Origin of the sequence: Streptomyces corynorhini (assembly GCF_003346515.1) — a bacterium.
GTDB lineage: Bacteria > Actinomycetota > Actinomycetes > Streptomycetales > Streptomycetaceae > Streptomyces > Streptomyces corynorhini.
This window is the reverse complement of sequence record NZ_QQNA01000005.1, coordinates 1-82,532: the sequence shown is the minus strand read 5'-3', so window position 1 is coordinate 82,532 and position 82,532 is coordinate 1. Positions and strand designations below refer to the sequence as shown.

Below are 82,532 nucleotides of genomic sequence, written 5' to 3'. Positions count from 1 at the left end.
CCGCCTCCACCGACCCGGCCGCCCTCGCCGCCCCGGCCGGGAGCCGGGTGCGTACCGAGGTGGCGCGTGCCGAGGAAGCCGGGCGCACGGCCGTCGTGGTCCTCGTCGACGGCGCTCCGGTCGCCGTGCTCGCCCTGGCCGACCGGCTGCGTGCCGGGGCCGTCGGCGCCGTCACCGCGCTCGGCCGGCTCACCGGCACCGCCCCCACACTGCTGACCGGCGACAACGAGCGGGCCGCCGGTCGGATCGCCGAGGAGACCGGGATCGTCGACGTCCGCGCGGGACTGCTGCCCGAGGACAAGGCCGCCGCCGTACGCGCGTGGGAGGCGGCGGGCTACCGGACGCTGGTGGTGGGCGACGGCGTCAACGACGCCCCCGCACTCGCCGCCGCGCACAGCGGCATCGCCCTCGGCCGGGTCGGCAGCGACCTGGCACTGGAGACGGCCGACGCGGTCGTCGTGCGCGACGAACTGGCCACGGTCCCGGCCGTCGTCGCCCTCTCCCGCCGCGCCCGCCGCCTCGTGGTGCAGAACCTCGTCATCGCCTCGCTCTGCATCGGCGCGCTGGTCGTCTGGGACCTGGCAGGTCAGCTGCCCCTCCCGCTCGGTGTCGCCGGTCACGAGGGCTCCACCGTCCTGGTCGGGCTCAACGGCCTGCGTCTGCTGCGCGACGCGGCCTGGCACCGCGCGGTGGCCGCCGGGCAGGGGCCGGTGCGTGGCGGCGGACAACCGTCCCGTGGTGAGACGTGGTGAGACGAGGGCGTGACGGGCCGTACGATCGACACGCTGTCCACCGCACCGTCTCAGGAGGCACGCGTCCATGACGCCGCCCGCAACCGCCACCGTCCTCATGAATCTGGACGAGCAACTCGCCCGCTCCGCCCCGGGGCAGCAAGGCGCCCTGTGGCGACTGGCGGAAGCGGGACGCGGGCTCGATGCCAACGTTGTCAGGCTCTCACCCGGCGGGGGAGTGGCCGAGCACAGCGACGACGTACTCGACGTGCTGTTGGTCGTCCTCGACGGCGACGGGTACCTCGGCACGTCGCGGGGCCGACAGCGGCTCACGCCGCACACGGTCGTCTGGCTGCCGAGGACCTCGTACCGTTCCCTGAGCGCGGGCGACAGCGGCCTCGTCTATCTGACCGCCCACCCGCGCCGCCCGGGGCTCTCGGTCTCCGGCGTGCGGCCCGCCGAGGGCGGCGAACCGCCCTGCGCGCGCGACCGGGTGTGCGAGGAGTGCGGGCGGCTCGCCCAGGAGAGCGACGCCAGGTTCTGCAGCCGGTGCGGCCACCGGCTGCCGCACCGGGACTGAGCCGCGCGGGACGAGTGGGACGCGCGGGACGGGCAGGACCCGCGCGCCGTGCGCGACGCGCTCTACGAGGCGTCCGCCGCCGCGTCCGGCACCCCGTCCAGTACGTCGATCGCGCCGCCGAGCCGGACCCGCGCCTGCCCGGTGGCGAGCGCGAACCGCCCCTGGGAGAAGTCCCGGGTGAGCGGGTTGACGCGGTACCTCTCCGCCGCCTTCGCCGCCCGGCGCACCGCCTTCGCCGCCCCTGTCAGCCGCTCGGCCGCCTCGCCGGGCTCCTCGCCTTCGGCCGTCAGCTCCGCCGCGTACCGCTCGATCGCCTCCGCGTGTGCCCCGAGGTCACCGGCCCGCTCGACGCCCTCGGGGCCGTCGACGACGCCGAGGGCGTCCTGGATCTCCCGCAGCCTGTCCCGCAACTCGGTGCTCATCCGGTCAGCTTACGGCCCGGTGCCGGGGCGGCGCCGGGCGCCGGGACGGCGACCGTACGACCGGCCGTCCGCACGGCGACCGTACGACCGGCCGTCCGCACGGCCCACCCGGGCGCGCGGCCCCGCCCGCGCCCTACGCCGAGTCGCGCACCACCAGCTCGGTGGGGAGCGTCACCGTGGAGGTCTCCTCCCCGCCGATCTGCGCCAGCAGCACCCGGACCATCTCCGCGCTGATCCGGTCCCACGGCTGACGGATCGTGGTCAGCGCCGGGCGGGTGTCCAGCGCCGCCGGGGAGTCGTCGAAGCCGCCCACCGCGACATCCTCCGGCACCCGGCGCCCCGCGTCCTTGAGCGCCGTGAGCACGCCCTGCGCCATCAGGTCGGACGCGACGAACACCGCGTCGAGATCCGGGGCGCGGCGCAGCAGCAGCTCGGCGCAGGAGGTGCCGCTCGCCCTGCTGTAGTCCCCGGAGACGACGAGCCGCTCGTCGGCCGCGAGCCCCGACTCGGCGAGGATCTCCCGGTAGCCCGCCAGCCGCTCGGTCCCCCCGGGGGTGTCCAGCGGACCGGTCACCGTCGCGATTCGGCGGCGGCCGGTCCGCACCAGGTGACGCACCATCTCCCGCGCGCCGTCCCGGTCGTCCGCCGAGACGTAACTGACCCTCGAACTCTGGCCGAGCGGCTTTCCGCAGGCCACCAACGGAACGCGCGCCGAACGCAGTTGCTCGGCGACCGGATCGCCGGAGTGGCTGGAGACCAGCAGTACGCCGTCCACGTGGCCCGAGGTGATGTACCGGGCGATCCGGCGCCGCTCGTCCTTCGTCCCCGCGATCATCAGCAGCAGCGGGATGTCGTGGGCGGCCAGCGCCTGGGTGCAACCGCGCAGCAGCACATTGAAGTTGGGGTCCTCGAAGAACCGCTCCTGCGGCTCGGTGAGCAGGAACGCCACCGAGTCCGACTTGCCGGTGATCAGGCTGCGCGCGTGCCGGTTGACCACGTAACCCGTTCTGCGGATCGCCGCGTTGACGGCCTCCTGCGCCGCCGGGCTCACATAGTGGCCGCCGTTGAGTACCCGTGAGACGGTGCCGCGGGAGACCCCGGCCTCCCGTGCCACATCGTGGATCGTGGGCGGCTTGCGCCGGCCGTTGCTGCCCGTGCGGCTCATACCTGTCGTTCTCTTCGCTCTCTCATGGTCGTGGCGGTCGCGTCACGCGTCAGGACTTTACGGCCCCGGACAGCAGATCCAGACTCCAGAAGCGCTGGATGACCAGGAACAGCGCGATCAGCGGCACCACCGCGAGCAGTGCGCCGGTGATCACCAGGGTATAGAGCGCGGGGGTGTTGGAGCCCTGCTGGAGCAGCGTGTACAGCCCGAGGGTGACCGGGAACTTCTGGTCGTCACCGAGCATGATGTAGGGCAGGAGGAAGTTGTTCCACACCGCGACGAACTGGAACAGGAACACCGTCACCAGCCCCGGCAGCATCATCGGCAGCGCCACCGACCGGAAGATCCGCCACTCGCCGCCGCCGTCCATCCGGCCCGCCTCGACCACATCGGCGGGCACGGAGGCCGCCGCGTAGATCCGGGCCAGATAGACCCCGTAGGGGGAGAGGATCAGCGGCAGCAGCACGGACAGATAGCTGTCGGCCATGTCGGCCTTCGCCATCAGCAGATACTGCGGTACGGCGAGGATCACCGGCGGCATCAGCACCCCGGCGAGCAGCACGTTGAAGATCGTCTCGCGGCCCCGGAAACGGTAGACCGCCAGCGCGTAGCCGCTCAGCGCCGAGACGGCCGTGGACAGCAGCGCGCCGAACCCCGCGTAGAACAGGGAGTTGAGCATCCACCGCCAGTACACCCCGTCGCGGTACGCGGACAGGTCGGCGATGTTGGCGGTGAAGCCCGTACCGGGCAGGAAGGTGAAGGTCGAGAACAGCTCACGGCCCGACTTGGTGGCGGCCACCACGATCCAGGCCACCGGCAGCAGACAGTACGCGGCGCCGATCAGCAGCGCCATGGTGGGCACCCAGGCGATCCGGCGCCCGTCCCGGGGCGCGCGGCGCGGCGGCCCCTGCGCGGTCCCGGGGGTGGTGCCGGCCGCGGGCGCGGTACGGCGGGTGGTGACAGCGGTCACGGGGTCTCTCCCTGGTTCGAACGGGAGCCGACGGTCTTGAGGAAGCCGAAGGACAGCGCGAGGGTCACGACGGCGATGACCACGGAGGTGGCCGCCGCCGAGTAGATGTCGTTCTTGATGAAGGCGTCCTGATACACCTTCATCAGCGGTGACCAGGTCGTGGACAGCGAGTTGGTCAGCGGCTTGAGGGTGGTGGGCTCACTGAACACCTGGAGCGTCGCGATGATCGAGAAGAAGAAGGTCAGCACGAGCGAGGGCGCCACGATCGGGATCTTGATCCGCAGCGCTGTCTGGAGCTGCGAGGCGCCGTCGAGCCGGGCCGCCTCGTAGATCTCGGCCGGGATCGAGCGCAACGACGTGTAGATCACGATCATGTTGAAGCCGGTGCCGCCCCACAGCGCGATATTGGCCAGCGCCACGAACAGCGGTCCGCCGTCGAGCAGATCCGGCTGCGGCAGCCCGCCCTTGTCGAGCAGGTAGTAGAACGGGCTGACGTCGGGCAGGTACAGGAAGCCCCACATCAGCGCCGCGATCACCCCGGGCACCGCGTACGGCAGGAAGATCGCGAGCCGTGAGAAGCCGCTCAGCCGGGTGCGCTCCGCGTCCAGCATCAGCGCCAGCACGAGCGCGAGTCCGAGCATGCAGGGCACCACGATCGCCCCGTACCCCAGGACCCGTACGGCGCTGGCGAGCAGCTCGGAGTCGGAGAGCGCGTCCCGGTAGTTGGCGAACCCGGCCCACACCTCGCTGCGCGCGCCCTTGCCCAGCCCCAGCCCCTTGACCTCGACCTTGCGCAGGCTCAGGAAGAGCGCGTAGCCGATGGGCAGGGCGAAGAACAGCGCGAACAGGGTGACGGCGGGCAGCAGGAAGGCGTACGGGGCGCCCCGCACCCGGCGCCCCGCGCGGCCGGGCGCGGGGCGCCCGCGCCCGGGACCTGCCGGGGCGGCACCAGGGGTTTCGGGGGCGTCCGGCGCGCGGCGGGCGCCGCGCGCCGGACTCGTCTCGGCGGCCATCACCCGGTGACCTCGAAGCCCTGCTTCTTCAGGTCGGAGACCGTGGCCTCCTGCATGGCGCCGAGCGCGGCGGTGAAGTCCGACTTGTTCTTGGCGGCCTGGGCGAAGGAGTCACGGAACTGGGTGTACGCGACGTTCACGTTCGGCCCCCACGCCGAGGGAGCCGCCGTCTTCGCGACCTCGGCGGCCGTGGTGAAGAAATCGGGCTGGTTCGAGAAGTACGCGGGCGCCTCGCTCAGCGCGCCGCCCGTCTGCGCGGAGGTCGCGGCCGGGTAGATCCCGCCCTCCTTCACCAGCGCGGCCAGCGCCGCGCTGTCCGTGTTCAGCCAGGTGGCGAACCGGGCGGCGGCCTTCTTGTGGGCCGAGTCGTTGGTGACAGCGGTGGAGGAGCCGCCCCAACTGCCCGTCTTCCGCTCGCCCTTGCTCCACTGCGGCAGCGGCGCCATGGCCCACTTGCCCTTGGTCTGCGGCGCGGCCGTGGTCAGCGTGCCGGGGGCCCAGACGGCGCTGACCCACGCGATCTGCTTGCCGGTGTTGAGCGCCTTGTTCCACGACGGCGTGTACATGGGCTGGTTGTCGATGGAGCCGTCCTTGACGAGACCGCCCCAGAACTCCGCGACCTTCTTCGTGGCCGCGTCGTCGATCCCGACCTTCCAGGACTCGCCCTCGGTGGTCCACCACTGGGCGCCCGCCTGCTGCGCCAGTCCGGCGAAGAGCCCGGAGTCGTTGCTGGAGAACGTGGTCAGGGCCTTGGAGGGGTCCTTCTTCTTCAGGGCGCGCGCGGTCTGCGCGAACTCGTCCCAGGTGGTGGGGACGGTGAGCCCGTACTGCTCGAAGAGGTCCTCGCGGTAGTAGAACATCATCGGCCCGGAGTCCTGCGGGACCGCGTACACCGCGTCCGTGCCGAGCGTGGTCTGCTGCCAGACACCCGGGGCGAACTCGCCCTCCGCGCCCTTGACCTCGCCGGATATGTCCGCGAGGACATCGTTGCTGACCAGCGTGGGAAGCGCCTGGTACTCGGCCTGCACCAGGTCCGGGGCCTTCTTCGCCTTGGCGGCGGTGATGATCTTGGTGACGAGGTCGTCACCGGATGCCTGCTTCTTCACCGTGACCTTGATCTGCTGCTTCTTGCCCTCGGTGGCGTTCCAGATGTCGGCCACCTTGTCCATACCCGGCGCCCAGGCCCAGTAGGTGAGCGAGACGGGCCCGCCGGCCTCCTGGTCGTCGTCGCCCGAACCGCAGGCCGCGAGGCCCGTCGCGCCCAGGGCGATGGTGAGGGACGTGGCCACGAGGCGTCGTCGCGTCGTGAATTGCATGGTGTAACTCCCCTGACGAAGGTCTCCGACATGAACGCGGGCAGACCGGCACGATGGTCTCCGACGGGAGTGCGGGCGGACCAGCCGTGCTCTGTGAGCGTTCACAGTAGAGAAACTTTCCGGACACTTGTCAATGGTTGTTCCTGTGCGCTTATGTTGGATCTGCAACGCCGTCCCTGTGTGTGCACGTTCCCACACCGGGTGTCGGTCACCGTCCGATCGCCGCTCAACCGCCGCACGCAGCACAGGAGGCACTTCCATGCCGGACATCACCCCCCACGGTCTCGACGGACTCGCGTTCGGCGGGGACTACAACCCCGAGCAGTGGCCCGAGTCCGTGTGGCAGGAGGACGTCCGCCTGATGCGCGAGGCCGGTGTCAACCTGGTCAGCGTCGGCATCTTCTCCTGGGCCATGCTGGAGCCCGAGCCCGGCCGCTACGAGTTCGACTGGCTCGACCGCGTCCTCGACCTGCTGCACGAGCACGACATCCGCGTCGACCTGGGAACCCCCACCGTCGCGCCGCCCGCCTGGTTCTACCGCGCCCACCCCGAGGCCCTCCCGGTCAGCCGGGAGGGCGTGCGGTACGCCTTCGGCTCGCGCGGCGCGATCTGCCACAGCTCACCCGCGTACCGGGAAGCCGCCGCCACCATCACCGAACTGCTCGCCCGCCGCTACGCCGGCCATCCGGCGCTGGCCATGTGGCACGTCCACAACGAGTACGGCGTCCCCGTCAGCGCCTGCTACTGCGAGAACTGCGCCGCGCACTTCCGCCGCTGGCTGGCCACCGCCCACGGAAGCGTCGAAGCCGTCAACGCGGCCTGGGGAACGGCCTTCTGGGGACAGCGCTACGCCTCTTTCGAGGAGATCGAACCGCCCCGCGCCACCCCCACCGTCTGCAACCCGGCGCAGCTCCTCGACTACGCGCGCTTCGCCGACGCCACCATGCGCGAGAACTTCGTCCGCGAGCGCGACCTGCTGCACCGGTTCGCGCCCGGGACACCCGTCACCACCAACTTCATGACCGCGCTCAGCCAGTGCGACTCGGTCGACTACTGGGCCTGGGGCCGCGAGGTCGACCTCGTCACCAACGACCACTACCTGATCACCGACGGCCGGCGCACCCACGTCAATCTCGCGATGGCCGCCGACCTCACCCGCTCCGTGGCCGGTGGCGCCCCCTGGCTGCTGCTCGAACACTCCACCAGCGGCGTCAACTGGCAGCCCCGCAACCCCGCCAAGGCGCCGGGCCAGATGGCCAGGAACAGCCTCGCCCACGTGGCGCGCGGATCGGAGGGCGCGCTCTTCTTCCAGTGGCGGCAGTCCCGGCGCGGCGCGGAGAAGTTCCACTCCGCGATGCTGCCGCACGCCGGTACCGAGAGCCGCGTGTGGCGCGAGGTCGTCGGACTCGGCGCCGCCCTGGACAGCCTGGCGACGGTGCGCGGTACGAGGACGGCCGCCGACGCCGCCATGGTGTGGGACTGGCAGTCCTGGTGGGCGCAGCGCCTCGAATGGCGGCCGAGCCAGGACCACGACGCCCGCGAGCGGGCCGACACGTTCTACGAGACGCTCTACGACCGGCACCTGACCGTCGACTTCGCCCACCCCGAGGCCGATCTGTCGGCCTACCCCCTCGTCGTGGTGCCCGCCCTCTACCTCGCGACCGAGGCGACCGGCGAGAACCTCCGCCGGTACGTCGAGAACGGCGGCACCCTCGTCGTCTCGTACTTCTCCGGCATCGTCGACGAGCACGACGCCGTGCACCCCGGCGCCCACCCCGGCCCGCTGCGGGATGTCCTCGGGCTGACCATCGAGGAGTTCTCCCCGCTCGGCGAGGGCGAGCGGGTCCGGCTCACCGGGCCGGAAGGCGCCGAGCTGACCGGGGACCTGTGGAGCGAGTTCGTCGTCCCGAAGGGCGCCGAGACGGTCTGGACGTACACCGACGGGCTCGCGGCCGAGCGCCCCGCCGTCACCCGGCACCGGCTCGGCGAGGGCACCGCCTGGTACATCTCCACCCGGCTGGACGCCGGAGCCCTCGACACCGTCATCGCCGCCGCCTCCGAGGACGCCCGCCTCGCACCGCGCGCCGAGCTGCCGCGCGACGTCGAGGTGGTGCGCCGCGGCGGAGAGCACGGCGCGTACCTCTTCGCCATCAACCACACCGCCACCGACGCGAAGGTGCCGCTGCCCGCCCACGGCACCGAACTCCTCACCGGGGAACGGGCCGCGGGCCGACTGGGCGTACCGGCGGGCGCGGTACGCGTCGTACGGCTCGACAGCTGAGAGCCCGACCGGCGCCGGCAGCGGCAGCGGCGTCGGCACCCGGCACCCGGTCCCGGGGCCACCACCCCCGGGACCACCCACCCCAGACGCACCACAGCGCACAGCGGCACCACAGCACTCCGGCACGCCGCACCACCATCCCCACCCCCACCCGCCCGCATCCGGTCGAAGGGACATCGACGATGCACCGCGCACCACGCTCCTGGCACACCCCACTCAGAGCCGCCGCGATATCCGCACTGGGCGCACTCCTCCTCACCGCGCTGCCCGCGCAGCAGGCACAGGCCGCCACCACCCTCACCAACCCCGGCTTCGAGGCCGACTCCACCGGAACGGCCACCCCCATCGGCTGGAGCACCTACTCGGCGACCGGACAGAACGCCGCCTCCTACACCGAGAGCGGCGGCTACAGCGGCAACCGCCGTCTCAGCCACTGGTCCGCCTCGGCGTACAAGGTCGAGACGTACCAGGCCCTCACCGGCCTCTCCGACGGCACGTACACACTCAGCGCCCGCGTCCGCTCCAGCGGCGGCCAGAACTCCGCCTACCTCGCCCTGCGCAACTGCGGAAGCGCCGAGCAGCGCACGGACCTGCCGGTCACCCCCAACGGCCAGTGGATCCGGCTCGTCACCTCGATCCGGGTGAGCGGCGGCAACTGCACCGTCAGCCTCAACTCCGACGCGCACGCGGGGGAGTGGGCCAACTTCGACGACCTCACCTTCGCCGCGGGCTCCACCGGCCTGTCCGTCAAGGGCGGGGACCTGTCGACCCTCCCCAAGAACGAGGCGTTCGGGGCGACGTACCAGAGCGCCACCGGCACGAGCGGCAACGCGCTGGGCATCCTGCGCGGCGCCGGTATGAACTACGTCCGGCTCAAGGTGTGGGTCAACCCCGCCGACGGCTACAACAACAAGACGCGCGTCCTGGCACTGGCCAAGCGCGCCAAGGCCGAGGGCATGAAGGTCCTGGTCGACTTCCACTACTCGGACCGCTGGGCCGACCCCGGCCACCAGACCAAACCGGCCGCGTGGGCCTCGCACGCGTACAGCCAGCTGCGCACCGACGTGTACGACCACACCTACGACGTCCTGAACGCCCTCAAGGCGCAGGGCACCACCGCCGACATGGTGCAGATCGGCAACGAGATCAACGGCGGCATGCTCTGGCCCGAAGGGTCCACGAACAACTGGACCCAGCTCGCGGGACTGCTCACCTCGGGCGCCCAGGCGGCCAAGGCCGTCTCCTCGTCCACCCAGGTCGCGCTGCACCTCGCCGAGGGCGGCGACAACGCCGGCACCCGCTGGTGGTTCGACCAGGCGGTCGCGCGCCAGGTGCCGTTCGACGTGATCGCCCTCTCCTACTACAGCTACTGGCACGGCCCGCTCTCCGGTCTTCAGGCCAATCTGGACGACGCCGCCGCGCGGTACGGAAAGCCGGTCCTGGTGGCCGAGACCGCGTACGCGCACACCCTGGCCAACGGTGACTTCCTGGAGAACAACATCGCCACCGCCTCCCAGCTGGCGGCGGGTTACCCGGCCACACCGGCCGGACAGGCCGCCAACCTGCGCGACGTGATGAACGTGGTCGAGGCCGTCCCCGGCGGGCGCGGACTGGGCGTCGTCTACTGGGAGCCCGCGTGGACGGCCGTGAAGGGCAGCGGCTGGGACCCGCAGGACCCGGCCTCGGGCAACGCCTGGGAGAACCAGGCGCTGTTCGGCTACGACACCAGGCTGCTGCCGGCGGCGGGGTGGTTCGCGCACAGGTGACCGCCCCCGGGGACCGGCCGGCAGCCGGTCCCCACCCCAGGGGCGCCCACCGGCCGGGCCCCACCGTCCCGCTCCCGCACGGGGAGCGGGACTGTCCGGTGTCCGCCCCTCGTGGTCCGTACCAGCGGCCGGTGACAACGGCCCGCGCCGAACACACTGTTACGCTCGCGCTCCTCGCGGCGGTCCGGGACGACCGGCGCGGGTGAGAACAGACAAAGGAGCGGCTCCGTGGACACAGTCGTCGACGACGCCACCGTCGCCGAATTCCACGCGTTCTTCGAACGGCACTACGCGGAACTGTCGCGTCTGGCCTGCCTGTTGACAGGCGACGCCAGTACGGCCGACGATCTGGCCTCGGACGCCCTGCTCGCGATGTGGCGGCGCTGGGACCGGGTCAGGGCCGCCGACCACCCCGTCGCCTACGCGCGCGGGGTGGTGGCCAATCTGGCCCGCTCCCAGATCCGCAGCGCCGTACGCGAGCGCCGCCGCGTCTCCCTCTTCTGGTCACAACGCGGCGAACGGTTCGACGGGCCGGACGTGCCCGCCGTGCTGGACGTCCAAGCGGCGTTACGGCGGCTGCCGTTCCGCAAGCGGGCCTGCGTGGTGCTGCGGCACGCGCTCGACCTCTCGGAGCGCGACACCGCGCTCGCCCTGGGCATCTCGGTGGGCACGGTCAAGAGCCAGACGTCCCGGGGGATGACCGAGCTGGAACGGCTGCTGGGGCCGGGCGCGACGGCCGCCGCGGGACGCGTGTACGCCACCGCGGCCCCGGGCCGAACCGTCGCCTCCGGCCGGGCGGTCGCCTCCGGCCGTAGGCTGCCGTCGGGCTCCGCGGCGCCGTCCGGACGTACGGTGGCCTCCGACCGTACGGAGGGAACGGGCTGATGGACGAGTTGCGCAAGAGGCTGCGCGAGACGGCGCACACGCACACCCCGGACCGCGAGCGGATGCTCGCCCGGATCGAGCGGGGGATGTCGGTCCCGGAGACCGCGTTCCCCCGGCCCTCCGCGCACCGTCCCGCGCCGTGGCTGCGGGTGGCGGCCGTGACGGCGGTCGCGGTCGGCGCCCTGGGAGCCGGGACGTTCGCCGTGGTCTCCGTCACGAAGGACGAGCGGCCGCTCACCGTCGCGACCACCCCGGAACCGGCGCACCCGCCGTCCGCCCCCGGCCCGTCGTCGTCCTCCTCCGGCCGGGCGGACCCCTCGTCCGGCGCGGGCCGCTCCGACGTCCCGCCCCCGGCGGCCACGGACCGGACCGGCTCCCCGGGGCCGCGCGACGGCTATCTGCGGTCCGACGGAACGGTCGACCCGCACAGCAACACCTACTGGGCACAGAGCAACATCACCGTCAGGACGGAACGCCCGCTGACCTCGCTCACCGTGGAACTGAGCGTCGCGCAGACCGGCGGTGTGCGGGAGACCGGCTCCTGGCGGTCGCTGCCCCAGGAGGACTTCACCGTAACGGTGGGCACCGGACCCGCCGGGGCGCTCGTCTTCCGCTGGACGCTCAAGGACGGTGTCACCGTACCGGCCGGAGAGCACGTCTTCGCCGGGCAGTACGACCACGCCGAGGGCGGCCGGGACGCCGCCGCCGACCGCTACCGGGCCGAGGCGACCGGCTCGGACCTGGCCGCCGAGGTCGGCGGCGGTTTCGCCCCGGCGTCCTGACGGACCCGGAAGCCGCCGCGACGAGTGGCGCGGAACGGACCCCGGCTGGTACCTTCGCCGCCATGTCGAGCCCCGAGGCCAGCAGACTCTAGCCACCGGACGACCGGTGGCCGATCCTCCGCCGAACTGACGCCGCACGCCTCACGAGGCCGCGGCTGACCTTCCGCACGGCCGCCACCGGATCGCCCCAGGGGTGGGCCGCTTTCGCACCCGGACGCCGGTCATCGCGTCCGGTTCGGGGCCGATCCAGGTCCGATCCAGGTCCGATCCAGGTCCGTGATCTCACCGAACCTGCCGCCGTGTTGCCGCCAGGAGCCGGGTCCCCCGGTCTCCGCCGAGCGGGCCCGGCACGCCCTCCCCACCCCGTCCGCTGTCGCTCAGTCGGTCCATTTCAGCCGTCGTTGGGGTTCTCTCATGCCATTCGCTGTCTACGTGCTCGGTCTGGCGGTCTTCGCCCAGGGCACCTCGGAGTTCATGCTCTCCGGCCTGCTGTCGGGCATCGCCGCCGATCTGGGGGTGTCCATTCCGGCCGCCGGCCTGCTCACCTCCGCGTTCGCGATCGGGATGGTGCTCGGCGCGCCCCTGATGGCGTCGCTCAGCCGCCGCTGGCCGCGCCGTCGCGCGCTGCTCGCCTTCCTCGTCGTCTTCATCGCCGTCCACGTCGTCGGCGCCCTCACCCCCGACTACCCGGTGCTGCTGGCCACCCGGGTCGTGGCCGCGCTCGCGAACGCGGGGTTCTGGGCGGTCGCGCTCGCGGCCGCCGTCGCCATGGTCCCTCCGGAGCTGCGGGCCCGTGCCACCTCCGTCGTGGTCGGCGGGGTCACCGTCGCCTGTGTGGCCGGGGTGCCGGCCGGTGCGTTCCTGGGGGAGCGGTGGGGGTGGCGGGCGGCCTTCTGGGCGGTGGCGCTCGTCTCCGTACCGGCCGTACTCGCCATCGTCAGGGCGGTTCCCGCCGAGCGGCCCGAGCCCTCGCGGGCGGGGGTGCGCGGGGAGCTGCGGGAGCTGGCCCGGCCCCGGCCGCTGCTCACCCTGCTGGTGAGCGCGCTCGTCCAGGGCGCCACCTTCTGCGCGTTCTCCTACCTGGAGCCGCTGGTCACCCGGGTCACCGGACTCGGTTCCGGGTGGGTGCCCGCCGTACTCGCGCTGTTCGGCGCGGGCTCCTTCGTCGGTGTCACGATCGCGGGCCGGATCACCGAGGGCCGCGCCGACACCTTCGTCACCGTCGGCCTGGTGTCGCTCGCCGTCGGCTGGGCCGCGCTCGCGCTGGGCGCCGCCGTGCCGGTGGCGGCGATCGTGCTCGTGTTCGTCCAGGGGATGCTCGCGTTCGGCACCGGGACCGCCCTGATCTCCCGGGTGTTCCACCGGGCCCCCGGCGCCCCGGCGCTGGCCGGGGCCTTCGCCACGGCCGCCTTCAACGTGGGCGGTGCCCTCGGGCCCTGGCTCGGCGGGCTCGCGATCACGCGGGGCCTCGGCTTCCGGGCGCCCCTGTGGGTCAGCGCCCTGCTGATGGCGCTCGCGCTCCTCGCGGCGGGCGCGCTCGCGTGGGCCGACCGCGCGGCGGGCCGCCGTACGGCCGGGGGCCCGGCGACGGCGCGCGAGGAGGCCGGGCGCGACGGGGAGCCCGGCGGGATCTCCGTGAACGGCTGACCGCGCGGACCGGCCCGGCCGAGCCCGGCCGTCCGGATCGCCGGGCCGGTCCGATGTCACGCGGCGGACAGCCGCAGCACCCGTACGCCGTACGGATCGAGGACCACCTCGTCCGCGGGGGAGCCGTCCAGCCCGGTCAGCCGCAGCCCGGCGGCGACGACCGGCGCGACCCGCAGCTCCTCGCGGCCCTGGCTCACCAGCCAGACGTACCGGTGCCCGTCCGCGTGCTCCAGCAGATCGACCGCCACGCGGGGGTCCGCCACCGTCACCGGACGGCGCACCCCCGCGTGCGCGGCCAGCGCGTCGTACAGCGGGACCGCGTCGTCCGGGTTGACGCGCGGGGTGACGGACGCCATGTGCTCCAGCGGATAGACACAGAGCACCACACTGCCCGCGCCCACCTGGCGCAGCAGCAGCGCGGGCCGTCCCCGGCCGTCGGTGGCCAGCACCTCGGCGCCGTCCGGCGCCACCGGCAGGAAGACCCGGCTGCTGTCGGTTCCCGCCGTGCGGAAGCGCAGGGTGTCGCCCGTGTCGAGCGTGCCGAACGGGCGGCCGAAGGTGAGCGTCACCTCGTCGTCCTCGATGGGGTTGACCAGCCCGTACTCCAACTGGTGCCGCACTCCGAAGAACTGGTCGAGATGGGCGTACCAGGGCCCGCGCTGCTCGTCGTGCGCGCCGGGGGAGTACGACACGTAGACCGTCGCGCCGCCCCTGGCCAGCTCCTCCAGCCGGTACCAGGTCGCCGACAGCAACTGCTTGGTGGACGGCAGCAGATAGAGCCGGTGGCCGTCCGCGATGCCGTCGCTCTCCCGCACCACACTCGCGGGAGCGTCCGCCAGCCGGGCCGTGATCCACGCCTGACGGCCGGTGCGCTCCACATACGTACGGTCCTCGGCCCGGGTGAACGGATAGAGCGTGTCGAGGTAGGAGGAGACGACCAGCGCGGTGCCGGTGTCCGGCCGCCGACAGCGGTCGAAGCCGATCCGCTCCAGCGTCTCGGCGAACGAACGCACCTCGCGCAGCTGCGGTTTGGGCGCTCCGGCGGCGTCGGTCAGCCCGAAGCGCATCTCGAAGGCGTGGTGCGAGTAGGGCGGCTGCTCGCGCAGCGCGTCGTAGTCGGTGTTGTTCCAGGCGATCCAGCCGGTGGCACCGGCCAGCAGACTGTTGTGCAACGCCTGACGGTAGTAGCGGGCGGCGTGCGGACCGGAGGCGAAGGCCGAGGTCAGCCCGAACTCCTCCAGCACCACCGGCCTGTTGAAGCTGCCCGTCAGCTCGCACACCCACGCCGCCGCGTAGTGCTGGCGCACCGGATCGTCCTCCATGCGGTAGACATGCGGCCCCAGCCAGTCGGTGAGCGCCGCGCAGTCCCGCAGCCGGAAGCCGTTGTCGTGACCGGAGTTCTCCAGCCCCCAGGCGCCGTCGCCCAGCGAGACCGGCTGCGGCGCGCCCGCGGCCCGTACCGCGTCCACCAGGATCTGCGCCCAGGAGGAGACCTCCTCGCGGGGCGCGTCCCGTCTGCCGTAGATCGGCATCTCGTTGGAGACCAGCCAGCCCGCGACCGCCGGATGGTCCTTGTAACGACCCGCCATCTCCCGGGCGAACCACGCCTGCCGGGCCACCAGCCACACGTCGGAGTACAGATCGCGGCCGCCCCGCCACGCCGGATCCCAGTTCTCCCCCGACATGTGACCGACCAGGAAGGTCGGCACCGTGGTCATGCCGAGCGCGTCATGCCGGTCCAGGAAGTCGGTGAAGCGGCGGCACAGCTCCTCGTCGATCCGGTCGGGACCGGGCATGAAGTCCGGCCAGTAGAAGAACGACCTGGTCATGTTGAGCCCGTGGTCGCGCAGCACCCGCAGCTCCCCCTCGACCACCTCTCCGTCGTACGACCGCCACATGAGGGGACCGCCGGTACGCGACCAGAAATTGGCGCCGATCCAGGAGACGGGACGGCCCCCGACGGAAATCCGGGCAGCGGGACGCGACATCTGTGAAATCTCCCTCGGTACGGTGACACGGAGCGGGGTGACAAGGTGAAAGACGCGGGAGTGCGCGGCCCGGCGCGGACGGGCGTACCGTGCGCCGAACAGTCAAACGCTGTACCGGTTTAGCGTCAAGACCGGAAGCGGTGACTAAACCGGTTCAGGGATCGCGCGCGCGGGTGAGCCGGGGGAGCGCGCGCTCCGGACGCGACGGCGGTTACGCGGGCGGCGCGGGCCGTACCGCCCGCACGGGAGACGCGGGGGACGCGGGGGACGCGGGAGACACGAGCGGCGCGGGGGACGCGGGTGGCGCCGCGACGCTGTCACGTACCGTCAGACGCGGCGCCGGGTCCTGCCGATCCCCCACCGCCCGGCCGCCCGCCGCCTCCCTGAGCCGTCGCGCCGCGTGCGCGCCGTACGCCGCGATGTCCCTGCTGAGCGCGGTCAGCGGCGGCTCGACCAGCTCGCACAGCGCCGAGTCGTCCCAGGCGACGACGGAGACATCGGCGGGCACCCGCAGCCCCAGGGCGTGGGCGGCGGTCAGCCCGGAGACCGCCATCACGTCGTTGTCGTACAGGATCGCCGTGGGCCGCGCCGGTTGTGCCAGCAGCGCGCGGGTGACGGCCGCGCCCCGCTCCCCGCTGTAGTCCGCCTCCACGGTCCGCCCGGTCAGGCCCAGTTCTGCCACCGCCGCGTCGAAGGCCGCCGTGCGGATCGCCGTATGGCGCAGCCGCGCGGGACCGCCGACCCTGGCCAGCCGCCGATGCCCCAGACCCGCCAGATACCGCACCACCGCGCTCACCGCCGCGGCGTCGTCGCTCCACACGGCGGGCAGCCGCCCCGTGCCCACCGGCGCCCCGATCACCACCGCGGGCATCCCCAGCTCCTCCAGCACCGCCACCCGCGCGTCCTCGGCCTGGAGGTCCACCAGGAAGACGCCGTCCACCCGGCGCCTGGCCCACCAGGACCGGTACAGGGCGATCTCCGCCGCCTGGTCCTCGGCCATGGTGAAGACCAGCGGGGTGGCATCGGTGATCAGCTCCGACTGGATACCGGAGATCAGCTGCATGAAGAAGGGCTCCAGCCCCAGCGTGCGCGCGGGACGGTCGATGACCAGACCGAACGCCCCCGCCGTACCGCCGGACAGCGCGCGGGCCGCGCTGTTGGGCTGCCAGCCCAGCTCCTCGGCTATGGCCAGGATCCGGCGCCGGGTCGGCGCCGAGACCCCCGGACGGTTGTTCAGCGCGAAGGAGACGGCGCCTTTGGTGACGCCGGCCCGGCGGGCGATGTCGTTCATGGTGGGTCGCTTCACGGTGGCGCGCCTCGCAATTCTCTCCGGGTACGTATGTGCCCGCCCTGCCGGGATGTCCTGCGTATTCGACCCGTATTCGACACGCGTTCCGCGACGGCGGCCCGCCGCGCCGGACACGGGACCGTCCGTCCGCGCGCGTACATCATTCAACGCGGCATTCGAGAAAGGCAATGCAGCGGCATTGACACTCCCTTTCCCGCGCCCTTAATTTCACGGCGTCGGAAGGTGCGCGGACCACCACCGGCCGTTCCCTGTCGCCGTTCCACCGAGCAAAGGGCCGTCATGACGTTGCACAGATTACAAAAGACGCGTGCGGTGGTGCTCCCGGTCGCCGCCGCGCTGCTGGTCGCGGGCTGCACCGGCAGCGGGGCCAGCTCCGAGGGCGCGGACGCGAAGGCCGCCGCCGACCCCGCGAAGGTCTCCGGGACGATCACCGTCCTGACCCACCGCACCGACTGGGTGCAGGACGGCACGATGAAGAAGTACGCCGACGAGTTCCGCAGGACCTACCCCGGGGTGACCGTCAAGTTCGACGGCATCACCGACTACGAGGGCGAGGTCAAGATCCGGATGAACACCCGGAACTACGGCGACGTCCTCATGATCCCCGGCGCGATCAAGAAGAGCGACTACCCGAGGTTCTTCGCCTCCCTGGGCACCCGCGCCGAACGCGCCGCGAAGTTCCGGTTCACCGACTTCACCACGGTGGACGGCAAGGTGTACGGACAGAGCCCGATCGGCGTGGCCCCCGGCTTCGTCTACAACAAGAAGGTGTGGAAGGCCGCCGGGATCACCGACTGGCCCACCACTCCCGCCGAGTTCCTCACCGGCCTCAAGGCGATCAAGGCCAGGACCGACGCGGTCCCCTACTACACCAACTTCAAGGACATGTGGCCGCTCACGCAGTGGACCCAGGCCATGGGGTCGGTCGGCTGCTCGGTCCTGGCCAACGACGACCTCGCCGACCACGACCCCTGGGCCGAGGGCTCCGACCTGCGCACCATCGACACCCTGCTGTACGACACGGTCCACGACAAACTCGTCGAGAAGGACCCGTCGACCACCAACTGGGAGGGCTCCAAACCGCGGTTGGCCAAGGGCGAGATCGCCACCATGTGGCTCGGCTCCTGGGCGATCTCACAGTTCAGGGACGCCGCCGAGAAGGCCGGGACCGACCCCGGCGACATCGGCTTCATGCCCTTCCCCGCACAGGTGGACGGCCGGTTCTGCGCCGTCGCCGCCCCCGACTACGGGCAGGCGGTGAACGTCAACTCGGCCCACAAGGAGGCCGCCCGCGCCTGGATCGACTGGCTCACCGAGAAGTCCGGCTACGCGGCGGACAACCTGGCGCTCTCGCCGCTCAAGGGCGCGCCGCTGCCGGACGTCCTCAAGCCGTACACCGACCGGAAGGTGAAATTCATCGAGCTGGACCAGGCCAAGGGCGCACTGGTCGACGAGATCGACAACGCCGCGGAGATCGGGCTGGAGAAGCCCGACTACCGCCAGGACCTCGTCGACATCGCGCGCGGCGCGAAGAAGGGCACCCTGGACGGCTACCTCGCGGGCCTCTCCGCACGCTGGACCGAGGCGGCCAGGACCGCGGGCTCCTGATGGACCGGACCACGGACACGACCGTACGGGGCGAAACGCCCCGGCGACCCGCCGCGGGCCCCTCGTACGGGCGGCGGACCGGCGACGCGCCGTCCCCCGCGCCGCCCCGCCGCCGCGACCGGGCGTGGCGCGAGGCCACACCCTGGCTGTTCATGCTGGTCCCGCTGGCCCTGCTGGTCGTCTTCACCTACGCGCCGGTCATCAACATGATCGCGTACAGCTTCACCGACTGGGACGGCGTCAGCCCGGAGCTGAGGGCCACCGGCGTCCACAACTACGTCGACATCTTCACCCGGCCCGAGCTGTTCCAGGTGTTCTTCGTCAGCGGCTACTACCTCGCCGCGTCGGTGGTGCAGATCGCCGCCGCCCTCTACTTCGCGACCGTGCTGAGCTTCCGCACCCGCTTCCGCGACTTCTTCAAGGGCGTGCTGTTCTTCCCGTACCTGATCAACGGGGTCGCGATCGGCTTCGTCTTCCTCTACTTCTTCCAGGACGGCGGCACCCTCGACTCGGTGCTGCGGCTGTTCGGCGCCGAGACCGAACGGGCCTGGCTCTCCACGCCGACCTCCGCGAACATCTCGCTGGCCGGAGTGTCGGTGTGGCGCTACACGGGGCTCAACTTCGTCCTGTTCCTCGGCGCGATCCAGTCCATCCCCGGCGAGCTGTACGAGGCGTCCGAACTGGACGGCGCCAACCGCTGGCAGCAGTTCCGGCACATCATCGCCCCCGGCATCCGGCCCATCCTCAGCCTCAGTGTGATCCTGTCGGTCTCCGGCTCGCTCTCGGTCTTCGAGATCCCGTACATCATGACCGGCGGGGCCACCGGCACCGAGACCTTCGTGATCCAGACCGTCAAGCTCGCCTTCCAGTTCAACAAGACGGGACTGGCCTCGGCCGCCGCCGTCGTGCTGCTGCTGATCATCCTCCTGGTGACCTGGGTGCAGCGGCGGCTCGTCCCGGACGACAAGGTGGATCTCGTATGAGGACCCGCGCACACCTCGCCGGCACACTGAAGTACCTCTCCCTGGTGGTGGCAGCCGTCGTGGTGCTGCTGCCGCTCGGCGTCATCTTCCTGACCTCGCTGAAGACCGACCGGGAGCTGGCCGACGGCAGCGGCGCGCTCACCCCGCCCCGCGACCCGCTGAACTTCGCCAACTACGTGACGGCCTTCACCGACGGCCGGATGCTCAGCGCCTTCGGGAACACCGCCCTCATCCTGGCCTTCGCCATCACCGGCACGGTCCTCATCGGCTCGATGACGGCGTACGCGCTCGACCGGTTCCGCTTCCGGCTGCGCGGGCCGGTGATCGCGCTGTTCCTGGTCGCGACCCTGGTGCCCGGGGTGACCACCCAGGTCGCGACCTTCCAGATCGTCAACAGCTTCGGGCTCTTCGACTCCCTCTGGGCGCCGATCGTCCTCTACATGGGGACCGACATCGTCTCGATCTACATCTTCCTGCAGTTCATCCGGGGCATCCCCATCTCCCTGGACGAATCCGCGCGACTGGACGGCGCCAACGCGTTCACCGTCTACCGGAAGATCATCCTCCCGCTGCTCAAACCGGCGATCGCCACCGTCGTCATCATCAAGGGCATCACCGTCTACAACGACTTCTACATCCCGTTCCTCTACATGCCCTCCGAGGAACTGGGCACCATCTCCACCTCGCTGTTCCGCTTCAAGGGGCCCTTCGGCGCGCACTGGGAGAACATCTCGGCGGGCGCGGTCCTCGTCATCCTGCCCACCCTGATCGCCTTCCTCTTCCTCCAGCGCTACATCTACAACGGCTTCACCCGGGGAGCCACCCGCTGAGCCGGGCCGCCACGCGCGCGGGACCGGGTGTGCCGGTGCCACGCCCGGCCCGGAGCGGTGAAAGGCTGGCCCCGGCAGGAACGAGATCCGGGCGACGGAGGTCCACGGTATGAGGCTCACCATTCTCGGCGGCGGCGGCTTCCGGGTCCCGCTGGTGTACGGGGCGCTGCTCGGCGACCACGCCGAGGGCCGGATCACCCACGTCACCCTGCACGACCTGGACCCGGCCCGGCTCACGGCCGTCGCCCGGGTCCTGGCCGATCAGGCAGGGGACGCCCCCGACGCGCCCTCCGTCACCGTCACCACCGACCTCGACGAGGCCCTGTGCGGCGCCGACTTCGTCTTCTCCGCCATCCGCGTCGGCGGCCTCGCGGGCCGCGCCGCCGACGAGCGCGTCGCCCTGGACCTGGGCGTCCTGGGTCAGGAGACGGTCGGCGCGGGAGGCATCGCGTACGGACTGCGCACGGTCCCCGTCGCCGTCGACATCGCACGGCGGATCGCCCGCCTCGCACCCGACGCCTGGGTCATCAACTTCACCAACCCGGCCGGTCTGGTCACCGAGGCCATGTCCCGCCACCTCGGCGACCGGGTCATCGGCATCTGCGACTCCCCGGTGGGACTCGGCCGGCGCGTGGCACGCGTCCTGGGCGCCGAACCCGACGAGGCGGGCATCGACTACGTGGGCCTCAACCACCTCGGCTGGCTGCGCGGGCTGCGCGTCGCGGGCCGCGACGAACTCCCGCGCCTGCTCGCCGACCCCGACGCGCTCGGCTCCTTCGAGGAGGGACGCCTCTTCGGGCCCGCGTGGCTCCGTTCCCTCGGCGCCATCCCCAACGAATACCTGCACTACTACTACTTCAACCGCGAGACCGTCCACGCCTACCAGGAGGCGAAGCAGACCCGCGGCGCCTTCCTCCGCGACCAACAGGACCGCTTCTACGCGGAGATGACCCGCCCCGGCGCCCCCGCGCTGCGCACCTGGGACCGCACCCGCGCCGAACGCGAAGCGACCTACATGACGGAGAACCGCGCATCCGCCGGTCTCGGCGAGCGCGACGAGACCGATCTGGAGTCCGGCGGCTACGAACAGGTCGCCCTCGCGCTGATGCGCGCCATCGCGCGCGACGAGCGCACCACGCTCATCCTCAACGTCCGCAACCGCACCACCCTGCGGGTCCTGGACGAGGAGGCCGTCATCGAGGTGCCCTGCCTGGTGGACGCGAACGGCGCCCACCCGCTGTCCGTGGCGCCGCTGCCCGGCCACGCCACCGGGCTGGTCTGCTCGGTCAAGGCCGTCGAACGCGAGATCCTCGCCGCCGCCGGGAGCGGCTCGCGCGCCACCGCCGTGAAGGCGTTCGCCCTGCACCCGCTCGTGGACTCGGTGAACATCGCCCGCCGGCTCGTCGACGGCTACACGGACGCACACCCCGCCCTGGCCTACCTGAACCGGACCTGAAACCCCCGGCGCCACGTGTGACGCGCACCGCCGCCCCCCGCCGGTCCCGGCAGGGGGCGGCGCGCTCCGTGGAGCGGACCTCAGATCTTGCCGGTCCCGGCGCCCGCCGTCACCGAGGCGACGACGCTCGACGCGGACTCGGCCGTGTAGCTGTACGGCGGGCTGGTGAACGTACCCGTCCGGGAGATCTCGGTGGCCGCGCCGCCCAGGTCGTTGCCGCGCAGCACGGCGTAGCCGTCGGTGCTGCTGTCACGGCTGGTGGTCACCGCGACCTTGGTGTCGCGGAAGACGTTGTTCTCCACCAGCATCTGCGCGTTCATCCGGGAGTGCACGGCGGTGTCCGCGCCGGTCACGTAGTTGTCGTAGAAGTGGCCGGTGCCGAAACGCAGGCTGGGGATACGCGAGTTGACGTTGCTGAACAGGTTGTGGTGGTAGGTCACCCGCAGATGCCCGGTGTCCTCGCTGGTGTTGCTGTCGCTGTGCCCCACGAGCGAGCCCTTGTAGTGGTCCTTGAAGGTGTTCCAGGACACGGTGACGTAGTCCGACGCGTGCGTGATGTCGAGCAGACCGTCGTAGTAGTCCTTGCCGTGGTCGCGGTCCGAGGAGAAGGCGTTGTGGTCGACCCACACCCGGGTCGACTTCTGGACGGTGATGCTGTCCGCGGGGGCGACCGCCTTGCTGAGGTTGAGATTGCGGACGATGACGTTGGTGGAGTCCTTGACGCGCAGCCCGCCGCCGGTCAGGCCGGAGGACGAACCGACGCCCAGGACGGTGGTGTTGGAGCCGATGTCGACCTGGCCGCTGAGGCTGATCACGCCGGAGACCCGGACGACCTTCGCGCCCGTGCCCGCGACGGCCGAGGTGAAGGCGGAGAGCGTGCTGACGGTGACGGGGCTCGCGCTGCCGCCGCCGGTGGTTCCGGCGGCGTAGCCGATGGGGGTGGTCTCGGCGGCCGCCGCCGACTGCGGCGGTATCGCGCCGAGCGCGACGACGGCGGCGGCGGAGGCGAACAGGGCGGCGGCGCGGCGGCGGCCGGAGATGGTGGGCATTCGCGGGTGTCCCTTCGGGGCGGTGGGGCGCTTGTTCGGGGCCTACGCCTCCTTGTCGCCGACGCCGCGGGAAAGGTTGCCGGGTCCCGGCGACGGGTCCGTACCGCTCCGCGTTCCTGGGTGCCCCGCCGAACGGAGATCCGAGCCCCGCGCCGCCGGACGCGCCGACCGCGACCGGCAACCGGCGCGTACCCGGCCCCGCCCGCCCCGTACGTGCCGTACCCGTCCCGCGCCGTCATATACGGCGCACCGGCCGCTGGCAGGATGACCGCCATGGCGAACACCAGGCGCGCGAGGCCCCGCTCCCGGACGGCACCGGGGAACACCGTCCACCGGATCAAGGCCACGCTGCGCGACTCACGGCCCCCGGTCTGGCGCCGCGTGGAGATGGACTCGACCGTCACGCTCCAGCGTCTGCACCACATCGTGCAGACGGCCTTCGGCTGGGAGGACGCACACATGTGGGCCTTCAGAACCCCGAAGAGCCGCCTCCACTACCGCGCCTCGCACCGTGATCCGGCGATCCTCAGCCCCACCGCGAAACGCCTGGACCAGATCGCGCCGCGCCCCGACGACCGGCTCGACTACGTCTACGACTTCGGCGACGGCTGGGAGCACAGCCTGCTCGTCGAGGCGGTCACCCGCGCGGAACCCGGCACCGTCTACCCCCGCTGCCTCACCGGCCGCCGCGCCTGTCCACCGGAGGACTCCGGCGGCACCTGGGGATACGCGTATCTGCTCGACGTACTCGCCGACCCCAGCCACGAGGAACACGAGGACCGGCTGCGGTGGCTCGGCCTCGAAACCGCCGACCAGTTCGACCCGGCCGCCTTCGACCTGGCGCGGATCAACGCCGCGCTCGCGCGGTACGCCGCGGCCCCGGTCGGGGACTGACGCCGTACCGCCCACCGTCGTACCGCGCACCGCCGAACGCGCACGGCCGTACCGCCCACCGCCGCACGCGCATGGCGTCGACAGGCTAACCGGATGGCATCGTCCACTTACGTTAGACTCCGCGCATGCACACCGAGCGGCTCCGCACCGTGCGACCGGACGACCCGGCCCCGGCTGCGGCCCCCGAGGCGTCACCCGCACTGCGCGCCGACGCGCTGCACAACCGCACCCGCATCGTCGAGGCAGCCCGCGAGTCCTTCGCGGCCCGGGGACTCGACGTCCCGATGGCCGCCATCGCCCGGCGTGCCGGTGTCGGGGTCGCCACGCTCTACCGCCGCTTTCCCACCAAGGAGACGTTGATCGCCGAAGCGTTCACGGAGGAGGTCGGCGTGTGCGTCGCGGGGATCCAGGAGGCGCTCGCCGACCCCGATCCGTGGCGCGGTTTCTGTACGGTCATCGAGCAGGTGTGCGCCACGCACGCCACCGACAAGGGCTTCACCACGGCGTTCCTCTCCGCCGTGCCCGGCACTCCCGCCTTCGACCGGGAGCGTGAGTGCGCCGAGCGGGGTTTCGCCCTGCTGACCCGGCGCGCCAAGGACGCCGGTCGGCTGCGGGCCGACTTCGCGCACGAGGACCTCGCGCTGATCCTCATGGCGAACAGCGGCATCACCGCCGACTCCACCGAGGAGGCGCTGGCCGCGTCCCGCCGTCTGGTGGCGTACCTGCTGCACTCCTTCCGCGCCGGGCCCGCCACCGAGGACGCCCCGCTGCCCCCGCCCACGCCGCTGCGGCTCACCAACATTCTGGGCCCGCGGCACTCGTAGGCGGCGCTGCCTCGAAGACGCGCCCCACGGGCACGGGCCGGTCATGCCACCGCCCGCGCCACCTCCGCCACGACGCGCGCCGTCGCCCGGCCGACGCTCCGTACCGCGGGGTCGGCCGACGGCAGGCAACGGTCACCGGCCGGGTCGTACACGCACCCGAGCACCCCGGCGTGATCGGTGTCCGGCTCGGCGAGTTCACAGTCCCAGCCGCGTGCGCACAGCGCGTCCCGCAGCTCCCGCGACGAGGCGTGGGGGACGACCGTGTCCCGGGTGCCGTGCACCAGCCGCACCGGCACCGGCGGCACCCCCCGGTCGAGCATCCGCAGCGGCACCGTGCCCGTGGTGTGCGACGGGCGCCCGTAACCACCCGCGATACCGACCACGGCGGCGGGCCGCGGGCCGGGAAACAGCTCCGGGTGCAGCGCCACCCCCAGGGCCGCGCCCGCGCCCGCCGACCAGCCCGCGACGATCAGCGGCCCGGGACCGCCGGTGAGGACGTCCGGCCGGTCGAGAACGTACCTCAGGGCGCCGGTGAGATGGGCGCGCCCGTCGTCGGGCCGGTCCGAACGCCAGTCGGGCACAACGACGGTGGGGCCCCGCGCGGCGATCTCCCGTGCCAGCGGGGCCAGTACGTCACGCTCGTCGGGACCCACGCCGTGCCACAGCAGTACGCACGGGCCGCCGCGGCCGGAGGCGTAAATGTCGAGAAACTTGGTCTCGTCCCCGGCGGGGTAGGGCACGGTGCGGGTCGTCACGCGGTCGAGGGTCTGTCCCGCACCGCGGTCCTCGACGTACGGCCGCTCGGTCGGTCTCTCCATGGGAGGCAGCCTACGGCGGGCCGCCGATGAGGATGCGTTCGGTCACCAGGGCCGGATATTCCGTCGGCGGCGCGTGGCCCGCGCCCAGGGGGATTGCGCGACGCCATCCCGCGGACGGCCGCGTCAGACGCGTCAGTTCGGCGCCGAGGATCGCGCGCTGTCCCCGACCGCACGCGCCGGGCGGGTGCGCGGGGACCGGGGACCGCGCCGGGGGCCGGGCAGCGGTAGGGAGCCGCCGGTGTCGTGCCTCCGTACGGGTGATCGCGCGCGTCAGCCGTTCCGTTCCCCTCGGTTACGGGGCTAGGTTTCCGGGCGAACCATCGCGGCTAGCCACGAGGAAACCGATGACCATCCCCGCTCTGGACCACTCGACGACCCGTTACTCCCTCCCGCACGCCTACTGGATGGCGCGGGCGGCCGGGCTGGCCGCGCTGGATCCGGCGGGCATCGAGGCGCAGGCCGAAGCCTGGGGCTTCGACGAGGTACGGCACTTCGAGTCGACGCACCGGATGCCGTTCCCGATCGAGGACACCCAGGCGTACACCATGGCCAGTGACCGCATGATCGTCACCGGCTTCCGGGGCACCGAGGTGCTGAAGATCTACGACTGGCTCACCGACGTCAACACGCCGCCCGTTCCGGGACCGGCGAACAAGGGCTTCGTCCACTACGGCTTCCACCGCGCCCTGCAGTCCGTCTATCCGCTGATCCGGGACGCCGTCCAGGAGCTGCGCACCGAGGGGCAGAGCATCTGGTTCACGGGCCACAGCCTCGGCGGGGCCCTCGCGATGCTGGCCGGGGCCAGGATGTACTTCGAGGAGCCGAAGGTGCTGCCCGACGGCGTCTACACCTTCGGCCAGCCCCGCACCTGCGAACGGCTCCTCGCCGGTGCGCACAACACGGCTTTCAAGAACCGCTGCCACCGCTTCGTCAACAACAACGACATCGTGCCGCGGCTCCCGCCCGAGCCGGTCTTCACCCATGTCGACGCCACGCGCTACTTCGACGCCGACGGCGGACTCCACGACACGATGCCGCTGCTGGCCGGGGTCAGGGACCGGGTGAAGGGGCTGAGCGCCGACCTGTTCGCCCCGGAGACCGTCGCGATCAAGCACCACCACCTGGCCAACTACCTGGCCGCCTTCGAGAAGAACCTCACCAAGGCCGGCTGAACACCGGCACGGCGGACCCGGGCGGGCCCGCCGGCTCGGGGCGGTGCACACCGCGCGGCCGGTACCCCAACTCGTCGGCGACACCCACCAGATCGGCCAGCAGCCAGACGATGGCCAGCCACATCTCGGTGCCCTGCAGCCCCGGGTCCCGGCCGGGACCCGACCCGCCCTCGCCCGCGGGACCGAAACCGAAGCCCGCCCCGTCCCGCCAGCGCCCCAGCGCCCCGGCCAACTGCCGCGCCGCCCACTCCCGCACCTCGTCCGCCCGATGCCCGGTCCGACGTCCCGCGAGCCACAACGGATGCGCCACGTCCAGCACGTTGCACGCGTTCTGTCGGCCCTCCGCGAACCACCGGGGATCGGCGGCATGGGCCAGTACGGTGTCCACCACCCGCTCCGGGTAGGGCACCTGGACCCCGAACTGGGCGAACGAACCACGGGTCAGCCGGTAGTAACCGTTCACCAGCTGGAGCCTGCCCGCCGCCGGAGAGGCCGCCGCGCCCCACATCCCCGTCCACGGATCCACCCGCGTACCCAGCCAGCCGAACAGCGCTTCCAGCGCACCGGGCTCACCGGCCTCGGCCCCCAGCTCCCGGTTGCGATACGCGCCGGTGGCCCAGCAGTCCACCCACGCGCCCGCCGACCACGCCCGCTCCCGCCACGGCAGCGCCGCCAGCCGGGACAACAACTGACGACTCGTCAACTGCTGTACGACACGCACCGGGTGGGCGAAGCGCGAGCCCAGCAGTTCCAGCGCGTACCCCACCGACAACACGTGGTACTCGGCTCCGCCGTCCTCGATCCAGCCGTCGTGGGCGGGTGGCGGCAGCTCTCCCGGGCCGCCGCCGGGGGAGAGTTCTGGCACCAGCCCGCTCGCCGGATCCTGCAGCGCGCGCAGCCGCCCGGCATGCTCGGCGGCGGACATTCGCCCCGGGGGCGCGTCGAGCAGCAGCGCGGCGATCTCGACCGCGTCGCAGTGCGCGCGCACGGTCGCGGGAACGCCCGGACGGTCGCTGTAGCGTCCGGTGTCCTCGCTCCAGCAGCGGGCCAGCACATCGGCGGCCTGCTCCCGGGCCCGGTCGGCGAACGCGGCCACGGCGCCGCTCGGGTCACCCTCCGGCGTACCGGCCCGCGTACCGGCCCGCGCCCCGCCGCGCCCGCGGCGATCGCGCAGGGGGCGGGCCGGGTTCCCGGCGGCGATCGTCCACGGCGCCAGGTCCTTGGTGACCACGGCCCCCGCCCCCACCACACAGTGGTCGCCGATCGTCACACCGTCCAGGACGACCACGTTCGAACCGATCCACACATCGTCCCCGAGGACGATGCCCTCGCTCGTGAGCGGCTGCCGGTGCACGGGCCGGTCCGGCGCGAAGCCGTGGTTGAAACCGAGCAGCGAGGCGTGCGCGCCGATGCGGACGCCGTTCCCGAGCGTCACCCTGCCCCGCACGGTCGCGTACGGATTGACCGTGCAGTCGCTCCCGGTCCTGACCTCCCCGGTGACGTAGGCGTGCCCCGCGATGTAGGAATCCGCGCCCAGCCGCAGGACATCGGTGAACACACCGGCAGCCGACGAGACATAGCACCGGGGCCCGACGCTCGCCCCCGCGTCGGCCAGACGCTTCTGGCGCGCGGTCTGCGCGGCGCGCTGCGCGGCGGAGGCCCGCCGGGTGAAGTCCCAGGGGCAGTAGTCGAAATACGCGTCCTCGACGGAGCTGTCCGAAGCCATGCCCACGACCTTAGAGAGCGCTTACTGTCCGGGCAATCCCGCCGAGCCGAGCCGCAGTGCTGTGCCGAGCAGCGCCGTGCCGCGTCCGTGTGGTCAGCCGGACACGATGCCGAGGACCGCCGTACCGTCCTCGCCCGCCCCGTCGTCCACCGGTAGGAGCGTTCTTGCCGCGGCCCGTGTGTGGATGCCGTCGCGGCCACCGTGCCCCGCCCGTTGCCACCATGCCGCCCGTTGTTCCGATCTGCCCGCGTGCGGGTGTACGGCAGCCAGTCCTCCCCGCGGAGCCGTACCGGAACCGGCGACGGTCAGGTGCCGCCGGATCCGGTACGTACGGGAGCGTCCCGCCGCTCCCGGTCGTGGGCCGGGTGTCAGCCGGCGGTACGGGGGAGCGTACGGGTGCGGCCCATCGCGCCCAGCCAGGTGGCGGACGGCTTCGGCAGCCGCTCGAAGGTCTCCGGGTCCCAGCCGATCAGCCCGAACGTCGGCTTGTAGGAACCCCACTCGTAGTTGTCCAGCGCGCTCCAGGCGAGATAGCCGTCGATACGCAGGCCGTCCTGGAGCGCGGCGGCGACCTCGTTCAGCGCGCCGGTGTAGTAGTCGACGCGGCGGCCGTCGTCGTCGGTGGCGATGCCGTTCTCGGTGACGATCAGAGGTACGTCCGGGCCGACGACCTCGGCGGTGTGACGCAGGGCGTGGCCGACGGCCGACGGGTAGTACTCCCACTGGGTGAGGGTGCGCTCGGCGTCGTCGGCGGTGGGGACCGGGCCGTCGGCGCCGATCCTGGTCCGCGTGTAGGACTGCACGCCGATCCAGTCGTCGTCGCGGGCGGCCTCGATGAAGACGTCCTCGCGGGGGTGCCGGTAGGCCGCGGTGACGTCCTCGGCGCCGGGGAGCGCCTGGTAGACCTGGTTGGCGATGGTCCAGCCGACCCGGATGGCGGGGTTGATCGCCCTGACCTCCTTGACGGCCGCGTGGTGGGCGGCGATCACGGCGTGGGTGGTCTCCTCGTCAGGGGTCGGCAGCCCGGCCGGCGGGAAGCCGACGTCGCCGCGCCTGGCCTGGCCCGCCATGACGGCGATCATGTTGGGTTCGTTGATGGTGCAGACGTGGCCGACGCCCTCGGAGATCACCGGGGCGCAGGCCGCGACGTACCGGGCGAACAGTTCGGTCGCGCCTTCGGCGGTGAAACCGCCGCGCTCCTCGAACCACTGCGGCACGGTGAAGTGGTGCAGGGTGACCATCGGACGCAGGCCGCGCTCGACGGCGCCCTCGACCATCCGGCGGTAGTGGGCCAGCCCGGCGCGCGAGAAGCGGCCCTCGGCGGGCTCGATGCGCGCCCACTCGATGGAGAAGCGGTAGTCGGTGAAGCCGAGGCCGGCCAGCACGTCCATGTCCTCGCGCCAGCGGTGGTAGCTGTCGCAGGCGTCGAGACTGGGCTCCTGGATGTGGGTGCCCGCGGTGTGTTCCTTCACCCACCAGTCGCTGTTGGTGTTGTTGCCCTCGATCTGGTGGGCGGCCGTGGAGGCGCCCCACAGGAAGCCGTCGGGGAAGGGGACGTGGGTGTGCGTCATCGCGAAATGTCTTTCCGGTGGGTCGTACGGGGTGGGGGAGGGGGGCTACTTCATGCCCGCCGTGGCGATGCCCTGCGTGAAGTGCCGCTGGAGGGCGATGAACACCACCAGGACCGGCAGCACGATCAGGAAGGATCCGGCCATCAGCATGCCGTTCGATCCGCCCGCCTTGTTGGGGTCGGTGGCGAAGGTGGCCAGAGCGACCGGCAGTGTGTACTTGTCGGGGTCGTTGGTCGCGATGAGCGGCCAGACGAAGTTGTTCCAGGACCCCAGGAGCGTGAAGATCGAGAGCGTCGCCAGGGCGGGCTTCACCAGGGGCATCACGATCCGCCAGAAGATGTACCACTCACCGGCGCCGTCCATCCGGGCCGCTTCCAGCAGCTCGTCCGGGATCGACTGCATGAACTGACGCATCAGGAAGACCCCGAAGGCTCCCGCGGCGAACGGCAGCACCAGCCCCGCGTACGAGTCGATCAGCCGCATCCTGCTCATCAGCACGAAGAGCGGGAGCAGCATCAGGTTGCCGGGCACCATGAGCGCGCCCAGCACCAGCACGAAGATCTTGTTGCGCCCCACGAAGTTCAGCTTGGCCAGGGCGTATCCGAGCATGGAGCAGAACACCAGGTTGGACATGGTCACGAGGACCGCCACGATCACCGAGTTCATGAAGTAGAGCGGCAGATCGAGCTTGTCGAGCAGGTCCCGGAAGTTGTCCAGGGTCCACTCGGTCGGGATCCACACGGGCGGGCTCGCGGTCAGCTCGCCGGGCGTCTTGAAGGCGGACAGGACCATCCACAGGAACGGCGCCGACATGATCAGCAGGCCGAGCGCGAGCAGCGCGTAGACCAGGATCCGCTTCTTCGAGGGCCGGGTACGGCGACCGGCGGGCCGGTCCGGCTCCGGGGTCCCGGGCCGCTGGGACGGCGCCGTCGCCACGGCGCCCGGGGTACTGGTGGCGCTCATTTCGTGTTGTCCTTCAGCAGTCGGAGCTGCAGCACCGTGATGCCCATGATCACTACGAAGAGGACATACGCCATGGCGCTCGCGTAGCCCATGTGGAAGAAGTTGAAGCCCTCGCGGTACATGTTCAGCGACACGGTGAGTGTCGAGTCCGAAGGCCCGCCCTGCGTCATCACGAACGGTTCCTCGAACACGTTGAGGTAGCCGATGGTGGTGATGACCGCCGCGTAGAGCAGCGTCGGCCGCAGCAGCGGAACGGTGATCCGGCGGAACTCCTGCCAGAGCCCGGCGCCGTCCAGCCGCGCCGCCTCCCGTACCTCGGTGGGGATCGCCTGGAGTCCGGCGATGAAGAGCACCATGACCGTGCCCAGATTGCGCCAGACCGCCATCGCGATCATCGAGGGCATGGCGAGGGTCTCGGAACCGAGGAAGTCCGGTGCGGTGAGCCCCACTTCGGAGAAGAGGGCGGCCACCAGGCCGTCGCTCGGATCGAGTACGAAGCGCCACACCACGGCGACCGCCACGATGGTGGTGACCACCGGGGCGTAGAAGCCGACGCGGAAGAAGGTGCGGGCCCGGTCGATGCCGTTGTTCAGCAGGACGGCCACGACCAGTCCCAGGAAGACCGTCAGTGGCACACCGACGACCACGAAGTACGCCGTGTTGAAGAGCGACGTGAGGAACTTGTCGTCGTTGAAGAGCTTGACGTAGTTCTCGAAGCCGATGAAGTTCGCGTCGAACGGGCGTGTGACGTTGCGCAGCCCGAAATCGGTGAAGCTCATCGCCAGGGTGGCGAGGATCGGGACGGCCATTTGAACGGTATACGCATATTTTGTCGCCGTGTGCGCGGTGTGACCGATTCCGCTCCCCGGCTCGACCGGACTCGACCGGCTTTGACCGGGCTCGACCGGGCTCGGCCGGAGCCGCCGAACTCGCCGGGAACTCGCCGGGGCTCGCCTGGACTCGACCGGACCCGGTCGGCCGGTGAGGGCGGAGCGGCCGGTGTGGGCGGTGAGGTTGGTGTGGGCGGTGAGGTTGGTGCGGCCGGTCCGGCGGTCCCCGAGGCGGCCGATAGTGTGGCGGTCATGGCCGCGTTCGCGCATGACTTCCCGTTCGACCCCGCCCACGGCTGGACTCCGGACGAGTCCTCGCCCGCCCCCGCGCCCGCGGCCCCGGACGATTTCGCCGCCTTCTGGCGTGCCCGCCACGCGGAGGCCCGCGAGGTCGCCACGGACCCGGAGCTGGGACCGGTGGAGGACGAGCGGGACGGCGTACGGATCCACGCAGTGACCTTCACCTCGGTGGGCGGGGTGCGGCTCGGCGGCTGGCTCGCGCTCCCGGCCGGGGGCCCGGCGGCGTACGGGTTCGTGGTCGGCCACGGCTACGGCGGCCGCCACGCGCCGGGCCCCGACGTACCGTTGCCGCTGCCCGGCGCCGCCGCGATCCTGCCGTGCGTACGGGGCATGGGCGCCCGCGGGCGCGTGCCGGGCATCCCCGACACGGCCGACGAGCACGTCCTGCACGGCATCGCCTCCCGCGACACGTATGTCATCGGTGACTGCGTGGCGGACCTGTGGTGCGCGGCCTCGGCCCTGCACGAGCTGGTACCGGAGCTGGCGCCGACGGCCGGCGGGGCGCCGCTCGGCTATCTCGGGGAGAGCTTCGGCGGCGGGCTCGGCGCGCTGGCGCTGCCCTGGGACGAGCGGTTCGGGGCCGCCCAGCTGACGGTGCCGACCTTCGGCAACCACCCCTTGCGGCTCACCCTGCCGTGTGTCGGCAGCGGAGAGCCGTTGCGCGCCCACCACCGGGTACACCCCGAGGTCACCGAGGTGCTGCGGTACTTCGACGCCGCCACCGCCGCCACCCGGCTGGAGCTGCCCACCCTGGTCGCCGCCGCGCTGTTCGACCCCGTGGTGCCGCCGCCGGGACAGTTCGCCGTGTACGACGCCCTGGCCGGGCCGCGCGAGCTTCACGTGATGAGCGCGGGCCACTTCGAGCACCCGGGACTCGACACCGAGCAGGAGGCGCTGAGGGCCGCGCGGCGGCGCTTCTTCGCGGAGCGTACGGCGGCGCCCCGAAACGGCCGGGGGAGCGGCGGCCCTCCGCTCAGCCGCAGCCGCAGCTCGCGCGCCTGACGAGCGAGACCGGCAGCATCAGCGAGACCGGTGCCCGGCCGCTGTCGCCCAGCCGACGCACCAGCAACTCGACAGCCTGCTCGCCCAGTTGACGGATCGGCTGCCGTACGGTGGTCAGCGCGGGCCGTACGATCCGGCCCAACGGGATGCCGTCGAACCCGGTCACCGCGATGTCCTCGGGCACCCGCACCCCGCGCCGCTCCAGCGCGCGCAGCGCTCCCACCGCCATCTGGTCGTTGGCGAACAGCATCGCCTCCGGCCGCTCACCCGCCCGGTCGAGCAGGGCCTCCGCCGCCCACGCCCCCTCCGCCTGCGTCATCATGCCGACCCGCACGTCCGGCGCGTCCGGCACCGGGAGCCCGGCGTCCCGGCACGCCTCCCGGAACCCGGAGAACCGGGCCTCGGCGTCCGGGGACTCGACGCCCCCCGCGACGAACGCGAGCCTGCGCAGCCCGTGGTCCTCGATCACGTGGCGGGCGAGCGCCCGCTCGCCGTCGGCGTTGGCGACCACGATGTGATCCAGGTGGTCGATCTCGCGCGGCCCGGCGAGCATCACGATGGGCAGCCGGTTCGAGATCACCTCCAGGTCCTCCGTCGGCACGGTCCGCGCGAGAACGGCGAACCCGTCGACCCGCCCCGCGACCTTCGCCACCAGGCTCTCCGGCCCGCCTTCCAGCGAGGCGGCGATCAGCAGCGCGTACCCGTGCCGCCGCGCCGCCCGCTCCATGCCCCGGATGATCTAGTCGGAGTACAGCATCACGGCGTCGTCGGCGTCGCTCTCCGCCTCCGCGTCGGCCTCCGCGTCCGGATCGGCGTAGTCCGGGAAGCAGAGACCGAGTACACCGGTGGAGCGGCTGGCCAGGCCCCGGGCGCTGCCGCTGGGAACGTAGCCCAGCTCGCGGGCCGCCTCCAGAACCCGTTCACGGGTCTTGACGCGCACCGAATCGGGGTTGCGGTAGACCCGAGAGACCGTGGCGATGGAGACGCCCGACCGCTCGGCGACGTTGTACACCGTGGGGGCGCTCACCCGACCGACCGTCCGCTTCTTCTTCGTGTGGTTCGTACGGAGTACATGCCAACGCACGTACCGGAACTCTTTGAAAGCGCATTCACCCTAGATCGCCTGCCACGCGGCGAGCAAGGCCGCCCCGCCGCGGCCCTCGTCCGCCGCCTCCCGCCGCGGCCTCCCCGGCCGTCGCCGTACGACCCGGCCACCCGTCCGGGCTGACCGGTCCCGCCCGCGGCCGCGCCCCTCAGCCGCTGCCCCGGTTGACCTCCAACCTCCGCAGCGACCGCACGAGCAGCGGCAGCAGCATCGCCACCGCCGCCACCCCGCCGCCCGCGACCGCTACCGCCGCCGTCCCGAACGCCGCGGCGAGGAGCGGCGTGGACAGCTGGCCCAGGGGGATGGACGCGAACGACAGACACTCGTCGTACGCACCGACCCGGGAGATCAGCCGTTCCGGGATGTGGGTGTAGTTCACCGTCTCCCACACGACGGTGAAGACCTCGGCGACCACCCCCGACACGAACGCCGCGGTGGCCAGCCAGAGCGTGTCGGCGCCGGTGCCGAGCAGGATCATCGGGACGGCCGCCAGGGTCATCGAGGAGAGCGCGGGGACCATGGGCCGCCGCACCGTCAGCCGCACCATCACCACCGTGGCCAGCAGCGCCCCGGTGCCGCGGGCGCTGAGCACCAGCCCCCAGCCCCGCGCGCCGATGGTGTCGTGGGCGATCACCGGGCCGAGGATCTGCCAGATGCCCATGTGGGCGGCGTTGAAGAGGGCGAAGGCCAGGGTGACCGTCCAGATCCACGGCCTGGAGCTGAAGTACTGCCAGCCCTGCCGCAGTTCGCCGAACATCGTCGGCGCGTCCTCGGCGCGCGGGGGCAGGGCGGGCAGCGAGATCCGGGCGAAGCAGACGGCCGCCACGAGGAAGGTCGCGGCGTCGGCGGCGATCGTCCAGCCGCCTCCGGCAAAGGACGTCAGCAGACCGGCGGCGGCCGGGCCGAGGATCCGGGTCGTGTTCCGTACGGAAGCCAGCAGGGAGCTGGCCTGCTGAAGACCGCGCCCCGCCGCCAGATTCGGGACGATGCCGCGCAGCGCGGGCGTCGTGAGCCCCTGGAAGACACCGTTGAGGGCGCAGAGCGGCAGCAGCAGTACGGGGTCGCGGTGGGTGAGCAGCAGCGCCGCCACGCCGGCCTGGCTGAGCCCGGCGCCCAGACTGGTGAGGCGCAGCACGGTGTCACGGCGGTAGCGGTCGGCGATACCACCGCCGAGGACCATCGTCGCGATCATGGGGACCATCGCGGCGCTGGTGACCACGGACAGCCAGGCGGCACTGTCGGTCACCTCCAGGACGCCGAAGGCCAGCGCGATGGGCGACATGGCGTTGCCGGTCATGGAGATCGAGCGGCCGAGGAAGAACCACCGGAAGGCGGGGGAGCGCAAAGGCCGTTCGGCCGTGCGCCCGGTGCCGGACACCGCCGTCGCGTCGTCTTCGGGCGGTTCGGGCTCCCGCTTGCCTGGCGTGTCTGTCTCGGGCACGAGGGGCCACCCTGCCAGTGGGCACGGGCCGCATCAAGTGGTTTTCGCCAGGGGGACGTCGGGGCGGCGGGCGCCGGGCCCACGATGCTCGGGCCTGGTGCCGCCCCGGTCTCGCGTACGCGTTGAGACGCGGCGGGGTGGGCCGGATCAGCTGGATCAGGAAGGGGGTCGCGACGGTCTCGACGAGGGGACCGGCACGGGCAGGGCGTCGACCGGACGGCCGGACCACCGGGCGGAACCCGCGCTCGGCTACGGGCCCGAGACCCGCTCGATCCGAAGATGCCGGGGGCCGCGCAGGATGGGGCTGCGCCGGTACGGCGGTGGATCCTCGGTGAGTTGGAAGCCCTCGATCCGGGGGAGGGCGGCGCGCAGGGCGAGTTGGGCCTCCAGGCGGGCGAGCGGCGCGCCGAAGCAGTTGTGGACGCCGCTGCCGAAACCGAAGTGCTGGTTGTCCTGGCGGGCCGGGTCGAAGCGGTCGGGGTGGTCGAATCGCCGCGGATCCCGGTTTCCGGAGGCGAGGACGAGGATCAGCGGGACACCTCGGGGAATCGTGACGTCCGAGACCTCGACATCGGCGAGGGGAGTGCGCTGCGGCAGCAGATGGACCGGCGGTTCGTAGCGCAGGAGTTCCTCCACGGCCCCGGGCATCAGCTCGGGGTGCTCGCGCAGTTGCCGGAAGGCGGCGGGCCGGCGCAGCAGGGTGAGCACTCCGTTGGTGATGAGGTTGACCGTCGTCTCGTGCCCGGCGATGAGCAGGAGCGTCGCCGTCGCCATCAGCTCCGTTTTGGTGAGGGGTCCGTCGGGGCCCGAGTCGTGCACGAGGGCGGAGAGCATGTCGTCCGCCGGGTCGTCCCGGCGCTTGTCGGCGAGGTCCCCGAGGTACGCGCCCATCGCCTGGCGGGCTTCCAGTCCCGTGGCGCGGCGTCCCTCCTCGTCGCTGCCGGGCGTCAGGTCGACACTGGCGATGATCTCGTCGGTCCAGCCGCGGATCTCGGGTACGTCCGCGTGCGGCACCCCCAGCAGCCGGCAGATCACGGTGACGGGCAGGGGGTAGGCGAAGTCCTCGACGACGTCGATGACGTCCTTTCCCGACGATGACGATCCGGCCGTCTGCCGGCTCAGCGTTCACCGGGGCCCGCCCGCTCACCGACGAGGATGGCCTGCACCGGACAGGCCGCCGCCGCCCGTCGTACGTACTCCTGCTGACCGTCGGGGACGGCGGGCGCGAACATCAGAGCCTCCTCGCCGTGCAGTTCGAACACCTCAGGCGCGAGGAACGCGCACTGCGCGTATCCCTGGCAGCGATTGAGGTCGACAACGATTCGCATCCAGGTTCACTTTTCCGTGCGTCGCCCGCCGTCTCCGTCCTATGTCCTGCGGGCGGCGGGCGCGAGCGGTGCTGGGCCATGGAGGGGCGAGGAGCACCGGTACGGACTCGCCGTCACCGGGCGATGACGCGTACGGGAGAGGCGAACGCGGCGCGATACAGGCACCGGGGAAGGCGATGTCGGGGAACGCGCGGGCACGGAAGTGGGCGGCCGTGGCGCCGGTGGAGAAGAGGACGAGGCAGGTCGCGGCGGCGACCCCGGCGGCCCGGCCCCCGAGGAGCCCGACCACGAGCCCGACCACGAGCCCGGCGACCCCGGGGGCCTTCAGCGCGGCGAGCGCCGGAAGCCGGGAGCCGGGAGGCGGGAGACCCACTTCGGCCGAGTCGGCCAGACGAACCGGGCCTTCGCGAGGTCCGCGACACGGCGGCTCCGCCACCGGCCCGTCAGCGGCCCGCCACCGACCCGTCAGCGGCGTCGGCCCGGGAGAGGTCGGTGCCGTCCGGGCACCCGCCGACGCCACCGACCCCGTCGACCAGGACTTCGTACGCCGCTGCCTGGACAGCGAACCACCCGGACCCGGGCCGACGGCCCCCTGATCCGGCGCGGCTCGTACCTACGGGTTCGCGGGCCCCGTCTGCTGCACGACTTCGAAGGACCATACGGTGGACCCGCTCGCGGCGGGCTTGGGGCGTTCGCCGTTGCCCGCGTCACCGCCCTGGTGTGCCGCCTTCATGGGGCCTTCCATCCATGCCTGGAAGGACGCCTCGTCCTGCCAGCGCGTGTAGACGAGGTAGTTGTCGGTGCCCTCGACAGGGCGGAGGAGTTCGAACCACTCGAACCCGTCGGAGTTCTCCACGGCGTGGGCGCGGGAGGCGAAGCGCTTCTCCAGCGTCTCCCGCTGCTCGGAGGGGACAGTCAGTACGTTGATCTTGACTACGCTCATGAACCCCATCCTGCCGCACGGCGACGCGCGGCGGACAAGCACCCCGTTCCGCGCCGGTACCGGCGCGACCGCTAGGACCTGTCTGACACATCCCGCCTGGCTCGCGGTGTCTGGCACGCACGCTCGCGGCGTTGTCGGGATCACCCCAGTACGTCCAGTACGGGGGCGATCCTCCGCCTTGCGGGAGCGCTCGGCATCCGAAAGACGCATCAAGCGCCGAGGCGGAGGGAGCGAAGCGAGCGCAGCGCACCAGACACCGCAAGCCCCGCCCTACGGGCGGACGGCGCCATGTGTCAGACAGGCCCTGGCCCGGCGGACGAGTTGGCGGAGCCGGTCGCGGCGTGGGACGGCGCTCCGTCGGCGGTGGGCCCCGCGTCGGTGGACACCCGCCCTACGCCCCGGTGCGGTGTGCCAGACCGTCCAGGATGAGGGCCGGCCCCGCCTCGAACGCCGACTCGTGATCGATCGGCGGCACATCGGCAGGCAGCTCCGCGCCGTCGCCGGGGCCGGTGTCCGCCTGCTCCTCCAGCGCGCTGCCGACCGTGAAGCGCCCGGTCGGTCAGCATCGCCATGGCCGCGTCCCGCTCGGGGACGCCGGAGGCGACGAGGAAGGCCATCTTGCGGCGGATCCGGTCCAGGTCCGCGAGGGGGGTGCTGCCGGCGTGGAGCCGTGCCCCGTCGCGGCGCGACAGCAGGGTGCGCCGGAAGCTCCTGCTGCTCCTGGGCGGGCACGAGACCACCGCCAACATGATCAGCCTCGGCACCCTCCTGCTGCTGCGGCACCCCGAGCGACTCGCCCTGATCCGCGACGCGGACGACCCCGCCGTCATCCGCGACGCCGTCGAGGAACTCCTGCGCTACCTCACCATCGTCCACCTCGGCCGCCGCCGTACCGCCCTGGAGGACATCGAGATCGCCGGCCGCACCATCAAGGCCGGAGACGGTGTCATCCTCCTCGGCGAACTCGCCAACCGCGACCCCTCGGTCTTCCCCGAGCCCGACCGCCTCGACATCACCCGGGACGCCCGGCGGCACCAGGCGTTCGGTGCCGGTGCCCACCACTGCGTCGGACAGCCCCTGGCCCGTATGGAGTTGCAGGCCATCTATCCCGCGCTCTTCCGCCGCATCCCCACCCTCCGTGCTGTCGGCGACCTCGACGCCATCCCCTTCAAGTACGACGCCGTCATCTACGGCCTGCACGAACTGCCCGTCACCTGGTAGCCCCGGCCGGACCGCGGGCGTCGTGGCGGGCCGGGCGCGCCGCCCACGACGGCCGTCCCCCGGGACATGACCGGGGAAAAGGGATCTGTCCGGCTCCGTGTGTGGAGAAATAGAAACGGGTCCCCCCGGCGTGCAACCCTCCGGAAACCGGCGGTGTCTGACCTTCGGAGGAACCGTTTTCCCCCGCGGTTCACCATCCTGTTGTCGATGTCTCACCGAGGATGATCCCCACATGGTCCAGATCCCCTCCGGCCGCCGTACGCTCCGCCGGACCGCGGGCGCGGTCGGCGCCGTCGCGCTGCTCGCGCTGGGTGCCGCCCCCGCCATCGCCGCCGACCCCACCACGGGAGTGGCCCTCGGCAAGCTCGGCCCGATCGACGGAGTCAAGCCAGGCGGCGACGTCGAAGTGCCCGCCACCTTCACCAACACGGGCTCGGCTGCGCTGAACAAGGTCTATCTGTCGTACAGCGTGACGCGCGGTCTGAGCCACACGGAGCTTCCCGCCAACTGCCTTCGCTACGAGATCCCTTCGTACGACGAGGCGCCGAGCCGGTCCGAGGCGGTCTGCGAGTTCGAGCAGACCGTCGAGCCCGGTGTCGTCTACGCGCCGGAGAAGACACTGACGCTGAAGGCCGCCGGGCACATCCTGTACGACCGGCTCCGGGTGGTCGTGGGGACCGAATTCACGGGCCCCGACGAGAACGCCTCGGATCCGGTGCGGGGGACCGCCGCGGCCGTGAAGCTCGTCGAGCGGCCCGACGACACTCCGGCTACGGGCGGGGGCGAGGACGCGGACGCCGCCGACATCGCGGTGAACGCGGACAACACGGCCGACTTCCAGGTCTCCGGCGCGGAGTTGCGGGGGGCCGTCGGGGACACGGTCGACCTCAAGGTCAAGTTCACCAACGCCGGGCCGGGCTGGGTGCTGCGGGACCTCGGCGTGGCGCCCGTCGAGGTGCTGGTCGACCTGCCCGAGGGCACGACGGTCACCAAGGACAACGGGTACTGCGACCGGCGGACCGGCGGCGGTTACTCGTGCGGCACGAGCCAGTCGTGGGTCACCGAGGGCGGCGGCGAGACGTACACGTTCAAGGTGCGGATCGACAAGAAGGTGGACGGCGCGAAGGGCTCCGTCGCGCTCGGCGGGCCCGCCCGGCCCTACGACAAGGTCCCGTCCAACGACAAGGCCGACATCACCCTCGACGTGACCGACGGGGGTTCGGCCTCCGGCGGCTCCTCGACCACGTCCGGCGGGTCCGCGTCCGCCTCCGGCGGCTCCGGTGCCGCGACGGCGGGCGGATCGGATTCCACGGGCGGCTCGGCCACCGGCTCGACGGGTGGTTCCACGGGTGGTTCCACGGCCGGTTCGACCGGCGGTGCCACGGCCGGTGAAGCCACGGCGACGGGCGGCGCCGGTTCCGCCTCGACCACCGGGGGCGGCCTCGCCAACACGGGTTCCGGCACGGTCCTGCCCCTCGCGGGCGCGGCCGTCGTGGCAGCCGGGCTCGGCGCCGGTACGGTGCTGCTGGCGCGTCGCCGCGCGGTGCGCGAGTAACCCGCCGACGCCTCGACCGGGCGGACGACACCCCGACAGCCGGACGGCCCACGCTCATTGCCGCGTGGGCCGTCCGGCTGTCGTTGCCGCCGCGCCGCGCCGGGCCGGGCCGGGAACCTGCCAGGAATCAGATGGACGACGCCGGGGAGCACGGACCCTCGGGGGCGGAGGGATGCGGCGGACCCGGTCAGGCTCCGTGAGCGGTCAGGACGTAACCCTCGGGACCGGTGAAGGAGAACATCGGCCCGAACGGGCTGTCCCGCAGGGGGGTGAGGATCTCGACGCCCTCCGCGGCGAGCTTGTCGTGCAGCGCCTGGGCGTCGGGGGTGGAGAACCACAGGGCGACACCGAGCCCGGGGCGACCGGCGTCCAGATCGGTGCCGGGGAGTGGCTCACGTACCGCCAGCGGGCAGGGCTTGGTGTCGAACACGACGGCGCCGGGGGGAGAGGCGGGACTACGGACGAGGCCGAGGTGCTCCTCGCAGAACCGGGCGGCGGCCGCTACGTCACGGACCTGGAGGGCGACGAAATCGGGGCCGTCGATGCGGATGGACATGGGGTTCCTCCTGGATTCAATGTCAGTACTTTGACATAATCGACGCTAGGACACTCCCCCTCGGATGTCAAAGTACTGACATGAAAGGCGGCCCCGCGTGGAGCCACCGCACCCGGCCGACGATGTGCTCGCCCATGTGGGATACCGGCTCAAGCGGGCCCACGCCGCCCTGCGTGGTGCCATGGACAAGGCTCTGCGGGAGCAGGGCCTGACCGTGCCGCAGTACGCGTGTCTCGAAGTCCTGGCCGCGCGGCCAGGCATGTCCAACGCCGACCTCGCGCGCGCCACCTTCGTCACGCGCCAGTCCATGAACGTGGTGATGCGCGGTCTGCAGGACGCCGGACTCATCGACCGGCCGGGCACCGTCGACGTCGGCCGCGCCCGCCCCACCACCCTCACCCCCGAGGGCAGGCGGCGGCTCCAGGGCGCGCAGGAATCCGTCTACGCCATCGAGGCCCGCATGGTCCGCGCCGTCCCCGAACGCCGCCTGGCCGCTCTCCTGGCGGACTTCGACCGCATAGCGGAAGCACTCGACGGCTGACGTCGACGTCCGAGGGGGCATGGAGGCACGCCCCGGGAACGCCGCGGGGGCCGGTGATCAGCCCCGGCGCGGTGGCGGCGACCAGGAGTCCGGTGGGGTTCGGTGGAGAGCCGGTGCGCCCGTCCACTGTGCTGACACTGCGACGCGTCGGCGGCGGCGGCGCCGCGATCCGGTTCCGCCCCGCGCGTTCCTGACCCGTCCGGTTCCCGACGGCGGCGGGCCGCGCGGGACCGTTGTGTGGCTCCCCGTTATGACGGGCTCGGGGCGGGGCCCATCCCGCGCAGCTGCCGGATGGTCCCGCCGAGCTTCGCCTGGAACGGTTCGAGCATCTCCTCAGGCGCGCTGACCACCCAGCGCGAACCGACCAGATACGTGCCTCCGTACATGCCGGCGGTCTCCAGCCACGTCTCCTTGTACCGCTCCTCGGGGAAGGTGGTGATGGCGTAGTCCGCCTCCCGCGTCTGGCAGACCCCCACCCGCAGTTCCTCCGCCTCGGTGCGGATCTTGACCTTGCACCCGGTCAGGTTGGCGATCACCTCGACCCTGGCGGGCGCCACGGCCACGATCTCGGGGGCGGATGTCTTCGACCGGCCGCGCTGCGGCGCGGCGTCGTCCTCGCCCCCGTCGCCGCAGGCCGAGGCCAAGGGCAGGATCAGCAGGCTGCCGACGAGGGCGCCGCCGCGCAGCAGGCGGGCGGCGGACAGGTTGCGGCCGGTGTGTCCTGGCGGTTGACGCTGTGGCACGTCGCCTCTCCGTCTCCGAGCTGTTCCCGCCCGCGCGGGCGGTCAGGCGTACGAGCGGAGATACGGACGAACTCCGGTGTCCGTTCATTCCGTATGCCATGGCAGGTCCGCGGGGTGGCCGGCCGATCAGGGCGGCGGAGCGGTCGGCCGATCAGGGCGGCGGAGCGGCCGTCGGCCTCGATGACGCCCTGAGGGTGGTGGAGCCCAGACGCCAGCCTCGTGTCCACGGTGCCGCGACGCGGACCGGGACCGCGCCGTGTCGCGGCCGGTTCACCGGATGCCCCGGGGCCCCCACGGCGGTGGATGGTCCGGTGGGGCTGCGCGTTTCCGGTCAACATGTCGATCAGGCCGTGGGGTGCGTTGTCGCCGTAGAGCGACTCGTGGCGGCGCATGCCATCGATGGCGGCCGCGCCGCTGCGGGGGCGGATGCGGCGACGGTCGCTCGAACACGCGAAGAACGTGACCCGGACTCGCCCGAGCATTGACATGTCCTTGTCGAGCCTGCAGGCTCGCAGAGATGACAACGTTGTCTCGACGGAAAGAGGCGAGTCATGCGGATGTTCAGGAGACGTGGGCGAGGCGCGGCGGCCGGTGTTGTCGTGGGCGCGCTCGTGGCGGGTTCGCTGGGGGCGGGTGCCGCCTCGGCCACCTCGACCGACCGGGCCGACGCGGGCCGGGCGGCAGGTGTGACGGGCGCGGCGCCGGAGGCGGGCGGGTACTGGGCCACGTCCTACGAGCCCGGTACGCCCAGGCCCGCCGGGTTCCCGGCCCAGGGGCCCGCGCGAAATCTCCGCGGCGAGACCGCTCGGGTCACCACCACCGTGCGTGAGGTGCGCTCGGGCCACCCCAACGACACGAGCGCGAAGGAAGGCGTCGGGAACCTCGCCGACCAGGACTCCGACACCAAGTGGTTCGCCCGTGACAGCGGTCGGCCCACCAGGGGCGAACCCGTCCACGTGATCTACACCCTCCGTGCCCCGGCGGCCGTCACCGGCTACTCGCTCACCTCGGCGAACGACGCGGCGCCGCGCGACCCCGCCGCGTGGACCCTGCTCGGGAGCGACAGCGACGTCGCCGCGAAGGACGCGGACGACCCCTCGTGGCAGGTTCTGGACGAGGAGGAGGGGCAGCGGTTCGGCGCCCGTGGGCAGACCAACTTCTACCCGGTCGACACCCCGCCCGCGTATCGCCACTACCAGCTCCGCATCAGCGACAACTGCGCCGACCGGTGCGAGGGTTCGGCCGGTGACCACGACAGGCTCCAGCTCGCCGACTGGACGCTGCGCAGCTCCGCGGGCTCCTCGGCCTCGGCGCTCGGGGTCTCGGTCGAGAACGCCGACTCCGTGGGCGCGGCCGACGGCTCGGCCGCCCTGCGGTACTCGGGCCGCGTCCTCGCCGCCGGGCCGGCCTCCTCCACGGTGGTCCTGCGCTCGGGGCTCGACATCCCGCTCGGGCGCGAGTCGAGGCTGCGCTACGCGATCCGCCCGGATGATGCCGCCTCCGCCCACATCGCCCTCGACATCGTCCACACCGACCGGGACGGCCGGCACCCCCGTACCCACGCGGCGAGCACCGGCGGCCGGAGACCCGCCCCGGGGAAGTGGAGCACGGTGTCGGCCGACCTCGGCGCCCTCGCCGGGAGGCGGGTCAGTGAGATCCGGTTGCGGTACGCCGACGCACACGCCGAGTCGGGCGCCGAACCCACCGGATGGATCGACGACCTCGGCATCGGCAAGCCCGTCCTCGACGCCTCGACCACCTGGAGCTACCTCGACACGCCGGACATCGACCCGGCGCGCGGCGAGAGCGACCGTACGGCGTGGACCCGGTCCGGCTTCGACACGGGGGACGTGCCCTGGAAGAAGGCCCCCGGTCCCTTCGGCGTGAAGAACGACGGCACGGACCTCGGCCCCGACTACCCGGTCCGGACCAAGCTGAGGCTCCGCAAGGACACGGGCGGCACTATCGAGGCGTACTTCTTCCGGACCTCCTTCTCGATGGATCGGGCCTCCCTCGACGCGATCACCGGGCTGCTCGGTACGGTCGTCCACGACGACACCGTGACCGTCTATCTCAATGGCCGCCGAATCGCGGGCCGCGGCGACGGAGAGATCGAGAAGAACCTTCAGTACCAGACCCCGGAAGGCACCACCGGCAAGGGCGACCCGGCCACCACCCGCTTCAGCGTTCCGGTGTCGGCCCTGCGGGAGGGGACCAACACCCTGGCCGTCGAGGTTCACCAGAGCAACAGCACCAGTTCCGACGCCTACTTCGGACTCGCCTCGCTCGCGCAGACCGCCGACTCCCTGCCCTTCACCGACGAACAGCTCGGCACCTCCTACGCCTCCGACACCCGGCCCACCGCCCCCGGCGGCGGTGACTACGTCACGTGGCTGCTGCGCTCGTTCGACCACGCACGGAACACACCGTCGCTCATGGGAACCAACAATCCCCTGCCGAGGGGGACGACGTACGAGGAGCTGACCGCCGCCAACGACCGCATGGTCGTCGACATCAACAACGCACCCTCCGGCCCCGGCGATCGCCGGGTGCACAAGGCGCTGGTGGACGGCGCGAGCAGTCCGTACCGGACCATGGCGGACGGGCTGGGCAGCACCCTCGGCCCCCTCTACAGCCAGGCGTTGAGGAACGGTGAACTGCCCAAGGCCGAGGCGCTGCTGTCCGGTCGCGTCGAGAAGACCCCCGACTCCTCCGCCGACTGGTACCAGACCGCGAAGAACAACTACCAGTACAAACGACCCTTCGTCCGTATGGGGTTCACCCACGACAGCGGTCTCATCGAGCGGTGGGACAGCCCCGGCGGCTACGACGGTCTCGCGGGCGACGGCTCCTTCCCGAGCGGACACACCAGCCACGGCTACGCGCAGGGCATCGTCCTCGCCACCCTGCTGCCCGAACTGGCACCGCAGATCCTCGCGCGCGCCTCCGAGTACGGCGACCATCGCATCCTGCTGGCCTTCCACTATCCGACCGACATCATGGGCGGCCGGATCGTCGGCGGGAAGACCGTCCAACTGCGCTGGTCCGACCCGGAGTTCCGGAAGCTCCTGGAGCAGGCGAAGACGGAGCTGGAGACCGTCCTCACGCAGAAGTGCCGGGAGGCCGGGGTGGGCGGTTCGCCCGCGCGGTGTGCGGCCCGCGGGACGCCGTACCTGCCCACGGGCGAGGCGCTCACGGTGTACGAGCAGCGGCTGACCTACGGCTTCCCGCGCATCGGCGCGCAGGACCGGCCACCGGCCGTACCGGACGGGGCCGAGGACCTGCTGCGCACGGCGCACCCGAAACTGACCGATGCCCAGCGGCGCACCGTGCTCGCCGCCACCCAGATTTCCTCCGGTGCCGTGCTGGACGAGCAGGGCGACGGGGGGAGCTGGCAGCGGATCGACCTCGCGGCGGCGATGGCCGCGAAGGTCACCGCGCACCGCGACGGCACGCTCACCGTCGACGGGGTGCGGGTGAACGCCGGGGGAGTGCGGGTCGGGAAGTAGCGCTCCGCGGGCCCCGGTGGCCGTCGGCCGGGGCCCGCGGAGGGCGCCGCGTTCGGGGCCCGCCTCGTGCCGACGGCGCGGGCCGCCGGGGCGCGGGGCGACCCGGGACGGGTACGGCCCGGGGGTGTGGCGGGCCGGGCGTCGTCGCCCTGGCATGATCTGGGGCATGGTTGAACGTGTGATCGCCGCGTGTGACGGGGCGTCGAAGGGAAATCCCGGGCCCGCCGGCTGGGCCTGGGTCGTCGCGGACGCCGAGGCCGGCGAGGTCGCCCGCTGGGAGGCGGGGGCGCTCGGTACGGCGACCAACAACGTCGCCGAACTCACGGCGCTGGAGCGCCTGTTGAGCGCCACGGACCCGGCCGTCGCGCTGGAGGTCCGGATGGACTCGCAGTATGCGATGAAGGCCGTCACGACCTGGCTGCCCGGCTGGAAGCGCAAGGGCTGGAAGACGGCCTCCGGCAAGCCCGTCGCCAACCAGGAGCTGGTCGCCCGCATCGACACCCTGCTCACCGGCCGCTCGGTGGAGTTCCGCTACGTGCCCGCCCACCAGGTCGACGGCGACCGCTTCAACGACTTCGCCGACCGGGCGGCCAGCGACGCCGCCGTCACCCAGCGGGCCGCCGGGAGCGCACTCGGCTCCCCGCAGCCGCCGCCCGCGTCCGCCGCCGCCCGCCCCACGGGGAGCCGGGGCTCCTCAGGCGCGGCGCCGAAGGCGGGCGCCACCGCGTCGAAGCGGCGCGCCCCGGGGAGCGCGAAGCGGACCCTCAACGCGAAGTTCCCCGGCCGGTGCCGCTGCGGACGCGCCTACGCCGCCGGAGAGGCCATCGCGAAGAACACCGAAGGCTGGGGCCACCCCGCCTGCGCCACCGCCGAGGTGTGAGGTCGCCGGTCTCCGGGCGGCGGGGCCCCGTCAGCCCGCATCGGGCCCCCGTCAGCCCGAACCGGGCCCCCGTCAGCCCGCTCCGGCGTCCAGCAGTCCCGTGACCCAGCGGTGGAACGCGCCGATGTGATGCTCCGAGGGAACGAGCACACCTCCCTCGCGGTACGCGCGCGAGGCCATCCCCGGCTGGGTGCGCTCACACGCCTCGAAGTCCTGGGTGTTGACACGGTGGAACAGCTCCACCGACCTGGACAGGTCCGCGCCCCCGGCGACCGCCTCGGGCGCGTACAGCCAGTCGCACTCCACGACCGTACGGTCGTGGGCGAGCGGGAACATCCGGTGCACGATCACATGGTCCGGCACCAGATTGACGAACACCGTCGGTTTCACGGTGATCGCGTAGTACCGGCGGTCCTGCTCCTCCGCGATCCCGGGGAGCCGGCCGGGTCCCGCGCTGCCGTCCACGGTGAAGCCCCGCGCCCCGGGGGCGAACGCGGCGCCGTGGCCCACGTAGTACTGGGCCGCGTAGCCCTCGGCGAACTCCGGCAGGATCTCGGTCAGTTCGGGGTGGATGGTGGCGCAGTGGTAGCACTCCATGAAGTTCTCGACGATCAGCTTCCAGTTGGCCCGCACGTCGTAGCGCACCCGCCGCCCGAGTGCCAGCTCCTCGGTGCGGTAGCGGGCGATCGACGCCGCGTCGCCCAGCCGCTCCACCGCCGCGCCCATCACCGTCTCCTCGAAGGACGGCGGCTCGTCCGCCAGACACAGCCAGAGATAGCCGAGCCACTCGCGCACCCGCACCGCCGTCAGCCCGTACGCGGTCCTGTCGACATCCGGCATCCGCACCAGGTTGGGCGCGGCGATCAGCCGGCCGTCCAGGTCGTATGTCCAGGCGTGGTAGGCGCATTGGAGGTTGCGGCGCACCTCGCCGGACTCCTCGGTGCACAGCCGGGCGCCCCGGTGCCGGCAGATGTTGAGGAAGGCGCGCGGCTCTCCCGCCCTGTTCCGCGTGACGAGCACCGACTCGCGGCCGACGCGCACGGTGCGGAACGCGCCGGGCCCGGTCAGGTCGGAGCCGCGTACCGCGCAGAACCAGAGCGACTCGAAGATCTTCTCCTGCTCCTGCCGGAAGACCTCCGGATCGGTGTAGAAGCGGCCGGGAAGCGTCCGGATCAGGCTCGGGGCCCTGCCGCTGCCCACGGACGCGGGCGTGGTCGTCATGGTGGTGCCGCCTCTCAGGCTGCCGCGGCGGGGAACCGGCGCGGATCAACAGCTCGGGGGAGTGCCGGGTGGAGCGGGAGAGCGCGGGAGAGGCCGTCACGTCGTACGCGGCTGCCCCGGGCCTCTCCGGAGGGGGTCGGTGTCAGCGGCGGATACGGGCCATCTCCGGGTCGAACAGCGGCTCGCGCGCGACGGTCGCCGGAACCTTCTCCCCGAAGTATTCGACGGACACGGCCGTCCCCGGGACGGAGTCGGCCGCGGGCAGCCAGGCGTAGGCGACGGTCCTGCCGATCGAGTAGCCGTAGCCGGCGCTGGTGACGTAGCCGACGGGCGCCCCGTCCACGTACACCGGCTCGTTCCCGAGCACCACCGCCGCCGGATCGTCCAGGGTCAGACACGTCAGCCTGCGGGTGACGGTCTCCTCGGACAGCCCGGCCAGCGCGGCCCGGCCGGTGAACTCGCCCTTGTCCGGCCGGACCGCGAAGCCGAGACCCGCCTCGTACGGGTTGTGCTCGGTCGTCATGTCCTGCCCCCAGGCCCGGTAGCCCTTCTCCAGCCGCAGGCTGTCGAAGGCGCCGCGTCCGGCGGCGACGGCGCCGAGCGGCCGGCCGGCCTCCCACAGGGTGTCCCACAGCCGCAGCCCGAGATCGGCGCTCGTGTACAGCTCCCAGCCCAGCTCGCCGACGTAGCTCAGCCGCATCGCCGTCACCGGTACGTACCCGATGTACGTCTCGCGGCACCGGAAGTAGCCGAACCCCCGGTGCGAGAAGTCGTCGCCGGTCAGCGGCTGCACCAGATCCCGGGCGAGCGGCCCCCAGACGCCGACGCAGCACGTACCGGACGTGATGTCCCGGACCCGGACGTCCGCCGGGGCGTGCCGCCGCAGCCAGTCCAGGTCCCGGGCGCTGTTGGCGCCGACCTGGAACCGCCGCTCGCCGAGGCGCGCGACGGTCAGATCGCTGCGCACCCCGCCCGCCTCGTCGAGCAGCAGGGTGTACGTCACGGAGCCGGGCCGCTTCGCCAACTGGTTGCTGGTCATGCGCTGGAGGAAGGCGAGCGCTCCTGGCCCCGTGACCTCCAGCCGCCGCAGCGGCGTCATGTCGTACAGCGCGACCCGCTCGCGGGTGGCCCGCGCCTCGGCCGCCACGATCGGCGACCAGTGCCGGGCCGACCAGGCGTCGCGCGGCGGGAGTTCGAGCGATCCGGCGAGCGGCGCGTTCGCCTCGTACCACTGCGGACGCTCCCACCCCGCGCTCTCCAGGAGGACCGCGCCCAGCTCCCGCTGCCGTCCGTGGAACGGTGGGACGCGCAGCGACCTGGCCCGTTCGGCGGGCTGGAGGGGGTGGACGATGTCGTACACCTCGTCGAACTGCCGCGCGCCGCGCTCCGCCACGTACGCGGGCGAGAGCTGGACGTCCTCGAAGCGCCGCACATCGCACGCGTGGACGTCGACCGGGGGACGGCCGTCGGTCAGCCACTGCGCGACGGCCCGCGCGACTCCGGCCGAGTGGGTGATCCACACGGCCTCGGCCAGCCAGAATCCGCGCAGTTCGGGCGATTCGCCCAGCAGTGGCATCCCGTCCGCCGTGAAGGAGAAGACCCCGTTGAAGCCCTCCTCGACCTGGCTGTCGGCGAGGGCCGGTAACAGCCGCCCCGACTCCTGCCAGGCCCGGCCGAAGTCGCCCGGGGTGAAGGGCAGCGAGGACGGCATCACCGGGGACGCGTCGTACCCGGGCAGGGTGAACGGGTCGACGGGCAGCGGCCGGTGGTCGTACGAGCCGATGCCGATCCGGTCGCCGTGCTCGCGGAAGTACAGGTCGGCGTCCTGGAAACGCAGGATCGGCCGCCCGCCCGGCGCGCTCTCCCCGGCGAGCCCGCCGAGTCCGGGCAACGGCGCGCTCTTGGCGTACTGGTGTGCCAGCGGGAGCAGCGGTACGGGCACACCGGCCAGCTTCCCGATCACCGGCCCCCAGAGCCCGGCCGCCGAGATCACGACATCGGCGGGGAAGGTCCCCCGGTCGGTCACCACCCCGGTGACCCGGCCGCCCGCCCGGTCGACGCCGGTGACCGTGTGCCGCTCCAGGAAGCGCGCGCCGCGCTCCCGCGCCCGCCGGGCCAGCGCGCGGCAGGCGGGCACGGCGCGCACCAGACCGTCGTCCGGAGTGTGGAAGCCGCCGAGGAGCCGGTCGGGATCGAGCAGCGGCCACAGCTCGGCGCACCGGCGCGCGGTGATCAGCTCGCCCGCCACCCCCCAGGACGCGGCCCAGCCGGCCTTCCGGTGCAGATCGGCCCAGCGCTCGGGCGTGGTGGCGACCTCCAGGCCGCCCACCGGGTCGAAGCAGGGCACCCCCTCCGCGTCGAGACGGCGAAGCCGCCGCGCCGTATAGGCGGCGAAACGGGTCATCGTCCTGGAGGGATTGGTGCTGAAGAGCAGGCCGGGCGCGTGCGAGGTGGAACCGCCGGGGGCGGGCAGCGGCCCCTGGTCGAGGACGGTCACATCGGACCAGCCGCGCTCCGTCAGCTCGTCGGCGAGGGAGCAGCCGACGATGCCGGCTCCGATGACGACGACGCGCGCCGCGCTGCCGGGCGAACCCGTGGCGGTGGCGGACGTACTGGACATACCCCTCCTCGGATCGGTGCGTTCGGGGGTGTGCTGTTGCGCGGTGCGGTACGTGTTGCGCTCTGGGAGGCATCCTGAGAACGGCGCGGGCGGGTGTCAAGAGGGCACCTTCACGGACGGGCAAAGGCCGGAATCCGGAGCGCCGCACGCCGCCCGCACCCGCGCTCACCGCGCCCGCCGCGCCCGCCGCGCCCGGCGGCCGACCCTCCGGATCAGGCCACCGGGACCCGGGCAACCGGCCACCGGGACCCGGGTGTCAGGCCACCGGGACTCGGGCAACCGGCCACCGGGGCCCGGGTGTCAGGCCACCGGGACCCGGGTGTCAGCCGCCGTACCCCATGCGCTGCGACAGCTCCCGGGCCGCCTCCACCACCTTGCCCGCCGTCCCGGGCAGCGACTCCTCCGTCATCCGGTACGCGGGGCCCGACACCCCGATCGCCCCGACGACCGAGCCGTCGAACGCCCTGACCTCGGCACCGACGGCGTTCAGCCCGTCCTCCAGCTCCTCCACGGTACGGGCGTGGCCCCGCTCCGCCACCGTCGCCAACTCGGCGCGCAGCGCGGTCCTGCCGGTGATCGTCCGCGCGGTGAAGCGCTCCGGCCCGCGCCCCAGGAACTCCTCGCGCCGCCCCTCGGGGAGGTTGGCCAGAAGTACCTTCCCGGTGGCCGTCGCGTGCAGTGCGAACCGCCGTCCCAGCCAGTTGTGCGCGGTGACGGCGGCCGAACCGCGCGCCTGCATGATGTTGACGGCCGCGTCCCTGTCCAGAATCGCGATGTTCGCCGTCTCCCCGGTGTCGTCGGCCAGCGCCCGGAGCACCGCGACGCCCTCCTGCGAGATGTCCAGCCGCAGCGCCGCCGCGCCGGCCAGCCGCAGCACCCCCACGCCCAGGTAGTACTTCCCCCGGTCCTTCTCCTGATCGACGAGACCGCGGCTCTCCAACACTCCCAGCAGCCGGAACGCGGTCGATCGGTGCACGCCCAACTCGTCTGCTATGGCGCTGACTCCGGCCTCGCCCCGCGCGGCGAGAATTTCCAGTACGCTCACCGCCCGCTCGACGGACTGAACGGATCCCGCCCCGCCCCGCTTCGCCTCACGCGTCTCGTCGGTCTCGTTCGTCTCGTTGGTCTCTTCAGTTGTGTTCACGATGCTTCTGTTCCCATCACCCGCGAATCGATCCGGCCGTCATCCCTGGAAGCACTTGACGGCCGGGCGTCCGGCCAGGATTCTGTTGCGCATCGCGCCCCGCGATGCGTCATGCGCAACCGTATTTGGATCGTGTGAGGGGGGCCAGTGTTTCCCGTCTGCCGCCTTGAGGATCTGCCCGAGGGCGAGGCCGTCCGTATCGACACGGAACCGCCGATCGCCGTGTTCCACGCCGATGGCGAGTTGTACGCGATCGACGACACCTGCACGCACCAGGACGCCGCCCTCTCCCAGGGCTGGATCGAGAACTGCCAGGTCGAATGCCCGCTGCACGGCGCGACGTTCGACCTGCGCACCGGACACCCCACGTGCCCGCCCGCCCGCACGCCCGTCCGCACCCACCGGGTCGAAGTCGTCGACGGGGTCATCCACGTCCTGCCCGGCGCTCCGACGCCCGCGGTGGCGGGCGCGGTGGGCGCGGCCGGTATACCGGTGGCGGGGGAGGGCGGACCCGGCTGAGGGACGGTCCTGCCGCGCGGTGGTCCGGCCCTCCTATCCGGCCGCGGTCCCGGCGTCCAGGGCCATCGCGGTCTCCAACGAGACCAGGCGCGAGTTCTGCAGCGTGGCGACTTCCCAGCGGTCGTTCTGCCACACCACGGCGAGCAGCTGCATGAAATAACGGCTCGGGGGCGGCTCCTCCTCGCCCGGCATCACCATGCCGACGCGGTGGTGCACCACGCCCCAGCCCGGCTGGACGATCCGGGCGAACGGCACCTCTCCCCGTACCAGCCGGGAACCCTTCAGCACCGTATCGAAGAGCGGCTGATTGAACGCGATCACCTGCTCGCGCCCCTTGTGAATGGATCCCTCGAAGTCCACCAGCTCGGCGTCATCCGCGAAATCGGCGACGAACGCGGTGGCGTCACCCTGGTTCCAACCCTCGTTCATCCGGGCCGGGATGGCGCTCATCGCTTCGACCGACTGTTCCATGGTGATCGCCTTTCCGCTCTCCGTACGTTCAGTGACCATCCTCGCTCGGCCGGGCAGCGGAAGCGTTGACCGTCCGCGCACGGTTGTTGGACGTGAGCGTCCCCGCGTTGTACCCGTAGGCGGCCTTGAACAGCCGGCTGAAGTGCGCCGGATCGGCGAACCCCCAGCAGGCGGCGACGGCTGCGACAGTGCGGTCGGTTCCGGCCAGGTCCGCGCGGCACCGCTCCAGGCGCCGCCGGCGAATCAGGGCCGCCACCGTCAGAGGCTGGGCCTCGAAGAGCTTGTGCAACTGGCGCACGGACATGTGGTGCGCCGCGGCCACCATCGCCGGGCCGAGGCCCCGGTCGGACAGCCTCGCCTCGATGAAGCCGACGATCCGGCTGCGCAACGCCTCGTCGGCGACCGGACGCACCCGGCCCAGCTGCGCCGAGAGCGCCACCGAGATCAGCTCGATCACCGCTGCCGCCGACCTGTCCGCCTCGTCGGCGCGGAAACCGTCCAACGACCGGGCCATGTCGCGTGCGAGCGACGACACCAGGGCCCCGGGCCCGCGATCGCCACGGATACGCACACCGGCCAGCCGGGTGGCGTCGTCCGGTCCGAGCCGCAGCGAGCGCCGCGGAACCAGCATGGTCACATGCGTGGACGCCGTACTGGCGAACCGGACCGGCCGCACCGGGTCGATCAGGACCAGGTCGGTGGGCCCGAGTTCAGCGCTGCCGCCGCCCTGCTCGGCACGCACCCGTCCCCGCGTCACCAGTTCGATCTGCCACCACTCGCTGTCGGCGGCGCGAGCGGACCGCACGTCCCTGAAGCACTCGCCCTCCGGAGTGACCAGCTCGGCCAGTCTCAGCGGCCCCAGTTCGCGGGTGACGACATCGGCGCGGAAGTCGTCGCCGACCTGCCGCCGACCGCGCAAGGGCGGCAGGCCGCTTGTCGCGAGAGTCTCCAGAAATGCCTCGGCGCCGGTCATGCGGCATCAGCGCGCGCAGCGCGGTGCGGGACACCCGTGCCGCAGCGGGCACCGTGGCACCGCGAGCCCCGGGCCGCACTCCCGCGGCGCGGGCGCGCCTCCTCCGGCGCGCGCTGTCCGGCGATGCTCGTCCCCTCCGACCACGCCTGGAGCCGGTGGCACGTCATGACGCGGAAGACCAGGCGTGTCAGCTCACGCTGCGCGAGGTCATCGATTTCGCTTTTGCGGTGCTTCGGGTGCTGCATAGTTCCGATCATCATATGACTTGGGGTGGCAAGGGAACCTGGCCGGGCGCGTGGGAACTATGGGAACTACGCGAGAAGTGTCGCGGTCCTGACGAGGTCGGCGACGGCTCTGGACCGGCTGTGCGGTGGCCAGGCGATCACGGTGCCGACCACCGGCGCGTCCAGCACGGGCACGGCGGCGAGGTCACCGTGCAGTTGGGCCCGGCACGACTCCGGTGAGACCGCGCAGGCCCGGCCGAGCGCGACGAGCTGCAACAACTGCGCGTGGTCGCGGACGCGCGGGCCGGGGCCCGGCGGGTAGGTGCCGTCGGGGTCGGGCCAGCGTGGCAGGGGCAGGCCCGGCAGGCCGGTGATGTCGGCCAGGCGCACATGGGCCCGGGTGGTGAGCGGATGCCCGGCGGGCAGGACCACGACCTGGCCCTCCGTGCTCAGCTCCTCGGTGTGGAATCCGGCCGTCGAGTCGAATGGTGTGTGCAGCAGTGCCACGTCGGCCTGCCCCTCGCGCAGGAGCCGTCCCTGCTCGGCCGGGCCGCACAGGATGACTTCCACGGGGACCGCGCCGGGTGCGGCGGCGTATGTGTCGAGCAGCTTCGCCAGCAGTTCGCTGGACGCACTGGCCTTCGTGACCAGGACCAGGCCGGGGCTGCCGGTCCTGGCAAGGGCGGCGCGGCGGGTCCGGCGCTCGGCGGCGCCGACCGCCTCCAGGGCCGTCCGGCCCTCGACCAGCAGCACCGAGCCGGCCTCGGTCAGTGTGACGGTGCGGCTGGTCCGATCGAGCAGTGCGGCCCCGAGCCGGCGTTCGAGCTGCCGGATCGCCCGTGACAGCGGCGGTTGCGCGATCCCGAGACGCCGCGCGGCCCGCCCGAAGTGCAGCTCTTCGGCGACAGCGACGAAATACCGCAGTTCCCGGGTCTCCATGCGGCCACGCTACTGCGGATCGATACCCGAACGGTATCGGTGTCGACCTGATCGGTCTTGGACCTCTCGCCGGTGCCGAGGGCAGCATGGTCTCCATGAGCGAACGAACGATTGCGCTGGTCACCGGCGCGAACAAGGGAATCGGCTACGAGATCGCCGCGGGCCTGGGCGCCCTCGGCTGGAGCGTCGGCGTCGGAGCCCGCGACGACCGGCGCCGTACGGCCGCGGTGGAGAGGCTGCGCGCGGCCGGCGTCGACGCGTTCGGCGTGGCGCTGGACGTGACCGACGACGCGAGCGTGACCGCGGCCGCACGGCTGATCGAGGAACGGGCCGGGCACCTCGACGTGCTCGTCAACAACGCCGGCATCACCGGGGGCGGGCCGCAGGAGCCGACCTCGGTCGATCCCGCCATCATCCGAACGGTCGTGGAGACCAACGTGATCGGTGTCATCCGCGTCACCAACGCGATGTTGCCCCTGCTGCGGCGCTCCGCCGCACCGCGGATCGTGAACATGTCCAGCAGCGTCGGCTCCCTCACCCGGCAGTCCGGGGGCGACGCGGCGCAGTCGACGGGGCCGGTGGCCGTGGCGTACGCGCCGTCGAAGACGTTCCTGAACGCCGTCACCCTCCAGTACGTCCGGGAGCTGAGCGGTACGAACATCCTGATCAACGTCGCCTGCCCCGGCTATGTCGCGACGGACCTCAACGGTTTCCACGGCGTGCGCACGCCCCAACAGGGTGCGGCGATCGCCGTCGAACTGGCGACGCTGCCCGACGACGGTCCGACGGGCCAGTTCTTCGAGGACGCCGGGGCGGTGCCCTGGTGACGCGCACGGTCCTCATCGCCCGCCGAAGGTGAGGTGAGGCGGCGAGGCGGCGAGGCGGCGAGGCGGTGAGGCGGCGAGGCCCGCGCGTCCCGGATACGGACGACCGACCACCGGCCGCTGAACCGGCCGCCGCGGCCCGGCCCGGCCGCCGGACGACACACGTCGGAACCTATCCTGCCGGTGGCGACGCGCCGGTGACACCGCTGTGCCCGTCCTGAGACATTCCCCGCCAGGACGGGCGGGCAGGATTTCCGGTGACCATGGCTCTGACGGCACGAACACCCGCGGAGCCATAGAGCAAGGCAAGGAGCGTTCACGATGCGTATCAACCGGAAGATCGCTGTCTCCCTCGTGGCCACTGTGCTGGCGGGTACCGCAGGTGTCGGAGCCGCGCAGGCGGCCCCGGCGGCGGGCGGCGCCGGGGCCCCCTCCGCCTGCCGTCCGGCCAACCACCTCGCGAAGATCACCCAGTCGGAGGCCAGCTCGGGACACAGCCACTACCGGGTCACACTGACCGCGCCGAGTGGATACGCGGCGTGTGAGCTGGCCGGCTCGCCCACCGACGTACGGTTCTCGAACGGCGGCAAGGACACGGGGATCACCGCGGGCAGTTACGGCAGCCAGCAGACCGTGGTGACCTTCGGTCCCGGCCACCCGGTCCACTTCGACATCCAGGTCCCGAACAACGGGCAGGGCAAGGCCGCCGACGAAGCGTCGTTCACGCTCGCGGCACCGGGCGGCGAGATCCCCGGCACATCCTTCGCCGAGGGCACCTTCCAGGTGGCCGCCGGTACCGTCATCGGCCCGGTCCAGTCCGGAGCCTGACGATCCGTCGAGGCCCGCCGCCCGTGTGGCGGCGGGCCTCGACGGCCATCCGGCCCCCGTGACGGACCCGGTGCGCCCCGTACTCACAGCTTTCTCCCAGGACCTTTCAGGGAAATCCCGGAGGTGATGTCCAGACTGCCTGCCCATGAGCCAGCACACCTCGGTGACCTCGGGCGCCCCGGACAACAGCCTTCCCTCGCGCACTACTTCGCACGCTCCCCGGGGCTCCCGTACGCCGACGGGCCGCGTCCCGTCCGTCATGAGCCGGCAGAACGTGACGGCGGGTGCCGGTTCGGCCCTCGTGGCGTTCGCCGCGATGCTCGCGGTGGCGCTGGCGGGGCTCACTCTCGCGGACGCCTCGTCCGTGACCTCGTCGCTACGGGCGGCTCTGGCGCTCGTGTGCCTGGCCGTCGGCGGGACGGTGGGCTTCTCCGGCGACTCGGGCGGCGGCCTGCTGTCGGTGGGGGTGGAAGGCGGGCTGCGGCAGGAGCAGGCTCCCCCGTGCGCGGAGCGCGGAGACCAAGAGGAGCGTCAGCCAGGTCCCGGCGGCGGTGACCGCCCTGACGAACAGCGGTCCGGCTGTGGCCCGTCGGCCGCGCGACTGCCTGAAGAACAGCGGACCGAGGGTGAGCGCGCCCGTCAGCGTCACCCCCAGTGGCATCCCGCATCAGGCCGGGAGGCCGTGTCCGTGGCCGTGGCCACCTCCATGGCGGGGGCGGACGCGACCGCCGACCGGCTGTGGACCCTTTCCGTCAGCGTCCGCCGCCGTCCTGCTGGCCGTACTCGCCGTGGTCGGCCGACTCGCCGTACGCTCGGGCTTCCGTCCGCTGATCCGGATCGAGGAGACCGCGACCGCGATCGGCGCCGGCGACCTGTCCCAGCGCGTCCCCGACGTGGCCGATCCCCGTACCGAGGTCGGCCGGCTGGCCACCGTCATCAACGGCATGCTGGGGCAGATCGAGACGGCCTTCGCCGCCCAGGGCGCCTCCGAGGCCAGGATGCGCCGCTTCGTCGCCGACGCCAGCCACGAACTGCGCACCCCGCTCGTGGGCATCAAGGGCTTCACCGACCTCTACCGCATGGGCGCCCTCTGCGCGCCGGGTGACGTCGACCGCACCATGGACCGCATCGCCGGAGAGGCGGAACGCCTGGCCCGCCTCGTGGAGGACCTGCTGACACTCGCCCGACTCGACGAGGCCGGTGCGGACGCCGCCGGGCCGGACCGCGGAGGCGTCCGCCTGCAACTCGCCCCCACGGACCTGCGCACCCTCGCCGTCGACGCCCTGCACGACGTCCGTGCCCTGGACCCCACCCGGACCGCCGCTCTCACCGGCCCCGACGGTCGCGGCGCACCCGCCCACGCCCCCGCCCTGGCCGACGAGGCGGCCCTGCGCCAGGTCGTCTCGAACCTGGTCGGCAACGCCATCACCCACACCCCGGCGGGCACGCCGGTACGCATCGGCGTGGGCACCGTCGACGGCCACGGGGTTCTCGAGATCGCCGATCGGGGAACCGGCCTGACGGAGGAGCAGGCCGAGCGCGCCTTCGAACGCTTCTACCGCGCCGACAGCTCCCGCACCCGCGCGGCCGGAGCCGGCGCCGGACTGGGCCTGTCCATAGTCCGGTCCCTGGTCGTCGCCCACCACGGACGTGTGGAACTGACGACCGCGCCGGGACACGGTGCGACCTTCCGCGTCGTGCTGCCGCCCGTGACCGAGGAGCGGCAGCACAACGCGGTTCACGACCACCCGATCCTGTGAGAGCGGGGAGCAGGAGTGTCTTGGCGGTCGCCGGACTGCCAGGCGGTCGGCCGATACCGATACCGGCCGACGAGCAGGACCCAGGGCATACGGGAGTACGGCCACGGGGCCGCGCGAACACGGCCACGGGGCCCGCGCAGGCACCGGCACGGGCCCGCGCAGGCACCGGCACGGGGCCTCCCGTGCCGGCGCGGGGCCCCGGATAGACTCCCTCCCATGGTCCGATCGTCTCGTGGTGCCGCGAGCCCCGGGACGTGGCGGCGTGAGACGGGCACCGTGGTGCGCCGGGCCGCGGCGCTTCCGGAGCAGGCCGCGGCCGCCTCCATCATCATCGCCGGGTCGCGGGTTCCTCGCGTACCCACGGAGTGGGCGCCGCACTCGCATCCTCTGCACGAGCTGGTCTGGGTACGCGGGGGAACACTGACGTCCCGTGTGGAGGACCGTATCTTCACCGTGTCCGAGGGGCACGGGCTGTGGATGCCGGCCGACGTGGTGCACGCGGGGCGGGCGACGGCGGGTGCGGAGTTCTACGACGCCTTCTTCGTGCCCGATCGCACGCCGTTCGTCTTCGAGGAGCCGGTGGCGATCGCGATGACGCCGGTGCTGGAGTCCCTGCTGACCCATCTCGCCCGCCGCGATCTCGCCGCCGCGGCCCGCGCGCGGGCGGAGTCGGTCGTGTTCGACGTGCTCCAGCCGTCGGAGCGCCAGCTCGCCCTGCAGCTGCCAGGCGACGCCCGGATCGACGCCATCGCCGAAGCCCTGCTCGACGATCCCGCCGACTCCCGCTCGCTGGAGGAGTGGGCGCGGGTGCTGGGAACCAGCGACCGCACGGTCACCCGGGCGTTCCGCCACGCGACCGGACTGTCCTTCGCGCAGTGGCGGCAGGCGCTGCGCGTCCATCGGGCGCTGACGCTGCTCGCCGAGGGGCTCGATGTGCAGAGCGTCTCGGAGACGCTCGGCTACGCGCAGCCCAGCACCTTCATCGCCGCCTTCCGGCGGGTCATGGGAACCACACCGGGCGCGTTCTTCGACACGGGCGACGGCACACCGGTCGATGTCCGGAATCCCGTATTGGGTGTCCAGAACTCCTGATTGTCGACATGGTGATCGGAATATAAGCTTCCACCTTGTTAGGCAAGGCAACCCTTAGTTTTCTTGCTCGCCGCGTACGGGTGGTTTCCGGGCGCCGGAGAGTCTGCGGCCCGGTCGGCAACGGCCGGACGGAGGGTGCCGCAGTCGTTGCTCCTCCAACCACCCGGAACCCTCAATGTTCACAGACCCCTCCCGCCGCGTCACGCTGCCCGGAGCCGATCCGGCCGCGCCGGAGGCAGCCCTCGGCGGCCACGATCTGGTGCTGCGCTACGGCCGGACGCCGGTCGTCCACGGCGTCTCGCTGACGTTGCGGCCCGGTCACGCGACCGCTCTGGTGGGACCCAACGGCAGCGGGAAGTCCACACTGCTGCGCGCGCTCTCGCGACTGCACCGGGTGGACGGCGGCCGGGTGACGCTCGGCGCCCGCGACGGACACCCCGAGCGCGAGGCGGCCCTTCTCAGCTCCCGCCAGTTCGCACGCGAGGTCACACTGTTCTCCCAATCGAGACCCGCGCCCCAAGGGCTGACGGTGAGGGAGGTGGTCGCGTTCGGACGCCACCCGTACCGGCGCGGCTTCGCCGGCCTGTCCGTCGACGACCGGAGCGCCATCGCACACGCCATGGGCGTCACCGGGGTGCGTGACATGGCCGACCGGCCCGTTGGCGAACTCTCCGGTGGGGAGATGCAGCGTGTCTGGCTCGCGGCCTGTCTGGCCCAGGACACCGGCGTTGTGCTGCTGGACGAGCCGACGAACCACCTGGACCTGCGCTATCAGATCGAGACGCTCGATCTGGTGCGTGATCTCGTCGAGGACCACGGGGCCGCGGTGGGGATCGTGCTGCACGACCTCGACCAGGCGGCCCGCGTCGCGGACACACTCGTCCTGATGTGTTCCGGTCGCGTACACGCCGTGGGCGCACCCGTCGATGTCCTCACCGCGGAGAACATCGGCACGGTCTACGACATTCGAGTCGAGGTCGGTGTGGATGCCCGTACGGGCTGTCTGCGCATCGACCCACTGGGGCGGCATTCCGTCCGGGGCGGCGTATCCGCCGTTCCCACGCATCACAAGAAAGAGGACTTTTCATGAACCGTGTCCGTCGTCTGACCGTGTCAGCCTCCGCGGGGCTGATCGTTGTCGCTGCCTCGGCTTGTGGAACCACCAGTGTCGACCAGGTCGAGACGGGCGGCAGCGCGTCACCCGCGTCGAAGAGCTGCGCCGGGGACACCACGGCGACCTCGACGGAGCCGGTGTCGTTCAAGGACGGTGTCGGCCGTCAGGTGACTCTCGACAAGCCGGCCAAGCGGATCGCCGTCCTGGAGTGGCAGCAGATCGAGGACGCGCTGACGCTGTGCGTCACCCCCACCGCGGTCTCCGACGCGAAGGGATACCGCACCTGGGTCAGCGCGGAGAAGCTGCCCGGCGGCGTGACGGACGTCGGCACCCGGGAGGAGCCCGACCTCGACACCCTGTACGCGGCGAAGCCCGACCTCATCGTCGTCGAGGCGTTCAAGGCCGACGACGAGACCATCAAGAAGCTGGAGAAGCGCGGCGTCCCCGTGATGGCCACGCGCGGAGCGAATCCGGCCGACCCGATCGGGAACATGCGGAACGTCTTCAGCATGATCGGCAAGGCGACCGGGCGCACCGAGCGGGCCGACCAGGTGCTCAAGGAGTTCGACGAGCACCTCGCCACGGCGAAGAAGCGGGTGGCCGACGCGGGTCTGCCGACCAAGGACTTCCTGTTCTTCGACGGCTGGCTCCAGGGGGGCAATCTGACGGTCCGTCCGTATGCCAAGGGCGCCTTGTTCACGGAGATAGGTGAACAGCTCGGTATGAAGCCCGCGTGGACGAACGACGTCAACAAGTCCCACGGGGACGGGGGCGTGGATCCTTCCTACGGTCTGGCGCAGACGGATGTCGAGGGGCTCACCGCGGTCGGGAACGCCAACCTCTTCTACGCCAATGACGAAGGGGTCGGGGGATATGTCAAGGCGCTGGAGAAGAGCCCGGTCTGGAAGTCTCTCCCGGCTGTGAAGGAAGGCCGTGCGCACTCCTTCCCGGCCCGCGTGTGGGGTGCCGGTGGTCCGCGTTCGTGTGCGCAGGCGATCGACGCGTACGTCGACGTGCTCGACAAGAAGTGAGCACATCCCGCGTTTCGGCACCCGGACGCGGACCGCTGCCGCCCGACGGCCACGGCGGCGGCGGTGCGGGCGGGGTGGCCGTTGTGGCGCTCCTGGTGATCGTCACGGCTCTGGTGGGTGCGTGGCACCTGACGCAGGGTACGTCGGGTGTCGGCGTCGGGGACCTGGTCCGCCACCTGGCCGGTGAACCGGACCGGTCGGGCGGGGTGCCGGTCGGCGAGATCCTGACCGGTTCCCGCCTGCCGCGTCTGTTCGCGGGCATAGCGGTGGGTTTCGCTCTCGGTACCGCGGGTGCGTTGTTGCAGTCCGTCACGCGTAACGCACTCGCTTCACCCGACACGCTGGCGGTCACCGCCGGGGCCTACTTCACGCTCTCGTGTGTCGCGGCCTTCGGTCTCGTTGTGCCGTTGTGGGCCTCGGGAGCGGTCGCCTTCGCCGGTGGTCTGCTCGCGGCGGTGCTCGTGCTGGCTCTCGCGGGCCGGGCGGCGGGCACGACGGGTACCCGTCTGATCCTGGCCGGATCGGCGACGGCGATGGCCCTGGACGCGGCGACCGCGATGCTGCTCATCCTGTTCAAGCAGAACACGACCGGTCTGTTCGCCTGGGGAAGCGGCTCGCTCGCGCAGCTGAACATCGACGCGTCGCTACGGGCCCTGCCGCTCGTGGTGACGGTGTTGTGTGCGGCTTTGGCGCTGTCCCGGCGGCTGGATGTGATGAACCTCGGAGACGACGCCGCGTCCTCCCTCGGCGTACCGGTGCGGAGCACCCGGGTGACGGCCGTGCTCTGCGCGGTGGTTCTGACCAGTACGGCGGTGACGCTCGCGGGCCCGATCGCTTTCGTCGGACTCGGCGCTCCCGTCCTGACCCGCCTGATCGCGGGGCGGGTCGGGACACTGCACCGGCATCTGTTCATGGTGCCCGTGTCGGGGCTGCTGGGCGCGTTGCTGATCCTGCTCGCCGACGCGTCGCTGCGGGCGATCCAGGGCGCCGAGGGGGCCGCGTCGATTCCCACGGGTGTGCCGACCGCGTTGCTGGGCGCCGTCGTGATCGTGGTTCTGGCCCTGCGGCTGCGCGATACGGGCCAACTGCGGCAGCCGCCGCACGCCCGGGTCGGCATCCGCTCGCGCCGGGTGTTCCTCGTGGTCGTGCTGGGTGTGCTGGTGCTCCTGGCCGCGGCGGTCGTCGTGGCGGTCCTGGCGGGGAGCCTCTGGCTGCGTACGGGGGACATCGCGCTCTGGGCGCGGGGGAGCGCCCCGGACCTGGTGGGCCGGGCGCTCGACGACCGGGTTCCGCGGGTGGCCGCCGCGGTCCTGGCCGGTGCGGCGCTCGGGCTGGCCGGGTGTGCGGTGCAGAGCGCGGTGCGCAACCCGTTGGCCGAGCCGGGGGTGCTCGGAATCACGGCGGGCGCCGGGCTGGGTGCGGTGAGCGTCGTGACGTCGGGTCTGTCCGGCGGCCGGCCGCTGCTCGTCGCCGCGGCGGTCGTGACGGGGCTCGCCACGTTCGGGCTGATCGCCCTGCTGGCCTGGCGAGGCGGCCTTCTGCCGGACCGGTTCGTACTGATCGGCATCGGCTGCGGGTACGGCCTCAGCTCCATCACCACCTTCCTCCTGCTGCGGGCCGATCCGTGGAACACACCGCGGATCTTCACCTGGCTCTCCGGCACGACCTACGGGCGCACTTTTCCCGATGTCGTACCGGTCGCGGTGGCGCTGGCCCTCGCGTTCCCCGCGCTCCTCGCCATGCGGGGCCGGCTCGACCTGCTCTCCGTCGACGAGGACACCCCGCGCGTGGTCGGTGTGAGGCCACAACGCACACGCTTCGCCGCTCTGGGGATCGCCGCGGTACTCGCCGCGCTCAGTGTGATCGCTATCGGCGTCGTCGGTTTCGTGGGACTCGTCGCCCCGCACCTGGCCCGGTCGTTGGTAGGGGCCCGGCACGGCCGTGTGATCCCTGTCGCGATGCTGCTCGGCGGGCTGCTGGTGTGCGTGGCCGACACTCTCGGCCGTACGCTCGCCGCACCCGCGCAGATACCGGCGGGCCTCATGATCTCGCTGGTCGGTGCCCCCTACTTCGTCTGGGTCCTGCGGCGGTCCCGCGCATGACACCGGGAAGCACGCTCGCCTCCGTCGGCGCGCACACCACCGAACGCCGCGCACACCCACGAACGCCGGGAGCGCCGCCGTTGCCGCCGCACCAGAAACCTCCCACCAGGAAACCTCCCACCAGGAAACCTCCCACCAGGAAACGTCCCACCAGGAAGTACCTGACATGCCTCATCGGGGAACGCAGTTGAAGAGCACCCTTTTCCCGTTCGAGCCCGAGGCGTTGCCGACATCGCTGACGCGGCTCGTCCACCACGACGTGCTGGAGCGCTGGCGCGCGGTCGACCGCTCCGGGCACGCCCCCCGCGTCGTGGCCGTGCCCGGGGACGACAGTGTGCGCTGGAGGGCCGCCGCGCTGGTGACGGCCCGCCCGCGGACGGCCTATCTGAAGATCGTCGATGCCGTCGGTGACGTACCGACGGCCGTCGACGCCGTGGTGTCCCACGCACGCCATCGGGGGCTGGCGCAGGTCAAGTGGGAAGGATGGACGGCGGACGCCGAGCGGGCCGCCGCTGTCGGCTTCACCCCGCTGCGGCCTCCGCTCGCGCGGGCCGAGGACGCGGGAGAGCCTGATCGCGGCTACGTACGCTGGCTGTGCGACGCCGAGGTGACCGAGCCCCCGTACTACCGGCAGACGACCCACTTCACGTGCGGCGCCGTCACCGCCCTGGTCGCGCAGGCGCACGCGGGGACGCTGCCGCCCGCGTCGCTCGACCGCACGGCGGAGCTGGCCCTGTGGCGCGACGCGACGAATTTCCCCGCGTGCGAACCCGTCGGACTGGGCGTCGCCGTGCGCCGCGCGTGGCCCTCGTCCCCGGTCACGGTCTTCCTCGACGCGGAGGGTCCCGTCCTGATCGACCACCTTCCGGAGGCCGAACGCGCGTGGCGGGCCGTACTCCAACGCGTGTCCCGCACGGACGCCGAGCGGGCCGGCGTTCCGGTCGACGCACGCCACCTGCCCCTGACCGCGGTCCGTAATGCGCTCGGCCGCCGGGAACACGTGCTGCTCCTGGTGTCGCTGGCCGCGATGCAGGGATTCGACGTGCCGCACTGGGTGCTCTGCCACGGCGCCGTACCCGGCGCCGTCGTGATCGAGGACCCCTGGGCCAACGCGGCCACGGGGGACACCTGGGTCGACGCCCACCTGCTGCCCGTACCGGACGCGTCGCTCGACGCGATGTCGACGATCTCGTCGGCCGGCTACCGCGGTGCTGTCGTCATCGGCCGTCCGCGGCGGCGCGACGCGTCGCGCGGTGAACAGGTCGACCAGTAGATCCGGTTTCGAGTACGAGTCGATGCCGCCGCCGACCCTGTGCGCAGGGGCAATCGACGCGGTGACCGGTCAGATCCTCGGCAGCTGTGCGTGGATTTCGACGACAGGGCCCAGCTCGCCGACGGGGGATGGCCGGTCCTTCGAGGGCGGGCCGCTGTCTACCGCTCCGACCACCGGCAGTGCCGGGCTGCACCGCGCGTGACGGGGAACTCGGCGCGCCGCCGGGCCTCGTGGCTGTCGCGGTCAGCGTTTGCGGGCCCGTACTTGTACGAGGAGGCTTTCGCGGACGGTGGTGTGGGGCTGGCCGAGGTGGTTGTGGAGTGTGCTGGTGAGCGAGTCGAGCTCCTCCGACGTGAGCGTTGTGTGCCGCAGGAGGCGGTCGCGGAAGAGACGGGCGAAGGACAGGAGCAAGGTCTGGTAGCGGTCACCCGGCTGCCAGTAGTAGGCGTGGGCGCTGGTCCGGATGTCCGTGAGACCGGCTTCCCGCACGAGGCCGGGCAGCCGGGCGCCGATGTGGACGTCGCCTCCGAAGACTCCGGCGAGCAGGTCCTTGAGGCGGCTCCACGCAGGGTGGGGCGGGTCGCACTGCCAGGTCGCCCAGTCGAATTCCTGGACCGCGACCCACCCCCCGGCCCTGACCGAGGCGGCCATCGAGTTCAGGATCCGGCGGGGGCGGGTTGTGTTGATCAGCAGCAGTCGGCAGTGGGCCAGGTCGTAGCGAGCCTCGGCGGCAGCGGGGGGCGGCAGGGCTTGGTGGCGGACTTCGACGTTGCCGAGGGCGAGTTCGGTGACGGACTCCCGGGCCCAGCCGATCATCCGGTGATCCGTGTCGAGGCCGGTGACCGACCCGGCGGGGCCGACTCGTTCGCTGAGAAGGTCGAGGATGCCCAGCGGACCGCAGCCCAGGTCGAGCACGCGCGCGATCGGCGGCAGGGGGATCGTGTCCAGGAGGGAGGCGGAGGCCGGGCGCAGGAGTTCGCACTGGGCGAGGAGCCGCTCCCGCTCGGCGCACGAGGATCCGAGCAGATACTCGGCAGCCGCCGGAGAACTCCCGTCCCGTACCGTGGTTGTCGCTTTGCTCACGTGTCCTCGATCCGCCTCGCACGACCACCAGCGCGGGCAACAGATAGTGCTTCCTTCGTCACGGGAAGCAATATCCTGACGGTCGACGCTCTGGCAAACCCGCCCGCGGGAACAGCCCCGAACACTCTTCTGACGCCAGGCACTTTCGAGTGGGCACGGGTCGGCCTCCGGACGCTCCCGGTGGTCCCGGCCGCCCTGTCCCCTCGCTGGAGCAAGGCCCTGACCAGCAACGACCGGATCAACCGCCCCAAGGCCGGGCATCGAAGCGGTACGCGCGCACAGCGACTCCGACCACCGCGCAACGTCTAATCTGGCACGCACGCCACAATCGGGTGGCTCGCAGGATCGCCGCCGCTCCCTCGGGGCTGCCGATATCCAGCCGCCGACCGGACCGAGGACGCTCGTGGCCCCCCATACCCTCCGACCTGGACCGGAGCCCGCGCTGCACGGCCTGGACCCTGCTGTCATGGCCTTCTCCGCCGCGGCAACACGCATACTCCTGACCAGCGATGGCCTGACCACCCCCCTCCTCCAGGCACTCGTACGCGGCCCCCTGCGGGCCAGGGTCGGCGATGTACGGACCGTCGGCCCGACCGTGCTCCCGCCCGGCCTGCGCGCGGCACTCCGCCCCGACAGCACCGACGACTGCCTGCTCCGCAGGGCCCGCTTGCTGACGGTCACGGGGCAGCCCGTGTCGGACAACACGGTCGCGGCCCGCTCGGGAGTGGATCCGCGCGTCGACAGGGCCGTCGCCGACCCCTCACGACCGGTGGGATTCGCGCTCGACGAAGCCGGGGTGATGCTGCGCCGGCGCATCGTCCACGTCGGCCTCGCCACATGGCCGGACGGAACCCCCTGCGCGGCCAAGACCTACACCCTCGACAGCAACGGACGGCCACTCCTGTGTATCCGGGAACTGTTCGCCCCCTCCGTCGTCGACGCGTCCCTGCACACGGAAAGCCGGCCAGGGTGAGACGCTCCCGGTCGGCCAGGGCAGGCGGGACTTTGAAGACAGGGCCTCGGTGCCGTCATCCTGGCCCTCCGCGGAACCTTCGGTGGGAACGCCGTACTGCCGCTCACAGCCGGACACCGCCGTGAGACCGGCATGATGGCGCAAGCGCGACGCCACTTCCGGAGAGACGCCGTCACCGGCCGCGGGTCCTGCCCGCGTACCTCACCTCGTCGCGTTGCCCGGCCTTCGGCGGAGGTTCGAAATACAGCCGCGGATCTTCGTCCTCGCGACCAGCGGTGGACGCTCAACTCCCCTACACGCGTCGCCAATTACCGAAATTGATCGGCGGGGTCACGGGGGCGCCCGGAACCGGACGTCCCGCGCCGGGGCCGAGTTCTCCCGTGCGGTGCTGCCGCCTCGGGACGCGGACGGGTCTTGCTCCTTTCGTGTTCCGTGTGCGATCTTTGAGGCATTCCCGCTATGGAAACGTTTCCACGAGGAGGTGGAGCCGGTGACCACGATCAAGGACGTCGCGGCACGGGCCGGAGTCTCGCTGGGTACCGCGTCCCGGGTGCTCAACGGGAGCAGTCAGACCTCGCCCGACTCCCGGTCCCGCGTTCTCGCCGCCGCGGCCGACCTGGGCCATATCAGCAACGGACCCGCCCGGTCCCTGCGGCGTTCCCGTACCGACGTGCTGGGGCTGCTCGTCTCGGACATCCGCAACCCGTTCTTCTCCGAACTCGCCCACGCCGCGGAGCAGGAGGCGCGCCACCACGGCTACACCGTGCTGCTGGCCAACGCGAACGAGGACGCCGGACAAGCCGACGCGTACTTGCGGACCTTCGCCTCGCAGCGCATCGACGGCCTGCTGTTCTCCCCGCAGGGCACGGTCTCGCCGCAGCTCGCGGCGACCCTTGCCTCCGGGCTGCCGCTCGTCTTCCTCAACCGTACGGTCGAGGGCGTCGACGCCCCGCTGTACGGCACCCACAATGCGGAGGGCGTCGGCCATGTCCTGGCCTGGCTGCGGCAGCGCGGACACCGTGACGTGGCGTTCATCGGCGGCCCCGACACGATCTCCACCGGCGCGGAACGCCGCGCCGCCTACCTCGCCGGGCGTGAGAAGCACGGGATCAGCACCGACGAGAGGCTGCTCGACGCCGGTGACTTCCTGGCCGAGGGCGCGGCCGAGGCCATGCGCCGCGTCATCGACCGGGGCGTCCCCTTCACGGCCGTCTTCGGCGCGAACGGTCTGACCACCCTCGGTGCCGTGCGCGCGCTGCGCGAGCGGTTCGGCGCGGAGCGGGCCGCCCGCGTCGAGGTCGTCTCCTTCGACGACCTCGACTGGTTCGAGTTCGCGTCACCGCCCATCAGCGCGGTCCGCAACGACGCGGCCTCGATCGGCCGCCTCGGCGTGCGCGGCCTGGTCGACCTCCTCGCGGGCCGCCCTGCGTCCGGTCAACGCATCGCCACGTCCTTCGTCGACCGGTCACGGGGAGGCGTCCGATGAACGGGCGCCTCGCCCCCGTGGACGGTCCCGACAGGGCCGAAGCCCGCAACGAAAGGATCAGCCGATGAAGGTCGCTCTCGGAGCGGACCATGCCGGGTTCCCGCTCAAAGCGGCCGTGCGCCGGGCGATCGAGGACCTCGGCCACGAGATCGTCGACTGCGGCACCGACAGCTCAGCCCCCGTCGACTTTCCCGACATCACCCGGGCCACCTGCGACCCGGTGCTCGCCGGAACCGCGGATCGGGCCGTGCTCGTGTGCGGCACCGGTCAGGGCGCCGTGATGGCCGCGAACAAACTGCCCGGCATCCGCTGCGGTCTGGCCCACGAGCCCTACTCCGCCCACCAGGCCGTCGAGCACGACGATGCCAACGCCATCGCCATGGGCGCCTGGCTCGTACCCCACGCGCTCGTGCCCGACATCGTCCGCGAGTTCCTCGCCGCCACCTTCGACGACGACGAGGACACCCGCCGCCGAGTCACCAAGCTCAACGCGCTGGACACCCTGACACCGCCGGCCTGACACCGTCGGCCTGACACCGCCCGCGGGCGAGGTCCGGCCCAACCCCCGTCGTGCGCCGCCGCCGAACGCCGCCGCGCGTCGCCTCGGCATACCCGAAACCACCGGAGAGGAAGCCCGGCCCTGCCCTGCCGGCCCGGGACTCCCGCATCACGCACACGCGATCCGGAGACCCCCTGCGAGGAGAATTTCCATGTCCACCAGCACCGTTGCTGGACGGCGAAGCGTGCTCGGCACGAAGGACCGCGTCAAGACCGCGGTCGCCGCGGCCGTCGGCACCAGCGTCGAGAACTACGACTTCATCGCCTACGGAACCGCGTCCGCACTCTACTTCGGAGCCGTCTTCTTCCCCGAGAGCGACCGGTTCGTCGGCACACTCCTGTCGTTCGCCACCCTCGCGGTCGGCTTCGTCATGCGCCCCCTCGGCGGCGCGATCGGCGGCTACTTCGCCGACAGGGCCGGTCGTAAACCCGTCCTGATCGCCGCCATGGTCGTCATGGGCGCCTCGACCTTCCTCATCGGTGTGCTGCCGACCTACGGGCAGGCCGGTGTGGTCGCACCGATCCTGCTCGTGGCGATCCGCATGATCCAGGGACTGGCGTTCGGCGCCGAATGGGGCGGGGCGATCACCATGGCCTACGAACACGCCCCATGGCACCGCCGCGGTATGTTCGCCGCCATCCCGCAGTCCGGCAACCCCTTGGGCATCGCGCTCGCCAGCGGCGTATTCGCCTGGAGTTCCACACTCGACGGCGACTGGCAGTGGCGAACTCCCTTCCTGCTCAGCGCCGTCCTCGTCATCGTCGCGCTGATCGTGCGCTCCCGGCTCTCCGAATCCCCCGAGTTCCAGGAAGCCCAGGCCAGCGGTAAGACCGAGAAGAACCCCTTCCTCGCGACTCTCCGCGACGACTGGCGGAGCATCCTGCGTGTGATCGCCCTGCGCGTCGTCGAATCCTTCGCCTACTACTCCACCGCGACCTACCTGCTCAACTACATCACCGAACGCAACCCCGATCTGCGCCCGGTCGCTCTCGGCGCCATCACGGCCGCCAGCCTCCTGGCCATCGCGGTCACCTTCCTGGCCGGCACACTCACCGACCGCATCGGACGGCGCCCCCTCTACATCGCGGGCTGCACGGCGGCGATCCTCTTCGCCTTCCCGATGTACCTGCTCACCAACATCGATCACCCCATACCGGTCGTGGCCGTGTTCATCATCGGCATCGGGCTCATCCACGCCTCGCTGACCGGGACACAGGGGGCCTTGCTCACCGAGCAGTTCCGCACCGCCACCCGCACCTCGGGAGCCTCACTCGGCTACCAGATCGCCGCGGCCATCGGCGGCTTCGCACCGCTGCTCGCCGCAGCCCTGGTGGGCGCCTTCGGCTGGCCCGGCGCCGCCCTGCTGTACCTCGGCGCCGCTGTGATCGGCCTCGTCGGAATTCTCGTCACCAAGGAAACCTGGGGCCACGACGAGCGCGAGCGCGTACGCGCACTCGTCGCCGAAGAACACCGCTCCTCACCTCACACCGGGAGGCAAAGCCGTGTTTGAGAAGTCCCGACGGCCCGACGGCCCGGCGGCGCCGGTCATCGGGTGGCCTGCGAGCGCGGCGAGCCCGAACGGTCCGGGCAGCGTACCGGCCCGCTGAAGCGGCGGTCGGCGGGCTCCAGCAGTCCCGATTACGGGTGATCAGTCCTTGGTGGGTGGTGAGCACCGCGATGCAGTCCGCCGGGTACGGCTCATCGGTGGCCCACCGTGCGGCCGTGCGCGATGAACTCCACCACGACGGTGTCCGGCCGGTCCGTGTGACGCACGGTGTGAAAGCCGGGATCGCCTGCACGTCCATCACGTCCGGGTGGCCGACCGGACAGCCCCGGACGGCCTCACGTCCGGTCAGCCGTCTCGGTGGGGCGCCTTCGGCGAGAGGGAACGCGGCGCCGCCGTACTCCGCCCACAGATCGGCGATGGCATCCATGTCTTTGGCCAGCAGCAGGTCCAGCGGCAGCTCCAGCAGCTGGCGAGGGGTCTCTTCTGAAGTGCGTGGTGGCACGGGGACTCTCCAGCGTCAGCAGGACGAGTGACCGCACCGGAGCGGGCGCACGAGGCGGTGCCGTGGAAGGCACCGGTGAGCCCCGGACCACTGGTCCGCGGTCAAGCCGAGCGCCGTTGCGCCAACCTGACCGAGTGAGCAGCGCCTGGCACGGCTCGGCGGGGCAGATCCCGGCCGGTACCGTGGGGGCCCGGCCCGACCAGGGGCATGCCTGTTCGAGTTGTCCGGCAAGGCGGAAGAGGCGGCCTTCGAGCCCGTATCCGGCGGCGAACTGCGCACCGGTCGGGAGTCCCGTCTCCCCGTCTCCGCGTCGGCCGTTACCGGCATGGCGGGCCTCCCCGCGCAATACGTCGTGGGGGCCGAAGTACCGCGCCAGGCTTCGGGCGACCCGGTTGCGGATTTCGAGAGCGGTGACGAACCGGGCGCCGGTGACCCGCTGCCCGTAGTGGTAGCCGGCCAGGATGGGCGGCTCCAGGGCCGAGGAGTCGACAGGCCGGTCGAAGGCGGCGGCCAGCTCGTCGACCGAGGCCGTGAGATTCGCCGCCCACTGACGGGCGGCGGCCAGGACGAACTGCTCCCAGTCGGCCCCGAGGTCGACCTCGACCTCCTCCACCTGGTGGCCGAGGGATTCGAGCAGGCGCGCGATGTGGGAGAGCGCGTCGGCCACCGGCGTGGTCGTGCGGTGCCCACCCCATGGCTGGCTGAGTACGCCGATCCGCAGCGAGCCCGGGTGGCGGGTGACTTCCTCCGCGTACGGCTGGGACGGCTCCTGGGCGAAGTACGGGTCACCCGGTTCCGGGCCGCGGATCTGGTCGAGCGGTGCCGCGCTGACGCTGTCGCTGTCGCGTTCGGTGCGGCTGACGCTGACGCTGTTGTGCACGACCAGGCCGTTGAAGAGTTCGTCGAAGCAGGAGCCCACGGAGACCCGGCCACGAGTGGGCTCCAATCCGAACAGGCCGTTATCGGCGGCGGGTACGCGGATCGAGTCCGTGGCGTCGGTGGCGTATGCGACCGGGACCACACCGGCAGCGACAGCCGCGTCGGCGCCCCGATCCACGAGACCCCTGTGACCCCCAGCCGTCCGCACCGCTCAAGCGGTCCGGCTTCGGCCGGTCGCTGGACCCAGCGATGATCGAGCACTCCCCGACCGACGAGCAGGCCGAAGGCGTCAACGAGCAGCAGTTCCAGCTCGGTTGCCTGTCGGTTGTCTGCCGGTGGCCGGGGGCATGTTTCGGTAGCATCGTTAGCTTCCGACGTTTCCGACAGGCGAAAGGTGTCGCATGCTGACGGTTCGGACGCTCAGGATGGCGGACGTCGAGGCCCGGCGTGCCGTAGAGCCCTCGGTGGCGCCCGCAGCGTTCGCGCGGCCGCAGGACCCGCCGGATCGGCGGGCGCACACGGTCTGGACCGGCTCGGCCGAAGCACTGCGGGCCTTGGGCCTGCGGCGGGGCGATGAGGCGAAGAGCGGGCACCTGGCCGCGGCGATAGCGGGGCGGCACGCGGACGGCGGGGCGCTGGTCCGGGCCGACGGCGCGGCGTACGACCTGACCTTTGTCGCCCCGACCTCGCTGTCCTGGTTGTGGGCCCAGGGGGACCCCGCACTCCGCGTTGACCTGGAGCAGGCAGTCCTGGCCGCCGCCGACCACTGTGTCAACTACCTCGTGCACAACAGGCCGCTGATCGACGGCGCCGAGCCCGGCCGGGGGTGCGCCGCCGCACTGGCACTCCACGCGGTCGGCACGCCCCCCTCTACGCCGCCCACGCCGCCCCTGCTGCATGTGCACGTCTATCTCGTCGGCGTGCTCGATGACTCCGGGGCGCTGCGCGGCCCGCATCACCGAGCGCTGTACGAGAAGTCCCTGACGCGCGAGGGCGGCGCCGTGGGCCGGGCTGCGCTCGCCGAAGACCTGCGCGGGCTCGGGTTCGGCATCACGCCCCATACCGGCCGCGGGGGTCGCGGTTTCGAGATCACGGGTGTGCCCGAGGGCCTGCTGCGGATGGGGCAGTCGGCCGACAAGGGCTGCGCAGACCTGGGGGAGGAGACCGACCGCGACCCGTGGAACGACGATTCCTGGCAGTGAATGGTGAAGACACCACAGCACCCGTTCGACAGACTTGCGGTTCGGTTCGAGGCGACGGGTTCAGGTCGCGGCGATTCATCAGTGGCTGCGAGCCCTCAGCCCGCTGTCGTGCGGATGCCCCGGCAGAAAACGACGTGCCTGCGGTCATTATGGAGGAAGGGCACGTTTCCTGGCATTGGCGCGGAGCGGTGTGCGGGGGTTGCACCTTCCGTAGCGGCATGTGGTCCGGTGGACCTGCGTCCCGGTCCCTTGAGGAAGGTCCCCGCTCATGCATTCGTCTTTCATGCCACCCCGCCAGGTCAAGATCGGTGACGCGGCGGCCTTCGCCGGCACCACGCCACGGGCGATTCGCCACTACCACGAGATCGGCCTGCTCCCCGAGCCTGAGCGGGGCGGCGATGACCGCCGCCGCTACGGGTACGAGGACATGATCCGCCTGCTGTGGATTCGCAAGATGGCCGACGCCGGGATCGCCCTGGACGACATCCGTGACGCCTTTGCCACCGGCACGGCTTCCGTCGGCGCGGACAGCGGAGAAGGTATCGCGGGCATCCTGGAGCGGTTGGAGGAAACCCTCGCCGAGCAGGAGGCGGAATTGCGGCGGCAACGGACCGCCGTGCGGCGGATGCGCACCGAAGGCAGCCGGATGGGCCTGCTCTCCGACTTCGTCACCGCACACCTCAAGAGCCTGCCCGAAGGCTCCCTGCGTCAGGCTGACCTGGACAGTCTGCTGGTCACTGAGCGGATCTTCGGCCCGCTCGGCGCGGCCGTCCAGGCCACCCGCTTCGTCGTCCTGGCCACGCATCCGACTCTGCGGGAGGATTCCGACCGCATCGATGACGCCGAGGAGGCACTCGATGACAGCGTCGCCGTCGATGATCCACGGGTAGCTCAGGTGGCCGCCGAGCGGCACGCCTTCGAGAGCGCCCTGCACGCCGCCATCGAGGAGTCCGGCCTGGACAAGGACGACGATGCCCTCTTCGACGCCTGGGACACTTTGTACCCCGCCACCGCCGATGACGGCGAGGACGCGGCCGACCTCAGCTCCAGCGGGCGAGAGGCTGGCTCCATGAGCGCGTTCGAAGCCATCGGCAGGATGCCCTACGACTTCTCCCCAGCCCGCCTGCGCTGCATGGAACTGGCCGTAGAACTCTCCGCCCAAGACTCACCCGCTACCTGAAACACGGCTGGGGCGTGTTGTGAAAGTGCTGGTTACAGCCACTCGTTGAGGACTGCGACCCGTGCAGTCGTCTCGTAGCGGACGGCGAGTTTGTCGTATCTCGTGGCGACCGCGCGACAACGCTTGAGCCGATCGATGCCGCACTCGACCGTGTGCCGCTGTGGGTAGTCGGTCTTGTCGAACTTCGGGGCAGCCAGCTCGCGTGCTTCGAAGCCGTGCCGGAAGGTGCTGTCCGAGTGGGCCCGATCCGGCCGCCGAAAGGGCGATTCGCCGTGCTCCAGCATCTCCGTGGGCAAGTCGGTGAACCTGTTCGTCACGTGTGCGCAGATCGACAGGATCGACGCGGCCATCTGCACCGGCTCCCGTTCCACTTCCCCAACCATTGGTTGTGTCTGGTGTGGTGCGGGGTTGTTTGATCGAGTGTTCCGCGCGGTGGTGGGATCAGCGCATGTCTACCCGCACAGAGCAGGTCATGTATGTCCGGACGCCTGAGTTCGCGCGTCATGTGGAGCGGATCGTGGAGGTGACCGATGCGACGTCTCGGCTGAACGTGCTTCCGTTCAGCGACAGCGAAGGGCGTGCGGAACTTCTCTCCGTTGTGTTCGGTCGCCCGCTGCCGGAGTCGGTGTTGATCTACCCGCCGTTCTTTACCGAGTACGGACTCGACACGACGTTCGGGGAGAACGTCTTCGTCAACCAGGGATGCACCTTCATGGACAAGGGAGGCATCCGTATCGGCAACGGCGTCATGATCGCCCCCAAGGTCAGTCTCATCACCGGAGGCCATCCACTGCCCCGGGCCGAGCGCCGCGAGTACCTCTCCTTCGCCCCGATCGTCATCGAGGACGACGTCTGGATCGGGACGGCTGCCGTGATCACGCAGGGGGTGACCATCGGTGCCGGTGCGGTGGTCGCTGCCGGCGCGGTGGTCACTCGTGATGTTCCAGCCGGCACCGTGGTCGCGGGAGTGCCCGCCCGGGTGATCAAGACGATCGGCTGAGACCGGCCGGGTGCGCGGCAACGCCGCGGTCTGATCCTGATGCCTCGTCACGCCCGACTGGGCGACCGGCAGTGGGACCGGCAGCGGGGCCGCATCCGGCCTCTGCCCTGCGGACGCGCGGCTTCGTGCCGACGGGCGGCGGCCAATCGCGGACTCCTGCAACCGGGCGGCCGAACGTCTCACCCCGTCCGTCGCAGAGCGCAATCTCACCACGGACATGGGGGCAGCGGCGGCACTGGTGCCACTGGTGGCACTGGTAGCACTGGTGGCCGACTACAACACGGGCGACCTTTCCGGGGCCGTGTCGGGCGTCAGGGCGAGGAGGCAGCGATGCCCGTCGAACCGTTGGATGGACGGTGTGGCATCGGTGAATTCCTTAACGGTCTCGCAATCCAGGCCGTGTTTTGCTGCCTGTGGCGCGCCATGTGGGCGCGAGCGTGGGAGGAAGACATGCGCGTGCTGATCGTGGGGGACGAATTGCTCCTGGCGGAAGCGATCCAGACGGGGCTGCGTCGAGCGAGTATCGCGGCTGACGTGGTGCACGACGGCGACACTGCCCTGGAATACGTCCTGGTCAACGATGACGACGTGGTCGTCCTCGACCGTGACATACCGGGAACGCACGGCGACGACGTGTGTGCGCATCGTCGTCGAACGCCCCCGCGCCCGGGTGCTGATGCTGACGGCGGCGCGAACCCTCGACGACAAGGTAACCGGTTTCGAACGGGGCGCCGACGACTACGTAGCGAAACCCTTCGACTTCCCGGAACTTGTGCTGCGGTTGCGTGCCCTCGATCGACGAAACCAGCCGGCGGCGCCCCCGTCGCTGGAGGCAGCCGGCGTCAGGCTCGATTCGTTCCGGCAAGAGGTGTACCGGAACGGGCGGCAGGTGCGCCTCGGCCGGAAGGAGTTCGCCGTCCTGGAACAGCTCATGCGTGCCGGTGGCGGCGTACTCAGCGCCGAACGGCTGCCTCGATTCGGCGTCGGGTGCGACCGTCGTCGAACTCCTGCACGAGATCAACGCGGAGGGAACCACCGTCGTGGTCATCACCCACGATGCGGAGCTGGCCGCGCGGTTGCCGCGTCAGATCGCCATCCGCGACGGGCGAGTCCTCTCCGACTCCGCCGAGAAGGCGATCGTATGAGCGCGTCGATGATTTCAGCGGCCGCGCCGAGCCCGGCACCTCCACGTCCGCCCCGTTCACGGTTGCTCGGCCGAGACCTGCTGCGGCTGGGTACCGTCGGGCTGCGCACCCGGCCGGCCCGCGCGGTCCTGTCGGCGTCGGGCATCGCGATCGGTATCGCGGCGATGATCGCTGTCGTCGGCATCTCGGCGTCGAGCCAGGCGAAGCTCAACGCCCGATTGGCGGCTCTCGGGACGAACCTGCTGACCGCGCAGGCCGGCAAGAGCGTCTTCGGACAGGACACGAAACTGCCGCCGGACACCATCGCGAAGATCGGCCTCCTGGACGGAGTCGAGAGCGCGAGCGGCGTCGGCGACCTCGATGCCGGGGTGTACCGCAGCCACTTCTCCGACAAGGACGCCACCGGCGGCATCACCGCCCGTGCCACCGATCTCCACCTGCCCGGCACCGTGGGCGCCAGGCTCGCGGCGGGAGCCTGGCTGAACCACGCCACCGCGAATCTCCCCACCGTTGTCCTCGGCTCGAAGGCCGCCGAACGGCTGGGCGTCGCCTCCACCGGATCCCAGGTGTGGATCGGCGACCGGTACTTCACCGTGGTCGGAATCCTCGAAGCCGTGCCGCTCGCGCCGGATCTCGACACCCCCGCGCTGCTCGGCACCCCGATCGCGCGCTCGCAGTTCGGCTACGACGGCAGCCCGACCGTCGTCTACGAGCGCTCGGCGGACGCAGCCGTGGAATCGGTGCGTTCCCGCCTTGGCCGCACGGTCAACCCGCAGGCACCCGAAGAGGTCACGGTGTCCCGGCCCTCCGACGCCCTCGCCGCGAAGAACGCCGCCGACGAGGCGTTCACCGGGCTGCTCGTCGGGCTCGGTTCGGTCGCCCTCCTCGTCGGCGGCATCGGCGTGGCCAACACGATGATCATCTCAGTGCTGGAACGCCGCCGCGAGATCGGTCTCCGACGCGCCCTCGGCGCCACCCGCAGCCACATCCGCAGGCAATTCCTCATCCGCAGGCAATTCCTCGCCGAAGCACTCCTGCTCTCGGCGTTCGGCGGACTACTCGGCTCGCTGCTCGGCGTCGCGGTGACCGCGGGCTTCGCCTTCATCAAGGGCTGGCCCCTCACGGTGCCACCCGTGGCCCTGGTGATCGCGGTCGGCGCCACCCTGCTCATCGGAGCCGTGGCCGGACTGTACCCGGCAATCCGCGCCGCGCACACACCCGACAGCCGCCTTGAGCGGATGAGAGGCAAGGGCGTTGTCACGTCGTTGGGTGCGTGATTGGGGCGGAGCGGGGTGAGACACCACTGAACGTGGGCGAACTGCTCTGATCAAGCCGACCACGGACGGGAAGCCAGCCGGTGCCCCTGACGGTGGGATTCCATCCGGCTTTCCCGGCCTCTGGCGGTGGCCGCCGCGGTGGTCGGTGCAGGAGCGGCGCCGCCCAAGGCCCCACATCCGACGGCAGTTCCGGGGCGGCGCCCCTCCGCCGCAGCAGCGGCGGGGCGCGCTCCGGAGTGCCGACCTTGTGGTGGGCGGGCCGTTGGTAGGGCTGACCGGTGGCGAGGACTCGTCCCACGTCATGACGGGTGGCGGGCCACCGGTTCCTGGCCCCCGGTGGCCGACCGGTACCGGAGCGTGCGGGTTTCGGTGCACCGGCTCGGATAGCGGCCTTGGGACGGATGTTCCGAAACCCCCGCCGGACGCGGGCCGGGGTGAGACGTTCGGGCGGGGCCGGTTTCTCCCCGGTACGTCGGAGGTCCTGAACGAGTGGACGAGCGAGGCGGAGCCGGGCGTGGGCGGTGATGATCAGCCAGGTTTACCGGTCGGCGGCTTACGGGCTCCGGAGGCGGGGGATGTCCCTGCCGAGGGTCTGCGTCAGCATCCTGAAGGTGTGCTCGACGTCGCATCGTCGCAGGAACGCCCGTCGGCAGCGGTCGACATAGGCGCCGGTGGCGCCGGTCTTGGACCACCACCGCCACACCGGCGTCGGCTCGGCGCCGGACGGTGGGCGAGAGACCTCCAGCCGGATCACGGTGCCCTCGACGAGCGGCAGTTCGGCGGCGTGGTCGAGTCACGCGGCCCGGCGCGTCGGCCGCGGGTGCAGCCGGTCCCGGGCCCGTGCGGTCGCCTTCCCGTATCGGCGAGTATCAGAGACGGTGATTGCGTGCTCCTCGCCCCAGACGATGCTTGTTGTCGCCGTACTCGTACGTGTGGCAGAAGCACCGGTCGGGGGCGGTGTCCGCGTCCGGCTGAAGCCACGGCGAGACGTCCACCGTCAGCACCGGGCGCCCGTCGGCCGCCTTCGGCAGCGGTGTCGAGACCAGAGCCCGACGTAGTCCATCCATCTCCAACCGCCCCTGGTTCAGGTGGGGTGACCTCCATTCGGCGGCCTTGTTGTGTGCCGTGTGGCGACAACTCATCCACGCGCGTGTGATGTTCCCGGAGTTCCCAGGAGTTGCTGCGTTGGGCCGACGACAACGTCGAGCGCGGTATGCGCGGCCAGGGTGCGGTACAAGTGCATGGAGTCACCGACCCCCGCACGACGCAGTCGGCCGTCCGAGGTGCGGAGCAGTGCTTCGTCAACGACCGCATGGCGTGGCTGGTATGTACGACGGGCGAGGAACTGCCCGTGTGCGCGTTCGACGCTGCTGACCTGCTGACCTGCTGACCTGCTGACCTGCCGATCTGCCGGACCCGATCGGATTCCCGATCTGGTCCGACGACCCGAGCGCACATACCAAGACCCTCGGCCGTCTGCGGACCGTGCGGTGGTACGAGGCCGGGATGACGCTGCGGATCCTCGTCCTGGACGACGCCGGGCCGTACTGTACCGGCGCACCCTGGAGGACCCGGGAGCCAGGCCAATCCGACCTGGGCATGCCAGATCCAGGGCTCCCTCGTCGGCGGCCTGGCCATCGGCTTCGGCGCGACGATGGCTACTCCCGCAAGTGGGTCGGGCCGTACCTGGTCACCCCTACCGGATGCGAAGACGCACCGTCCTCGGAAGAGAACGAGTCGTCAACGTCCTGCGCCGCTGACGCGGCGAGACAGTACCGAAGCCCCGGCTCCAGGTGACCAGGGGGAGCCAACATCCGCCCCGAGGATAGAAGTCAAGCCGAGCACAGCCACAGGCTGTGCTCCGCCGCGCAGGCGCCCTGACCGCCGAATAGAGAGACCGCTTGGACGGTCAACAGCCGCCAGATGAAACCAGCGTGACGGACCTTCAAGGGCTGCTTACCGCAGGTCGTCGGTGGCCTGTGCGGTGACCTTCCGTACTGCCTTGATGGCGAGGTCGGGCCGGTCGACGTAGATGTAGTGGCCGCTCTTGGCGGCGGTGCTGAGCTTGCTGTTGGAGGAGAGCGCGAGCCACTGCTCCTGCCCCTTGGACCACATCTCTTCCAGGGCGGGACCGTATTCGGGCACCTCGGCGTACTGGCTCTCGTGCTTGATGATCTCCACGGGGATGTCCCCGGCGGAGCTGACCTTCGCGTCCTCGATGACGAACTTCTCCTGGTTCTCGCCGCTGTTGGCCGCGATGGTCCCCGCGAGCAGTTGCGCGCCCTGGCCGGTGGCCGACTTGGGGATCGCCTTCGAGACGCCGGCGTTCAGCGCCGGGATCGTGGCGTCCATCAGCACCAGTCCCTTGACCCGGTCCTGGTGCTCGGGGGCGTACCGGGCCGCGATCTGTCCGCCCAGCGAGTGACCGGCCAGGACGGCCGGACGGTCACCTGCGACATCGTCGAGCACGGCGGTCAGGATCTTCGCGCTGTCGGCCTGGTGCTGGAGGCCCTTGGGCTTGTCGCTCGCGCCTTCGCCCAGCCGGTCGTAGGAGCAGACCCTGGCCTGCTCACTGAGGGTCTTCTGCAGGCCGGCAATCTTGCCAAGACCGTCACCCACACCGGCCAGCAGCAGGACGAGCGGCTGGTCTTTCTCCGCCGTCTTGCCGGAGCAGGAGACGTTCACCGACCGGTCTCCGACCTTGATCTTCTTGGTTCCGGTGAACGTGTTGCCGAGGGCGTCATCGAGGGCTTCGTCGACGGCGTCGTCGATGGACTTGTCGACGGCCTTCTCGGCGGGTGAGGGGGAATCCTCGCAGGCAACGAGCCCCGTGCCGACCACTGCACAGCACAGTACGGCCATGGCGGTTGCCTTGACGGTGTGCATCATGAGGAACTCCAAGAAGAATTGGGGGAAAGTTCGTTTATTCCGACGGCCGATGGCGCTATGACTGAACGTTATGGAAACGGCGATCCGGAATCGTCACCCCCGGGAGTGCACTTGCATGTGGCTCACGCGGGGGACAGCGAGAATGCCCCACTGGACGACTTGGGCCTCCAGAGCCCACCGGGCCCGCGACGATGCTCGTTCACCAGCGACAGAGATCAGCGACAGGGCGAGTTCCAGCCGGGGCACCTCTGGATGTCGGACGTTGGTCCAGCAGAGGTTCTCCCGCTCGGAGGGCGGTCTCGTTCAGTTCGGGTGGCAGGGGGGATGGCCAGGGTGCCGTCGTCGCGGAGTGCGGCGTGGCGGGCGAGTTCGGCGAGTACCCGTTCGGGGGTGAGGCGGGTGCGGGCCGCGATGGCGCGCAGGTGGCGGCCGACGTCTGCGGGCAGCCACACGTCGGCCCGCGGCTCGTCCCTCGCTTCCCGCTGTTCGTGCATCCGGGCGGCGTGTTCGCCCGGGGCTGTCAGGCGGAGCCTTTCGTGTCACGGTCCGGGTTGTACGACGATCACGGACCGGCGTTCGTAGGCGGCGTCGATGAAGCGGTAGAACGCTTCGGCGGCGGCCTGTCCGGAGGGCAGCATGACCCACTCACGGCTCACCGCCCTCGTGGGCGGCGAGCCGTCACCAGAAGAACAGCCGACCCGACACACCGCTCTCCCGTTCTGAGCGAAACCCCAGTGCTCCCGATTCCGAGTTGGTTCGCGGCGGCTCCCACGGTCTGCGTGAGCAGGGCGGCGATGTTCGTCGGTCCGACGCCACCGGGCACTGGAGTGATCAGACGGGCGCGGATGAGGACGGCGTCGAAGTCCACGTCACCGATGTTGCCCCGGTTGTACCCGGCGTCAATCACCACCGCGCCTGACCCCGTCGACATCTTTCTCCGGTGCAATGGCCTCGAACGCCGCGCGTTCGTCGATGTGCGGGCCGCGAGGATGCTGAAGCAGGATTCCGCGGACTTCCGGATCGCCGGACAGACCAGCGAGGGTGTCGATCAGTTCGGCGGCCGTGGTGGTGGCCGGCAGGCCGATGTGCCGGGACTGGATGCCTGCTTTCGCGCACCGTGCCCGCTTCATACGGACATACGTAACCGACGCGGGATCCTCTCCCACCAGCACCAGCACCAGCACCAGCACCAGCACCAGCACCGTCGCCAGCACCGTCGCCAGACGGGGACCGGTACCCGTGCGCCGTGAGACCTCCGCCGCCTTGGCCGCAGCCTCTTCGCGATGCGTCTGGCAAGACCGGTGCCGTCCAGGAGCTGAGCTGTCTGAGTCGGGACATCGTCGCCTCCAGGCGCTGCTGACACTCGCCCAGGCGCCCGGCATCGACACCTCGTCAGCCCGCTCCCCGGTGGTGCTCCACCTCAGCGCCAGTCACGTTCACGCGGCACTGGAGCAGTCGCTGGATCTTCGCCAGGCGCCGATCGGCGTCCTCGGCCAGGAAGCGACTTACGAACCTCATACTCCTCTGCGCTGACGTCGATTTCTCTCGGGTCGTGGCTCACATTCCGTGACACGCACACGTTGAGCAGTGGGGAATCTATTGGGAGTTCGAGGTCCAGGTCGTGCACAGTAGAGGGATGACTGAGTCGTCCTTGCCTGGTGGCTTCATCAATCACGTCGTGCGTGTCGGCGCCACAGTGCGACGGCCCCCATCGGCCAGCTCGCGGTTCATCGGCGACCTGTTAAAGATGCTTGAGGCTAACGGCTGGCCCGGTGCACCGAGCTACTACGGCATCGACGAAGAGGGCCGTGAAATTCTCGCCTACCTCGATGGGCATGTGGCCTGGGAGCCGCGACAGCCGTTGTGAGTTCTCACTGATGTTGAGGCAGCGTTGTGTCTCTGGCCTGCGGTGCTGCGGATGCGCTGAGATGTAACGGCAGTTGCCTTCTTCTGTTGGAAGCACCTGTGATCTGCCGTCTTGCGTGTTGGTTGAGAATGCTGCAGATGTAATG

Annotated in this window: 68 protein-coding genes, 7 pseudogenes and 1 riboswitch; of the genes and pseudogenes, 41 read left to right on the top strand and 34 right to left on the bottom strand. The window is 71.6% G+C overall.

All coding sequences use genetic code 11. The annotated features are described in order from the left end of the window. Both DVH02_RS01265 and DVH02_RS01260 read left to right on the top strand, forming a co-directional pair. Window positions 1-752: HAD-IC family P-type ATPase (locus DVH02_RS01265; RefSeq protein WP_114621784.1), on the top strand; the 752-nt coding region annotated here is incomplete at its 5' end. Window positions 753-819: 67 nt separating this feature from the next. Next, window positions 820-1,311, top strand: a complete 492-nt coding sequence (locus DVH02_RS01260) for a hypothetical protein (RefSeq protein ID WP_114621783.1) — start codon at window positions 820-822, stop codon at window positions 1,309-1,311. A gap of 62 nt (window positions 1,312-1,373) precedes the next feature. On the opposite strand, the gene DVH02_RS01255 is transcribed toward DVH02_RS01260, so the two are convergent. From DVH02_RS01255 to DVH02_RS01235, 5 genes are all read right to left on the bottom strand, one after another. Then, entirely contained in the window at window positions 1,374-1,733 is a 360-nt protein-coding gene (locus tag DVH02_RS01255) for a hypothetical protein (protein ID WP_114621782.1), read from the bottom strand. Between the two features lie 133 nt (window positions 1,734-1,866). Then, window positions 1,867-2,898, bottom strand: a complete 1,032-nt coding sequence (locus DVH02_RS01250; protein ID WP_114621781.1) for a LacI family DNA-binding transcriptional regulator — start codon at window positions 2,896-2,898, stop codon at window positions 1,867-1,869. A gap of 49 nt (window positions 2,899-2,947) precedes the next feature. Beyond that, complete coding sequence (locus DVH02_RS01245) at window positions 2,948-3,751, bottom strand: carbohydrate ABC transporter permease (protein ID WP_407697577.1); 804 nt, start codon at window positions 3,749-3,751, stop codon at window positions 2,948-2,950. Between the two features lie 113 nt (window positions 3,752-3,864). Further along, window positions 3,865-4,881, bottom strand: a complete 1,017-nt coding sequence (locus tag DVH02_RS01240; RefSeq protein ID WP_114621779.1) for a carbohydrate ABC transporter permease — start codon at window positions 4,879-4,881, stop codon at window positions 3,865-3,867. After that, a complete protein-coding gene (locus DVH02_RS01235; RefSeq protein ID WP_114621778.1) occupies window positions 4,881-6,197 on the bottom strand; it encodes an ABC transporter substrate-binding protein in 1,317 nt (438 codons plus the stop codon). Before DVH02_RS01235 ends, DVH02_RS01240 begins: the two co-directional genes overlap by 1 nt. A gap of 259 nt (window positions 6,198-6,456) precedes the next feature. Between DVH02_RS01235 and DVH02_RS01230 the strand changes: the two genes are divergently transcribed. The 5 genes from DVH02_RS01230 to DVH02_RS01210 all read left to right on the top strand — a co-directional run bounded on the left by DVH02_RS01230 (window position 6,457) and on the right by DVH02_RS01210 (window position 13,558). After that, window positions 6,457-8,478, top strand: coding sequence for a beta-galactosidase (locus DVH02_RS01230; RefSeq protein WP_114621777.1), 2,022 nt, complete (start codon window positions 6,457-6,459; stop codon window positions 8,476-8,478). 182 nt (window positions 8,479-8,660) lie between these two features. Further along, a complete protein-coding gene (locus DVH02_RS01225) occupies window positions 8,661-10,244 on the top strand; it encodes a glycoside hydrolase family 53 protein (RefSeq protein WP_114621776.1) in 1,584 nt (527 codons plus the stop codon). Window positions 10,245-10,472: 228 nt separating this feature from the next. Continuing rightward, a complete protein-coding gene (locus tag DVH02_RS01220; protein WP_114621775.1) occupies window positions 10,473-11,129 on the top strand; it encodes a SigE family RNA polymerase sigma factor in 657 nt (218 codons plus the stop codon). Further along, entirely contained in the window at window positions 11,129-11,911 is a 783-nt protein-coding gene (locus tag DVH02_RS01215) for a hypothetical protein (RefSeq protein ID WP_114621774.1), read from the top strand. Before DVH02_RS01220 ends, DVH02_RS01215 begins: the two co-directional genes overlap by 1 nt. 414 nt (window positions 11,912-12,325) lie before the next feature. Continuing rightward, window positions 12,326-13,558 carry a Cmx/CmrA family chloramphenicol efflux MFS transporter gene (locus DVH02_RS01210; protein ID WP_114621773.1) on the top strand — a complete coding sequence of 411 codons (1,233 nt, stop codon included), beginning with the start codon at window positions 12,326-12,328 and terminating at the stop codon, window positions 13,556-13,558. Between the two features lie 56 nt (window positions 13,559-13,614). On the opposite strand, the gene DVH02_RS01205 is transcribed toward DVH02_RS01210, so the two are convergent. Continuing rightward, window positions 13,615-15,546, bottom strand: coding sequence for a cellulase family glycosylhydrolase (locus DVH02_RS01205; RefSeq protein ID WP_114621772.1), 1,932 nt, complete (start codon window positions 15,544-15,546; stop codon window positions 13,615-13,617). Window positions 15,547-15,757: 211 nt separating this feature from the next. Next, a complete protein-coding gene (locus DVH02_RS01200; RefSeq protein WP_114621771.1) occupies window positions 15,758-16,852 on the bottom strand; it encodes a LacI family DNA-binding transcriptional regulator in 1,095 nt (364 codons plus the stop codon). Window positions 16,853-17,134: 282 nt separating this feature from the next. On the opposite strand from DVH02_RS01200, the gene DVH02_RS01195 reads away from it, so the two are divergent. The 4 genes from DVH02_RS01195 to DVH02_RS01180 all read left to right on the top strand — a co-directional run bounded on the left by DVH02_RS01195 (window position 17,135) and on the right by DVH02_RS01180 (window position 21,732). Further along, a complete protein-coding gene (locus tag DVH02_RS01195) occupies window positions 17,135-18,463 on the top strand; it encodes an ABC transporter substrate-binding protein (RefSeq protein WP_114621770.1) in 1,329 nt (442 codons plus the stop codon). Then, window positions 18,463-19,446 (top strand): carbohydrate ABC transporter permease, encoded by a 984-nt coding sequence (locus tag DVH02_RS01190; protein WP_114621769.1) that lies wholly within the window; start codon window positions 18,463-18,465, stop codon window positions 19,444-19,446. Before DVH02_RS01195 ends, DVH02_RS01190 begins: the two co-directional genes overlap by 1 nt. Next, a complete protein-coding gene (locus DVH02_RS01185; RefSeq protein ID WP_114621768.1) occupies window positions 19,443-20,276 on the top strand; it encodes a carbohydrate ABC transporter permease in 834 nt (277 codons plus the stop codon). The genes DVH02_RS01190 and DVH02_RS01185 overlap by 4 nt, the downstream gene beginning before the upstream one ends. A gap of 109 nt (window positions 20,277-20,385) precedes the next feature. Beyond that, window positions 20,386-21,732 (top strand): 6-phospho-beta-glucosidase, encoded by a 1,347-nt coding sequence (locus DVH02_RS01180; RefSeq protein ID WP_114621767.1) that lies wholly within the window; start codon window positions 20,386-20,388, stop codon window positions 21,730-21,732. Window positions 21,733-21,812: 80 nt separating this feature from the next. Here DVH02_RS01180 and DVH02_RS01175 read toward each other — a convergent pair whose 3' ends face one another. Then, a complete protein-coding gene (locus DVH02_RS01175) occupies window positions 21,813-22,781 on the bottom strand; it encodes a pectate lyase family protein (RefSeq protein WP_114621766.1) in 969 nt (322 codons plus the stop codon). 273 nt (window positions 22,782-23,054) lie between these two features. Here DVH02_RS01175 and DVH02_RS01170 point away from each other — a divergent pair, with 273 nt between their 5' ends. Next, window positions 23,055-23,675: a plasmid pRiA4b ORF-3 family protein gene (locus tag DVH02_RS01170; protein WP_158575821.1), complete on the top strand. Its 621-nt coding sequence runs from the start codon at window positions 23,055-23,057 to the stop codon at window positions 23,673-23,675. A 125-nt stretch (window positions 23,676-23,800) separates the two neighbouring features. Beyond that, on the top strand, window positions 23,801-24,499 hold the full coding sequence (locus tag DVH02_RS01165) for a TetR/AcrR family transcriptional regulator (protein WP_114621764.1): 699 nt from the start codon (window positions 23,801-23,803) through the stop codon (window positions 24,497-24,499). Window positions 24,500-24,540: 41 nt separating this feature from the next. Here DVH02_RS01165 and DVH02_RS01160 read toward each other — a convergent pair whose 3' ends face one another. Beyond that, window positions 24,541-25,317, bottom strand: coding sequence for an alpha/beta hydrolase (locus tag DVH02_RS01160; RefSeq protein ID WP_114621763.1), 777 nt, complete (start codon window positions 25,315-25,317; stop codon window positions 24,541-24,543). Between the two features lie 344 nt (window positions 25,318-25,661). On the opposite strand from DVH02_RS01160, the gene DVH02_RS01155 reads away from it, so the two are divergent. Next, window positions 25,662-26,489, top strand: coding sequence for a lipase family protein (locus DVH02_RS01155; RefSeq protein ID WP_114621762.1), 828 nt, complete (start codon window positions 25,662-25,664; stop codon window positions 26,487-26,489). On the opposite strand, the gene DVH02_RS01150 is transcribed toward DVH02_RS01155, so the two are convergent. The 4 genes and pseudogenes from DVH02_RS01150 to DVH02_RS01135 form a co-directional block, all read right to left on the bottom strand. After that, entirely contained in the window at window positions 26,473-28,215 is a 1,743-nt protein-coding gene (locus DVH02_RS01150; RefSeq protein WP_114621761.1) for an acyltransferase, read from the bottom strand. The two genes, DVH02_RS01155 and DVH02_RS01150, sit on opposite strands and share 17 nt — an antisense overlap. Before the next feature lie 368 nt (window positions 28,216-28,583). Continuing rightward, entirely contained in the window at window positions 28,584-29,786 is a 1,203-nt protein-coding gene (locus DVH02_RS01145) for a glycoside hydrolase family 1 protein (RefSeq protein WP_114621760.1), read from the bottom strand. A gap of 45 nt (window positions 29,787-29,831) precedes the next feature. Further along, a complete protein-coding gene (locus tag DVH02_RS01140) occupies window positions 29,832-30,749 on the bottom strand; it encodes a carbohydrate ABC transporter permease (RefSeq protein WP_114621759.1) in 918 nt (305 codons plus the stop codon). Beyond that, window positions 30,746-31,564, bottom strand: a pseudogene (locus DVH02_RS01135) (carbohydrate ABC transporter permease); the annotation flags it as partial. The pseudogene DVH02_RS01135 and the gene DVH02_RS01140, both read right to left, overlap by 4 nt. 267 nt (window positions 31,565-31,831) lie before the next feature. Between DVH02_RS01135 and DVH02_RS01130 the strand changes: the two are divergent. Next, window positions 31,832-32,881 (top strand): acetylxylan esterase, encoded by a 1,050-nt coding sequence (locus DVH02_RS01130; protein WP_114621758.1) that lies wholly within the window; start codon window positions 31,832-31,834, stop codon window positions 32,879-32,881. Here the strand turns inward: DVH02_RS01130 and DVH02_RS01125 are convergent. The 6 genes and pseudogenes from DVH02_RS01125 to DVH02_RS01100 form a co-directional block, all read right to left on the bottom strand. Continuing rightward, window positions 32,853-33,908 (bottom strand): annotated as a pseudogene (locus DVH02_RS01125) (LacI family DNA-binding transcriptional regulator). The gene DVH02_RS01130 and the pseudogene DVH02_RS01125 overlap by 29 nt on opposite strands. A gap of 226 nt (window positions 33,909-34,134) precedes the next feature. Further along, a complete protein-coding gene (locus tag DVH02_RS01120) occupies window positions 34,135-35,427 on the bottom strand; it encodes an MFS transporter (RefSeq protein WP_158575820.1) in 1,293 nt (430 codons plus the stop codon). Window positions 35,428-35,676: 249 nt separating this feature from the next. After that, a complete protein-coding gene (locus tag DVH02_RS01115; RefSeq protein WP_325051314.1) occupies window positions 35,677-36,462 on the bottom strand; it encodes a cytochrome P450 in 786 nt (261 codons plus the stop codon). A gap of 83 nt (window positions 36,463-36,545) precedes the next feature. After that, window positions 36,546-36,755, bottom strand: a complete 210-nt coding sequence (locus DVH02_RS01110) for a ferredoxin (RefSeq protein ID WP_114621755.1) — start codon at window positions 36,753-36,755, stop codon at window positions 36,546-36,548. Beyond that, the gene (locus DVH02_RS35860) at window positions 36,691-37,128 is read right to left on the bottom strand and encodes a DoxX family protein (protein WP_233517972.1); all 438 of its coding nucleotides are present in this window, start codon (window positions 37,126-37,128) and stop codon (window positions 36,691-36,693) included. Before DVH02_RS35860 ends, DVH02_RS01110 begins: the two co-directional genes overlap by 65 nt. A gap of 240 nt (window positions 37,129-37,368) precedes the next feature. Continuing rightward, entirely contained in the window at window positions 37,369-37,698 is a 330-nt protein-coding gene (locus DVH02_RS01100) for an antibiotic biosynthesis monooxygenase family protein (RefSeq protein ID WP_114621754.1), read from the bottom strand. A gap of 708 nt (window positions 37,699-38,406) precedes the next feature. Between DVH02_RS01100 and DVH02_RS01090 the strand changes: the two are divergent. Together DVH02_RS01090 and DVH02_RS01085 are read left to right on the top strand one after the other, a co-directional pair. After that, window positions 38,407-38,919: pseudogene (locus DVH02_RS01090) on the top strand (cytochrome P450); the annotation flags it as partial. 232 nt (window positions 38,920-39,151) lie between these two features. Beyond that, on the top strand, window positions 39,152-40,474 hold the full coding sequence (locus DVH02_RS01085; protein WP_114621753.1) for a hypothetical protein: 1,323 nt from the start codon (window positions 39,152-39,154) through the stop codon (window positions 40,472-40,474). A 187-nt stretch (window positions 40,475-40,661) separates the two neighbouring features. Here the strand turns inward: DVH02_RS01085 and DVH02_RS01080 are convergent, their stop codons facing one another. Further along, entirely contained in the window at window positions 40,662-41,030 is a 369-nt protein-coding gene (locus DVH02_RS01080) for a VOC family protein (RefSeq protein ID WP_114621752.1), read from the bottom strand. Between the two features lie 97 nt (window positions 41,031-41,127). Between DVH02_RS01080 and DVH02_RS01075 the strand changes: the two genes are divergently transcribed. After that, complete coding sequence (locus DVH02_RS01075) at window positions 41,128-41,571, top strand: MarR family winged helix-turn-helix transcriptional regulator (RefSeq protein WP_233517970.1); 444 nt, start codon at window positions 41,128-41,130, stop codon at window positions 41,569-41,571. Between the two features lie 248 nt (window positions 41,572-41,819). On the opposite strand, the gene DVH02_RS01070 is transcribed toward DVH02_RS01075, so the two are convergent. Further along, window positions 41,820-42,314 carry a hypothetical protein gene (locus DVH02_RS01070; protein WP_233517969.1) on the bottom strand — a complete coding sequence of 165 codons (495 nt, stop codon included), beginning with the start codon at window positions 42,312-42,314 and terminating at the stop codon, window positions 41,820-41,822. Window positions 42,315-42,865: 551 nt separating this feature from the next. Here DVH02_RS01070 and DVH02_RS01065 point away from each other — a divergent pair. Both DVH02_RS01065 and DVH02_RS01060 read left to right on the top strand, forming a co-directional pair. Continuing rightward, window positions 42,866-45,823: an acid phosphatase gene (locus DVH02_RS01065; RefSeq protein WP_233517968.1), complete on the top strand. Its 2,958-nt coding sequence runs from the start codon at window positions 42,866-42,868 to the stop codon at window positions 45,821-45,823. A gap of 154 nt (window positions 45,824-45,977) precedes the next feature. Continuing rightward, a complete protein-coding gene (locus DVH02_RS01060; RefSeq protein ID WP_114621751.1) occupies window positions 45,978-46,703 on the top strand; it encodes a ribonuclease H family protein in 726 nt (241 codons plus the stop codon). Between the two features lie 72 nt (window positions 46,704-46,775). Here the strand turns inward: DVH02_RS01060 and DVH02_RS01055 are convergent, their stop codons facing one another. From DVH02_RS01055 to DVH02_RS01045, 3 genes are all read right to left on the bottom strand, one after another. After that, a complete protein-coding gene (locus tag DVH02_RS01055; RefSeq protein ID WP_114621750.1) occupies window positions 46,776-47,924 on the bottom strand; it encodes an aromatic ring-hydroxylating oxygenase subunit alpha in 1,149 nt (382 codons plus the stop codon). Between the two features lie 142 nt (window positions 47,925-48,066). After that, window positions 48,067-50,544: a GcvT family protein gene (locus DVH02_RS01050; RefSeq protein ID WP_114621749.1), complete on the bottom strand. Its 2,478-nt coding sequence runs from the start codon at window positions 50,542-50,544 to the stop codon at window positions 48,067-48,069. 322 nt (window positions 50,545-50,866) lie between these two features. Continuing rightward, entirely contained in the window at window positions 50,867-51,688 is an 822-nt protein-coding gene (locus DVH02_RS01045) for an IclR family transcriptional regulator (protein WP_114621748.1), read from the bottom strand. Window positions 51,689-51,835: 147 nt separating this feature from the next. On the opposite strand from DVH02_RS01045, the gene DVH02_RS01040 reads away from it, so the two are divergent. After that, on the top strand, window positions 51,836-52,207 hold the full coding sequence (locus tag DVH02_RS01040) for a bifunctional 3-phenylpropionate/cinnamic acid dioxygenase ferredoxin subunit (protein ID WP_114621747.1): 372 nt from the start codon (window positions 51,836-51,838) through the stop codon (window positions 52,205-52,207). A 33-nt stretch (window positions 52,208-52,240) separates the two neighbouring features. Here DVH02_RS01040 and DVH02_RS01035 read toward each other — a convergent pair whose 3' ends face one another. The 3 genes from DVH02_RS01035 to DVH02_RS01020 all read right to left on the bottom strand — a co-directional run bounded on the left by DVH02_RS01035 (window position 52,241) and on the right by DVH02_RS01020 (window position 54,814). Then, window positions 52,241-52,678, bottom strand: coding sequence for an SgcJ/EcaC family oxidoreductase (locus DVH02_RS01035; RefSeq protein WP_114621787.1), 438 nt, complete (start codon window positions 52,676-52,678; stop codon window positions 52,241-52,243). A 28-nt stretch (window positions 52,679-52,706) separates the two neighbouring features. Beyond that, on the bottom strand, window positions 52,707-53,651 hold the full coding sequence (locus tag DVH02_RS01030; RefSeq protein WP_114621746.1) for an AraC-like ligand-binding domain-containing protein: 945 nt from the start codon (window positions 53,649-53,651) through the stop codon (window positions 52,707-52,709). 311 nt (window positions 53,652-53,962) lie between these two features. Continuing rightward, on the bottom strand, window positions 53,963-54,814 hold the full coding sequence (locus DVH02_RS01020; RefSeq protein ID WP_114621744.1) for a LysR family transcriptional regulator: 852 nt from the start codon (window positions 54,812-54,814) through the stop codon (window positions 53,963-53,965). 95 nt (window positions 54,815-54,909) lie between these two features. Between DVH02_RS01020 and DVH02_RS01015 the strand changes: the two genes are divergently transcribed. Together DVH02_RS01015 and DVH02_RS01010 are read left to right on the top strand one after the other, a co-directional pair. After that, window positions 54,910-55,641: an SDR family oxidoreductase gene (locus tag DVH02_RS01015; RefSeq protein WP_114621786.1), complete on the top strand. Its 732-nt coding sequence runs from the start codon at window positions 54,910-54,912 to the stop codon at window positions 55,639-55,641. A gap of 318 nt (window positions 55,642-55,959) precedes the next feature. Beyond that, complete coding sequence (locus tag DVH02_RS01010) at window positions 55,960-56,466, top strand: DUF4232 domain-containing protein (RefSeq protein ID WP_114621743.1); 507 nt, start codon at window positions 55,960-55,962, stop codon at window positions 56,464-56,466. A gap of 376 nt (window positions 56,467-56,842) precedes the next feature. On the opposite strand, the gene DVH02_RS35850 is transcribed toward DVH02_RS01010, so the two are convergent. Next, window positions 56,843-57,127 carry a hypothetical protein gene (locus DVH02_RS35850; protein WP_233517973.1) on the bottom strand — a complete coding sequence of 95 codons (285 nt, stop codon included), beginning with the start codon at window positions 57,125-57,127 and terminating at the stop codon, window positions 56,843-56,845. Window positions 57,128-57,254: 127 nt separating this feature from the next. Here DVH02_RS35850 and DVH02_RS01005 point away from each other — a divergent pair, with 127 nt between their 5' ends. From DVH02_RS01005 to DVH02_RS00980, 6 genes are all read left to right on the top strand, one after another. After that, window positions 57,255-58,226, top strand: a complete 972-nt coding sequence (locus DVH02_RS01005; protein ID WP_325051312.1) for a sensor histidine kinase — start codon at window positions 57,255-57,257, stop codon at window positions 58,224-58,226. A 216-nt stretch (window positions 58,227-58,442) separates the two neighbouring features. After that, a complete protein-coding gene (locus DVH02_RS01000; protein WP_114621742.1) occupies window positions 58,443-59,318 on the top strand; it encodes a helix-turn-helix domain-containing protein in 876 nt (291 codons plus the stop codon). Window positions 59,319-59,493: 175 nt separating this feature from the next. Next, on the top strand, window positions 59,494-60,408 hold the full coding sequence (locus DVH02_RS00995; protein WP_114621741.1) for an ABC transporter ATP-binding protein: 915 nt from the start codon (window positions 59,494-59,496) through the stop codon (window positions 60,406-60,408). Further along, window positions 60,405-61,463 carry an iron-siderophore ABC transporter substrate-binding protein gene (locus DVH02_RS00990; protein WP_114621740.1) on the top strand — a complete coding sequence of 353 codons (1,059 nt, stop codon included), beginning with the start codon at window positions 60,405-60,407 and terminating at the stop codon, window positions 61,461-61,463. The genes DVH02_RS00995 and DVH02_RS00990 overlap by 4 nt, the downstream gene beginning before the upstream one ends. Next, on the top strand, window positions 61,460-63,565 hold the full coding sequence (locus DVH02_RS00985) for an iron ABC transporter permease (protein ID WP_114621739.1): 2,106 nt from the start codon (window positions 61,460-61,462) through the stop codon (window positions 63,563-63,565). Before DVH02_RS00990 ends, DVH02_RS00985 begins: the two co-directional genes overlap by 4 nt. 166 nt (window positions 63,566-63,731) lie before the next feature. After that, window positions 63,732-64,838 carry a peptidase C39 family protein gene (locus DVH02_RS00980; protein WP_114621738.1) on the top strand — a complete coding sequence of 369 codons (1,107 nt, stop codon included), beginning with the start codon at window positions 63,732-63,734 and terminating at the stop codon, window positions 64,836-64,838. 243 nt (window positions 64,839-65,081) lie between these two features. Here the strand turns inward: DVH02_RS00980 and DVH02_RS35000 are convergent, their stop codons facing one another. Beyond that, entirely contained in the window at window positions 65,082-65,921 is an 840-nt protein-coding gene (locus DVH02_RS35000; protein WP_158575819.1) for a methyltransferase domain-containing protein, read from the bottom strand. Window positions 65,922-66,387: 466 nt separating this feature from the next. On the opposite strand from DVH02_RS35000, the gene DVH02_RS34995 reads away from it, so the two are divergent. The 4 genes from DVH02_RS34995 (at window position 66,388) to DVH02_RS00960 (ending at window position 70,449) form a co-directional block, all read left to right on the top strand. Then, window positions 66,388-66,894, top strand: a complete 507-nt coding sequence (locus tag DVH02_RS34995; RefSeq protein ID WP_158575818.1) for a hypothetical protein — start codon at window positions 66,388-66,390, stop codon at window positions 66,892-66,894. Between the two features lie 490 nt (window positions 66,895-67,384). Continuing rightward, window positions 67,385-68,380 carry a LacI family DNA-binding transcriptional regulator gene (locus DVH02_RS00970; RefSeq protein WP_158575817.1) on the top strand — a complete coding sequence of 332 codons (996 nt, stop codon included), beginning with the start codon at window positions 67,385-67,387 and terminating at the stop codon, window positions 68,378-68,380. A 64-nt stretch (window positions 68,381-68,444) separates the two neighbouring features. Further along, window positions 68,445-68,900 carry an RpiB/LacA/LacB family sugar-phosphate isomerase gene (locus DVH02_RS00965; protein ID WP_114621735.1) on the top strand — a complete coding sequence of 152 codons (456 nt, stop codon included), beginning with the start codon at window positions 68,445-68,447 and terminating at the stop codon, window positions 68,898-68,900. Between the two features lie 190 nt (window positions 68,901-69,090). Beyond that, window positions 69,091-70,449 carry an MFS transporter gene (locus tag DVH02_RS00960; RefSeq protein ID WP_114621734.1) on the top strand — a complete coding sequence of 453 codons (1,359 nt, stop codon included), beginning with the start codon at window positions 69,091-69,093 and terminating at the stop codon, window positions 70,447-70,449. A gap of 668 nt (window positions 70,450-71,117) precedes the next feature. On the opposite strand, the pseudogene DVH02_RS00950 reads toward DVH02_RS00960, so the two are convergent. Continuing rightward, window positions 71,118-72,032: pseudogene (locus DVH02_RS00950) on the bottom strand (amidase family protein); the annotation flags it as partial. Between the two features lie 196 nt (window positions 72,033-72,228). Between DVH02_RS00950 and DVH02_RS00945 the strand changes: the two are divergent. Both DVH02_RS00945 and DVH02_RS00940 read left to right on the top strand, forming a co-directional pair. Further along, window positions 72,229-73,029, top strand: coding sequence for a relaxase domain-containing protein (locus DVH02_RS00945; protein ID WP_114621733.1), 801 nt, complete (start codon window positions 72,229-72,231; stop codon window positions 73,027-73,029). 268 nt (window positions 73,030-73,297) lie between these two features. Then, window positions 73,298-74,209: a MerR family transcriptional regulator gene (locus tag DVH02_RS00940; protein WP_114621732.1), complete on the top strand. Its 912-nt coding sequence runs from the start codon at window positions 73,298-73,300 to the stop codon at window positions 74,207-74,209. Window positions 74,210-74,241: 32 nt separating this feature from the next. Here the strand turns inward: DVH02_RS00940 and DVH02_RS37075 are convergent, their stop codons facing one another. Then, a complete protein-coding gene (locus tag DVH02_RS37075) occupies window positions 74,242-74,580 on the bottom strand; it encodes a hypothetical protein (RefSeq protein ID WP_407697575.1) in 339 nt (112 codons plus the stop codon). A 101-nt stretch (window positions 74,581-74,681) separates the two neighbouring features. Here DVH02_RS37075 and DVH02_RS00930 point away from each other — a divergent pair, with 101 nt between their 5' ends. From DVH02_RS00930 to DVH02_RS00915, 4 genes and pseudogenes are all read left to right on the top strand, one after another. Beyond that, on the top strand, window positions 74,682-75,209 hold the full coding sequence (locus tag DVH02_RS00930) for a DapH/DapD/GlmU-related protein (RefSeq protein ID WP_114621731.1): 528 nt from the start codon (window positions 74,682-74,684) through the stop codon (window positions 75,207-75,209). Between the two features lie 450 nt (window positions 75,210-75,659). Further along, a pseudogene (locus tag DVH02_RS35845) lies at window positions 75,660-76,179 on the top strand (response regulator transcription factor); the annotation flags it as partial. Beyond that, on the top strand, window positions 76,151-76,354 hold the full coding sequence (locus tag DVH02_RS00920; protein WP_199566121.1) for a P-loop NTPase family protein: 204 nt from the start codon (window positions 76,151-76,153) through the stop codon (window positions 76,352-76,354). The pseudogene DVH02_RS35845 and the gene DVH02_RS00920, both read left to right, overlap by 29 nt. 11 nt (window positions 76,355-76,365) lie before the next feature. Beyond that, on the top strand, window positions 76,366-77,631 hold the full coding sequence (locus DVH02_RS00915) for an ABC transporter permease (RefSeq protein WP_407697576.1): 1,266 nt from the start codon (window positions 76,366-76,368) through the stop codon (window positions 77,629-77,631). Here the strand turns inward: DVH02_RS00915 and DVH02_RS37070 are convergent. After that, window positions 77,612-78,719, bottom strand: a pseudogene (locus DVH02_RS37070) (hypothetical protein); the annotation flags it as partial. The gene DVH02_RS00915 and the pseudogene DVH02_RS37070 sit on opposite strands and share 20 nt — an antisense overlap. Before the next feature lie 149 nt (window positions 78,720-78,868). Between DVH02_RS37070 and DVH02_RS34980 the strand changes: the two are divergent. Further along, a complete protein-coding gene (locus tag DVH02_RS34980) occupies window positions 78,869-79,021 on the top strand; it encodes a hypothetical protein (protein WP_158575814.1) in 153 nt (50 codons plus the stop codon). A gap of 566 nt (window positions 79,022-79,587) precedes the next feature. Here the strand turns inward: DVH02_RS34980 and DVH02_RS00900 are convergent. Together DVH02_RS00900 and DVH02_RS00890 are read right to left on the bottom strand one after the other, a co-directional pair. Then, window positions 79,588-80,520 (bottom strand): alpha/beta fold hydrolase, encoded by a 933-nt coding sequence (locus DVH02_RS00900; protein WP_114621728.1) that lies wholly within the window; start codon window positions 80,518-80,520, stop codon window positions 79,588-79,590. Between the two features lie 742 nt (window positions 80,521-81,262). After that, window positions 81,263-81,883, bottom strand: a pseudogene (locus tag DVH02_RS00890) (tetrahydrofolate dehydrogenase/cyclohydrolase catalytic domain-containing protein); the annotation flags it as partial. Then, window positions 81,879-81,964: riboswitch (ZMP/ZTP riboswitch) on the bottom strand. (Overlaps the previous pseudogene by 5 nt.) A 192-nt stretch (window positions 81,965-82,156) precedes the next feature. On the opposite strand from DVH02_RS00890, the gene DVH02_RS34675 reads away from it, so the two are divergent. Then, window positions 82,157-82,387 carry a hypothetical protein gene (locus DVH02_RS34675; RefSeq protein ID WP_147285981.1) on the top strand — a complete coding sequence of 77 codons (231 nt, stop codon included), beginning with the start codon at window positions 82,157-82,159 and terminating at the stop codon, window positions 82,385-82,387. Window positions 82,388-82,532 lie beyond the last annotated feature (145 nt).

Bases quoted from the DNA above. Each gene is read 5' to 3' on its own strand.
- DVH02_RS01260 (WP_114621783.1), top strand. From the start codon at position 820: ATGACGCCGCCCGCAACCGCCACCGTCCTCATGAATCTGGACGAGCAA.
- DVH02_RS01255 (WP_114621782.1), bottom strand. From the start codon at position 1,733: ATGAGCACCGAGTTGCGGGACAGGCTGCGGGAGATCCAGGACGCCCTC.
- DVH02_RS01250 (WP_114621781.1), bottom strand. From the start codon at position 2,898: ATGAGCCGCACGGGCAGCAACGGCCGGCGCAAGCCGCCCACGATCCAC.
- DVH02_RS01245 (WP_407697577.1), bottom strand. From the start codon at position 3,751: ATGGCGCTGCTGATCGGCGCCGCGTACTGTCTGCTGCCGGTGGCCTGG.
- DVH02_RS01240 (WP_114621779.1), bottom strand. From the start codon at position 4,881: ATGGCCGCCGAGACGAGTCCGGCGCGCGGCGCCCGCCGCGCGCCGGAC.
- DVH02_RS01235 (WP_114621778.1), bottom strand. From the start codon at position 6,197: ATGCAATTCACGACGCGACGACGCCTCGTGGCCACGTCCCTCACCATC.
- DVH02_RS01230 (WP_114621777.1), top strand. From the start codon at position 6,457: ATGCCGGACATCACCCCCCACGGTCTCGACGGACTCGCGTTCGGCGGG.
- DVH02_RS01225 (WP_114621776.1), top strand. From the start codon at position 8,661: ATGCACCGCGCACCACGCTCCTGGCACACCCCACTCAGAGCCGCCGCG.
- DVH02_RS01215 (WP_114621774.1), top strand. From the start codon at position 11,129: ATGGACGAGTTGCGCAAGAGGCTGCGCGAGACGGCGCACACGCACACC.
- DVH02_RS01210 (WP_114621773.1), top strand. From the start codon at position 12,326: ATGCCATTCGCTGTCTACGTGCTCGGTCTGGCGGTCTTCGCCCAGGGC.
- DVH02_RS01205 (WP_114621772.1), bottom strand. From the start codon at position 15,546: ATGTCGCGTCCCGCTGCCCGGATTTCCGTCGGGGGCCGTCCCGTCTCC.
- DVH02_RS01195 (WP_114621770.1), top strand. From the start codon at position 17,135: ATGACGTTGCACAGATTACAAAAGACGCGTGCGGTGGTGCTCCCGGTC.
- DVH02_RS01190 (WP_114621769.1), top strand. From the start codon at position 18,463: ATGGACCGGACCACGGACACGACCGTACGGGGCGAAACGCCCCGGCGA.
- DVH02_RS01185 (WP_114621768.1), top strand. From the start codon at position 19,443: ATGAGGACCCGCGCACACCTCGCCGGCACACTGAAGTACCTCTCCCTG.
- DVH02_RS01180 (WP_114621767.1), top strand. From the start codon at position 20,386: ATGAGGCTCACCATTCTCGGCGGCGGCGGCTTCCGGGTCCCGCTGGTG.
- DVH02_RS01175 (WP_114621766.1), bottom strand. From the start codon at position 22,781: ATGCCCACCATCTCCGGCCGCCGCCGCGCCGCCGCCCTGTTCGCCTCC.
- DVH02_RS01170 (WP_158575821.1), top strand. From the start codon at position 23,055: ATGGCGAACACCAGGCGCGCGAGGCCCCGCTCCCGGACGGCACCGGGG.
- DVH02_RS01165 (WP_114621764.1), top strand. From the start codon at position 23,801: ATGCACACCGAGCGGCTCCGCACCGTGCGACCGGACGACCCGGCCCCG.
- DVH02_RS01160 (WP_114621763.1), bottom strand. From the start codon at position 25,317: ATGGAGAGACCGACCGAGCGGCCGTACGTCGAGGACCGCGGTGCGGGA.
- DVH02_RS01155 (WP_114621762.1), top strand. From the start codon at position 25,662: ATGACCATCCCCGCTCTGGACCACTCGACGACCCGTTACTCCCTCCCG.
- DVH02_RS01150 (WP_114621761.1), bottom strand. From the start codon at position 28,215: ATGGCTTCGGACAGCTCCGTCGAGGACGCGTATTTCGACTACTGCCCC.
- DVH02_RS01145 (WP_114621760.1), bottom strand. From the start codon at position 29,786: ATGACGCACACCCACGTCCCCTTCCCCGACGGCTTCCTGTGGGGCGCC.
- DVH02_RS01140 (WP_114621759.1), bottom strand. From the start codon at position 30,749: ATGAGCGCCACCAGTACCCCGGGCGCCGTGGCGACGGCGCCGTCCCAG.
- DVH02_RS01130 (WP_114621758.1), top strand. From the start codon at position 31,832: ATGGCCGCGTTCGCGCATGACTTCCCGTTCGACCCCGCCCACGGCTGG.
- DVH02_RS01110 (WP_114621755.1), bottom strand. From the start codon at position 36,755: ATGCGAATCGTTGTCGACCTCAATCGCTGCCAGGGATACGCGCAGTGC.
- DVH02_RS01100 (WP_114621754.1), bottom strand. From the start codon at position 37,698: ATGAGCGTAGTCAAGATCAACGTACTGACTGTCCCCTCCGAGCAGCGG.
- DVH02_RS01085 (WP_114621753.1), top strand. From the start codon at position 39,152: ATGGTCCAGATCCCCTCCGGCCGCCGTACGCTCCGCCGGACCGCGGGC.
- DVH02_RS01080 (WP_114621752.1), bottom strand. From the start codon at position 41,030: ATGTCCATCCGCATCGACGGCCCCGATTTCGTCGCCCTCCAGGTCCGT.
- DVH02_RS01065 (WP_233517968.1), top strand. From the start codon at position 42,866: ATGCGGATGTTCAGGAGACGTGGGCGAGGCGCGGCGGCCGGTGTTGTC.
- DVH02_RS01060 (WP_114621751.1), top strand. From the start codon at position 45,978: ATGATCTGGGGCATGGTTGAACGTGTGATCGCCGCGTGTGACGGGGCG.
- DVH02_RS01055 (WP_114621750.1), bottom strand. From the start codon at position 47,924: ATGACGACCACGCCCGCGTCCGTGGGCAGCGGCAGGGCCCCGAGCCTG.
- DVH02_RS01050 (WP_114621749.1), bottom strand. From the start codon at position 50,544: ATGTCCAGTACGTCCGCCACCGCCACGGGTTCGCCCGGCAGCGCGGCG.
- DVH02_RS01035 (WP_114621787.1), bottom strand. From the start codon at position 52,678: ATGGAACAGTCGGTCGAAGCGATGAGCGCCATCCCGGCCCGGATGAAC.
- DVH02_RS01030 (WP_114621746.1), bottom strand. From the start codon at position 53,651: ATGACCGGCGCCGAGGCATTTCTGGAGACTCTCGCGACAAGCGGCCTG.
- DVH02_RS01020 (WP_114621744.1), bottom strand. From the start codon at position 54,814: ATGGAGACCCGGGAACTGCGGTATTTCGTCGCTGTCGCCGAAGAGCTG.
- DVH02_RS01015 (WP_114621786.1), top strand. From the start codon at position 54,910: ATGAGCGAACGAACGATTGCGCTGGTCACCGGCGCGAACAAGGGAATC.
- DVH02_RS01010 (WP_114621743.1), top strand. From the start codon at position 55,960: ATGCGTATCAACCGGAAGATCGCTGTCTCCCTCGTGGCCACTGTGCTG.
- DVH02_RS35850 (WP_233517973.1), bottom strand. From the start codon at position 57,127: ATGCCACTGGGGGTGACGCTGACGGGCGCGCTCACCCTCGGTCCGCTG.
- DVH02_RS01000 (WP_114621742.1), top strand. From the start codon at position 58,443: ATGGTCCGATCGTCTCGTGGTGCCGCGAGCCCCGGGACGTGGCGGCGT.
- DVH02_RS00995 (WP_114621741.1), top strand. From the start codon at position 59,494: ATGTTCACAGACCCCTCCCGCCGCGTCACGCTGCCCGGAGCCGATCCG.
- DVH02_RS00990 (WP_114621740.1), top strand. From the start codon at position 60,405: ATGAACCGTGTCCGTCGTCTGACCGTGTCAGCCTCCGCGGGGCTGATC.
- DVH02_RS00980 (WP_114621738.1), top strand. From the start codon at position 63,732: ATGCCTCATCGGGGAACGCAGTTGAAGAGCACCCTTTTCCCGTTCGAG.
- DVH02_RS34995 (WP_158575818.1), top strand. From the start codon at position 66,388: ATGGCCTTCTCCGCCGCGGCAACACGCATACTCCTGACCAGCGATGGC.
- DVH02_RS00965 (WP_114621735.1), top strand. From the start codon at position 68,445: ATGAAGGTCGCTCTCGGAGCGGACCATGCCGGGTTCCCGCTCAAAGCG.
- DVH02_RS00960 (WP_114621734.1), top strand. From the start codon at position 69,091: ATGTCCACCAGCACCGTTGCTGGACGGCGAAGCGTGCTCGGCACGAAG.
- DVH02_RS00945 (WP_114621733.1), top strand. From the start codon at position 72,229: ATGCTGACGGTTCGGACGCTCAGGATGGCGGACGTCGAGGCCCGGCGT.
- DVH02_RS00940 (WP_114621732.1), top strand. From the start codon at position 73,298: ATGCATTCGTCTTTCATGCCACCCCGCCAGGTCAAGATCGGTGACGCG.
- DVH02_RS00930 (WP_114621731.1), top strand. From the start codon at position 74,682: ATGTATGTCCGGACGCCTGAGTTCGCGCGTCATGTGGAGCGGATCGTG.
- DVH02_RS00900 (WP_114621728.1), bottom strand. From the start codon at position 80,520: ATGATGCACACCGTCAAGGCAACCGCCATGGCCGTACTGTGCTGTGCA.
- DVH02_RS34675 (WP_147285981.1), top strand. From the start codon at position 82,157: ATGACTGAGTCGTCCTTGCCTGGTGGCTTCATCAATCACGTCGTGCGT.